General features: G+C 68.6%; 103 protein-coding genes and 1 tRNA gene (2 of these 104 cut by a window edge). 58 read left to right on the top strand and 46 right to left on the bottom strand.

Annotation, left to right across the window (positions count from 1 at the left end):
• The 23 genes from VG566_RS06780 to VG566_RS06670 form a co-directional block, all read left to right on the top strand.
• Positions 1-539: the 3' portion of a cytochrome ubiquinol oxidase subunit I gene (locus VG566_RS06780; RefSeq protein ID WP_049404030.1), read on the top strand. Its footprint begins 859 nt before the window's first position; the window shows 539 of its 1398 coding nt (coding positions 860-1398); its start codon lies beyond the left edge, outside the window; the stop codon is at positions 537-539.
• A gap of 1 nt (position 540) precedes the next feature.
• Positions 541-1554 (top strand): cytochrome d ubiquinol oxidase subunit II, encoded by a 1014-nt coding sequence (gene cydB, locus VG566_RS06775; RefSeq protein ID WP_032960627.1) that lies wholly within the window; start codon positions 541-543, stop codon positions 1552-1554.
• Positions 1555-1771: 217 nt separating this feature from the next.
• Entirely contained in the window at positions 1772-2515 is a 744-nt protein-coding gene (locus VG566_RS06770; RefSeq protein WP_164167070.1) for a beta-ketoacyl synthase chain length factor, read from the top strand.
• Positions 2508-3305: a lysophospholipid acyltransferase family protein gene (locus VG566_RS06765; RefSeq protein ID WP_014038937.1), complete on the top strand. Its 798-nt coding sequence runs from the start codon at positions 2508-2510 to the stop codon at positions 3303-3305. The genes VG566_RS06770 and VG566_RS06765 overlap by 8 nt, the downstream gene beginning before the upstream one ends.
• The gene (locus tag VG566_RS06760) at positions 3292-3549 is read left to right on the top strand and encodes a phosphopantetheine-binding protein (protein WP_005411610.1); all 258 of its coding nucleotides are present in this window, start codon (positions 3292-3294) and stop codon (positions 3547-3549) included. The genes VG566_RS06765 and VG566_RS06760 overlap by 14 nt, the downstream gene beginning before the upstream one ends.
• Before the next feature lie 17 nt (positions 3550-3566).
• Positions 3567-3824: an acyl carrier protein gene (locus VG566_RS06755; RefSeq protein WP_005411609.1), complete on the top strand. Its 258-nt coding sequence runs from the start codon at positions 3567-3569 to the stop codon at positions 3822-3824.
• 22 nt (positions 3825-3846) lie between these two features.
• Positions 3847-4398 carry a membrane protein gene (locus tag VG566_RS06750; protein ID WP_046433259.1) on the top strand — a complete coding sequence of 184 codons (552 nt, stop codon included), beginning with the start codon at positions 3847-3849 and terminating at the stop codon, positions 4396-4398.
• On the top strand, positions 4391-6076 hold the full coding sequence (locus VG566_RS06745; protein WP_241884662.1) for an AMP-binding protein: 1686 nt from the start codon (positions 4391-4393) through the stop codon (positions 6074-6076). The genes VG566_RS06750 and VG566_RS06745 overlap by 8 nt, the downstream gene beginning before the upstream one ends.
• Positions 6066-6836, top strand: coding sequence for a glycosyltransferase family 2 protein (locus VG566_RS06740; protein ID WP_014648846.1), 771 nt, complete (start codon positions 6066-6068; stop codon positions 6834-6836). The genes VG566_RS06745 and VG566_RS06740 overlap by 11 nt, the downstream gene beginning before the upstream one ends.
• Position 6837: 1 nt before the next feature.
• Entirely contained in the window at positions 6838-7779 is a 942-nt protein-coding gene (locus VG566_RS06735) for an acyltransferase (RefSeq protein WP_014648845.1), read from the top strand.
• Positions 7769-9319, top strand: a complete 1551-nt coding sequence (locus VG566_RS06730) for an HAL/PAL/TAL family ammonia-lyase (RefSeq protein WP_032960620.1) — start codon at positions 7769-7771, stop codon at positions 9317-9319. The genes VG566_RS06735 and VG566_RS06730 overlap by 11 nt, the downstream gene beginning before the upstream one ends.
• Positions 9306-9737: an acyl-CoA thioesterase gene (locus tag VG566_RS06725; protein WP_032960618.1), complete on the top strand. Its 432-nt coding sequence runs from the start codon at positions 9306-9308 to the stop codon at positions 9735-9737. Before VG566_RS06730 ends, VG566_RS06725 begins: the two co-directional genes overlap by 14 nt.
• Positions 9734-10363 carry a LolA family protein gene (locus tag VG566_RS06720; RefSeq protein ID WP_032960616.1) on the top strand — a complete coding sequence of 210 codons (630 nt, stop codon included), beginning with the start codon at positions 9734-9736 and terminating at the stop codon, positions 10361-10363. The genes VG566_RS06725 and VG566_RS06720 overlap by 4 nt, the downstream gene beginning before the upstream one ends.
• Entirely contained in the window at positions 10356-12710 is a 2355-nt protein-coding gene (locus VG566_RS06715; RefSeq protein ID WP_032960614.1) for an MMPL family transporter, read from the top strand. The genes VG566_RS06720 and VG566_RS06715 overlap by 8 nt, the downstream gene beginning before the upstream one ends.
• A gap of 52 nt (positions 12711-12762) precedes the next feature.
• Positions 12763-14013, top strand: a complete 1251-nt coding sequence (locus tag VG566_RS06710) for an NAD(P)/FAD-dependent oxidoreductase (RefSeq protein WP_014648840.1) — start codon at positions 12763-12765, stop codon at positions 14011-14013.
• Positions 14001-14558 carry a DUF3261 domain-containing protein gene (locus VG566_RS06705; RefSeq protein ID WP_014648839.1) on the top strand — a complete coding sequence of 186 codons (558 nt, stop codon included), beginning with the start codon at positions 14001-14003 and terminating at the stop codon, positions 14556-14558. Before VG566_RS06710 ends, VG566_RS06705 begins: the two co-directional genes overlap by 13 nt.
• Complete coding sequence (locus tag VG566_RS06700; protein WP_241884660.1) at positions 14555-15739, top strand: beta-ketoacyl-[acyl-carrier-protein] synthase family protein; 1185 nt, start codon at positions 14555-14557, stop codon at positions 15737-15739. Before VG566_RS06705 ends, VG566_RS06700 begins: the two co-directional genes overlap by 4 nt.
• The gene (locus tag VG566_RS06695; RefSeq protein ID WP_069117654.1) at positions 15736-16191 is read left to right on the top strand and encodes a hypothetical protein; all 456 of its coding nucleotides are present in this window, start codon (positions 15736-15738) and stop codon (positions 16189-16191) included. Before VG566_RS06700 ends, VG566_RS06695 begins: the two co-directional genes overlap by 4 nt.
• Positions 16188-16919 carry a 3-ketoacyl-ACP reductase FabG2 gene (locus tag VG566_RS06690; protein ID WP_032960607.1) on the top strand — a complete coding sequence of 244 codons (732 nt, stop codon included), beginning with the start codon at positions 16188-16190 and terminating at the stop codon, positions 16917-16919. Before VG566_RS06695 ends, VG566_RS06690 begins: the two co-directional genes overlap by 4 nt.
• Positions 16919-18157: a beta-ketoacyl-ACP synthase gene (locus VG566_RS06685; protein WP_014648835.1), complete on the top strand. Its 1239-nt coding sequence runs from the start codon at positions 16919-16921 to the stop codon at positions 18155-18157. The genes VG566_RS06690 and VG566_RS06685 overlap by 1 nt, the downstream gene beginning before the upstream one ends.
• A 61-nt stretch (positions 18158-18218) precedes the next feature.
• Positions 18219-18659 (top strand): hypothetical protein, encoded by a 441-nt coding sequence (locus tag VG566_RS06680; protein ID WP_032960605.1) that lies wholly within the window; start codon positions 18219-18221, stop codon positions 18657-18659.
• Between the two features lie 160 nt (positions 18660-18819).
• Positions 18820-19080: a YcgL domain-containing protein gene (locus tag VG566_RS06675; protein WP_032960603.1), complete on the top strand. Its 261-nt coding sequence runs from the start codon at positions 18820-18822 to the stop codon at positions 19078-19080.
• The gene (locus tag VG566_RS06670) at positions 19073-22411 is read left to right on the top strand and encodes an ankyrin repeat domain-containing protein (protein WP_241884659.1); all 3339 of its coding nucleotides are present in this window, start codon (positions 19073-19075) and stop codon (positions 22409-22411) included. The genes VG566_RS06675 and VG566_RS06670 overlap by 8 nt, the downstream gene beginning before the upstream one ends.
• 129 nt (positions 22412-22540) lie before the next feature.
• Here the strand turns inward: VG566_RS06670 and VG566_RS06665 are convergent, their stop codons facing one another.
• Positions 22541-24328, bottom strand: coding sequence for a monovalent cation:proton antiporter-2 (CPA2) family protein (locus tag VG566_RS06665; RefSeq protein WP_241884778.1), 1788 nt, complete (start codon positions 24326-24328; stop codon positions 22541-22543).
• A 346-nt stretch (positions 24329-24674) separates the two neighbouring features.
• Between VG566_RS06665 and mgtE the strand changes: the two genes are divergently transcribed.
• Together mgtE and VG566_RS06655 are read left to right on the top strand one after the other, a co-directional pair.
• Positions 24675-26045 carry a magnesium transporter gene (gene mgtE / locus VG566_RS06660; RefSeq protein ID WP_014648829.1) on the top strand — a complete coding sequence of 457 codons (1371 nt, stop codon included), beginning with the start codon at positions 24675-24677 and terminating at the stop codon, positions 26043-26045.
• A gap of 149 nt (positions 26046-26194) precedes the next feature.
• A complete protein-coding gene (locus tag VG566_RS06655; RefSeq protein WP_049442060.1) occupies positions 26195-28915 on the top strand; it encodes a bifunctional acetate--CoA ligase family protein/GNAT family N-acetyltransferase in 2721 nt (906 codons plus the stop codon).
• A gap of 73 nt (positions 28916-28988) precedes the next feature.
• Here VG566_RS06655 and VG566_RS06650 read toward each other — a convergent pair whose 3' ends face one another.
• A complete protein-coding gene (locus VG566_RS06650; protein WP_014648827.1) occupies positions 28989-29369 on the bottom strand; it encodes a YbjQ family protein in 381 nt (126 codons plus the stop codon).
• A 139-nt stretch (positions 29370-29508) separates the two neighbouring features.
• On the opposite strand from VG566_RS06650, the gene VG566_RS06645 reads away from it, so the two are divergent.
• Positions 29509-30216 carry an alpha/beta fold hydrolase gene (locus VG566_RS06645; protein WP_046433177.1) on the top strand — a complete coding sequence of 236 codons (708 nt, stop codon included), beginning with the start codon at positions 29509-29511 and terminating at the stop codon, positions 30214-30216.
• On the opposite strand, the gene VG566_RS06640 is transcribed toward VG566_RS06645, so the two are convergent.
• Positions 30173-30952: a YdcF family protein gene (locus VG566_RS06640; protein ID WP_241884777.1), complete on the bottom strand. Its 780-nt coding sequence runs from the start codon at positions 30950-30952 to the stop codon at positions 30173-30175. The two genes, VG566_RS06645 and VG566_RS06640, sit on opposite strands and share 44 nt — an antisense overlap.
• Before the next feature lie 310 nt (positions 30953-31262).
• Between VG566_RS06640 and VG566_RS06635 the strand changes: the two genes are divergently transcribed.
• Entirely contained in the window at positions 31263-31667 is a 405-nt protein-coding gene (locus tag VG566_RS06635) for a hypothetical protein (protein ID WP_241884776.1), read from the top strand.
• A gap of 1 nt (position 31668) precedes the next feature.
• Positions 31669-33402, top strand: coding sequence for an ATP-binding protein (locus VG566_RS06630; protein ID WP_241884774.1), 1734 nt, complete (start codon positions 31669-31671; stop codon positions 33400-33402).
• A 109-nt stretch (positions 33403-33511) separates the two neighbouring features.
• On the opposite strand, the gene dkgB is transcribed toward VG566_RS06630, so the two are convergent.
• Both dkgB and VG566_RS06620 read right to left on the bottom strand, forming a co-directional pair.
• Positions 33512-34321 (bottom strand): 2,5-didehydrogluconate reductase DkgB, encoded by an 810-nt coding sequence (gene dkgB, locus VG566_RS06625; RefSeq protein WP_241884772.1) that lies wholly within the window; start codon positions 34319-34321, stop codon positions 33512-33514.
• 245 nt (positions 34322-34566) lie between these two features.
• Positions 34567-36687, bottom strand: coding sequence for a methyl-accepting chemotaxis protein (locus tag VG566_RS06620; protein ID WP_241884770.1), 2121 nt, complete (start codon positions 36685-36687; stop codon positions 34567-34569).
• Between the two features lie 183 nt (positions 36688-36870).
• Here VG566_RS06620 and VG566_RS06615 point away from each other — a divergent pair, with 183 nt between their 5' ends.
• Positions 36871-37326, top strand: coding sequence for an Rrf2 family transcriptional regulator (locus VG566_RS06615; protein WP_241884768.1), 456 nt, complete (start codon positions 36871-36873; stop codon positions 37324-37326).
• Positions 37316-38221 (top strand): NAD(P)/FAD-dependent oxidoreductase, encoded by a 906-nt coding sequence (locus VG566_RS06610; RefSeq protein WP_049406697.1) that lies wholly within the window; start codon positions 37316-37318, stop codon positions 38219-38221. The genes VG566_RS06615 and VG566_RS06610 overlap by 11 nt, the downstream gene beginning before the upstream one ends.
• 95 nt (positions 38222-38316) lie before the next feature.
• Here VG566_RS06610 and VG566_RS06605 read toward each other — a convergent pair whose 3' ends face one another.
• The 4 genes from VG566_RS06605 to VG566_RS06590 all read right to left on the bottom strand — a co-directional run bounded on the left by VG566_RS06605 (position 38317) and on the right by VG566_RS06590 (position 42755).
• Complete coding sequence (locus tag VG566_RS06605) at positions 38317-39537, bottom strand: RtcB family protein (RefSeq protein ID WP_241884766.1); 1221 nt, start codon at positions 39535-39537, stop codon at positions 38317-38319.
• Positions 39538-39593: 56 nt separating this feature from the next.
• The gene (locus VG566_RS06600; protein ID WP_075075818.1) at positions 39594-40718 is read right to left on the bottom strand and encodes a slipin family protein; all 1125 of its coding nucleotides are present in this window, start codon (positions 40716-40718) and stop codon (positions 39594-39596) included.
• Between the two features lie 357 nt (positions 40719-41075).
• A tRNA-Thr gene (locus VG566_RS06595) sits at positions 41076-41149 on the bottom strand.
• Positions 41150-41798: 649 nt separating this feature from the next.
• Complete coding sequence (locus VG566_RS06590; RefSeq protein ID WP_032961500.1) at positions 41799-42755, bottom strand: aldo/keto reductase; 957 nt, start codon at positions 42753-42755, stop codon at positions 41799-41801.
• A gap of 169 nt (positions 42756-42924) precedes the next feature.
• On the opposite strand from VG566_RS06590, the gene VG566_RS06585 reads away from it, so the two are divergent.
• Both VG566_RS06585 and VG566_RS06580 read left to right on the top strand, forming a co-directional pair.
• Positions 42925-43782 (top strand): class I SAM-dependent methyltransferase, encoded by an 858-nt coding sequence (locus VG566_RS06585; RefSeq protein ID WP_164167286.1) that lies wholly within the window; start codon positions 42925-42927, stop codon positions 43780-43782.
• A 171-nt stretch (positions 43783-43953) separates the two neighbouring features.
• Positions 43954-44493 carry a pseudouridine synthase gene (locus VG566_RS06580; protein ID WP_014648817.1) on the top strand — a complete coding sequence of 180 codons (540 nt, stop codon included), beginning with the start codon at positions 43954-43956 and terminating at the stop codon, positions 44491-44493.
• A 90-nt stretch (positions 44494-44583) separates the two neighbouring features.
• On the opposite strand, the gene VG566_RS06575 is transcribed toward VG566_RS06580, so the two are convergent.
• Complete coding sequence (locus tag VG566_RS06575) at positions 44584-44958, bottom strand: hypothetical protein (RefSeq protein ID WP_005411574.1); 375 nt, start codon at positions 44956-44958, stop codon at positions 44584-44586.
• Positions 44959-45158: 200 nt separating this feature from the next.
• Positions 45159-47663, bottom strand: coding sequence for an ATP-dependent helicase HrpB (gene hrpB, locus VG566_RS06570; protein ID WP_241884764.1), 2505 nt, complete (start codon positions 47661-47663; stop codon positions 45159-45161).
• 67 nt (positions 47664-47730) lie between these two features.
• On the opposite strand from hrpB, the gene VG566_RS06565 reads away from it, so the two are divergent.
• On the top strand, positions 47731-48528 hold the full coding sequence (locus tag VG566_RS06565) for a TatD family hydrolase (RefSeq protein ID WP_041864321.1): 798 nt from the start codon (positions 47731-47733) through the stop codon (positions 48526-48528).
• A gap of 25 nt (positions 48529-48553) precedes the next feature.
• Here the strand turns inward: VG566_RS06565 and VG566_RS06560 are convergent, their stop codons facing one another.
• The 5 genes from VG566_RS06560 to VG566_RS06540 all read right to left on the bottom strand — a co-directional run bounded on the left by VG566_RS06560 (position 48554) and on the right by VG566_RS06540 (position 53434).
• The gene (locus VG566_RS06560; RefSeq protein WP_032961506.1) at positions 48554-49438 is read right to left on the bottom strand and encodes an epimerase; all 885 of its coding nucleotides are present in this window, start codon (positions 49436-49438) and stop codon (positions 48554-48556) included.
• Positions 49435-50373 carry a 2-dehydropantoate 2-reductase gene (panE, locus tag VG566_RS06555; RefSeq protein ID WP_134966458.1) on the bottom strand — a complete coding sequence of 313 codons (939 nt, stop codon included), beginning with the start codon at positions 50371-50373 and terminating at the stop codon, positions 49435-49437. Before panE ends, VG566_RS06560 begins: the two co-directional genes overlap by 4 nt.
• A gap of 187 nt (positions 50374-50560) precedes the next feature.
• Positions 50561-51328, bottom strand: coding sequence for a hypothetical protein (locus VG566_RS06550; protein WP_241884763.1), 768 nt, complete (start codon positions 51326-51328; stop codon positions 50561-50563).
• Positions 51329-51677: 349 nt separating this feature from the next.
• On the bottom strand, positions 51678-52469 hold the full coding sequence (locus VG566_RS06545) for an ABC transporter permease (protein WP_014038898.1): 792 nt from the start codon (positions 52467-52469) through the stop codon (positions 51678-51680).
• Entirely contained in the window at positions 52466-53434 is a 969-nt protein-coding gene (locus tag VG566_RS06540) for an ABC transporter ATP-binding protein (protein ID WP_005411567.1), read from the bottom strand. The genes VG566_RS06545 and VG566_RS06540 overlap by 4 nt, the downstream gene beginning before the upstream one ends.
• Before the next feature lie 84 nt (positions 53435-53518).
• Here VG566_RS06540 and VG566_RS06535 point away from each other — a divergent pair, with 84 nt between their 5' ends.
• Positions 53519-54268, top strand: coding sequence for a ferredoxin--NADP reductase (locus VG566_RS06535; protein ID WP_014648809.1), 750 nt, complete (start codon positions 53519-53521; stop codon positions 54266-54268).
• 152 nt (positions 54269-54420) lie between these two features.
• Here VG566_RS06535 and VG566_RS06530 read toward each other — a convergent pair whose 3' ends face one another.
• The 3 genes from VG566_RS06530 to VG566_RS06520 all read right to left on the bottom strand — a co-directional run bounded on the left by VG566_RS06530 (position 54421) and on the right by VG566_RS06520 (position 57660).
• Complete coding sequence (locus tag VG566_RS06530) at positions 54421-55590, bottom strand: lytic polysaccharide monooxygenase (RefSeq protein WP_241884762.1); 1170 nt, start codon at positions 55588-55590, stop codon at positions 54421-54423.
• 181 nt (positions 55591-55771) lie between these two features.
• Positions 55772-56941, bottom strand: a complete 1170-nt coding sequence (locus tag VG566_RS06525) for a lytic polysaccharide monooxygenase (protein ID WP_032959046.1) — start codon at positions 56939-56941, stop codon at positions 55772-55774.
• 191 nt (positions 56942-57132) lie between these two features.
• A complete protein-coding gene (locus VG566_RS06520; RefSeq protein WP_032959047.1) occupies positions 57133-57660 on the bottom strand; it encodes a DUF1203 domain-containing protein in 528 nt (175 codons plus the stop codon).
• Between the two features lie 296 nt (positions 57661-57956).
• On the opposite strand from VG566_RS06520, the gene VG566_RS06515 reads away from it, so the two are divergent.
• The 3 genes from VG566_RS06515 to VG566_RS06505 are packed head-to-tail and all read left to right on the top strand — an operon-like array spanning position 57957 to position 61407.
• Positions 57957-59483, top strand: coding sequence for an alpha/beta hydrolase (locus VG566_RS06515; protein ID WP_041863953.1), 1527 nt, complete (start codon positions 57957-57959; stop codon positions 59481-59483).
• The gene (locus VG566_RS06510) at positions 59480-60226 is read left to right on the top strand and encodes an ATP-binding cassette domain-containing protein (RefSeq protein WP_046433110.1); all 747 of its coding nucleotides are present in this window, start codon (positions 59480-59482) and stop codon (positions 60224-60226) included. The genes VG566_RS06515 and VG566_RS06510 overlap by 4 nt, the downstream gene beginning before the upstream one ends.
• Positions 60223-61407 (top strand): ABC transporter permease, encoded by a 1185-nt coding sequence (locus VG566_RS06505; protein ID WP_049404907.1) that lies wholly within the window; start codon positions 60223-60225, stop codon positions 61405-61407. The genes VG566_RS06510 and VG566_RS06505 overlap by 4 nt, the downstream gene beginning before the upstream one ends.
• 23 nt (positions 61408-61430) lie before the next feature.
• Here the strand turns inward: VG566_RS06505 and VG566_RS06500 are convergent, their stop codons facing one another.
• Entirely contained in the window at positions 61431-62141 is a 711-nt protein-coding gene (locus tag VG566_RS06500; RefSeq protein ID WP_032959053.1) for a transposase, read from the bottom strand.
• A 99-nt stretch (positions 62142-62240) separates the two neighbouring features.
• The gene (locus VG566_RS06495; protein ID WP_032959054.1) at positions 62241-63038 is read right to left on the bottom strand and encodes an AraC family transcriptional regulator; all 798 of its coding nucleotides are present in this window, start codon (positions 63036-63038) and stop codon (positions 62241-62243) included.
• A 77-nt stretch (positions 63039-63115) separates the two neighbouring features.
• Here VG566_RS06495 and VG566_RS06490 point away from each other — a divergent pair, with 77 nt between their 5' ends.
• On the top strand, positions 63116-63370 hold the full coding sequence (locus VG566_RS06490; RefSeq protein WP_032959056.1) for a hypothetical protein: 255 nt from the start codon (positions 63116-63118) through the stop codon (positions 63368-63370).
• Between the two features lie 83 nt (positions 63371-63453).
• Here VG566_RS06490 and VG566_RS06485 read toward each other — a convergent pair whose 3' ends face one another.
• Both VG566_RS06485 and VG566_RS06480 read right to left on the bottom strand, forming a co-directional pair.
• A complete protein-coding gene (locus tag VG566_RS06485; RefSeq protein WP_014648799.1) occupies positions 63454-64467 on the bottom strand; it encodes an energy transducer TonB in 1014 nt (337 codons plus the stop codon).
• A 201-nt stretch (positions 64468-64668) separates the two neighbouring features.
• Positions 64669-65289, bottom strand: a complete 621-nt coding sequence (locus VG566_RS06480) for a TIGR00645 family protein (protein WP_241884761.1) — start codon at positions 65287-65289, stop codon at positions 64669-64671.
• 110 nt (positions 65290-65399) lie between these two features.
• Between VG566_RS06480 and VG566_RS06475 the strand changes: the two genes are divergently transcribed.
• The 4 genes from VG566_RS06475 (at position 65400) to VG566_RS06460 (ending at position 70886) form a co-directional block, all read left to right on the top strand.
• Entirely contained in the window at positions 65400-66089 is a 690-nt protein-coding gene (locus tag VG566_RS06475; RefSeq protein ID WP_014648797.1) for a glutathione binding-like protein, read from the top strand.
• Positions 66090-66252: 163 nt separating this feature from the next.
• Positions 66253-68478, top strand: coding sequence for a S9 family peptidase (locus tag VG566_RS06470; RefSeq protein ID WP_423172600.1), 2226 nt, complete (start codon positions 66253-66255; stop codon positions 68476-68478).
• A gap of 25 nt (positions 68479-68503) precedes the next feature.
• Complete coding sequence (locus VG566_RS06465) at positions 68504-69019, top strand: cytochrome c oxidase assembly factor Coa1 family protein (RefSeq protein ID WP_014648795.1); 516 nt, start codon at positions 68504-68506, stop codon at positions 69017-69019.
• A gap of 67 nt (positions 69020-69086) precedes the next feature.
• On the top strand, positions 69087-70886 hold the full coding sequence (locus VG566_RS06460; RefSeq protein ID WP_053495951.1) for a DUF885 domain-containing protein: 1800 nt from the start codon (positions 69087-69089) through the stop codon (positions 70884-70886).
• 104 nt (positions 70887-70990) lie between these two features.
• Here VG566_RS06460 and VG566_RS06455 read toward each other — a convergent pair whose 3' ends face one another.
• Entirely contained in the window at positions 70991-71449 is a 459-nt protein-coding gene (locus VG566_RS06455) for a hypothetical protein (RefSeq protein WP_005420187.1), read from the bottom strand.
• A 186-nt stretch (positions 71450-71635) separates the two neighbouring features.
• Between VG566_RS06455 and VG566_RS06450 the strand changes: the two genes are divergently transcribed.
• From VG566_RS06450 to VG566_RS06435, 4 genes are all read left to right on the top strand, one after another.
• Entirely contained in the window at positions 71636-71884 is a 249-nt protein-coding gene (locus VG566_RS06450; protein WP_005420185.1) for a hypothetical protein, read from the top strand.
• Positions 71885-72007: 123 nt separating this feature from the next.
• Positions 72008-72925, top strand: coding sequence for a bestrophin family protein (locus VG566_RS06445; RefSeq protein WP_014038878.1), 918 nt, complete (start codon positions 72008-72010; stop codon positions 72923-72925).
• Between the two features lie 19 nt (positions 72926-72944).
• The gene (gene hemB, locus VG566_RS06440) at positions 72945-73934 is read left to right on the top strand and encodes a porphobilinogen synthase (RefSeq protein ID WP_164077007.1); all 990 of its coding nucleotides are present in this window, start codon (positions 72945-72947) and stop codon (positions 73932-73934) included.
• 32 nt (positions 73935-73966) lie between these two features.
• Positions 73967-74236: a hypothetical protein gene (locus VG566_RS06435; RefSeq protein ID WP_032959066.1), complete on the top strand. Its 270-nt coding sequence runs from the start codon at positions 73967-73969 to the stop codon at positions 74234-74236.
• Positions 74237-74356: 120 nt separating this feature from the next.
• Here the strand turns inward: VG566_RS06435 and VG566_RS06430 are convergent, their stop codons facing one another.
• On the bottom strand, positions 74357-75220 hold the full coding sequence (locus VG566_RS06430; RefSeq protein WP_126411491.1) for a TolB family protein: 864 nt from the start codon (positions 75218-75220) through the stop codon (positions 74357-74359).
• A gap of 48 nt (positions 75221-75268) precedes the next feature.
• On the opposite strand from VG566_RS06430, the gene aroE reads away from it, so the two are divergent.
• The 3 genes from aroE to dinG all read left to right on the top strand — a co-directional run bounded on the left by aroE (position 75269) and on the right by dinG (position 78741).
• Complete coding sequence (aroE, locus tag VG566_RS06425; RefSeq protein ID WP_032959067.1) at positions 75269-76114, top strand: shikimate dehydrogenase; 846 nt, start codon at positions 75269-75271, stop codon at positions 76112-76114.
• A 3-nt stretch (positions 76115-76117) separates the two neighbouring features.
• The gene (locus tag VG566_RS06420) at positions 76118-76471 is read left to right on the top strand and encodes a hypothetical protein (RefSeq protein ID WP_014648789.1); all 354 of its coding nucleotides are present in this window, start codon (positions 76118-76120) and stop codon (positions 76469-76471) included.
• 167 nt (positions 76472-76638) lie between these two features.
• Positions 76639-78741: an ATP-dependent DNA helicase DinG gene (gene dinG, locus VG566_RS06415; RefSeq protein ID WP_014648788.1), complete on the top strand. Its 2103-nt coding sequence runs from the start codon at positions 76639-76641 to the stop codon at positions 78739-78741.
• 105 nt (positions 78742-78846) lie between these two features.
• Here dinG and ilvD read toward each other — a convergent pair whose 3' ends face one another.
• Complete coding sequence (ilvD, locus tag VG566_RS06410) at positions 78847-80685, bottom strand: dihydroxy-acid dehydratase (protein WP_032959069.1); 1839 nt, start codon at positions 80683-80685, stop codon at positions 78847-78849.
• 409 nt (positions 80686-81094) lie between these two features.
• On the opposite strand from ilvD, the gene VG566_RS06405 reads away from it, so the two are divergent.
• Genes VG566_RS06405 through VG566_RS06395 form a run of 3 tightly spaced genes read left to right on the top strand, consistent with a single transcriptional unit; the run spans position 81095 to position 83512 of the window.
• Complete coding sequence (locus VG566_RS06405; RefSeq protein WP_005420172.1) at positions 81095-81667, top strand: DUF1190 domain-containing protein; 573 nt, start codon at positions 81095-81097, stop codon at positions 81665-81667.
• A gap of 7 nt (positions 81668-81674) precedes the next feature.
• Positions 81675-82853, top strand: a complete 1179-nt coding sequence (locus VG566_RS06400; RefSeq protein ID WP_032957032.1) for a glutathionylspermidine synthase family protein — start codon at positions 81675-81677, stop codon at positions 82851-82853.
• Complete coding sequence (locus VG566_RS06395) at positions 82853-83512, top strand: hypothetical protein (RefSeq protein ID WP_032957033.1); 660 nt, start codon at positions 82853-82855, stop codon at positions 83510-83512. The genes VG566_RS06400 and VG566_RS06395 overlap by 1 nt, the downstream gene beginning before the upstream one ends.
• A gap of 1047 nt (positions 83513-84559) precedes the next feature.
• Here VG566_RS06395 and VG566_RS06390 read toward each other — a convergent pair.
• The 9 genes from VG566_RS06390 to baeS all read right to left on the bottom strand — a co-directional run bounded on the left by VG566_RS06390 (position 84560) and on the right by baeS (position 94161).
• Positions 84560-85858 carry a DUF58 domain-containing protein gene (locus VG566_RS06390; protein ID WP_014648783.1) on the bottom strand — a complete coding sequence of 433 codons (1299 nt, stop codon included), beginning with the start codon at positions 85856-85858 and terminating at the stop codon, positions 84560-84562.
• Positions 85855-86841, bottom strand: a complete 987-nt coding sequence (locus tag VG566_RS06385) for an AAA family ATPase (protein WP_099475633.1) — start codon at positions 86839-86841, stop codon at positions 85855-85857. The genes VG566_RS06390 and VG566_RS06385 overlap by 4 nt, the downstream gene beginning before the upstream one ends.
• On the bottom strand, positions 86838-88022 hold the full coding sequence (locus tag VG566_RS06380; protein WP_032957038.1) for a DUF4350 domain-containing protein: 1185 nt from the start codon (positions 88020-88022) through the stop codon (positions 86838-86840). Before VG566_RS06380 ends, VG566_RS06385 begins: the two co-directional genes overlap by 4 nt.
• Positions 88019-89635 carry a DUF4129 domain-containing protein gene (locus tag VG566_RS06375; protein ID WP_049404932.1) on the bottom strand — a complete coding sequence of 539 codons (1617 nt, stop codon included), beginning with the start codon at positions 89633-89635 and terminating at the stop codon, positions 88019-88021. The genes VG566_RS06380 and VG566_RS06375 overlap by 4 nt, the downstream gene beginning before the upstream one ends.
• Positions 89625-90617 carry a stage II sporulation protein M gene (locus VG566_RS06370; RefSeq protein WP_014648779.1) on the bottom strand — a complete coding sequence of 331 codons (993 nt, stop codon included), beginning with the start codon at positions 90615-90617 and terminating at the stop codon, positions 89625-89627. Before VG566_RS06370 ends, VG566_RS06375 begins: the two co-directional genes overlap by 11 nt.
• Complete coding sequence (locus VG566_RS06365) at positions 90614-91303, bottom strand: RDD family protein (protein WP_049404933.1); 690 nt, start codon at positions 91301-91303, stop codon at positions 90614-90616. The genes VG566_RS06370 and VG566_RS06365 overlap by 4 nt, the downstream gene beginning before the upstream one ends.
• A 123-nt stretch (positions 91304-91426) precedes the next feature.
• A complete protein-coding gene (locus VG566_RS06360; RefSeq protein WP_014038860.1) occupies positions 91427-91957 on the bottom strand; it encodes a gamma carbonic anhydrase family protein in 531 nt (176 codons plus the stop codon).
• Positions 91958-92083: 126 nt separating this feature from the next.
• On the bottom strand, positions 92084-92773 hold the full coding sequence (locus VG566_RS06355) for a response regulator (RefSeq protein WP_014648775.1): 690 nt from the start codon (positions 92771-92773) through the stop codon (positions 92084-92086).
• Positions 92770-94161, bottom strand: coding sequence for a sensor histidine kinase efflux regulator BaeS (gene baeS / locus VG566_RS06350; protein ID WP_241884928.1), 1392 nt, complete (start codon positions 94159-94161; stop codon positions 92770-92772). The genes VG566_RS06355 and baeS overlap by 4 nt, the downstream gene beginning before the upstream one ends.
• Positions 94162-94289: 128 nt before the next feature.
• On the opposite strand from baeS, the gene smeA reads away from it, so the two are divergent.
• The 3 genes from smeA to smeC are packed head-to-tail and all read left to right on the top strand — an operon-like array spanning position 94290 to position 100060.
• Entirely contained in the window at positions 94290-95486 is a 1197-nt protein-coding gene (smeA, locus tag VG566_RS06345; protein ID WP_049403957.1) for a multidrug efflux RND transporter periplasmic adaptor subunit SmeA, read from the top strand.
• A gap of 12 nt (positions 95487-95498) precedes the next feature.
• Positions 95499-98648 carry a multidrug efflux RND transporter permease subunit SmeB gene (smeB, locus tag VG566_RS06340; RefSeq protein WP_100450759.1) on the top strand — a complete coding sequence of 1050 codons (3150 nt, stop codon included), beginning with the start codon at positions 95499-95501 and terminating at the stop codon, positions 98646-98648.
• Positions 98645-100060: a multidrug efflux transporter outer membrane subunit SmeC gene (gene smeC, locus VG566_RS06335; RefSeq protein WP_049403953.1), complete on the top strand. Its 1416-nt coding sequence runs from the start codon at positions 98645-98647 to the stop codon at positions 100058-100060. Before smeB ends, smeC begins: the two co-directional genes overlap by 4 nt.
• A gap of 226 nt (positions 100061-100286) precedes the next feature.
• On the opposite strand, the gene mnmG is transcribed toward smeC, so the two are convergent.
• Positions 100287-102176 carry a tRNA uridine-5-carboxymethylaminomethyl(34) synthesis enzyme MnmG gene (gene mnmG / locus VG566_RS06330; RefSeq protein ID WP_100450757.1) on the bottom strand — a complete coding sequence of 630 codons (1890 nt, stop codon included), beginning with the start codon at positions 102174-102176 and terminating at the stop codon, positions 100287-100289.
• 547 nt (positions 102177-102723) lie between these two features.
• The gene (locus VG566_RS06325) at positions 102724-103215 is read right to left on the bottom strand and encodes a hypothetical protein (protein ID WP_241884929.1); all 492 of its coding nucleotides are present in this window, start codon (positions 103213-103215) and stop codon (positions 102724-102726) included.
• Between the two features lie 160 nt (positions 103216-103375).
• Here VG566_RS06325 and VG566_RS06320 point away from each other — a divergent pair, with 160 nt between their 5' ends.
• Together VG566_RS06320 and VG566_RS06315 are read left to right on the top strand one after the other, a co-directional pair.
• Positions 103376-104338, top strand: a complete 963-nt coding sequence (locus tag VG566_RS06320; RefSeq protein ID WP_014648768.1) for a pyridoxal-phosphate dependent enzyme — start codon at positions 103376-103378, stop codon at positions 104336-104338.
• A complete protein-coding gene (locus tag VG566_RS06315) occupies positions 104323-104967 on the top strand; it encodes a YdcF family protein (protein WP_069117674.1) in 645 nt (214 codons plus the stop codon). Before VG566_RS06320 ends, VG566_RS06315 begins: the two co-directional genes overlap by 16 nt.
• An 80-nt stretch (positions 104968-105047) precedes the next feature.
• Here VG566_RS06315 and VG566_RS06310 read toward each other — a convergent pair whose 3' ends face one another.
• From VG566_RS06310 to ccmA, 9 genes are read right to left on the bottom strand one after another with little or no spacing between them, the layout of a single operon-like run.
• Positions 105048-106037 (bottom strand): c-type cytochrome biogenesis protein CcmI/CycH, encoded by a 990-nt coding sequence (locus VG566_RS06310; protein WP_241884726.1) that lies wholly within the window; start codon positions 106035-106037, stop codon positions 105048-105050.
• Positions 106031-106480: a cytochrome c-type biogenesis protein gene (locus VG566_RS06305; RefSeq protein ID WP_241884727.1), complete on the bottom strand. Its 450-nt coding sequence runs from the start codon at positions 106478-106480 to the stop codon at positions 106031-106033. Before VG566_RS06305 ends, VG566_RS06310 begins: the two co-directional genes overlap by 7 nt.
• Positions 106481-106484: 4 nt before the next feature.
• Positions 106485-107102: a DsbE family thiol:disulfide interchange protein gene (locus VG566_RS06300; protein ID WP_005417655.1), complete on the bottom strand. Its 618-nt coding sequence runs from the start codon at positions 107100-107102 to the stop codon at positions 106485-106487.
• A gap of 8 nt (positions 107103-107110) precedes the next feature.
• On the bottom strand, positions 107111-109030 hold the full coding sequence (locus tag VG566_RS06295; protein ID WP_241884728.1) for a heme lyase CcmF/NrfE family subunit: 1920 nt from the start codon (positions 109028-109030) through the stop codon (positions 107111-107113).
• The gene (gene ccmE / locus VG566_RS06290) at positions 109031-109492 is read right to left on the bottom strand and encodes a cytochrome c maturation protein CcmE (protein ID WP_075076334.1); all 462 of its coding nucleotides are present in this window, start codon (positions 109490-109492) and stop codon (positions 109031-109033) included.
• Positions 109489-109677, bottom strand: a complete 189-nt coding sequence (gene ccmD / locus VG566_RS06285; protein WP_005410342.1) for a heme exporter protein CcmD — start codon at positions 109675-109677, stop codon at positions 109489-109491. Before ccmD ends, ccmE begins: the two co-directional genes overlap by 4 nt.
• Entirely contained in the window at positions 109674-110444 is a 771-nt protein-coding gene (gene ccmC / locus VG566_RS06280; protein ID WP_164165740.1) for a heme ABC transporter permease CcmC, read from the bottom strand. Before ccmC ends, ccmD begins: the two co-directional genes overlap by 4 nt.
• Positions 110445-110487: 43 nt before the next feature.
• A complete protein-coding gene (gene ccmB, locus VG566_RS06275; RefSeq protein WP_006456616.1) occupies positions 110488-111183 on the bottom strand; it encodes a heme exporter protein CcmB in 696 nt (231 codons plus the stop codon).
• The gene (ccmA, locus tag VG566_RS06270; RefSeq protein ID WP_241884729.1) at positions 111180-111809 is read right to left on the bottom strand and encodes a heme ABC exporter ATP-binding protein CcmA; all 630 of its coding nucleotides are present in this window, start codon (positions 111807-111809) and stop codon (positions 111180-111182) included. The genes ccmB and ccmA overlap by 4 nt, the downstream gene beginning before the upstream one ends.
• Positions 111810-111995: 186 nt before the next feature.
• Here ccmA and VG566_RS06265 point away from each other — a divergent pair, with 186 nt between their 5' ends.
• Positions 111996-112109, top strand: partial view of a pyridoxal phosphate-dependent aminotransferase gene (locus VG566_RS06265; protein WP_049406006.1) — the 5' portion only. 1035 nt of this gene lie beyond the right edge of the window; only the first 114 of its 1149 coding nucleotides appear in the window; the start codon lies at positions 111996-111998; the stop codon falls past the right edge of the window.

Genomic DNA, 112109 nt, shown 5'->3' with positions numbered 1-112109 from the left:
TCCCGAAGCTGGGCAGCGTGATCCTCACCCACAGCCTGGACGGCACCTTCGACCCGCTGACCTCGGTACCGGCCAGCGAGCGGCCGCCGGTGACGCCGGTGTTCTTCGCCTTCCGCATCATGGTCGGGCTGGGCACGCTGATGCTGCTGTTGGCCTGGGTGTCAGCGTTCCAGCTGTGGCGCAGGAAGCTGCTGGATTCACCGTGGCTGCTGCGCGGATGGAACTGGATGCTGCCGAGTGGCTTCATCGCGCTGCTGTCCGGTTGGTTCGTCACCGAGATGGGGCGCCAGCCGTGGGTGGTGTACGGCGTGCTGCGCACCGCTGATGCGGTTGGCCCGCAGAGCGCGTGGATGACGGCGTTGTCGCTGGGCGTGTACGTGGTTGGCTACGCCTTCGTGTTCGGCTGGGGCATCTGGTACCTGGTGAAGATCCTGCGCCACGGACCGCGTCCGCACGATGATGGGCCGTCGCTGGACCACGGCAGCCACACCCCGGCACGCCCGCTGTCGGCGGCCGACGAACCGCTGGAGGAGCGCTGACATGGACCTGATGACCTGGCTGCCGGTGGCGTGGTTCGCGGTGATCGGCTTCGGCGTGCTGATGTACGTGGTGCTGGACGGCTTCGTGCTCGGTATCGGCATCCTGGCCCCGTTCGCCGAGGACGAGGAGCAGCTGGACCTGATGATGAACACCGCCGCGCCGATCTGGGACGGCAACGAGACCTGGCTGGTACTGGGCGGCGCCGGGCTGCTGGCGGCGTTCCCGAAAGCCTATGCGGTGCTGTTGTCGGCGCTGTACCTGCCGGTGCTGCTGCTGGTGGTGGCGCTGGTGTTCCGCGGCGTGGCGTTCGAGTTCCGCTTCAAGGCACATCGTTCGCGCCGCCTGTGGAGCGTGGGGTTCGGCCTGGGTTCGCTGCTGGCCACCTTCGCCCAGGGCGTGATCCTGGGCACGCTGGTGCAGGGCATCCCGCTGGTGGACGGTGCCTACCAGGGCGGCGCGTTCGCCTGGTTCAGCCCGTTCGCGATGCTGACCGGTGCCGCGCTGGTGGCCGGCTATGCGCTGCTGGGCAGCACCTGGCTGATCCTGAAGACGGAAGGACGCGTGCAGGCGCTGGCGCGGCAGATGACCCGCCCGCTGGTGGTGGCGGTGATCGCGGCGATGGGCCTGGTGAGCAGCTGGCTGCCGTTCCTCGATTCGCGGTTGATGGACCGCTGGTTCAGCGACGGCAACTTCTGGTGGCTGTCGCCGGTCCCGCTGCTGACCCTGGCGGTGGCGGCCGCGCTGTGGCGCAGCGCGACCCATCCGCGCCGCGACCTGCCGCCGTTCCTGCTCAGCCTGGCCCTGTTCGTGCTCGGCTTCCTTGGCCTGGTGCTGGGCATGTGGCCCTACCTGCTGCCGCCGTCGATGACCCTGTGGCAGGCCGCCGCGCCGGCCTCCTCGCTGGGCTTCACCCTGGTCGGGCTGGTCATTCTGCTGCCGGTCATCCTCGGCTACACGGCGTGGTCATACCGGGTGTTCCGCGGCAAGGTGCACGCCGACACCGGTTACCACTGATCGTTTGAATGCGGGGCCGGCCGGTGCCGGCCCCCGCGTTCGGGAATGTGAAACCTGCACACCCCGCGCAGGACGTGCTAGCGTGCGCTCCTTTCCGGCGGCCAGGGGGGCAGCCGGCGACGTCCTGGACGGACGCACGGCTGCAGGAATGGGGGGCCGCCGCGCGTCGCCGTAATGGCTCGTGCCTATCGTTCTCCCGTTGAAGCACCATCGCTAAATGATCGAATTCTCCATCGTCGACTGGGCCGCCTGGGCGCCCGGCCTGAGCGAGCGTAGCCAGTGGCTGGGCTGGGCCGATGCGCCGTATCCGCCGCAGGGCGAAGACACGCCGGCGTTGGCCGAGATCCCGGCGATGCAGCGCCGCCGCATCGAGCGGCTGGGCCGGATGGCGATCCAGGCTGCCTGCTGGTGCGAGGACGGGCAGGGCGCTGACAGCCGGGTGCCGCTGGTGTTCGCCAGCCGCCACGGCGACGTGGCCCGTTCGATGGACCTGCTGGGGGCGCTGGCCAGCGATCAGCCCCTGTCCCCCACCGGGTTCGGCCTGTCGGTGCACAACGCGATCGCGGCACTGTACTCGATCGCCCGCGGCCACCGCGGCAACTACCTGGCGCTGGCCGCCGGCCAGGCCACGGTCGAGACCGCCTGCCTGGAGGCCGCCGGGCTGCTGGCCGATGGTGCCCGCGAAGTGCGGGTGGTGGTCTATGAGTCGCCGCTTCCTGAAATTTACGCGACGTTTGCCGACGAACCCGACCCGTTCTTTGCCTGGTGCTGGCGTTTGACCGCGCCGACAGCGGGCCAGCCGACGCTCTCGCTGCAATGGGAGGCGGCGCCGGAGGCCACCGCCACCGCCCCGGGCACGCTGCCGCACGCGCTGGACCTGCACCGCTTCCTGCTGTCTGGCGCGCCGGCGCTGGAGCATGTGGCCCACGGCCAGCGCTGGCGCTGGGGACGCCGTGGCTGAGGCGCTGCGCCGCCTCGATCATGCCTGGCGGGTGTTCGGCACCGGCCTGAGCTTCGCCGCATTTGGCGTGGGCGGCCTGCTGCTGGGCGTGCTGGTGATGCCGGTGCTGCTGCTGATGCGCGACCCGGTGGTCCGCCGCCGCCGGGCCCGCCGCGTGGTCCAGGTCGCCTTTGCCAGCCACCTGCGCCTGATGCGTGCGCTGGGGGTGATGACCTACCAGATCGAGGGCGGGGAACGCCTGCAGCGCGACGGTTTGCTGGTTCTGGCCAATCACCCGACCCTGATCGACGTGGTCTGCCTGATTTCGCTGCTGCCCAACGCCGATTGCGTGGTGAAGCGGGCCGTGGCCTGCAACCCGTTCATGCGCGGCCCGGTGCGGGCGGCCGGCTACATCGCCAACGATGACGGGGCCGGCCTGGTCGACGACTGCGTAGCGGCGGTGCATGCCGGCGGTACCCTGGTGATCTTCCCGGAGGGCACCCGCAGCGTGCCGGGCCAACCGCCGCGGCTGCAGCGCGGGGCCGCCAACATCGCCGTCCGCGGCCGGCTGGACATCACCCCGGTACGGATCACCTGCACCCCGCCCACGTTGACCAAGGGACAGAAGTGGTATCGTGTCCCCTCACGTCGCTTTCACGTTCGGCTGCAGATCGGCGAAGATATCCCGATCGCGCCCTTCCTGGCCGATGACGACTCGCCAAGGGGGGATGCCTTGGCAGCACGCCGCGTCACCGAGCACCTTTCTCGTTATTTCGACCTGTCTGGAGATCCGCCCCGTGCAAGCACTTGAGCACGAGATCAAGGAATTGATCATTTCCTCCCTTTCGCTGGAGGACATCACGCCGGAGGACATCGATCCGACCGCGCCGCTGTTCGTCGAGGGCCTCGGCCTGGATTCGATCGACGCGCTGGAACTGGGCTTGGCGCTGCAGAAGAAGTACGGTGTCAGCCTCTCGGCCGATTCAGAAGAAACCCGTCGCCATTTCTCCAGCGTGCGCGCGCTCGGCGAGTTCGTCGCCGCCCGCCAGTCGTAACGGCGCCAGGAATTGCCATGACCAAGAATGAACTGTTCGAACGCATCGTCAGCATCCTGACCGACAGCTTCGAGATCGAAACCGCCCGGATCACCCCCGAGGCCCGCCTGTACGACGACCTGGACATCGACAGCATCGATGCGGTCGACCTGATCGTGCAGCTCAAGCCGCTGCTCGGCCGCAATCTGCAGCCGGAAGCGTTCAAGGCCGTGCGCACCGTGCAGGACATCGTCGATGTCGTGCATGGACTGCTGCCGGACCAGGCAGCCGCCTGACCGCAGCGCCGGCGGCTTCGCCATGGCTCGCGCACGTACCGTCGTGGTGGCAGCGATTTCGCTTGCCTACCCGCTGCTGGTGTACCTGGCGATGGGCCGTTTCGAGCCGCGCTGGCTGTCGCTGCTGCTGTTCACCCTGGCCCTGCTGCGTGCACTGAGCACGCGACAGCCGCTGTGGTGGGCCGCCGCCGCTGGCACCGGCCTGCTGGCGGTGCTGGCCACCGTGCTCAACCAGGCCCTGCCGCTGAAGCTGTACCCGGCGCTGGTCAACGTGGTGATGCTGGCGGTGTTCGGCACCAGCCTGCGCTTCGGGCCGCCGCTGGTGGAGCGCCTGGCGCGGCTGCAGGAGCCGGACCTGCCGCCGTTCGCGGTGGCCTATACCCGCCGCGTCACCCAGGTGTGGTGTGGCTTCTTCGTTCTCAACGGCAGCCTGGCCCTGCTGACCGCGCTGTACGCGTCGGACCGGGTCTGGATGCTCTACAACGGATTGTTGGCGTACGTGATGATGGGCGTGTTGTTCGCAGGGGAGTGGCTGGTGCGGCGGCAGGTGAAGGCGGCGCACGCGCATGGCTGAGTGGATTGCCCTGGACCAGCTGCTGCTGGAGGCACGGCCGCAGCGCAGCGTCGGCCTGTGCGACGGCGAGGTGATCGACCATGCCGGCTTCCGCCAGCGCGTACTGGCCTGGCGCGCCGCCTTTGCGGCCGCCGAAGGCCGCGACTGGGCCCTGTACTTCGATGATGCCGTGGCCTTTGCCGCCGCGCTGTTCGGTGCCTGGCATGCCGGCAAGCGGGTGTTCCTGGCCGCCGACAACCTGCCAGCCACGCTGCAGGCGCTGCAGCCGCAGGTGAGCGGCTTCGCAGGCGACGTGTCCGCCGACTACCGCCCGCTGGTGGCGCTGGACGCCGCGCTGGACGATGAGCTGCAGGCGCTGGACGAGCGCGCCTGCGAGCTGTGCGTGTTCACCTCCGGCAGCACCGGCCAGCCCAGTGCGATCGGCAAGCGCCTGGACCAGCTGGCGCGCGAGGTGGAGGCGCTGCAGGCCGCGTTCGGTGCGCAGATGGAGGGTGTGCAGGTCCATGGCACGGTGTCCCACCAGCACATCTACGGGCTGCTGTTCCGCGTGCTGTGGCCGCTGGCCGCCGGCCGCCTGATTCATCCGCGCCGGTTCTTCCACGAAGACCTGGTGGGTGCGCTGGCCGGTACCGATACGGTGCTGGTGGCGACGCCGGCCCACCTCAAGCGCCTGCCCGGGCAGCTCGACTGGGCCAGCCTGCATGGCCGCCTGCGCGCGGTGTTCTCCTCCGGTGGTCCGCTGCCGGAAGACGCAGCGCGGCAGGTGCGGCAGTGGCTGGGCGTGGCCCCGACCGAGGTCTATGGCAGCAGCGAGACCGGCGGCATCGCCTGGCGCCGCTGGGACATCGACCTGCCGCCGTGGCAGCCGCTGCCGGGCGTGCAGTGGCGCATCGACGATGGCTGCCTGGCGGTGGCCTCGGCGCACCTGGACACCCCCGGTTGGTGGCGCACCCAGGACCGTGTCGAAGCCCTGGCCGACGGCCGCTTCCGCCTGCTGGGCCGGGCCGACCGCATCGTCAAGATCGAGGAACGACGGGTGTCGCTGGATGCGCTGGAACGCGCGCTGCGCGAAGACGCCGAGGTGGATGACGCGCGCGTGCTGGTGCTGCCCGGGCAGCGCGAGCAGCTGGCCGCCGTGGTGGTGCCGGCCGATCCGGCGCTGCTGGAGGGCGGCGACGCCGCGCGCCGTGCGCTGGGCCAGCGCCTTGGCGCCCGCCTGGCGCATGCGCATGACGCAGTGACCCGGCCGCGTCGCTGGCGCCTGGTGCAGGCGCTGCCGATCAATGCGCAGGGCAAGGTGACCCAGGCCGCGCTGGCGGCGCTGTTCCAGCCGTTGATGCCGGTGCCGGCGTGGGATCACCGCGATGCCGCCAGCGCCACCCTGCGCATGACCCTGGACCCGGCGCTGCGGCCGTTCCAGGGCCACTTCCCGCAGGCGGCAATCCTGCCCGGCGTGGCGCAGCTGGACTGGGCGGTGCGCTTCGCCCGCCAGGCGTTTGTGATGCGGGGCGCGTTCGTGCGCATGGATGCGGTGAAATTCCAGCACGTGGCCCGCCCCGGTGACGAGTTGACCCTGCAGCTGGACTGGGATGCCGCACGCAACGTGCTGGCCTTCCGCTACACCTCCAGCCACGGTGTGCATGCCAGCGGCAGGGTGGTTTTCGCTGATGCGGACTGATCCGGCCGTTGCCGGTGCCGCATTCGCGCCACTGGTGGTGATCCCTGTCTACGACCACGAGCACGCCATCGCGGCGGTGGTCGATGGCGTGCAGGCTGCGGGACTGCCCTGCCTGCTGGTCGACGATGGTTCGCACGATGGGTGCGCGGCGGTGCTGCGCGCGCTGGCACAGCGCCAGGGCGTCGACCTGCTGCGCCTGGACGTCAACCAGGGCAAGGGCGGGGCGATGCTGGCCGGCTTTGCCGAGGCCGGCGCGCGTGGCTACAGCCACGTGCTGCAGATCGATGCCGACGGCCAGCACGATACCACTGACCTGCCACGCTTCATCGAAGCCGCGCGCGCCCATCCCGAGGCGGTGATCTGCGGCATTCCGGCTTACGACGCCAGTGTTCCCAAGGCGCGCCTGTATGGCCGCTACGCCACCCACATCTGGGTCTGGATCAACACGCTGTCGCTGCACCTGCGCGACACCATGTGTGGCTTCCGCGTGTATCCGCTGCCGCCGGTACTGCGCCTGATCGGTGAAGAGACCATCGGCCGGCGCATGGATTTCGATACCGAAGTGATGGTGCGGCTGTACTGGCGGCAATTGCCGGTCGAGCACCTGGCCACGCGCGTGACCTATCCGTCCGATGGCGTGTCGCACTTCGATGTGTGGCGCGACAACGTGCGCATCAGCCGCATGCATACCCGCCTGTTCTTCGGCATGCTCTGGCGTGCGCCGCGGCTGCTGTGGCGCCGCCTGCGGGGGCAGCGCTGAGATGGCGGCCGCGCAGGGTGCCCCGCACTGGGCCGACATCGGCGAATCGACGTCGGTGGCCGGCGTGCTGTTCCTGTGCTGGGTGCACCGCTGGTTCGGGCGCTGGCCGTTCCGCCTGTGCGTGTGGCCGGTGGTGGCCTGCCATTGGCTGGGCAACCGTATAGGGCGCCAGGCTTCGATGCAGTACCTGCAGCGGCTGCAGGCGCACAGCGGCGTGCTCGGCCGCGCGCCGACACGGCGTGACAGCCTGCGCCACTTCTTCGCCTTCGCCGATACGATGCTGGACAAGATCCTCGGCCTGGGCGGGCGCTACCCGGCCGAACGCATCCACCTGCATCGTGACCTGGTACTGCAGAAGATCGCGCGCCGCGAGGGCGGGCTGATCCTCACCGCGCACATCGGCTGCCTGGAGCTGTGCCAGGTGCTGGCCGAACAGGTGCCGGGGTTCCGCATCACCGTGCTGGTGCACACCGCGCATGCGCAGCGCTTCAACCGCCTGCTGCAGCGGCTGGACCCGCTGGCGGCGGTGGAACTGGTGCAGGTGACCGAAATGGGGCCGGCCACCGCGGTGATGCTGGCCGAGCGCGTGGCGGCGGGGGGCTTCGTTGCCATCGTCGGCGACCGCACGCCGGTACAGGGTGGCCGCAGCGTCACTGCCGATTTCCTGGGCCACCGCGCGCCGTTCCCGATCGGCGCCTATGTGCTCGCCGCGGCGCTGGGCTGCCCGGTCTACACCATGGCCTGCCTGCACGAGGGCGACGGCTATCGGGTGGCATTCGAACAGTTCGCCGAACGCATCGTGCTGCCGCGTGGCTCGCGCGACGCCGCGCTGGCCGAACAGGCACAGCGCTTCGCGCGCTGGCTGGAACTCCAGGTCATCCAGTCCCCGTTGGACTGGTTCAATTTCTTCCCCTTCTGGGATCAGGCTCCGCATGACGACTGACGCCGTACCCGTGTGCCGCTTTGGCGACGCACCGTTGACCATCGAAGACGTGGTTGCCCTGGCCCAGCGCCAGTGCGAGGCCGCACTGAGCGACGCGCCGGCGTTCCGCGCGCACATCCAGCGCGGTGCCGACTTCCTCGACCGCCTGCTGCGCGAGGACGGCGTGATCTACGGCGTGACCACCGGCTACGGCGACTCGTGCACGGTGAACATCCCGCCGGCGCTGGTGGCGGAACTGCCGCACCACCTGTACACCTACCACGGCTGCGGCCTGGGCCGTTACCTGGACCCGGTCGAGACCCGCGCGGTGCTGGCCGCGCGCCTGGCGTCGCTGGTGCGCGGCATGTCCGGCGTCAGCGTGCCGCTGCTGGAAGGCCTGGCCACGCTGCTGCAGCACGACGTGCTGCCGATGATCCCGGCCGAAGGCTCGGTCGGTGCCAGCGGCGACCTGACCCCGCTGTCGTACGTGGCGGCGGTGCTGTGCGGCGAGCGCGAGGTGCTGCATGACGGCCGCGTGCAGCCGGCGGCCGAAGTGCTGGCGAAGATCGGCATGACCCCGCTGAAGCTGCGGCCGAAGGAAGGCCTGGCGATCATGAACGGCACCGCGGTGATGACCGGCCTGGCCTGCCTGGCCTGGCAGCGCGCCGATTACCTGGCGCGCATGGCCACGCGCCTGACCGCGTTCAACGTGCTGGCCAGCGACGGCAACGCGCACCACTTCGACGAAACCCTGTTCGCCGCCAAGCCGCACCCGGGCCAGGGCCGCATCGCTGCGCGCCTGCGCAGCGACCTGCACAGCGAACGCCCGCCGCGCAACGAACAGCGCCTGCAGGACCGCTATTCGCTGCGCTGCGCGCCGCACGTCATCGGCGTGCTGGAAGACAGCCTGCCGTTCCTGCGCCAGCTGATCGAAACCGAACTGAACAGTGCCAACGACAACCCGCTGATCGACGCCGACGGCGAGCGCATCCTGCATGGCGGCCACTTCTACGGCGGCCACATCGCACTGGCGATGGACACCCTGAAAAACACCGTGGCCAACGTTGCCGACCTGCTCGACCGGCAGCTGGCGCTGGTGGTGGATGCCCGCTACAACCATGGCCTGCCGGCCAACCTGTCGGCGGCCACCGGCCCGCGCGCGGCCATCAACCATGGCCTGAAGGCGCTGCAGATCAGCGTGTCGGCCTGGACTGCCGAAGCGCTGAAGCAGACCATGCCGGCCAGCGTGTTCTCGCGTTCCACCGAGTGCCACAACCAGGACAAGGTCAGCATGGGCACCATCGCCGCGCGCGACTGCCTGCGCGTGATCGAGCTGACTGAACAGGTGGTGGCCGCGATGCTGATCGCCGCCCGCCAGGGCCTGGCGCTGCGCGAACGGGTTGGCCTGAACGCGCAGCTGCATGGCAGTCTGGCCGACATGTACGCCGACCTGGGGCAGCGCATCGCCCTGGTTGAAGAAGACCGCGCGCTGGATCGCGAACTGCGGGAACTGCTGGTGGAGATCCGCGCGCAACGTTGGGAGCTGTATGCCGGTGAATGAGGCCATCGAACGGGTTGGCGAAATTGCGTTGACCCCTGCCTTCCATGACTGCGATCCGATGAACGTGGTCTGGCATGGCAACTATTTCAAGTACTTCGAGATCGCGCGCTGCGCGCTGCTCGGGCGCTACGACTACGACTACCCGCAGATGCTCGAATCGGGCTACCTGTGGCCGGTGGTCGATGCGCGGGTGAAGTACGTGCGCCCGCTGCTGTTCAACCAGGCGCTGCGCGTGGTCGCGCGCATCGTGGAATGGGAGAACCGGCTGAAGATCGAGTATGAAATCCTCGATGCGCAGAGCGGCCAGGTGCTGACCCGCGCGATGACCATCCAGGTCGCGGTGGACGCGGCCAGCAAGGAAATGCTGTACCAGTGCCCGCCGGTACTGTGGGAGCGCCTGGGAGTGCCTGCGCCGTGAACCCCCTTGTCCGTCTTTCGAGCGTGCTGCTGTGCGCGCTGATCTTCGTTGCCGCACCGCAGGTGCAGGCGGCCGACCCCGCCATCGATGCGATCACCCAGGCGGTGGCGCGGCCGGACGTGCTGCGTGGCCAGTTCAGCCAGGAAAAGCAGGTCAGCGGCTTCAGGAACCCGCTGCGCTCGCAGGGCCAGTTCGTGGTCGCGCGCCAGCACGGCGTGATCTGGACCACGCTCAAGCCGTTCCCTTCCGAAGTGGTGGTCACCGCCGACCGCATCCTGAGCCGCCAGCGCGATGGCAGCACCCGTGTCGAGCTCGATGCACGGCAGCAGCCGGCGATGCGTTCGGTGAACGCGATCATGTTCGCGCTGATGAGTGGCGACGTGCAGGCGCTGTCCAGCCAGTTCAACGTGGCGGCCAGCCGTGAAGGGCAGGGCTGGCGGCTGCGGCTGACGCCGAAGTCGGCGATGCTGGCCAAGGCGTTCCAGTCGCTGACCCTGCAGGGTGACCGCTACGTGCGCCAGGTCGAGATCGTCGAGGCCAACAAGGACCGCACGCAGATCCAGTTCAGTGCATTGAGCGAGGCGCCGGCCACCCTCACCGCCGACGAGGCACGCCGCTTTGAGTGAGGCCGTCGCATCGAACGCACCGGAGCGGCTGCGGCGCTGGTGGCACTGGCTGGGCATCGCCTGGCTGTTGCTGCTGCTGGTACTGGGCGCGCAGCAGTGGCACCTGTGGAGCCAGCAATCGCGGATCGACACCGACATCCTCGCGCTGCTGCCGCAGGATGCGCATGACCGCCTGTTGAGCGACGTCACCCGGCGCATCGCCGACGGCAGCTCGCGGCAGGTGGTGGTGCTGCTGGGCAGCAGGGACGGCGCTGCCGCCAAGCGTGCGCAGGCGGCCTTTGCCGCGGCCATGGCCAAGGACACTGACCGAGCCCTGCTGGTGCCCAGTGGTTCGATCGAAGGCTGGTTCGATGAGGCGCGCGCGTTCTACGCGCCGTACCGCGACCGCCTGCTGACGCCGGCCCAGCGCGAGCAGCTGCAGGGCAGCGAACCGGGCGCGTTGGCCGAGCAGGCGTTGGCCGCGCTGTACGGCCCGATGGGCGCTCCGCGCCTGACCGACTGGCGGCAAGACCCGTTGTCGTTGTGGCCGCAATGGTGGCAGCAGCAGGCGCAGGGTTCGGGGTTGCGGCTGGGCGATGACGGCCTGCTCGAAGCCGAGGGCAGGCACTGGGCCGTGCTGCAGTTCGATACACCGGGTTCGGCGTTCCAGCTCGACGGTGAGCGTCATCTCGACGGCCTGCTGGAACGTGCCGGGCGGGCTGCCAGGGCGGCAGCGCCGGAGCTGGAAATCCTGCATGCCGGCGTGCCGCTGCACGCCGAGGCGGCCGCGGTGCAGGCCAACCAGGAGATCAACACGATCGGCTGGGGCTCGCTGGCCGCGGTGCTGCTGCTGGTGTGGCTGGCGTTCCGTTCGCTGCGGCCGATCCTGCTGGTCGCCGCGTCGTTGCTGATCGGTTGTGGCGTGGCGCTGGCGGTGACCGTGCTGGTGTTCGGCAAGGTGCACGTGCTCACCCTGGTGTTCGGTGCGTCGCTGGTGGGCGTGGCCGAGGATTACGGCATCCACTGGTTTGCCTCGCGCCAGGCCGAGCCGGCCGATCGCCGCTGGAAGCTGCTGCGGCACCTGTTGCCGGGCCTGTGGCTGGCCTTGCTGACCAGCGCGCTGGCCTACCTGGCTCTGGGCCTGGCCCCTTTCCCGGGCCTGCGCCAGATGGCGCTGTTCTCGGTGGTCGGTCTGGCCGCCGCCTTCCTCACGGTGATCTTCTGGTTCCCGTGGCTGGATGGCGGCGAGATCCGCCAGACCCGTTTCTCGCAGTGGCTGGGCAACACGCTGGAGCGCTTCCCGCGGTTGCATGGCCGCCGGCCGGTGACGGTGTTCGTGGTGATCACGCTGGCGCTGTCTGCCATCGGCATCGCCCGCCTGCACAGCAATGACGACCTGCGCAGCCTGCAGTCCTCACCGCCGGCACTGATGGCCCAGCAGATCCGCCTGAGCCAGCTGCTGGGCATGCCCAGCCCGGCGCAGTTCTATCTGGTGCAGGGCAGTGACGCTGCACAGCTGCTGCAGCGCGAAGAAGCACTGACCGAACGCCTGCGTGTACTGGCCAACGACAAGCGCATCGGCGGTTACCGCGCGATCAGTGACTGGCTGCCGTCGCCGGCACGCCAGCAGGCCGATGCGGCGCTGACCGCCAAGGTGGAACCGGGCGTGCTGCAGGCCGTGTCCGATGCGGTCGGAGAACCCTTGCCGCGCCCCGACTTCGCCACCACGCCGCTGACCGCGGAGGCGTTCCTGGCCTCGCCGGCGTCGCAGCCGTTCCGCCACCTGTGGGTGGGTGAGGTCGGTGGGCAGATGATCAGCGTGGTGATGGTCGATGACCTGTCGCGCGCCGATGCGCTGGCGACCCTGCGCGGGGCGGCCGAAGGCCTGCCCGGCGTGCGCTGGGTGGACCGCACCGCCGACTTCTCGCAGCTGCTGGGCCACTACCGCAAACTGATGGGGGGGCTGCTGCTGGTCGGCATCGTGCTGGTGTTCGGCGCGCTGTGGCTGCGCTACCGCCGCCAGGCCTGGCGCGTGTTCGCGCCGACCCTGATTGCCGGTGCGTTGACCCTGGGCCTGCTGGGCCTGTTCGGCCAGCCACTGCAGCTGTTCAACGTGCTGGCACTGATGCTGCTGCTGGGCATGGGCATCGACTACGGCATCTTCCTGATCGAGCACCGCGGCGATGCCAGTGCCTGGCTGGCGGTGTGCGTGGGCGCGGCCAGCACCTGGCTGTCGTTCGGCCTGCTGGGACTGTCGCAGACCCCGGCGCTGCGCGCGTTCGGCCTGACCCTGCTGTTCGGCATCGGCCTGGTCTGGCTGATCTCGCCGCTGTTCCGGCCGCCGCCGCATGATCTGCCGCGGGCCTGAGCCTGCTTCCGACTTCCTTCTTTCCACTTGATCGAGCAACAAGGACGCACCGATGAATACTGCTGTGGATGCTGTCGAACGTACTGAAATCCTGATCATCGGTGCCGGCCCGGCCGGCTCCGTGGCTGCGGCGATGCTGCGCCAGCAGGGCCGCCAGGTGCTGATGCTGGAGCGCCAGCAGTTCCCGCGCTTCTCCATCGGCGAAAGCCTGCTGCCGCAGAGCATGGAGTACATCGAGGCCGCCGGCCTGCTGCAGGACGTGGTCGAAGCCGGCTTCCAGCACAAGAACGGCGCGGCCTTCGTGCACGGCGAAGCGCGTACCGCATTCGACTTCAGGAAGAAGTTCTCGCCGGGCTGGGGCACCACCTACCAGGTGCAGCGCGCCGACTTCGACAACGTGCTGGCGCGCGGTGCCGAGCGCATGGGGGCCACGCTGCGTTTCGGTGATGAAGTGCTGTCGGTCGAAGCCGGCGAGCAGCCGGCGGTGACGGTGCGCCGCCCGGACGGCAGCGAGTACCGCATCGAGGCCGATTTCATCCTCGACGCCTCGGGCTTCGCACGCCTGCTGCCGCGCCTGCTGCAGCTGGAATCGCCGTCCAACTTCCCGGTGCGCGGGGCGATCTTCTGCCACGTGCGCGACAACATTCCGGCCGAAGCGGACTTCGACCGCAACAAGATCCTGATCACCACCCATCCCGAGCACGTCGACGTCTGGTACTGGACAATCCCGTTCTCCAACGGCTGCTGCTCGCTGGGCGTGGTCGCCGAACCGTCGTTCTTCGAGCGCTACGAGGGCGACGACCTGCAGAAACTGCAGGCCATCGTCGGCGAGGACCCGAACCTGACCCGGCTGCTGGCCAATGCCGAATGGGCGGTGCTGCCGGTGCGCCGCATCACCGGCTACTCGGCCAATGTCAGTTCGTTGTGGGGGCCGGGCTATGCCCTGCTGGGCAATGCCGGCGAGTTCCTCGACCCGGTGTTCTCGTCCGGCGTGACCATCGCCTTCAAGTCCGCGCAGCTGGCCAGTGCATGCCTGGCGCGCCGCTATGCCGGCGAAGCCGTGGACTGGGAAGCGGAGTTCTCGGTCCCGCTGCGGGCGGGCGTGAAGACCTTCCGCCGCTTTGTCGAAAGCTGGTACGAAGGCGGTTTCCAGAAGATCATCTACCACCCGCAGCAGCAGCCCGAAGTGCGCGACATGATCAGCTCCATCCTGGCCGGTTACGCCTGGGACACCAACAACCCGTACGTGGCCGATGACAGTGGCCGCCGCATGCGCGTGCTGGAGCAGCTGTGCGGCGCCTGATCGCCCCTGCGACAGCACTGCTGCTGAGCCTGCTGCTGGTGGCCTGCGCCGGCCGCATGCCGAAGCCGTTGGTGGAACTGCCGCCGCTGCGCCTGTCGCCGGCCAGCCTGCCGGCGCCGCTGGCGTTGCAGCAGCAGTTGCATTTCCGGTTCGGCACGCATGAGCGCGACCTGGATGCACTGCTGGAAGCCGATGCGCAGCAGGTGCAGCTGGCGGTGCAGGCGATGGGCCAGACCGGCGTGCGCCTGCAGTGGGACGGCCGGCAGCTGACCCAGCAGCGCGCGCCGTGGCTGCCGCCGCAGGTGCGCGCCGAGCGCGTGCTGGATGACCTGCAGTTCGCGCTGTGGCCGACCGCAGCCATCGCGGCCGCGCTGCCAGCCGGCTGGCAGGTCCGTGACGATGGCCATCAGCGCAGCCTGTCGCGCGACGGCACGGTGTGGCTGCAGCTGCAGCGCCTGGACGATGGCAGCGTGCAGCTGGACAACCGGGCCGAAGGCTATGCGCTGCGCATCGAATCGATCGACATGGCCGGGCCGGATCGATGAGTGCACCGATCTACCTGAACGATCTGGGCGTGGTCTGCGCGCTCGGCGATGGCCGCGACGCGGTGGCTTCGGCGATGTTCGCCGGCGTGCCGGGCGGGCTCAGCGACAACGATACCCTGCTGCCGGGGCAAACCCTGGCGCTGGGGCAGGTGCGTACACCGCTGCCGACGCTGGAAGAACTGCCGGCCGCCCTGCGCGGGCGCAACAACGCCCTGCTGGACGTGGCACTGGCGCAGATCGCACCGGCGGTGGCCGCCGCGATCGCCCGCCACGGCGCCGAACGCGTGGCGGTCGTGCTGGGCACCAGTACCTCGGGCATCGGTGAATCCGAGCAGGCCCTGCGCACCCATGCCGACCAGGGCCAATGGCCGCCCGGGTTCGATTACGCCCAGCAGGAAATGGGTACTGCCGCGCAGTTCGTGCGCCAGCGCAGCGGCGCTCAGGGGCCGGCGTGGACCCTGTCCACCGCCTGCTCGTCCAGTGCCAAGGCACTGATGTCGGCTGCACGCATGCTGCGGGCCGGTATCGTCGACGCCGTGATCGCAGGTGGCGCGGACTCGCTGTGCCGCTTCACCGTGGCCGGCTTCAGCGCGCTGGAATCGGTGTCGGCCCTGCGCTGCAATCCATTCTCGCAGCACCGTGCCGGCATCAACATCGGCGAGGGTGCCGCGCTGTTCCTGCTCACCCGCGAACCCGGCCCGGTATGCCTGGCCGGCTGGGGCGAATCGGCCGACGCGCACCATATGTCCGCCCCCGATCCGCAGGGCCTGGGTGCCATCGATGCCCTGCAGCAGGCGCTGCAGCGCGCCGGCTGGGCGGCCGATGAAGTGGACTACGTGAACCTGCATGGCACCGCCACCGGCCACAACGATGCGATGGAAAGCCTGGCGGTGTCGCAGGTGCTGGGCAACCAGGTGCCGGCCAGTTCGACCAAGCCGCTGACCGGCCATACGCTGGGTGCTTCAGGCGCGATCGAAGCTGCACTGTGCTGGATCGTGCTGGCCGGGAACCCGCAGCAGCAGCTGCCACCGCACTGGTGGGACGGCGTGGCAGACCCCGCGCTGCCGGCACTGCCGCTGGTCGCACCGGCCACCCGCCTGGCACAGGCACCGCGGCGTGTGCTGAGCAATTCGTTCGCCTTCGGCGGCAGCAATGCCGTGCTGGCGCTGGAGCGTCGATGAACACGCTGTACGCGATCGAAGAGGTGGTGCCGCACCGCCAGGACATGTGCCTGCTGGAGCGCATCACGCACTGGGACCAGGACACCATCGAGGCCGAACTGGTGGTGCCCGACGCGGGCCTGTTCGTCGAGGAGGGCCAGGTGCCGGCGTGGGTCGGCATCGAATACATGGCGCAGGCCATCGCGGCCTGGGCCGGTTGCCGTGCGCGTGCGACGGGCAAGCCGCCGCAGTTGGGCTTCCTGCTTGGCAGCCGCCGCTACAGCAGCCCGCGCAGCAGCTTTCCCAGCGGATCGCGGCTGCGCGTACAGGCGCGCTGCGAGCTGTTGGGTGACAATGGATTGGGGATGTTCGCCTGCCGCATCCTGGCAGGCGAGGACGAATGGGCGACAGCCAACGTGTCGGTGTTCGAACCGGCCGATGCGATGGCCTATCTGGAGAGTGGACAGGCATGACAGGGAATCGAAGCGTGCTGGTGACCGGCGCCAGCCGGGGCATCGGCCGGGCCATCGCGCTGCGCATCGCGCGTGACGGCTTCGACGTGGTGGTGCATTGCCGCAGCCGCCTGGATGAGGCACAGGCCGTGATGGCCGAGATCCACGCGTTGGGCCAGCAGGCCCGCGTACTGATGTTCGACGTGGCTGATCGCGAGGCCGCACGCGCTGTGCTGGAGGCCGATGTCGAAGCGCACGGCGCGTACTACGGCGTGGTCTGCAACGCCGGCATCGCCCGTGACGGTGCCTTCCCGGCACTGTCAGCGGAGGATTGGGACCAGGTCATCCACACCAACCTGGACGGTTTCTACAACGTACTGCATCCGCTGATCATGCCGATGGTGCGCCGGCGCAAGCCTGGCCGCATCATCACCCTGTCGTCGGTGTCCGGACTGGCCGGCAACCGCGGGCAGGTCAATTACAGCGCCGCCAAGGCCGGCATCATCGGTGCCACCAAGGCCCTGGCGCTGGAACTGGCCAGCCGCCAGATCACCGTCAACTGCGTGGCCCCGGGCCTGATCGAGACCGAAATGCTCAACGATGAAGTGGTTGAACACGCGCTCAAGCTGATTCCCGCCGGCCGCGTCGGTCGTCCCGACGAAGTGGCGGCCACGGTGGCGTTCCTGCTGTCCGAGCCGGCCGGCTACATCACCCGCCAGGTGATCTCGGTGAACGGAGGCATGATCTGATGGCCGCCGATCGTCGCGTGGTGGTCACCGGTGCCGCCGCCATCAGTCCGCTCGGCCACGACTGGCCGACCATCGAGGCACACCTGCGCAGCTGCCGCAATGCGGTGCGTGCGATGCCCGAGTGGGATGTCTATGCCGGGCTGAACACCAAGCTGGCCGCGCCGGCGCAGGATTTCGAGCTGCCGCCGAACTACAACCGCAAGACCACCCGCTCGATGGGCAAGGTCGCGATCATGTCGGTGCGCGCCACTGAGGTGGCACTGCGTGAAGCCGGCCTGCACGAGCATCCGGTGCTGCGCAGCGGCCGTACCGGCGTGGCCTACGGCTCGTCCTCGGGCAGCCACGAGGCCACCGGTGAATTCGGGCGCATGCTCAACGAGTTCACCACCGATGGCATCAGTGCCACCACCTACCTGAAGATGATGAGCCACACCGCGCCGGTCAACATCGGCGTGTTCTTCGGCCTGTCCGGGCGCGTGTACACCACCTCCAGTGCCTGCACCTCCGGCAGCCAGGGCGTGGGTGCGGCCTATGAAGCGATCCGCAGTGGCAAGCAGACGGTGATGGTGGCCGGCGGTGCCGAGCAGCTCGATGCCACCGCAGCGGCGGTGTTCGACACCCTGTTCGCCACCAGCGTTCGCAACGATGCGCCGCAGACCACCCCGCGCCCGTTCGATGCCGGCCGTGATGGCCTGGTGCTGGGCGAGGGCGCCTGCACGCTGATCCTGGAAGACCTGGAGCACGCGCAGGCGCGCGGCGCCACCATCCTTGCCGAGGTGGTCGGCTACGGCACCAACAGCGATGGCCAGCACGTCACCCAGCCCAGCGCCGACACCATGGCCCAGGCCATGCGCCTGGCGCTGGAGGATGCCGGCCTGGACGCGGCGCAGATCGACTACGTCAACGCCCACGGCACCGCCACCGACCACGGTGACATCGCCGAAACCCAGGCGACCGCGCAGGTGTTCGGCAACCGCGTGCCGATCAGCTCGCTGAAGAGCTATGTCGGCCACATGCTGGGTGCCTGTGGCGCGTTCGAGGCCTGGCTGAGCATCCAGATGATGCGCGCCGGCTGGTTCGCGCCGACCCTGAACCTGGCCGAGGTCGACCCGCGCTGTGGCCAGCTCGACTTCATCACCGGGCAGGGCCGCGAACTGCAGGCCGAGTACGTGATGAGCAACAACTTCGCCTTCGGCGGCATCAACACCTCACTGGTGTTCCGCCGCTGGAGCGAGTGATCCACCGCCCCACCGCACTGTTTCCGCCATCCACCCGCACCCCTGACAAGGAGAAGTTTCGATGCGCCGCACTCTCATGATCGCCACTGCCACCGCGCTGCTGGCCCTGACCTCCACCGCCTCTGCCCGCGATACCCGCGTCGAGCAGTCCCTGCAGGAGCTGGTCAGCTCGCAGGCTGCCAAGGACGCCGGCATCGACGGCAGCGTGCGCTTCTACCTGGCCGGCCAGCCGGTCAGCGTGCAGCAGCGCCTGGGTGAAGACGTGACCAACAAGAAGACCAACGCCGCCAACAAGAGCGATGCCGAGGCCTGCCGCTGGGTCGCGCTGTCGGCGCTGCGCGCGCTGCAGGACGGCGCCAGGTCGCGCGGCGCCAACGCCGTGGTCGACATCGTCAGCTACTACAAGAAGAACGAGTTCAAGAGCAGCACCAATTACGAGTGCTACGCCGGCACCATCCTCGCCGGTGTCGCGCTGAAGGGTACCTACGCCAAGGTCAAGTAAGCGCCCGCGTGGCGGCGGCGTTGGCTGAACGTCGCCGCCACATTGCTGAACCTCGCAGGGGAAACGCCGCCGATCGCGCCGCCATCGTCGGCTGACGGCTTTCCCCGGTGTCGGCTTTCCGACACAATCATGGCTCTTCCCGGGTTATCGTCCCGCGGACATGCACGCCTACGTCTATAAAAGCCAACTCAAGCCGGACACCTACGTCTACGTTCCCCGACGCGATGATTTCAGCGCGCTGCCCGCGCCGCTGCTCACCTCGCTGGGGACGCTCGCCTTCGTCCTGGAGGTGGCCCTGGATGTCCAGCGCCGCCTGGCCCAGGCCGATCCTGAAAAGGTCCGCAGCGAAATGAGCGAACGCGGGTTCTACCTGCAGGTACCGCCGTCGGTGGCCAGCCTGATGCCGCGACACTATGACTGACACCTCCCGTCCGCGTGCCCTGTCGATCGCCTTCGCCGTGGGTGCCATGCTGGCGTTGGGCGCCGCGGTGGGCGGTGTGCCGGGTGCCATCCTTGCCGCACTGGCGCAGCCGGCGTTCGCGCTGGGCGTGTCGTGGTGGCGTCGCAGCCGTGCGCTGCTGCCGCTGAAGGTGGTCGCACGCCAGGACCTGCCCGCACTGCTGGCGCTGTGGGCTGCCGCGCCATTGCTGCTGGCGCTGCTGCTGGCCTGGCCGCTGGCGGCCCTGCGTGACAGCGGCAGCCTGGCGGCGGTGCTGGGCCTGAGCGTGCTGGTCAGTGCCGGCCTGCTGGCGGCCTGGCGCACCTGGCCGCTATGGAACGATGTCGAACGCCTGGATGGCAGCCTGGCCCAGCACTGGCAGGCGCTGGCCGGCCGCGACCTGACCGCCTGGCGTGGTCTTGGCGTGGCCGCGCTGGTGATCGCCTTGGCCGCACTGGTGGTGCTGCCGGCCTGGCCGGGCCTGTTGCCGGACGGCGCACGCTGGCCCGCCGCACTGGCGGTCGTGCTGCTGTCGCCGGCGCTGCACCTGCTGCTGCAGCGGGTCGCGCCCGCGCCGCTGGTGTCGCTGCGCCCCAGCCCGTTCGCCGCTGCCAGCAGCGAACAGGAACCGATGTTCCCTGCTGCGGCCGAAACCGCGCCGCTGGAGGCGATGGCGCCGCAGGAACTGACACCGGCCCTGTATGAGGCCGCGCGCCAGGGCCGCGTCGACCGCGGCCTGCAGCTGCTGCAGGCCGGTGCTGATCCGTATGCGCTGCCGGACCCGAACTGGCGTGACCAGCGCAGCCTGGCGGTGCTGGCGGCGGTGCTGCCGGACCTGCGCCTGCTGCGCGAGCTGATTGCCCGCGGCGTAGATGTGAACGCGCCGCACCGGGGCATGACCCCGCTGCTGGCCGCCACCCGTGACAGCTGGCATGGCCGCCCCGAAGCGGTGATGACCCTGCTCGCCAACGGTGCCGATTCGCGTGCCACCGACAGCGATGGCAACACCCCGCTGCACCATGCCGCACGCAGTTCCGACCCGGGCGTGGCCGCGCTGCTGCGCGATGCCGCCGCCGAAGTCGATGCGCTGAACCGTGAGGGCTGGTCGCCGCTGGCGGTGGCCTGCCAGGTCGGCAACTGGCGCCTGGCCCGCTTCCTGCTCGAGCGCGGTGCACGCAGCGAACCGGCCGATGGCACCCCGGTGCTGCTGGCCGCCGCCGCCACCGAGGACGACGATCCGGCCGGCGTGCAGCTGCTGCTCAAGCACAAGGCACGCGCCGACGCGCGTGATCGCCAGCGCCGCAGCGCGCTGCACGAGGCAGCGCTGGCCGGCCACGTGGAGATCATCGGCGTGCTGCTGGGCGCCGGCGCCAACCTGGAAGCGCGCGATGCACTGGGCCGCACGCCGTGGCTGGAAGCCGCCCGTGCCGGCCGTGCCGCCGTGGTCGAGCACCTGCTGCCGCACAAGCCGGACCTGGTCGCGGTGGACGGCGAAGGCCGCAATGCGGTGCAGCTGGCAGTGATGGCCGAGGATGTCTCGCCGCTGCTGATCAAGCGCCTGGTGGAACTGGGCATCGCCGCCGACGCCACCGACCCGGTTGGCCGCCGCGCGGTGGACTATGCGGCCGAAGCGGGCCGCTGGGCGATCGTGGCCCTGCTGGACCCGTCCTATCCGCTGCCGGCAGCCGTCAGTGATGGCCTGGCCGAGCGCGGTGAAGCGGCCAGCGCCAGCGGCCTGTTGCCGGACCGTCCGCCGCTGACCCTGCTGCGCGAAGCGCTGGGCTTCGGCAACACCGATGGCATGGCCGCGCTGGCCAGGCTGTGCCAGCCGGAAGAACTGGGCGGCCTGCTGCTCGATCCGGAGCTGGCCCTGGAGCCGCGCGCGGTCGATTGGCTGCTGGCCCACGGTGCCGATCCCTATGTGCGCGACGCCTGCGCCGATACGCCGATGTTCGCGCTGCTGTCGCGCGGCATCGACGCGGTGCCGGCGCTGCAGGTCATGCTGCAGCGCGGCCTGTCGCCGGCCGGGCGCGGTGGGCTGGCACGCTTCCTGGCCGCCTGCGCACAGCACGACCAGGCCGCCCGCGGCCTGGAACAACTAGCTCTGGAACTGCTGGAGCGTGGCGCCGATCCGTTCGCCGCTTCGCCGGCCGGTGACCCACCGCTGTCGCTGGCGGTACGCCTGGGCTGGCTGCGCCTGCAGCAGGCCCTGCTCAAGGCCGGTGTCGATCGCGAAGCGCGCGACAGCCATGGCATGACCGCACTGCATCTGGCCACCGCCCTGGCCCGCGAAGGCGCGCTGAAGCTGCTGGTGCAGCACGGTGCCTCGCCGGAAGCACGTGCCGCCGACGGTCAGACGCCACTGGGCGTGGCGCTGTCGATCGGTCGCCGTGACCTGGCCGATTGGCTGGACTGGCGGGTGTGGCCGCTGCCGCGCCGTACCCTGCGCGAGGCCGATCTGCCGGCCGCTGCGATGGACGGTGATGTGGACGCCGTGCGCCGCCTGATCGATCTGGGATTTGCCGTCGACGCGGTCGACGCACAGGGCTGCACCGCGCTGCTGCGTGCGGCCGGTGGTGGCCACCTGGCCGTGACCGACCTGCTGCTGGCGCGCGGTGCCGATCCGCAGCACGCCGCTGCAAGCGGTGCGACGCCGCTGTCGGCGGCGGTCAGCATGCGCCAGGTCGACATCGTTTCGGCCCTGCTCGATGCCGGCGCCAAGCTGGAACACCGCCTGCCGGGCGGGGTGACCGTGCTGATGCTGGCCTCGGCGCTGGGCCTGCCGGACATCGTCGCGCGCCTGCTCACTGCCGGTGCCGACGTGCATGCCGGTGACGCGCAGCAGCTGGGCCCGCTGCACTGTGCCGCGCTGTACGGTTTCAGTGCCCGCGACCGCTCGCGCCTGCTGGCCCTGCTCGACACCCTGCTGTTGGCGGGCGCCGAGCCGGACCAGGCCGCCGCCGGTTCGGTCACGCCGCTGCTGCTGCTGCTGGGCGCACGCGCCGAGCCGGGTACCGCCTGCGACGAGCAGGTGGTGATGGCGGCGGTAGAGCGCCTGCTGGACGAGGACGTCAGCCTGGACGTGCGCGATCCGCGCGGCTTCGGCCCGCTGCATCTGGCCGCCCTGCATGGACTGCCGCTGCTGGTGCAGCGCCTGTTGCGCGCCGGTGCCGATCCGGAAGTGCGCGACAGCCTCAACCGCAGCCCGCGCGAGATCGCGGTGATGCGCGGCTTCATCGACGTCGCTGGAGAGTTCGAACCGCGCGTGCCGGGCGTTTCGTCGATGGCGCGGTTCCTGCGCGACAACGGTTGAGCACCGGGATCGGAATCCGCAGTGGGTAGTGCCGGCCGCTGGCCGGCAACCTGCTGAGACCTCCGGGATACCGAGGCTGCCGGCCAGCGGCCGGCACTACCGGGTCCACCATCGATCGGGTGGGCGCCGTCAGCGCTCCTTGTCGCCGTCGCTTTCCGCGTCGGCCTCGAACAGATGCATCAGGTCGTTGCGTGCGTCGCGCGAGGTCTGGATCACCGCTGCCTCGTCGTCGTACACCAGATACTGGTCGCGCAGCAGCTGCTCATCGTGCTCGCGGAAGCGCTGCACATGGCGTTCGGCCACGTCCGGTGCCACGCCCAGCGCGGTCAGCACGCGCCCGCTCATCTCAAGGCTGGTGCCGAACACTTCGCGGAACGGCTCGGCCGACATGTCCATCAGGCGCCACGCATGCTGGCGGTTGCGCGCACGCGCCAGCACCGTCGCGTCCGGGTACAGCCGGCGCACCATGCGTACCGCGCGCAGGTTGGTCTCCGGGTCATCCACGGTGATCACGAACACATCGATGTGCTCGCCCCCCGCCGCACGCAGCATCTCCGGCCGGGTCGGATCGCCGTAGTACAGCTGGTTGCCGAAGCGGCGCAGGTCGGCAACGGTGTCCGGGTTCGCCTCCAGCGCCACGAACGGCACCTTCTGCGCGGTCAGCAGGCGTGCGATCACCTGGCCGAAGCGTCCCATGCCGGCGATCAGCACCTTGGGCCGGTTGTCCGGCGCCACCTTGTCGGCCTCGGCCGCCACGCGTGGTGCGGCTTTTTCCTGGCCGAGCAGCTTGAGCAGCGCGATCATCAGCAGCGGCGTGATCGCCATCGACAGGCCGACGATCGCCACCAGCCGGTCGTGGTTGGCGTTGCCCAGCAGGTGCGCGCGCTGTGCCTCGTTGAATACCACGAAGGCAAACTCGCCGCCCAGCCACAGCACGCTGCCCAGCAGCAGCGATTGCCGCGAGCTGAGCCGGGCGACACGTCCAACCGCGTAGAGCAGGCTGAACTTGACCACCAGCAGGATGCCGACACCCGCGGCGATCAGCCACGGCTCGGCGGCGATGCGGTCCAGGTCGATGCCCATGCCCACTGCGATGAAAAACAGGCCCAGCAGCAGCCCCTTGAATGGTTCGATCTGCGCTTCCAGCTCATGCCGGAACTCCGAATCGGACAGCAGCACGCCGGCCAGGAACGCGCCGAGGCTGGGGCTGAGGCCGGCTTCCTGCATGAACCAGGCGGTGCCCAGCACCACCAGCAGGGCGGTGGCAGTGAATACTTCCGGGCTGCGGGTGCGCGCAATGATGCTGAACACCTTGCGCAGCACTGGTCGTCCGCACAGGATCACCACCGCCAGCGCACCCAGCGCCACGGCCGCATCTTCCCAGCGCAGGGTCTCGTTCTTCACTCCGCCCAGCAGCGGGATGGCCGCCAGCAGCGGGATCGCGATCAGGTCCTGGAACAGCAGGATCGCGAACCCGAGCCGGCCATGGTCGCTGTTGATCGCCTTGTGCTCGGACAGCAGCTGCAGGCCGACCGCGGTGGATGACAGCGCCAGCGCCACGCCGACCACCAGCGCGCTCTTCCACTGGAAGTGATCGAGCAGCAGCAGGCCGCCCAGCACCAGCCCGGACAACGCCACCTGCGCCGCGCCGGCGCCGAACACCGAGCGCCGCATCACCTTCAGGCGTGCCGGTGACAGCTCCAGGCCGATCACGAACAGCAGCATCACCACACCGATCTCGGCGGCACCGAGGATGCGGTCGGCGTCCTGCACGAAGCCCAGCCCGTCCGGGCCCAGCACCACACCGGCCGCCAGGTAGCCCAGTACCGCGCCGAAGCCGAACTTCTTGAACACCGGCACGGCGATGACCGCCGCCAGCAGCAGCACCAGGGCCAGTTCCAGACCACCGCTATGCATGGGAATACCTGGTCATCGGGGGAGCCCGCTGTGCGTCCGTTCGGATGGGGGAGGGCGTGGCGAGCGCCACCACGACATTATGCGCGCCGGCCTGTGTATGCACGAGAACAACCGACCGGATGGGCGCCCAGCGCGGGGCGGCCAGGTTGACCTGCATGGCGCACGGGTCCAGACTGCCCGCCGCTGGCGGCGCGTCCGTTGGCATACGCATCCCGGAGTCCCCAACCCATGTCCAGCGACAGTAGAAGTCGACCTCGTTCGACGCCAGCGATGGCCACCGCCTGACACCGGGACGGTTTGCCTGCGTTGGCGTTGCGCGAGGTCGCATCCCCACAAGGCAAAACCGATGAACCAGAAGCAATTGCTGCGCCCGGTGGCCGATGCCGCCGCACTGGCCGCACCGCTGGCGAACTACAACACCGCCGACGCGGTGGAATTCCTCAACACGCTGGACCTGACCCGCGCCGCGGAAACGCTGGCTGCGCTGCCGTTGCCGCGTGCAGTGAAGATGCTCGAAGCGCCGGAGCTGCACCGCAGCGGTGAGCTGGTGGCCGCACTGCCACCCGCGCGGGCTGCGGCGCTGCTGGGCCTGATGGCCGACGACCGCGCCACCGACATCGTCCACGAGCTGGATGAGGAAGAGCGCGCGCGGTTGATCCCGCTGCTGGGCACCGACGCCCGCCAGGTCATCCAGAAGCTGCTCAGCTACCCGCCGAACACCGCCGGCGCGCTGATGACCACCGAGTACGTGGCGGTACCCGCCAGCTGGACCGTGGCGCAGACCCTGCAGCACATCCGCCAGGTCGAGCGCACCCGTGAAACGGTGTACGCGATCTACGTGCTGGAGCCGGCCAGCCAGCAGCTGCAGCAGGTGGTGACCATGCGCCGGCTGATCACCGGCCTGCCGGAGGAGTCGATCCTGGACGTGGCCCAGGTCAATCCACCGGTGACGGTGGACGCACTGATGGACCAGGAAGAAGTGGCACGGCTGATCCGTCGCCACGACCTGCTGGCGATCCCGGTGGTCGATGCGCAGCAGCAGATGCTCGGCATCGTCACCGTGGACGACGTGCTCGATGCGCTGATCGAGGAATCCACCGAGGACGCGCACAAGTTCGGCGGCATGGAAGCGCTGGACAAGCCGTACATGCAGATCGGCTTCTTCGAGATGCTGCGCAAGCGCGCCGGCTGGCTGAGCGTGCTGTTCCTGGGCGAGATGCTGACGGCCAGCGCGATGCAGCACTACGAGGACGAACTGGCGCGCGCGGTGGTGCTGACCCTGTTCATCCCATTGATCATGAGTTCGGGTGGCAATTCCGGCTCGCAGGCCACCTCGCTGCTGATCCGCAGCCTGGCACTGCGCGAACTGCGCCTGCGCGACTGGTGGAAGGTGGCCCTGCGCGAAGTGCCGACCGGCATGGTGCTGGGCGCCATCCTCGGCTGCCTGGCCATCGTGCGCATCGTGATCTGGCAGCTGGGCGGCCTGCACGACTACGGCGAGCACTGGATCCTGCTGGCGATCACCATCGGCGCCGCGCTGGTGGGCATCGTCACCTTCGGTTCGCTGTCCGGCTCGATGCTGCCCTTCATCCTGAAGCGGCTCGGCTTCGACCCGGCCAGCGCCTCGGCCCCGTTCGTGGCCACCCTGGTGGATGTGACCGGCCTGGTGATCTACTTCAGCATCGCCGCGATGATCCTGCACGGCACGCTGCTGTAACAAAACGTGCACGCCGGGGTCGGGTCCCTTCGCGCAGCGAAGGGCTCTGACCCCGGATATCCGCAGCAGGGGTCGGAGCCCTTTCCTGCGAAAAGGGATCCGACCCCGCCTGCGACCCCATCGCCACGGAATTTGGGTACCGTAGGCGCATGAGTACCTACCACCTGCAGTCCGTGTTCCGTCCGCAGTCGGTCGCGGTGATTGGCGGCAGCCCGCGCGAGCGTTCGGCCGGGCGCGCGGTGATGCGCAACCTGCGTGGCACCGGCTTCCCCGGCAAGGTGGCGTGGATCAATCCGCGGCATGCCGAGATCGATGGCATCCGCACGGTCAAGCGGCTGAAGGACCTGGACTGGGTGCCCGACCTGGTGGTGATCACCGCACCAGCGGCAATCGTGCCGCAGGTGGTGCGCACTGCCGCCGAACGTGGCGTGCAGGCGGCGATCATCCTCACCGCGCACCTGGGCGAAGGCCCCGGTTCGTTGTCTGCACAGGTGGAGGCGGTGGCGCGCAAGCATGGCCTGCGCATCCTCGGGCCGCATTGCCTGGGCGTGATCGCGCCGCACGCGCGGCTCAATGCCAGCATCGCCGCACATTTTCCGCAGGCCGGCGACCTCGCGCTGATCTCCGAATCCTCGGCCATTGCCGCCGCGCTGGTGGAATGGGGCGTGGCGCGCTCGGTCGGGTTCTCCGCCGTGGTCTCGCTGGGCGATACGATGGACGTCGACTTCGGCGACCTGCTCGACTACTTCGCCACCGACTACCGTACCCGCGCCATCCTGCTCTACGTCGAGCAGATCAAGGACGCGCGCAAGTTCATGTCGGCCGCGCGCGCCGCCGCCCGCGCCAAGCCGGTGGTGGTGGTGAAGTCCGGCCGCGCCGAGCGCGTGCAGCCGGGCAGCCGCGATACCCATGTGCAGGCCCTGGCCCGCGCCGATGATGTGTACGGTGCGGCCTTCAACCGCGCCGGGCTGCTGCGCGTCGGTGCGCTGGACGAGCTGTTCACCGCCGCCGAATCACTGGGGCGGCTGGGCACCTTCCCTGGCCGCCGCCTGGCCATTCTCAGCAACGGTGGCGGCGTCGGCCGCCTTGCCGTGGACCAGCTGATCGCGCTGCGTGGCACGCTGGCCACCCTGTCCGACAGCACGGTGCAGAAGCTCGATGCGGTATTGCCACAGGGCTGGTCGCGCAGCAATCCGGTCGACATCGTGGTCGACGCCGATGGTGACCGCTATGCCGCGGCCATCGAAGCGCTGCTGGCCGACAACGAGAATGACGCGGTGATGGTGGTCAACGTGCCGACCGCGTTCACCTCATCGGCGGACGCCGCGCAGGCACTCACCCGCACGCTCGGCCTGCGCCCGCGCCACCACCGCGACAAGCCGGTGTTCGCGGTGTGGCTGGGCAACGACGACCAGGCCACCGCCACGCTCAACGCGGCGCGGGTGCCTACCTATCCGACCGAGGCCGAAGCCGTACGTGGCTTCCAGCATCTGGTGCGCTACCGCGAAGCGCAGAACGCGTTGATGGAAACGCCGCCCAGCCTGCCGCAGGACTTCAGCGTCGACACGGCCGCCGCGCGCGCACTGGTCGATGCCGCGCTGGCCAACGGCCAGCAGTGGCTGGACCCGCTGGCTACGCATGAACTGCTCAAGGCCTACGGCATTCCCTCCGCGCCGGTGATGCATGCGCGTGATGCGCACGAGGCGATGGACCTGGCGCAGCCGCTGCTGGAACGCGGTGCCACGGTCGCGCTGAAGATTCTCTCGCCGGATATTCCGCACAAGTCGGAAGTGGATGGTGTGCGCCTGAACCTGTCCACGCTGCCGGCGGTGCAGAGCGCGGCCAACGCGATCCTGTCGCGCGCACGCCAGCTGCGGCCGGATGCGCGTGTCGATGGCCTGCTGGTGCAGCCGACCATCGTGCGTCCGAAGGCGCGCGAGTTGATTGTCGGCATCGCCGATGACGCGACGTTCGGCCCGGTGATCGTGGTCGGTCGCGGCGGCACTGCCGTCGAAGTGATCAACGACAAGGCACTGGCGCTGCCGCCGCTGGACCTGCGCCTGGCCCACGAGCTGATTGGCCAGACCCGCGCCTCGCGCATCCTCAAGGCCTACGGTGACGTGCCGGCGGCTGACGAGCGCGCACTGGCGCTGGCGCTGGTGAAGCTTGCACAACTGGCCGCCGACATTCCCGAAGTGCGTACGCTGGACATCAACCCGTTGCTGGTCGACGGCAAGGGCATCCTCGCCCTCGACGCCCGCGTGGCAGTGGCGCCGTCGCGCATCCTGCACAAGGGCCGCGGCCATCCACGTTTCTCGGTGTTCCCGTACCCGAAGGAGTGGGAGCGCACCATCGAACTGTCCGATGGCGGCCGCGCCTTCGTGCGCCCGGTGCGGCCGGAGGACGACGCGCTGTTCCGTGCGTTCTTCGCCCGCGTCAGCGACGAGGACCTGCGCCTGCGCTTCTTCCAGTCGGTGAAGCACTTCAGCCACGAGTTCATCGCGCGCCTGACCCAGCTCGACTACGCGCGCTCGATTGCGCTGGTGGCGATCGAACCGCGCAGCGGCGAGATGCTGGGCGCGGTGCGCCTGCATGCCGATGCGGATTACCACCGTGGCGAGTACGGCATCCTGATCCGCTCGGACCTGAAGGGCCACGGCATCGGCTGGCGGCTGATGGCGATCATGATCGAGTACGCCAAGTGGCTGGGCCTGGACGTGGTCGAAGGCCAGGTGCTGCGCGAGAACAGCACCATGCTGGCGATGTGCCAGAGCCTGGGCTTCAAGACGAAGCTGGACCCGGACGACCCGACGGTGATGATGGTGACCCTGCCGGTGCAGCAGGTCGAGGTGCCCGACGTGCCATTGTAGAGCCGAGCCCACGCTCGGCTGCCTTGCATCACACGGGCACGCCTGAGCCGGGCATGGGCTCGGCTCTACAGCTTCAACGCATCGGCTCCACCACCACCGCCGTGCCATAGCACAGCACTTCGGTCAGCCCGGTCATCACATCGGTGGCGTCGTAGCGCATGCCGATGATCGCGTTGGCACCCAGCTGCCGCGCATGCTTGACCATGTCGCGGTAGGTTTCCTCGCGGGCCTGTTCGCACAGTTCGGTATAGATGGTGATGTTGCCACCGAAGAGCGTCTGGATACCGCCGAGGAAGTTGCCGACGATCGAGCGCGAGCGCACGGTGATGCCGCGCACCACACCGAGGTTGCGCACGACGCGGTGCCCAGGCAGCTCGAAGGCGGTGGTGACCAGCGCATCATCGAAGCGGAGCGCGGGTGGGGTGGGGGTGCCGCTGTTGTAGGGGTCTGCCATGGTCGCGTCCGTATCGCCGCCTTCTGTAGAGTCGAGCCATGCTCGACGGGCTGTGCAGTAGTCGAGCATGGCGCGACTCTACAACGCAACCGCCTGTTGCGGCATGGTTCCGTCACCGTGCTGGCGCGACAATACCCCCATGACCGACCGTATTCCCCTGCTGCTGCTGCCCGGCCTGCTCAACGATGCCGAGCTGTGGCGCGCGCAGCTGGCCGACCTGGCCGACATCGCCGACTGCACAGTAGGCGACCAGACCCGTGGCGAGACCCTGCAGGCGGTGGCCGAGGACGTGCTCGCACAGGCACCGGAGCGCTTTGCGCTGGCCGGTTTCTCATTGGGCGGCTTCGTCGCCCAGCAGATCCTGCGCATTGCGCCGGAGCGCGTGCTGCAGCTGGCGCTGATCGATACCTCGATCCACGCCGATTCACCGGAACGTGCCGAGCAGCGCCGCAGCCAACGCGCCAGCGTGCGCCTGCCGGGGAAGTTCCACGGCTTCGGCGATGTGCTGATGCGCAGCTACATCGATGCGTCGCGGCTGGATGACTACGTGCTGGTGCAGCGCGTGCGCGACATGACCGCCCGCCTGGGCGCGGACGTGTTCCTGCGCCAGAGCGCGCTGGAACGCCGCGACGGCCATGATGTGCTGGCCGGTTACCGCGATCCGCTGCTGATCGTGTGCGGCGCGAACGATCGCATCACGCCGCTGGCGGTGAGCGAGGAAATGCACGCGATGGTGCCGCACTCGCAGCTGGTGGTGGTGCCTGACTGCGGGCACCTGGCACCGATGGAGAAACCGGACGAGGTCAGTGCGGCGATGCGTGGGTGGTTGCTGCAGGCGCGACACTGACCGGCTCGATGGGGGCGTCGTTCCAGCCCATCCGGTTGTAGAGGTGGTAGCGCAGAATGCCGATACGCTCATGCAAACTCACTTCGACCAGCAATAGATTGAATGTGGAGGGCAGCCACCCCGGGGTGGCACGGAGGAGGTCGCTGGGCAGGCCCTCGGCCACGACGCCGAAGTGTCGGAAGTAGATCAGGCTCCGCGTGAGATGCAGGCCCGAGGTCACCAGCACCACCCGCGGGCTGTTGCGCCCGATGATCGCACTGCTGTTTCGGGCGTTCTGCCAGGTGTTCCTGCTGGCACGCTCGCGGACAATCCTCTCGGTGGGCACGCCCAGCGCAATCAGTTCGCGTGCGTAGACATCGGCCTCAGCGACATCGCCCTTGGCAGTGACGCCTCCGCTGGCAAGCACCGTACAGACCTCCCGCGTGCGATCGCAGTCGTGGTAACGCTGTGCTGCCCTCATCAGGCGGCTGTAACCGGCCAGCCCGGGCCTGGAGCCCCGGGCATCGTGGTCGATGCCGGCACCCAGTACCACGATCACAGTGCGCAGATGAAGTGCACCGTGATCAGTGACAGAAGGGGTGCCCTGCGCGCGATCCAGCAACCATTGCGTGACCGGGGCGCTGGCACTGGCTGCCATGGCCAGCGGAAGCGTCGCCAGAAACGCAGCACTGCGCAGACGGCGTTTCCAGACCAGCACGCTGCATGAAAGCAGCAGGAGAAGTGTCAGTGTCAGCATGGTGGTCCATGAGGAAAGTTTGAAAGAATTCCGATGGCGTAGCGCATTCGTTGCCTACATGCTGGATGCCATGGATCTGAAGCGACTGTCACACCCGGCCCGATGTGCTGCCATCGTAGGCGGAATCATGCTCGCGGTGGCTGCAGGGCATCTGCTGGGTGGCTGCTTTCCGCAGTTCTTCGTACAGATCCATCAGCGGATGCAATAGCTCGCGGGTCCTGCATGCTGACGCCTGAGGTCTCCAGTCAGGCGTAACAGGACGCTGGAATACATCCGTTCAGGTGTTGAATGCGACAGATGGAGGAAGGCGATGCAAAGCTTGAAGTCCCGGTTTGGGCTGAACGCAGGTCCACACGCCATGGACCGGCCTGAGCTTGGGGAACGCTCGATGCTAGGTCTCATTGCGGCAACGTCGCCCCACCAGCTGCCTTCATTCACCGCAGCATTGGACGCGGCGATATCGCAGTGGATGAGCAAGGCGAAGGACGAATCCTTCGATGCCTTGGAGCAGGAGCTGGCGCGTCTGCATGCCTTGAAGAGCGCGACCTCGGCGTTGGGCAGCGCCGAGGTAACGCTGGCCTGCGACGCATTGAGTGACTGTCTCCGCTCGGGTACAGAAGCGTACGCTGTGCGGCGGCGGGCATGCGCGTTGGCACTGTCCGCGCAGCGTCTTCTGCATCGTGCGACGACGCATTTCCGGATGGAAGGAGGCTGACGTGCACCAGCCCTGTGTGTGCTCGCAGGCTTCCGCACCGGCAGCATTGCTGCAGGCAGCCCGTGCGCTGGAGATGCACCGCCTGGCCTGGCTTCTGTCGTGCCTTCAGGAGCCACGCGCCAGCGGGTTCCGGGTCCTGCTGCAGGTACTGGTGGTGCTGTGGTGCTGGCAGTGGGTGAATGGCCCGCAGCCGGTTCTGGCCAATGAGGCGGCCCGCGTGCTGCCGGTGGCCGTTGCCCTGCTCGCGGTATCCGGGACATGGGCACTTGTTGCAAGGCTCTGCATGGAGCGCTGCCACCGCTGGTGCGATGGGGTAGGCCTTCTGCTCAGCCTGGCAATGGTTGCGATCCAGGTGGACGCGGCGTTCATCCTGCTGATGACGCTCAATGCAGCCCTGCCTTTCCTCGTGATCTCCGCGACCGCGGTGTATGGCCGCAGGGCAATTGCTCCCGCGATTGCATCGACTGCGCTGGCATTGCTGTGGGCCGCGCCTGAAGGCTACTGGGTCTCTCGGCCCGCCTACCTCGCCTACGCGCTGGCATTGACGATCCTGTTGCCGCTGGTAGCGGCGTTGCTGGTAGCCGCGATGCGTGACATAGCGCTGCGTGCCATTGCTTCGCGTGAGGCGCAGGGCCGATTCGTCAGTACGATGAGCCACGAGCTGCGGACGCCGCTGAACGCCATCATCAGTGGGATCCAGCTGCTGGAAGTGGGGACGGCAAGTACGGCCCAACGGCATGCACTGGCGACGGTCGCAACGCAGGCGCAGGCGCTCAGGCACCGCATCGATGATGTACTGGACGCAGCCAGCATCGATGGTGGCCGGCTGCAGTTGCGGCTTCATCCTTGTTCGCTGCGGTCGATCATTGAAAGCGTGCAGGCGACCTGCATGCCGGCTGCCGCCGACAAGGGCGTACTTCTGCAGCTGGATGGGAGTGAGCCCGATGTCTGGATGCTGGCAGACGGCGGACGTATCGAACAGGTGGTGACCAATCTTGTCTGCAATGCCATCAAGTTCACCCCGATGGCGGGCGAGGTGTCGGTATCCATCGTTGCGGTCCGATCGGGTGACGACTGGCAGGTTCAGATCGAGGTCTGCGATTCCGGCACGGGGATCGAAGCCGCGGACCTGGAGATGATCTTCTCGCCGTTCGTACAGCTCAGCCAAGGTGAGGCACGCTGCGAGCAGGGTGTCGGGCTGGGGCTGTACATCGTGCGGCTGATTTCCGATGCCATGGGTGGGACGATCAGCGTGAGCCGCAATGAAGCAGGCGGTGCCTCATTCGCGTGGCGCTTCACGGTGGCCTCAACCACGGAGGTGGACCCTCTTCCTTCCCTTGAAGAACTTCTTCAGTCACACGCAGCGTCGGTGCGACCGCTGCACTGCCTGCTGTTCGAGGACGTGGAAACCAACCGTGACGTGGTAGAGCGCCTGCTGCAGAGCGCCGGTCATCGCCTCAGCTCCCGCCACGATGGTCACGACGCGCGCGCAGTAATCGCGGCAGTCGAGCCTGATGTGGTGCTGCTGGATCTGCACATGACCGGCTGCAGCGGATGGGAGGTGCTGGAGTCGCTAGCCAGGGACCCCGGCGCGCCACCGGTTCTTGTAATGAGCGCGGATACGCGGGTACAGGTGATTGAAAGAGCCCGCGCGCTGGGGGCTGCCGGTTTTCTATGCAAGCCACTGGACATCCACGACGTGCTGGATATGTTGCGCGGTGTTGCCGAGCGCTGACCGTCCGGCAGGTGCCGACCTTGGTCGGCACGGTGTTTCATCGATCGATCAGACGTCTGCGCCGACCAAGGTCGGCGTCTACCAGAGCAGTCGCGCGCCGTCGTTGGAATCAATCCCAGGCCGGGGCGATGCCTTCCGGGTTGGCCAGGCGATGGCCGCGGTCGAGCTTGGCGATCTGTGCCATGTCTTCGTCGGTCAGGCGGATCGCTGCTGCTTCCAGGTTGCTCGCCAGGTTCTCGCGCTTGGTCGAGGACGGAATGACCGAGAAACCCTGCTGCAGCGCCCAGGCCAGCGCGACCTGCGCCGGCGTGGCCTGGTGGCGTCCGGCAATGGCCTGGATCACCGGGTCCTTGATCACCTCGCCGTAGGCCAGGCTCATGTAGGCGGTGATGTGGATGCCGTTGTCCTGCAGGAACTTCACCAGCAGGCGATTCTGCAGGTAGGGGTGGATTTCGATCTGGTTGGTGGCAATGGCACCGGCGCCGAGGATGCCGATCGCCTTGCGGGTCTGCGCGATGGTGAAGTTGGAGATGCCGATCTCGCGGGTCAGGCCCTGCGCCTTGGCTTCAGCCAGTGCGGCCAGGTACTCCTCCATCGGCACGTCGACCTTGTCGTTCGGCGATGGCCAGTGGATCAGCGCCAGGTCGACGTACTCGGTTCGCAGCTTTTCCAGGCTGGTGCGCAGGCTGGCCAGCAGCGCATCGCGCTTGAACGCGGTGATCCAGACCTTGGTGGTCAGGTAGATGTCGTCGCGCGGCGCGCCGGAATCGGCGATGGCCTGGCCGACCTCGGCTTCGTTGCCGTAGATCTGCGCGGTATCGATGGCGCGGTAGCCGACCGCCAGCGCGTTGCGCACGGAGTCGATCACGGTCTGGTCTTTCAGGCGGAAGGTACCGAGACCGAAGGCGGGGACAGTCATGGGGGCTCCAGCAGAGGGGGAGGGAGGCGGGAATATCCACGAAAGGGTAGGCCAGCGGCCGTGTGCATGCCGGCAACGGTGCATTGCATCGACGTGTACGACGGCAGGTGGTGGTGGGTGCGGACCGTTGGTCCGCACTGTTCATGCCGCCACCCATGCAGCGTTGGACGCTGCCGGCCAGCGGCCGGCACTCCCCCTGTCTGCGCTCGACGGTAGTGCCGGCCGCTGGCCGGCAACCGGATCAATCAAGCCGCGCGTGCCAGCCCGCCCTTCGCCGCCGCCGTGGTCGACAGGTCGAACACATCCACCGCATCGATCAGGCGGTTGGCCTGCTGCTCCAGGCTGCGCGCGGCGGCGCTGGCTTCTTCCACCAGCGCGGCGTTCTGCTGGGTCGTGCCGTCCATCTGGATCACGGTCTGGCTGACCTGTTCGATGCCCGCGCTCTGCTCCTGCGAGGCCGCGGAGATCTCGGCCATGATGTCGGTCACGCGCTGCACCGATGCAACGATCTCGGCCATGGTGTCGCCTGCCTCGCGCACGCGCTGTGCGCCATGGCCAACCTGTTCCACCGAGGCTTCGATCAGTGACTTGATCTCCTTCGCGGCTGCCGCCGAGCGCTGCGCCAGCGTACGCACTTCGCTGGCGACCACCGCGAAGCCGCGGCCCTGTTCGCCGGCGCGTGCCGCTTCCACCGCAGCATTCAGCGCCAGGATGTTGGTCTGGAACGCGATGCCATCGATGACGCTGATGATCTCGGCGATCTGCCGCGACGAGGTCTCGATCGCGCCCATCGTCGCCACCACCTGGCCGACCACGCTGCCACCGTGCGAGGCGACCGTATGGGCGCCGATCGCCAGCTGGTTGGCCTGGCGCGCATGTTCGGCGTTCTGGCGCACGGTGGAGGTCAGCTCCTCCATCGATGCCGCGGTCTCCTCCAGGTTGGCCGCCTGCTGCTCGGTGCGGCGCGACAGGTCATTGTTGCCGGCGGCGATCTCCGCGGCGGCGGTGTGGATGTTGCCGGAGGCGTGCTTGATGTCGGTGACGATGGTGGTCAGCTGCGTGGCGGTGGTATTGGCATCGCCGGCGATACGGGCGAACACCCCCTGGAAATCACCGTGCATGCGCGCGCCGAGACGGCCATCGGCAATCGCGCGCAGCATCGTCGAGACTTCGCCGAGGTTCAGTTCGGTAGTCTGCATCAGGCGGTTCAGGCCTTCGACCATTGCACGGAAATCATGCTCGAAGCGGGCACTGTCGCCGCGCTGGCTGAAGTCACCGGCGGCCGCCGCCTCGGCCAAGCGGCGGATCTCGCCATTGATCAGGCCGAGGTTGTGCTTGGCCATGTCCAGCGCTTCGGTGATCACGGCCTTCTCGCCGGGCAGGCGTTCCATGTCCTGGCTGAGGTCGCCGACCGCGTAGCGGCCCATGATCGAGATCGCGCGCATCTTCACCCGGATATGCGCATCGACCAGTGCGTTGCAGTCGGCCACCATGGTGCCGAACGCGCCGGGGAAGGCAGCGGCGTCCATGCGATGGCTGATGGTGCCGGCTTCGTGCGCCTGCGCCATCGCGGCCTGTGCATCCAGCACGCTGCGCAGCGTGGATTGCACCGCCTGCATGGCCTGCGCGAGGCGACCGATCTCGTCGCGGCTGCGCACCTGTACGGCGTGCTGCAGGTCACCGGCGGCCACCGCGCGCGCCGCTGCTTCCACTGCCAGCACCGGCTGCACCACCGCACGCCGCAGCCACCAGGCTAGACCGATCAGCAGCAGCACGGCGGCCAGCACGGTCAGCGCCGCGCACAGCAGCAGGGTCTGCCGCGCCTGCTGCGAACGGGACGCCACCGCCACTTCAGCCACCTGCGTGGCGTGCGTGCTCAGCGCATCCAGTGCCATCGCCACCGGGCGATCCTTGCCGCGCACCAGGTTGTCGCCGGCCGCGGGATCGTAGCCGGCCGCGGCAAATGCCTGCAGCGCCGCGTGATAGTCCTGCTGCAGCTGCGCGTGCAGGCCAACGAACGCCTGCGCCAGCTCACGCGTGCGCGGGTCCGGGCTGGTGGCCAGACCCTTGGCCAGCTGCCCGACCAGGCGGCCTTCGCTGTCGAAGCCATCCAGGTGGCGTTGGCGCAGCGCATCGTCGTGCCCGCGCAGCAGCACGTTCTTCCATTCCTGCACCTGGCCACGGAACTCACGCTGCAGGCGTTCGGCATCGCGGCTGTGCGCGACTTCGGGCGGGACCTCGGTGGACAACTTCAACCAGGCGGAGGCCAGGCCTGCCAGCGCGCACAGCAGGACCACGGCCAAGCCAACAGAAACCGCGCCGAGCAGCTTGGACTGCAGGCGCGGAGCACGGACAGACGCATTCATCGGGAAGCACTCTCGGGAAGGGGCAATGCGGTATCGACCCGCTACGCTTCCGCTGAAGTGCGACGAACATCACATTAGCGTTTCGTTTAGTGATGTGAAGGGAGTGTTTCATAGGACAAATGTGTCCATATGGAACAAATACGGACCCTGGACAGGGGATATAAATGTAACTACTGTGGTTACATGAAATCCGCGAACCCGCTCTCTGACGCCCTGCACGTGATGGCGCATCTGGTCGGCCAGGATGGCCCGCGCACCTCCGGGCAGCTGGCGTCCTGCCTGCCGACCCATCCGGTGGTGATCCGCCGTCTGCTGGCGCAACTGCACAAGGCCGGCCTGGTGCGCAGCACCCGCGGTCATGGCGGCGGCAGCCAGCTGGCCCGCGACGCTGCAACGATCACCCTGCATGACATCTATCTGGCCGTGGGCGCACCACCGCTGGTGCAGGTCGGCGCCCGCGACGCCGGCGGCGGCTGCCCGATCCAGCAGCTGGTCAACAGCGCGCTGCTGGAGGGGGCACGCGAGGCACAGCGGTTGCTGGAGGCGCGCCTGCAGGCGACCACGCTGGACCAGCTCGGCGCCGACTTCGCCCGCCATCTCGCCCATCACCGTTCCCTGGAAGGTCCTCATGAATCCTGATGTGCTCATCGTCGGCGGCAGCTACGCCGGCATTGCCGCCGGCCTGATCCTGGCCCGCGCCCGGCGGCCGGTCACCGTCATCGACGCCGGCTCGCCGCGCAACCGCTTCGCCAGCCATTCGCACGGGGTGCCAGGGCTGGATGGCATCAGCGGCGCCGAGCTGCTGAAGACCGCGCGCCAGCAGCTGCTGGACTACCCCACGGTGCGCTGGGTGCATGCCGAGGCCGTGCAGGCCAACACCAGCGCAGAGGGCGTGGAAGTACGTACCGCCGATGGCCAGGTGCTGGCCGCGCGCAAGCTGCTGCTGGCCAGCGGTATCGCCGACCAGCTGCCGGAACTGCCCGGGCTGGCCGAGCGCTGGGGCAGCACCGTGCTGCACTGCCCCTACTGCCATGGTTACGAAGTGGGTGGCGGCGCCATCGGCCTGCTTGGCGGCCATCCGATGTCCGCCGGCAAGGCGCCGCTGTTTGCCGACTGGGGCAATGTCACCTTCTTCAGCATGGGACGGGACATCACTGATGAGGAACGCGCTGCCATGCAGCAGCGCGGCGTGCAGATCGAGACCTCGCCGGTGCTGGGCGTGCAGGGCGACCAGCCGACCTGGCTGGAGGTGGAGCTGGCCGACGGCCGCCGCATCGCCCAGCGTGCGCTGTTCGTACCGGCCACCCAGGCGATGGCCACGCCATTGGTGCAGCAGCTTGGCTGCGCCTTGGTCGAGAGCCCGCTGGGGGTGCTGATCGAGGTCGACATGATGAAGCAGACCTCGGTGCCCAACGTGTACGCCGCAGGCGATGCGACGACGGTCGGCAACATCACCCTGGCCATGGCCGAAGGCGTGCGCGCGGGCATCGGCGTGCATCATGCGCTGGTGGCCGAAGACAGCGTGCCGCGCTGAATGTGCCGGGGTCAGATCCCTTTCGCAGAAAGCGATCTGACCCCCGACGCGACGTGCTGCTCTGGTAGAGGCCGGCCTTGGCCGGCACCGCTCCGTTACCCCTTCACGCACAGCACCTGGCGCAGGGTGTGCACCACCTCGACCAGGTCCAGCTGCGCTGCCATCACATCGTCGATCGACTTGTACGCGGCCGGTGACTCGTCCAGCACGCCGCTGTCCTTGCGGCATTCCACGTGCGCGGTGGCCTCGCGGTGCTGGGCCAGCGTGATCTGCTGGCGCGCCGTGCCACGGCTCATCACCCGGCCGGCACCGTGGCTGCAGCTGTGGAAGCTGTCGGCGTTGCCCTTGCCGCGCACGATGTAGCTGCGCGTGCCCATGCTGCCGGGAATGATGCCCAGCTCGCCTTCGCGCGCACTCACCGCCCCCTTCCGGGTCACCAGCAGTTCCTGGCCGTGGTGCGTCTCCTTCTGCACGTAGTTGTGGTGGCAGTTCACCGCCATCGCTGCCAGCTGGAACTTCGGCAAGCGGTGGCGCATCTCGGCCAGCACGCGCGACATCATCGCCTCGCGGTTCTGCCGGGCGTAGTCCTGCGCCCACGACACGGCTTCGACGTAGTCATCGAACAGCGGCTCGCCATCCATGAAGAACGCCAGGTCCTTGTCCGGCAGGTGGAAGCCGAGCACGCGCCGGGCCAGTTCCTCGCGCGCCTTCTCGATGAAGTAGGTGCCGATCAGGTTGCCGGTGCCGCGCGATCCGCTGTGCAGCATCACCCACACCGTGTCCGTCTCGTCCAGGCACAGTTCGATGAAGTGGTTGCCACCACCCAGCGTACCCAGCTGGCGGTCGAGCTTGTCGGTGCGGATTCTGCGGTGCTTGTCCTTGATCTTCTCCAGGCCGGCGGCCAGCCCGGACTGCACCAGCCGGGTGTGGATGCTGTCGGGCATGCGGTGATGCTCGCCGCCGCGTCCGTTGCCGACCGGAATGCTGCGCTCGATGCTGTTGCGCAGCTGCCGCAGGTCGTCGGGCAGGTCGTTGGCGCGCAGCGTGGTGCGTACCGCCGCCATGCCGCAGCCGATGTCGACGCCGACCGCGGCCGGGATGATCGCACCGCGGGTCGGGATCACCGAGCCGACGGTCGCGCCCTTGCCCAGGTGCACGTCCGGCATCACGGCCACCCACGGCCCGACGAACGGGATCGCGGCGATGTTGCGCAGCTGCTCATGCGCCTGCGCTTCCAGCGGCACACCGTTGACCCAGCCCTTGATCGGCGTGGTGCCCTCGGCGTGCAGCCATTGATAGTTGTGTTGAGTGTCCATGTCTTCGTGTATGTCCTTGATGGGCCGGCGGCGCGTCCCTGCGCCGCCGCTACCCCCTACCTGATCGTCACCAGCTGCTTCAGCACGCCATCCAGGCCGCCGAACACGGTGAGCGTGTCGATCTTCTCGGTGACCTTCTCCAGTGCCTCCAGCTCCTTCAAGCGCATCAGCACCGGGTTGTCCTCGATCAGCTTTGCGGTGTTGAGCTGCGAACGCGTGGCGTTGGCCTCCTCGCGGCGACGGATCACGCTGGCCTGTGCCTGCTTCTCGGCCAGCACCACGCCGTTGAGGATCTCCTTCATCTCGCCCGGCAGGATCACGTCCTTGATGCCCACGCCGAGCAGCCGCACGCCGTGGCCCTCGATCGCGGCCTGCACATGGGCGGCGATCTCGCCGTCCAGCGCCGCCTTGTCGCCCAGCAGCTCGTCCAGGCTGCGCGCGGCAATCGCCTGGCGCAGGCCGAACTGCAGCTGCCGGTAGACGAACTCATCGGCATTGCTGAGCGTGCGGTGTGCACGCACCGGGTCGATCACCTGCACGGTCGCGGCCAGGTTCACCCGCAGGGTCACCTTGTCGCGGCTGAGCAGCTCCTGGCCGGACACGTCCAGCGAACGTGCACGCAGTTCCACGCGCTCCACCGACACGTTGCCGTTGAAGTTCCAGAACGCGTGCAGGCCGGCGTCCAGCGTCTGCCGCAGCGTGCCATCGATGAACAGCAGGCCGACCGACTCGCTTGGCACCGTGCTGATCACCGCCACACGCGGCAGCACGCCCAATTGACCCAGCCGCTGCTGCACGTCGGCCGGAATGCGCGGCTCGTCACCCAACGCCATTACCTGCACCTGGGTATCGACCGAACCGCGCCAGTACAGACGGCGGCTGCCCGGCGGCAGCACTTCATCGATGCGGCCGTTGCGCAGCAACAGGCCGACCTCGCTGGCGCCGACGTTGGCCAGCACGAAGTGCGTGTCCAGCTGTGCGCCCAGCGCTTCGATCAGGCTGTCCTGGTCGCTGCCGGTGTAGGCCGCGCCCTTCGATGCAGTGTGGATGTCCACGTGCGGCCGGCCGCCGAACGGCGACAGGCGGTGCACGCCCGGCAGCAGGATCTGCTGGAAACGACGGTTGCGATACACCAGGCCGCGCTCGCCGTCGCCGATCACGACCTTGATGGTCCAGAACATGGGAGTCTCTCCTTGTATGGCTCTGGTGGTTCGACCCGTTGCGGATGAATCGCCATGACCCGGGTCGATCCGGTCGTGGCGAGGCTGCCTGCACATCACGTGCAGGCAGCGGAAGAGGGCGGCCATCGGCGGACGGTCCGCGCGCGGAGCCTTCGATGCGCCGGCAGTGCTGCCATCGTCGTTCCCGGCAGGCAGCACCGGTGCGGAACGTGGCTGGCAGTGGCGGCGGGCCGGGGCCCGGCGTGAGGTCCGTTGCCTTCCACGTTCCTGCCCGAAGGCGATGTCGGTGGACGGCGACGATGGCCGCTGGGGCTTGCGCCCCGGGTGTTGCTTCAAGTCATGACGTGACAGGTCATGTGGTTTGGAGTGGGAATCGAACCCACGACAGACGGATTACGGATCCGTTGCTCTAACCAAGCTGAGCTATCCAGTTGGGGACCGCGCGGAATTGAACCGCGTACCGGCGAACCGGCGCCTGCCTCCAGCAGGCGATCCAGGCGATGGCATGTCCGCGACCTCCGGCATACGCCACGGCAACGCCGCGCGCACCAGCCCGTGGTTGAAACGGGACCGTTGGAGAATCGAGGGTGCAGGCCACCGACATTATCGGCGAGCGATAATGTTCTGATGCGATGCAGATAATGTCCAGGCGCTGCCAGTCGCGCGAAGTAAATCCTTCGGCGGGGCGGGAAAAGCCTGGGTCAGTGAGCGGCGGGTCGCCGCGCGGGGTGCAGTTCTGGCATCGCGGGTCCTTGTGTCGACGCAAACGAAAACGCCCCCGGGACTGGCGTTCCGAGGGCGTCGTCAGGCCTCGGAGATCGGGGTGGCCGATCTCCGCAGGGCGGGTATCAGGCCGTTGTCAGCTGGTCTTCCTTGCCGAACGCGCGCGCCGGCCCGTCCATGCGCAGGCATGGCAGCAGTTTGGCGATGGCGACGGAATGCGCGTTCAAGGGAAGTTTCCAGTGGTTGTTGAAACGAGGTGCGCACGATAAACCACGATTTAGTCGTGCGCAACCATTTTGTTCAATTATTTTCTGCGGTATGTGTGCAATGCCGGCCAGCGGCCGGCACTACCGGCCCTCACGCTTCCGCGCTGGCGGCATCCAGCTGCGCGACATCGTGCACGCTCAGCGACACGTTGGCCGCCGCCAGCAGATCGTGCAGCTGTTCGACGCTGGTGGCGCTGACGATCGGCGCGGTGATCGACGGCCGCGCGATCTGCCATGCCAGTGCGATCTGTGCGGCGCTGGCGTTGTGCTTGCTGGCCACGTCATCCAGCGCCTGCAGGATGCGCAGGCCGCGCGGGTTCAGATAGCGCTTCACCACCGTTTCGCCACGTGCCGGGCTCTTGGCCGCATCGGCCGGTGTGCGGTACTTGCCGCTGAGGAAGCCACTGGCCAGGGCGTAGTAGCCGATCACGCCGATCTGTTCGCGCTGCACCAGCGGTTCCAGCTCCTTCTCGTAGCCGGCACGGTCGTACAGGTTGTACTCCGGCTGCAGGGTTTCGTAACGCGGCAGCTTGTAGTCGGTGGACACCTTCAGCGCATCGGCCAGGCGCGTGGCGCTGTAGTTGGAGGCACCGATGGCGCGCACCTTGCCGGCTTCGATCAGGCGGCCGAACGCGGCCAGGGTCGCTTCCAGTGGCGTCGACTCATCATCCTCGTGGGCCTGGTACAGATCGATCACGTCGGTCTGCAGGCGGCGCAGCGAATCCTCGACCGCCGCATTGATGTTGTCCGGGGTCAGGCCGGGGCGTTCGGCCCATTTGGCCACCTTGGTCGCCAGCACCACCTTGTCGCGCTTTCCGCTGCGCGCGAACCATTTGCCGATCAGCGTTTCCGATTCGCCGCCGGTGTTGCCCGGCACCCAGGCCGAATACACATCGGCGGTGTCGACCAGGTTGAAGCCGGCGTCGACGAAGGCATCGAGCAGGGCGAAGCTGGCCTTCTCATCGGCGCTCCAGCCGAACACGTTGCCACCGAAGGCGAGCGGACGTACATGCAGGCCGGAACGGCCCAGTTCGCGGGTTGCCGTCATGGGCACGGACTCCTTGGGGGAAGTGCTCCAGAATAAAACGCGTAGTGTGACCGTGCTGCGGCGGCGACCACAAAACAGTGTTCCGCGATACGCACGCGGCTAACGTTTTGTGAACACCTGGGGCGCCGCGGCTGCTAGTCTCGCCGCATCTTCCGCTGGAGTCGCTCCGATGATGCCTGCTTCGTCCCTGCGTGGTTGCCGCCTGCTGCTTGCTTCGGCCCTGCTTGCCGCTGTTCCCGCGTTTGCCGCACCGGCCACGGTCGCGCCGGCGAAGATCCAGGTGTCGCCGGCCATCGACGCGGCGGTGAAGGCGCCCACCCGCGATGCCAACAACGTCAAGCGCGACGGTTTCCGCCACCCGGCGCAGACGCTGTCGTTCTTCAAGGTGACGCCGGAAAAGACCGTCATCGAGATCACCCCCGGCAACGGCTGGTACTCGGAGATCCTGGCGCCGCTGCTGCACGACAAGGGCCACTACGTTGCTGCGGTGGTCGATCCGATGGCGGTGCCCGAAGGCCGCGGCCGTGACTACCAGCAGCGCAGCCGCGACAGCCTGGAAAAGAAGTACGCCGCTGCACCGGCACAGTTCGGCAAGACTGCCGTGGTCGCCTACGATCCGGCCAAGCCGGTGTTCGGCCCGGCCGGTTCAGCCGATGTGGTGCTGACCTTCCGCAACGTGCACAACTGGCGCAAGGCCGGCCAGGCGCAGGGTATGTTTCAGGGCTTCTTCAACGTGCTCAAGCCGGGCGGCGTGCTGGGCGTGGTCGAGCACCGCGCCAAGGCCGACGTGGCCGACGACGATGACACCGGCTATGTCGGCCAGCAGCAGGTGATCGCGATGGCCGAGGCCGCCGGCTTCAGGTTGGACGCGCGCAGCGAGGTCAACGCCAACCCGCGCGACACCAAGGACCACCCTAACGGCGTGTGGACGCTGCCGCCGACCAACCAGCACGACAAGGCCGATGATGCGAAGTACCAGGCGATCGGCGAAAGCGACCGCATGACCCTGCGCTTCATCAAGCCGTAAGAGGGGTGCCGGGCTGGCGCATGCTGACTCTGTAGAGCCGAGCCCATGCTCGGCTGCTGTTGCGTTCCGCCGTGCTGTGCGCGATGAGCCGAGCATGGGCTCGGCTCTACAGCCGAGTGGCGCGTGGCGCGGCATGGGACAATGCGCCACCCGCCGACTGCCGTGCCCGCAATGCTGATCGCCTTCAACAAGCCCTTCAACGTGCTCTGCCAGTTCACCGACCGCAGCGTACCGCCGCGACCGACGCTGGCCGGGTTCGGCCTGCCGCCGCGCGTGTATGCCGCCGGTCGCCTGGACCATGACAGCGAAGGCCTGCTGCTGCTGACGGATAACGGCACGCTGGCGCACACGTTGACCGACCCGAAGCACAAGGCCGACAAGACCTACTGGGTGCAGGTGGAAGGCACGCCCAGCGATGAGCAGCTGCAACGGTTGCGCGATGGGGTGGAGCTGAATGACGGGCCGACCTTGCCGGCGAAGATCGAGCGCCTCGATCCGGCGCCGTCGCTGTGGACACGCGATCCGCCGGTGCGCTTCCGCAAGACCGTGCCCGATGCCTGGCTGGCGATCACGATCCGCGAGGGCCGCAACCGCCAGGTGCGGCGGATGACCGCGGCAGTGAACCTGCCAACGCTGCGGCTGGTGCGGGTGGCGATGGGGCCCTACCGGCTGGACGACCTGCAGCCGGGGCAGTGGCGGCAGATCGGTTGAAACAGAAAGGGCCGGATACCTCGCGGCATCCGGCCCTGGCTCGGGGTCAGATCCCTTCCGCAGGAAGGGCTCTGACCCGGTCGGTCACACTCACGCGTCGCTGCCGATATCGCTGTGCTCGTCCACCACGGTGTCGTTGCGGCGGTCGCGTGCGTTGATGCGCTGCGCCTGCCCATTCACCACGTGGCCATTGGCAGCCTTCTTCTTCTGCTGCTTGCGGTACAGCGCATAGCCCAGCAGGCCGACGCCGACGGCAGCCGCGGCAATGGTCACGGCCGGGTTGCGGCGGGCGAACTTGGTGGCGACCTTGCCGCCGGTCTTCACTGCGCCGAGGGCGGCGCCGGTCTTGATCCAGTCCGCGTTGCGCAGGCTGCCACCGGCGCTCTTCAGGCCATCGCCGGCGGTGTGGGCCAGCTCCAGGGCGCGCTCCAGAGCGCGGTCGGTGATTACGGTCAGCTTGCTCATGCGGGGGTCCTTTGCCTCGGGTCGAAGTCCAGTGTCGCGTGTTGCCCGTAAACGGTATGTCAGTCGGGGACGCACGTGGTGTGACTTTACCGCAGCCATTCAGGATCAGGCAGGCTCCGCACCCGGTAGTGCCGGCCGCTGGCCGGCAATGCTCTCCGCCTGGTGCCAGGGGGCTGTCGGCCAGCGGCCGGCACTACCAATCAGGTTCCGCGCGGCTTGGCCCGGTGCGTGGCCGTCGCCGTCCACGGATCATCCGGCCATGGGTGGCGCGGGTAACGGCCCTTCATCTCCTTTTTCACTTCGGCGTAGGTGCTTTCCCAGAAGTTGCGCAGATCCTGGGTGACCTGCAGCGGGCGGCCGCCGGGGGAAAGCAGGTGCAGGGTCAGCGGCACGCGGCCATCGGCGATGCGCGGCGTGTCGGCCAGGCCGAACAGTTCCTGCAGCTTCACCGCCAGCACCGGCGGCAGCGGATCGCCGCTCTCGCTGTCCAGCGCATAGGTGATCGGCCGCTCCAGTCCGGACGGCACGGTGATGCGGGTCGGCGCATGACGCTCGACCAACTGCCGTTGTGACCACTCCAGTGGCGATTTCAGCGCCTCGCCGAAGCTGGATTCATCCAGCGCATCCAGTCGCGTCCTGCCGGCGAACGCGGGCTGCAGCCATTGTGCGCGCGTGGCCAGCAGGGCATCGTCGCTGCAGTCGGGCAGGCCGAGCTCGGGCATCCAGCGCCGCAGCGATTCCACCCGTGCCTGCCACTGGCGCAGGCCCTCGGTCCACGGCAGCGCCTGCAGGCCGAGCTCGGCCACCGCATCGGTCAGCGCCTGCGCGGCGTGCTGCGGATCGACCCGGCCGGCCGAGCGGCTGTCCAGCACGATCCGGTCGAAACGGGTCTCGCGCAGCGCCACCAGGGCGCGTCGCTCGCTGTCCCAGCGCACCACGTCTTCGGTGACGAAGCGCTCCGGCCATGCCTTGCGCAGCTGGCCTTCATCCACCGGTGCGGCACGCAGCAGCAGCGCATCGCGCGCCTCGAAGCGCAGTTCGCTGGCCACCAGCCATGGCTCACCGCGCAGGTCACTCAGTTCGTGCAGGCGCGCGCTGCGGCCATTGGCCAGCAGGTAGCGCAGCGGATCGCCGGGATGCTGGAAACCGATCCGGTCGGGAAAGGCGTGTGCAAGCAGATCGCCCAGTTCGTGCGCCTCGATGCTGGCCGGCGGCGCAGCCTCGCAGCGCAGGCGGCGACGCCACTGCTTGGCGGCGGCATCAATGGCGGCCAGCCCGCTGCGGTTGGCAACGCCCGGCGCGCGGCCAGTGCGGAACGCGGCCAGTGCGCGCCAGCGGGCCGCCAGCGCGTCACCGCCCTGGCGCAGCGGGTCGCGCGCTTCCAGCAGGGCGGCCAGATCGGCGGCCAGCGCCTGCGCGCGGGCATCGGGCGCTGCCAGCAGCATCGCCGCCATCCGCGGGTGCGTACCCAGCGCCAGTACACGGCGCCCGAGTGCGGTGATCGCGCCCGAGTCCGACAGTGCACCCAGGCGTTGCAGCAGTTCGCGCGCCGCACCCATCGGGCCGGCCGGTGGCGGGTCGAGGAAGCGCAGGTCGCTGCTGCCCCACGCGGCCAGTTCCAGCGCCAGTCCGGCCAGTTCTACCTGGTCGATCTCCGCGCGGCGCTGCGGCTCCAGCCGCTGCGACTGCGGCCACAGCCGCCAGGCCACGCCCTCGGCCACGCGACCGGCACGGCCCGCGCGCTGGTCGGCCGACGCCTGCGCGATGGCCACCACGTCCAGCCGGGTGAAGCCGCTGTTGGGGTCGTAGCGCGGCTCGCGCGCCTGGCCGCTGTCGATCACCACGCGCACGCCGGGCAGGGTCACCGACGACTCGGCCACGTTGGTCGCCAGCACCACGCGACGGCGGCCATCGCTGGCGGCCTGCAACACGCGCGCCTGTTGTTCGACCGGCAGCTCGCCATGCAGCGCCAGCACCTCGACGTTGCCATCGAGTGACTCCTGCAGGCCGGCCTGGACGCGCGCGATCTCGCGCTGGCCGGGCAGGAACACCAGCAGGTCACCGGGGTGCTCGGCCAGTGCCTGCTGCACCGCGCGGCGCACCTGCAGTTCCAGGGCTTCATCGCGGCGCGCCGGGAAGTGGCTGATCGCCACCGGATAACTGCGGCCCTCGCTGCTCAGCCGCGGCGCATCGAGGAAGCGTGCCAGCCGCTCGCCGTCCAGCGTGGCCGACATCACCACCAGGCGCAGGTCGTCGCGCAGCTGCGCCTGCACGTCCAGCGCCAGCGCCAGGCCCAGATCCCCACTGAGATGGCGCTCGTGGAATTCATCGAACAGGATCGCGCCGACGGTTTCCAGCATCGGGTCGTCCTGCAGCATCCGGGTCAGGATGCCCTCGGTGACCACCTCGATGCGGGTGCGCGCGGAGACCTTGTTCTCGAAGCGGATGCGGTAGCCGACCGTGCCGCCGACCTCCTCACCCAGCTGCCGTGCCATGAACAGCGCCGCGCTGCGCGCGGCGACCCGGCGTGGTTCCAGCAGGATGATCCTGCGGCCCTGCAGCCACGGCGCGTCGAGCAGCGCCAGCGGCACCTGGGTGGTCTTGCCGGCACCGGGCGGGGCCTCCAGCACCAGCCGTGGTTGCACGGCCAGCTGCTGCTGGATCTGCGGCAGCAGCGGGGAAATCGGGAAGAGCGGGGCGTTCATATGCAAAGGATAAGGGGCCACGGCAGGCGCAGGTACAATGCGCGGGCACTTTTCCCCCGCGATGACCATGCACCTGATCGATATCGGCGCCAACCTGACCCACGACTCCTTCGACCGCGACCGCGATGCCGTGCTGGACCGCGCGCGCCAGGCCGGCGTGGTGCAGATGGTCATCACCGGTGCCAGCCGCGAGCACTCGCCACTGGCCCTGCAGTTGGCCCAGCAGCACCCCGGCTTCCTGTACGCCACCGCCGGCGTGCACCCGCACCACGCGGTGGAATACACCGAGGAATGCGATGCCGAAATGCGCGCGCTGCATGCCCACCCGGAAGTAGTGGCGGTGGGGGAGTGCGGGCTGGACTACTTCCGCGATTTCTCGCCGCGCCCGGCCCAGCACCGCGCGTTCGAGCGCCAGCTGCAGCTGGCCGCGGACAATGGCAAGCCCCTGTTCCTGCACCAGCGCGATGCGCATGCCGATTTCATGGCACAGATGAAGAACGTCGAAGGCCGCATCGGCCCGGCGGTGGTGCATTGCTTCACCGGTGAGCGTGACGAGCTGTTCGACTACCTGGACCAGGACTGGTACATCGGCATCACCGGCTGGCTGTGCGACGAGCGCCGTGGCGCGCACCTGCGCGAACTGGTGAAGAACATCCCGGCCAACCGCCTGATGATCGAGACCGACGCACCGTACCTGCTGCCGCGCACGCTGAAGCCGATGCCGAAGGACCGCCGCAACGAACCGATGTTTCTCTCGCACATCGTGGAAGAACTGGCGCGTGACCGTGGCGAGGACGTGGCAGTGACCGCCGCGAACGCAACGGCCGCGACGCGTACGTTCTTCCGCCTGCCCGGCGCAGGTTGATGGTAGTGCCGGCCCGCGGCCGGCACTACCGGAGCAGGTCGCGCAGGCCCTCACGGTAGCTGGGGAACCGCGGCGCCCACGCCAGTGCTTCACGCGTGCCACGGCTGTCGATGCGCTTGTTGCTCTGGTAGAAGCGTCGCAGGGTCGGGCTGAGTGCAGGGTCGTCCCATGCCACGGCAGGTGGCATCGCAAACCCGCCCAGCTGCGCGGCGAAGGCCAGTACCTCCTGCGGCGGTGCCGGCTCGTCATCGGCCGGCAGATACAGGCCATCCACGCACGGCCGCTGCATCGACGCGATAACGACCGTCACCAGGTCATCCACGTGCAGCCGGTTGAATAGCAGCCCGGGACGCACTACGTGGCGGGCACGTCCCTGCGCCAGCTGCAGCAGCGCATTGCGCCCCGGCCCGTACAGGCCGGGCAGGCGGAACACTGCCGATGCAATGCCGCGTTCTCCTGCAAGCGCTCGCCATTGCGCTTCGGCCCGCAGGCGCTGCACGCCGGCTGCTTCAGTGGCATCGGCTGCGCTGCGCTCGTCGACCCAGCCGCCGGCGCGGTCGGCATACACCGAGGTGGACGACAGATAGCCCACCCAGCGCAATGCCGGGCTGGCCCGCAGCGCGGGCAACAGCAGGCGCAGTGCAGGATCGCCATCGGCGTCGGGTGGCACGCTGCACAGTACGGCCTCGGCCTGCGCGATCTCATCGAGCAGGGCGGGCGATGGCGTGGCATCGGCACCCAGCGGATGGCGACGCAGACCATCGCGTGGTGCCGATGCGGGATCGCGTACCGTGCCGGCGACGTGTGCGCCCAATGCCTGCAGATGTCGGGCCAGCGCACAGCCACTCCAGCCCAGCCCGAGGATCAGCACCCGCGAGGGCGATGCACTGGCGGCGGAGATGATGCTCACGCGCCGCGCAGTGCCTGGTAGGCCTGCAGGCTGCTGTAGGCGACCTGCAGCAGCAGGGCTTCCTGGTCGGCCTTGCGCGCGCGGGCCAGCATGTCGCCGACGATCTGTTCGGCCTCCACCTGTTGGCCGGCTTCCAGGTCACGCAGCATCGATGCCTTCAGTGCCGAGCCGGCCTGGGTCAGGGTGCCGCGCGCGGTGTCCTGCGCGGCCTCGGGAACCGGTTCACCGGCGGCTTCGGCCACGGCCAGGCATTCGTCGTACAGGCCGCGCACGATCGCCTCGCCATCATCGGTGGCAACGATGGTGCCGATGTCGGCGCGCAGCAGGCAGGTCGCCGCCGCCAGCGCGGTAAGGAAGGTGTACTTGATCCATTGTTCCTGGCCGATGTGTTCGCTGGCCAGGTGATCAAGATGGGCCTGCGTGCAGACCGCAGCGAAGGCGCGCACGCGCGTCGAAGCCAGGCCGCCGTCGCGCTCGCCGAAGGTGAGCTTGGCCGGTTTGCCCAGGTGCAGCACCGCACCGTCGGGGGCCTTGGTGGCGCTGATGAAGCACAGGCCGCCAAGCACGGCGTCGCGGCCGAAGCGCGCGTCCAGTGCGTTGTAGTGATGCAGGCCGTTGAGGATCGGCAGCACGGTGGTGCCTGCGCCCACGGCCGGGGCAATGGCGTCGATCGAGCTGTCCAGGTCGTAGGCCTTGCAGCTGAGGATGACCAGGTCGAACGGCTTCTGCGCGGCCAATGCGGGCAGTGCATCAGCGGTGACATGCTGCACGGGGAAGCTGGCATCGCCGAGCGGGCTGCGGATGACCAGGCCGTCGCGATCCAGCTGGGCGGCGCGCGCGGGGCGCACGAGGAAGGTCACGTCCACACCGGCCTGGGCCAGGCGACCACCGAAGTAACCGCCGGTACCGCCGGCGCCGAGGATCAGGATGCGCATTGCACGTTCACCGTGTTCTGGGGAATCAGGATTTCGATTGTGCCGGAGATCGCGGCCAACGGCGGTGCCCCTCGCGGTGGTTCGCGAAAAGCACGGTTCAGCGGGGGTGGCCGGGTGCGGCCACCACGGAAAACAGATCAGGAGCGGAAGCGGGTCGCTCGCTGCGCGAGCGCGTGTAGAACCGCGCTCAGGGCAGCTGTTCGCTGAAGCCTTCGGTGTATCCCAATAGAAGCGTGGTGCGGGAGGACAGCGTTGCAGCCAGTTGTGACCAGGTGTCGTGCGTTCCGGCAGCGTAGACGCGCTGCAGGTCCGCGACCAGAGCGTCCGCTTCCGCAGGCGACGGCGCGCTGTCACGCTGGAAGCCCAGCCACGATGCGCCAAGCCCGAACAGGCGGTAGTCGTAATGCTCTTGCAGGTGCCGGATCAGGGCGTGGTTCTGGAAGATGTTCCAGTCCGCGCTGAAGTAGCCGTTGGGCAGGGCGGCGATCAGCAGGTCGTCACGATCCACGGGCACCTGTTGCACGCAGACCACCTCGTCGACGATGGGGTCCGGTGCGGCATTGGCCGCGACCAATGCCTCGATGTCTGCGTCATTGCACATCAGCGTGCCCGCCAGCGCGCTCCATTCCAGCCGATGCGTCGAATGCTCAAGCTGCGCGACCACATGCGCCAGCAACCGCCCGCGTGCCGCCAACGCATCGTCGGGGGTTGCCGGGTCTTCGCCCTCGTAGAGCGCGATGCGCGCGTCGTCTGACGCGTGCATGCTGGTGTAGCGGCACTGGCCGGCATCATCGAGCGTGCACAGGTAGCGATACCGGGGATCAGCCGCGTGCCGCGAGGCCAGGTATTCCAGCACCTCATCCAGCGTGGGTGAATCGCCCAGCAACGCATGGCTGAAGGCATCGATGGGGCCGTCCGACACGGCTTTGTCCAGCGCAATGGAAGTGATCTTCATCGCCACAGCCTAGCTGCAATCCCGAACGAGAAAAGCGGAACATCGGCTTTGCCGTGAAAGCTCCATCCACGCATGGCGTCGATCCATCGTGTCGACCAAGATCGACACCTACCAGCAGCAGCGGAGAACGACATCCCGGCAGATCGCCGGAATTTGTCGAAGGCGGGGTGGGTCCGATTGCGGGGGTGTCCGCGGCATGGATGCCGCGGCCAAGCCCCCAGGGATGGGTTTACGGCGTCCCCCGCAATCGGACCCACCCCGCCATCCCCCGGATAGTCAGCTTTTGCCGTTGTCGTTGAAGTTGACGTTGATTCGGCGGGTGCAGGGCCGCAGGCCCTGCAGGCCACCCTTAGCTGCGCATGCCCACGCCACGGCGCAGCAGCCACAGCGCCAGCGCCGTCAGCGCCACCACGAAGCCGATCATCAACCCATAGGCCACCGGCAGCGGCACATCGCTGCTGCCCAGCAGGCCATAGCGGAACGCATTGACCATGTAGAAGATCGGGTTCGCGTGCGTGGCCGCTTCGGCCCAGCCCGGCAGCAGCTTCACCGAATAGAACACGCCACCCAGGTAGGTCAGCGGGGTCAGGATGAAGGTCGGCACGATCGCCACGTCGTCGAACTTCTTCGCATACACCGCATTGATGAAACCGGCCAGCGAGAAGATCGTCGCGCCCAGGATCACCGTGGTCAGCATCACCAGCGGGTGCGGAATGCGCACCGGGGTGAAGAACATCGCGATGATCAGCACGATCACGCCCACCATCAGGCCGCGCAGCACGGCGCCGGCCACGTAGCCCCACAGGATCACCCAGTTCGGCATCGGGCTGACCAGCAGCTCTTCCACGTGGCGGCCGAACTTGGCACCGAAGAACGAGGAACTGATGTTGCCGTAGCTGTTCTGGATCACGCTCATCATCACCAGGCCCGGCACGATGAACTGCATGTAGGTGTAGCCGCCCATGTCACCCACGCGCGATCCGATCAGGTTGCCGAAGATCAGGAAGTACAGGGTCATGGTGATCGCCGGCGGCACCAGGGTCTGGCCCCAGATGCGCATGATGCGGGCGACTTCGCGGCGCACGATGGTCATCAGTGCGATGCGGTTGCGCTGGCCGTCGGTCAGCTCGGTGGTGCTCATGCAGGCTTCTCCAGGTTGCCGGTGAGGCGCACGAACAGCTCCTCCAGGCGGTTGCTCTTGGTACGCATCGAACGCACGCGGATACCGGCCTCGTTGAGCGTGGCGAACACGCGGTTGAGGTCCATTGCGCGCGGCATGTCGATGTCCAGCGTGTGCGGGTCCGGCGCGGTCAGGGTCGCGCCCTCGATCACCGGCAGCTGCGCCGGTAGGTCACCGTCGATGTCCAGCAGGAAGCCCTCCACGTCCAGCTTGGCCAGCAGGGTGCGCATCGGCCCCTGCTCGACGATCTGGCCATGGTTGATGATCGCCAGGTGGCGGCACAGGTACTCGGCTTCTTCCAGATAGTGCGTGGTGAGGATGATCGTGGTGCCGGCAGCGTTGATCTCCTTCAGCACGCGCCACATGTCGCGGCGGATCTCGATGTCCACGCCGGCGGTCGGCTCATCCAGGATCAGCAGGCGTGGGCGGGTCATCATTGCGCGGGCGATCATCAGCCGGCGCTTCATGCCGCCGGACAGCGTGCGGCTCATCACCTGCGCCTTTTCCCACAGGTGGGCCCGCTTCAGTTCCTCTTCGGCGCGCTGCTCCGCTTCCTCGCGCGGCACGCCGTAGAAGCCGGCGTAGTTCACCAGGATGTCGAAGGGCTTTTCGAACAGGTTGAAGTTGATTTCCTGCGGCACCAGCCCGATCAGGCGCATGGTGGCGCTGCGGTTGCGCACCAGGTCGCTGCCGAACACCTCCACCTGGCCCTCGCTGAGGTTGACCAGGGAGCTGATGATGCCGATCAGGGTCGACTTGCCGGCACCGTTGGGGCCCAGCAGGGCGAAGAAGTCGCCCGGGGCCACTTCCAGGGAAACCCCCTTCAGGGCCTGGGTGCCGTTGTCGTAGGTCTTGCGCAGGTCGCGCACGCGCAGGGCGGGCGCCGTATCGTTCTGGGATGCCAAGCTCGAAGCCTTCGCGCCCATGGGCTGGCGCTGGAGAGGGGCGGGGAGGGGCTATTATAGAAGACCCCGAGGGCTTGCCCCGGCTACACACTGTCCCGAAAAGTCGTGCCTGTTCAATTCCCCCTCAAGCTGGTCGGCCGCCGCATGCTGGCCCCGACCGTCGGCCACTACCAGTTCGTGCGTGACGATGGGCAGCCGCTGGATTTCCAGCCCGGCCAGTTCATCCAGGTCCATTTCAGCTACGCCGATGGCACCGAAACCAAGCGCAGCTACTCGCTGGCGACCATTCACGACCACGCACTGGGCCCGGGCGAGGCGGTGGATATCGCGGTCAGCTTCGTGCCCGGTGGCGCCGCCACCGCGCTGTTCGAGGCGCTGGAGCACGGCGGCCAGATCAGTGCGTCCGGCCCCTACGGCCGCTTCTGCCTGAATCCCGGTGACCACAATGCCCGCTACCTGCTGATCGCCACCGGTACCGGCGTTACCCCGTACCGCTCGATGCTGCCGCTGCTGGAAAAGGCCATGGCCGAACGTGGTGCGCAGATCGTGCTGCTGCAGGGCGCGCGCAGCCCGGGCGAGCTGCTGTACAGCGAGGACTTCTACAGCTTCGCCGAAAAACACCCGAACTTCCGCTATGTTCCGTGCCTGTCGCGCGAACTGCCCGCCGATCCGCATCCGGACGTGCAGCACGGTTACGTGCAGCAGGCGCTGGCCGGTTTCACGCCGGACCCGGCCACGGACATCGCCTACCTGTGCGGCAACCCGGACATGGTCGATGCCTGCGCCGAGCTGCTGAAGGCCGCCGGCCTGGGCAACCCGCAGATCCGCCGCGAGAAGTACGTCAGCAGCAAATAGGTCCGGCTGGTGCCGGCCGCTGGCCGGCAACCCCACGAACCCCGGTAGTACCGGCCGCTGGCCGGCAACCGCACGAACCCCGGTAGTGCCGGCCGCTGGCCGGCAACCCTGGAAACCGGAGGCGACCCCACGCCGCCCCCGGTGCCCTGCCTTCAGTACTCGATCCAGGCATCACGCCAGGCAGAGCCGGTACCCGGGCGGTAGGCCTCTGCATTGATGTTGCACCAGGCGCCTTCCGGGAACGGGCGGCAGGCATACAGCTTGCCGTCGGTGCCCTTCACCACGGTCTGGCCCGGCGTGTAGCTGCCGATACCCGCGGGGTATACGAAGTCGTAGTCGTCAGCCGGCGGCGGATCGATCGGATCGACCGGATCCGGCACGCGGGTATCGAGCTGGAACAGGTGGCCTGGCTTCAGATAGACGCGGTTCCCGGTAGCCGAGGCGACGGGCGTGATCACGCCGTTCTTCATCACCCCCACGCGCGCCTGCTGCGCAGTGCCATTGACCTTGTGGGCCAGTGCCAGCGGCCACTGGTTCGCAGCGGTCTGGCCGGCGGCAAGGGTGATCTGCGGGCTTTCCAGATCGTTGCCCTGGGCGTTGAAGACCCGCAGGGTCAGGATGGTGCCCACGTCCAGCGCACCACGGGCAGTGACCGGACCCGCGTCCTGCCACTGCGGCGGCGGGGTCACACCACCGCCCCCCTCGAAGCGCACGTCTGCGCAGGTATAGAACGCCTCGCCCGAATCCGAGCGCTGCCAGGTGTTGTAGATGATGTGCTGGCCGCTGCGCTTGGGTAGCGGGCAGTCCAGCTTGTAGACGTCACCGGAGACCGGCACGTTGCCCAGCGTGCAGAATTCCTGCAGGTCGGCCCAGCGCAGCGGGCTGCCTGGTTGCCAGCCATCGCGGGTGACATAGAACTTCCACTCGCGGGTGGCATGCGGGGCCGGCGCCTTGAACTCGAACGTGTAGCGGCCACGGGCGTCGGCTCGGATCGGCGAGGTCTGCCAGTCACTGCGGTTCAGATCCAGGCCGCGGTACTTGCTGTTGCCGCCGCTGCACAACTGGCCATCGGGCACGACGGCCTGGTGGTTGCCATGGGCCTCGGCCTGGTTGATCCCGGCCCAGTCATAGAACGGTTGCGCACCACCGATGGCCTTGGCGGCAGCGCAGGCGGGGTTGGTCGGATTTTCGGGATTGCCCTGGTAACAGGCATAGACACGGCTGGCGGGTTTGGACAGGGTGCCGTGGGCGAACGCGCTGCCAGAGGTGGCAATGCCTGCGATCACAGACAGCGCGATGACGGTCCGGTGTGACAGATGCATGGAGATCTCCTGTGGGTGGTGAAACCCCGCGAAGTCTCGACATCCCGCCCGCCCGCATCCATCGGATTACGTTGAAAAAAGCATCGCGTGGTTGCATATGGGAACGGCTTCCCACTCACGCGCTGGCGCGTCTCACGCTATGCAGGGAACGGCGCTCTGCCACCATTCCCTGTACCCGGTCTCAGTATGCAATCCACGCATCGCGCCAGGCCGCACCCACACCCGGCCGGTACGCCTCGGCGTTGACGTTGCACCATGCACCTTCCGGGAACGGGCGGCAGGCGTACAGCTTGCCGTCGCTGCCCTTCACCACGGTCTGGCCCGGCACATAGCTGCCGATGCCCGCCGGGTACACGTGGTCGAAATCACCGCCCGGTGACGGTGTACCCGGGTCGGGAACCTGGGTATCGAGCTGGAAGCGGTTGCCGTCCTTCAGGTACACGCGGTTGTCGGTGGCTGAGGCGGTCGGCGTGATCACGCCATTGGCAAGCACGCCCACGCGCGCGTGCTGGGCACTGGCATTGACCTTGCGGGCGAGCACCAACGGCCACTGCGCGGGTGCGGTCTGGCCGCTGGCCAGGGTGGCCTCCACACGTTCGACGTCATTGCCGTTGGCGTTGAACACGCGCAGCGCCAGCGTCGTGCCAACCGGCAGCTCACTGCGTGCGGTGACCGGGCCGGCGTCCTGCCATTGCGGTGCCGGTGCGGTCCCTCCGCCGCCCTGGAAGCGCACGTCCATGCAGGTATAGAACGCCTCGGTCGAATCCGAGCGCTGCCAGGTGTTGTAGATCACATGCTGGCCGGTGCGCTGCGGCAACGTGCACTGAAGCTTGTAGGTGCCGTCGGCCGACAGCGGCGTATTGCCCAGCGTGCAGAACTCCTGCAGGTCGGCCCAGCGCAGCGGGCTTCCCGGCTGCCAGCCTTCGCGGGTGACGAAGAAGCGCCAGTCGCGCGTGGCGTGTGGTGCGGTCGCCTTGAACACGAAAGTGAACTTGCCATTGGCATCGGCCTGGATCGGCGTGGTCTGCCAGTCACTGCGGTTCACGTCCAGGCCGCGGAAGGTCGGGTTGTTGCCGCTGCACAGCTTCCCGTCGGGCACCACGGCCTGATGGTTGCCGTTGGCGTTGGCCTGGTTGATGCCGTTCCAGTCGTAGAACGCCTGTGAACCGCCAATCGCTTTTGCAGCGGCACAGGCCGGGTTGGTCGGGTTCTCGGGATTGCCCTGGAAGCAGGCATAGACGCGGCTGACCGGCGTGGTCATCGTGCCGTGGGCGAACGCGTTGCCGGCCAGGCACAGGCCCGCAGCGGCGAACGAGGTGGCGAGCAACAGCGGCGTGGATCGGAATGACATGGCGCATCCTTGTGGTCGTCGAAAGGGAACGGTGACCGCAGGAGCTGCGCTGCGCGGCGGACTTTCGGCGGCACCACGGCGAGTATCGAGTCGCACTGCAGGCGACGGAACCATCGCAGTGCCGATCCGTGACTGCGCATGTGAAGCCCTTCCCGCAGGCTTCACGCAGGGCTGAACGGATGCGCTGGACGTCACGTGACCGGCGTGGCATCGATCACGTCATGGAGATCACGCGACGCAGTCCCGGTAGCCACGCGATCTGCCTGGCACGAGAAACAGCCATGCGCCGCGTTGTGCAGCTGCACGAACGCCACCGACGGGTCGGCAAACAGTGCATCCAGGTGGTCGGCCACCTCGGTGCCCGCGCAGACCTGGGCACCGCACATCAGCGCGGCGTGGTCATAGGCACGCATCGAGATCATCCGGCGCTGCACATACGGGGGCACCTCGCCCGGCGGCAGGACGCAACGGGTCACGCCGCGCTGCACGAAGATCGGGCCGGCGGCGCGGTACGGCGAATGCAGCGGCAGGTGGACGTGGGACAGCAGGAGCAGCTCGCTGCCAGGCGCGGGGTCGCTCAGGCTGATCCGGCAGGGATGTCCGCCGTTGGCGCCGGCCCAGCGACGCTGGATGCCGAGCGTGGCGAGCGCGCTGTCGCTCATCTCGAACAGGTGCAGGAACGGGCGGTGGTCGATGCCGCCGAGGTACCACGCGTGCATGGGCGTCTCCTTGGGTTTTCCGCGGATTGTGCGCATGCGCCGGTCGCCGTGCTCGCCGTTTTCAGACCCCGCATCGCCGTCGGGCCGGAACACTGGCCCTTGGGGTGCTGCTGGCCGCCGCCGATGCCGCCCTGCACGGGCCAAGGCCGAGCGCGGGACTGCCAGGTCTGCGCGCCGTCGGCGGCGGATTCGTCATTGCCCATCGCCGTCGGCGCGCTGCCCGTGTAAGTTGGGTCACATCTTCCGCGGCAGCCCGTCGTGGTCGACAGGAACGTCCTCCAGGGGAAACGAGCACGATGCAAAGACACCACCTCGCGCTGGCCGGGATGCTGGCCAGCCTGATGCTTGCCGGGTGCAGCCAGCCGCCGCCGGCCGCCGCCGGAAGCGCCAGCGATGCACCCAGCCGCCGCTTCGGCACGATCGACTTCCAGCCCTGCACGTTGTCCACCGAAGGCGCCAGCGCCAACGTGGAGGCGCAGTGCGCCACCCTGCAGGTGCCGGAGAACCGGGCCCAGCCCGATGGCCGCCGGATCGGCCTGCGCATCGCCTGGCTGGAATCGGGCAGCAGCGGCGCCAGCCAGCCCGACCCGGTGTTCTTCCTGGCCGGCGGCCCCGGCCAGGCGGCCAGCGAGGTGGCGGTCATCGTCGATACCGCACTGCGCCAGGTGCGCAAGCAGCGCGACGTGTTCCTGATCGACCAGCGCGGCACCGGCGGCTCCAACCCGCTCAGCTGTCTGGGCGCAGATGGCAAGCCGCTGCAGATGGACGAGGATGCCGCGCCTTCCGAGGCATCGCTGCGCGACTACGCCCAGCGCTGCGCCGCATCGCTGCAGGGGCGTGCCGATGCGCGCTTCTACACCACCACTGAGGCGATCGCCGATCTGGATGCGGTGCGTGCGGCGCTCGGTGTGGACCAGCTGAACCTGGTTGGCGGCTCCTACGGTACCCGCGTGGCCCAGCGCTATGCCGGGGCCTATCCGCAGCACACCCGCAGCATCGTCATCGATGGCGTGGTACCGAACGAGCTGGTGGTCGGTGGCGACTTCGCGACCACCTTCGAGGATGCGATCGCCCTGCAGTCGGCGCAGTGCCGCAAGGATGCCGCGTGCAGCAAGCGTTTCCCGACCGACACCCGCGCGCAGCTGCGCAGCGTGGTCGACACCCTGCGCCGTGCACCGGTCTCGGTCGAGTATCGCGACCCGGGTACCAACGCACCGCGGCAGGATGTCCTGACGCCGGACAGCGTGGTCGGCCTGGCCTTCGCCTTCTCCTACGTGCCGCAGTATTCCTCGCTGCTGCCACTGGTGCTGGATGAAGCCGCGCACGGTCGTTATGCCCCGTTGGCATCGCTGGCGCGCGGCGCGAACCGCAGCATGGATTTCCAGATCAACCGCGGCATGCAGTGGTCGGTGATCTGCAGCGAGGATGCGCCGCGCTACCACGCGCCGGCCGAGGACCCCGAGCGGCTGTTCGGCAACGAAGTGGCCAGCGCCTTCTTCGCCGCCTGCCCGGTGTGGCCGCACCGTCCGGCGCCGGCAACCGATGCCGTGCCGCTGCGCAGCGACGTGCCGGCACTGCTGCTGTCCGGTGAGCTGGACCCGGTGACCCCCCCGCGCTACGCCGCACAGGTGCTCAAGGGCCTGCCCAATGGCCGTGCGCTGGTCGCCCGTGGCCAGGGCCATGGCACGTTGACCGCCGGCTGCATGCCGCGGCTGCTCGGCCAGTTCATCGACAAGACCGATGCCAAGGCGCTGGATGCCGGCTGCCTGGACACGCTGAGCTACGTGCCGGCGTTCACCTCGTTCAACGGATGGGAACCATGATCGTCGCCGACAACCTGCACAAGGCCTTCGATACCCGCACGGGCCGCATCCAGGCGGTCGCCAACGTCGGCTTCCGCGCCGGCGATGGGCAGATCACCGGCCTGCTCGGCCCCAACGGTGCCGGCAAGACCACCACCATGCGCATGCTCTACACGCTGATGACCCCTGACCAGGGCAGCATCAGCGTCGATGGCATCGATGCCGCCGGCAATCCGGTGGAGGTACGTCGCCACCTGGGCGTACTGCCCGATGCGCGCGGCGTCTACAAGCGCCTGACCGCGCGCGAGAACATCGCCTACTTCGGCGAGCTGCATGGCCTGTCGGCCGAGCGCATCCGCGAACGCATCGAGGTGCTGTCGCACGCGCTGGACATGGGCGACATCCTCGACCGCCAGACCGATGGCTTCTCGCAGGGCCAGCGCACCAAGACCGCGATTGCCCGCGCGCTGGTGCACGACCCGCGCAACGTCATCCTCGACGAACCGACCAACGGCCTGGACGTGATGACCACGCGCGCGCTGCGCCGCTTCCTGCTGGGCCTGCGCGAAGAGGGTCGCTGCGTGATCCTGTCCAGCCACATCATGCAGGAGGTGGGCGCGTTGTGTGACCACATCGTGATCATCGCCAAGGGCACGGTGATGGCCGCGGGCAGCGCCGATGATCTGCGTGCGCAGGCCGGTGAAGCCAATCTTGAGGACGCGTTCGTGAAACTGATCGGCAGCGAAGAGGGCCTGCACGCATGAGCATGATGTCGACCCTGATGACGGTGATGCGCAAGGAACTGCGCGACCTGTCGCGTGACCGCCGCACGCTGCTGCTGACCCTGCTGTTCGGGCCGCTGCTGTACCCGGTGCTGCTGCTGGGCATGGGCAAGCTGGCCGAGAGCCGGGTGCGCACCCAGATCGAGGAGCCGTTGCAGATCCCGACGATCGGCGCGGAGAACGCGCCGAACCTGGTGCGCTTCCTCGCCGCACAGGGCCTCAATGCCGCACCGGCGCCGAAGGACCTGGCCGAGGCCATCCGCAGCCAGGACATCGATGTGGCGCTGCGCATCAGCGGGGACTTCGGCAAGGACTGGGCCGAGGGCAAGCCGGCGCTGGTGGAGGTGATCAAGGACAGCACGCGTCGCGCGGCCGAGGTACCCAGTGCACGCCTGGAGGCGGCGCTGGCCACCTACAACGGCCAGGTCGGTGCCTTGCGCCTGATGGCACGCGGCATCGATGCACAGGTGGCACGCCCGCTGGACGTGGCACGCCAGGACCTGGCCAGTGCCGAAGCCAAGCGCGGCATGATCCTGTCGATGCTGCTGCCGGTACTGCTAACGCTGACCTCGTTCATCGGGGGCGCCTACCTGGTGATGGACGCCACCGCCGGCGAGCGCGAGCGGCAGTCGCTGGAACCCCTGCTGGCCACGCCGGGCTCGCGCAGCGCGATCGTCAGCGGCAAGATCGCCGCCGCCTGCGTGGTCGGTTTCGTGTCGCTGCTGCTGACCCTGGTCGCGTTCAAGGTGAGCGCGCAGATCGCACCCGGCAACATCGGCCGCCAGTTCAACATGAACGTCGGCTCGATGCTGCAGATGCTGCTGGTGATGCTGCCGATGCTGCTGATCGGTACCTCGCTGCTGACTTTCCTGTCGGCCGCGGCCAAGAGCATGAAGGAAGCGCAGAGCCACATGACCTGGCTGATGCTGCTGCCGATGCTGCCTGGCTATGCACTGGTGGCCTACCCGCTGAAGAGCGAGATGTGGCAGTACGCCGTGCCGTTCCTGTCGCAGAACCAGATGCTGCTGAAGGTGATCCGCCACGAGACCATCACCCCGACGGTCTGGGCGATCTACCTCGGTGCCAGCCTCGGCCTGGCCGCCGTGCTGTGGTTCGCCGCCGTGCGCCGCTACCACAACGAGCGCCTGGCCATCTCCGGCTGACCCCAAAAAGGGGACGGAGGGGATTAAGTCGTTTCTGCCCCTCCCGTCCCCTCCTTGCGCGGGCGGCCTTGTCTTCGCATCGCCACCGGGCGCCCGAGCGTCTTCTCTACCATCCGCAGGAACGCAGCATCCCCCAACGGACGCTGTTTGGCGCTATGACTGCGGATTGCGGGCAGATCGGCGGACGCATTCACATCGCGCAGGAATCGCGCATACACCGCCGTCCTGTTGCGAGCGGTCGCGGCCAACGCTCTGAATGCGGGATGCGGGGTCAGCATGGGGTCATCGCGTCGTTGAAGGTTGCCGTGCACGCTGGACCACGGATGATCTTCAGCACTGACCGCAATGCCGGCACGAACGGGATTGCGTTCGATGTAGCGGTATACGCTGAGCAGGTAAGCGTCGCTGTCGATCATCGAGGAATGGAAGCGGCCCTGCCACAGGGGACCGGTGCGGCCGTGCCGCTGGTTGAAAGCCTGCACATAGTTGTTGCCCTGCATGCGCATTGCATCGGCCAGCCCACGCTGCGTGGATGGCGTGGCCAGCAGGTGGATGTGGTTGTCCATCAGTACGTAGGCATGCAGTGCGACGCGGTGCTTGAGGAAAGCGCTGTGCAGCAGATGCAGGAACAGTTGCCGGTCGATGTCGTCGACAAAGATCGCACCCTTGTTCACACCGCGCTGGATCACGTGATAGGCCTGGCCGGCCAGCATCAGGCGCGCTTGTCGGGGCATGGGATTCCCAGGTCGAAGGGGGCCTCAGCCTGGCATCGGCACCGTGGCGTAGGGCATCAGGTAATGCCGCGCAGGCGTATCGGAGGAGTCAGAAGCGACTTAATCCCCTCCGTCCCCTTTTGCGTACCGCGCGGGCGTTACCCCCATCTCGCGCTTGAACACGTTGATGAAGGAACTGGGCGTGTCGTAGCCCATCGACAGGGCGACGCTGATCACCGGTTCGCCTGCCAGCAGGCGTGGCAGTGACAGCAGCACGCGCAGGCGCTGCCGCCACTGGCCCAGGGTCATGCCTGTGGCGGCCTGCCAACGGCGGGCGAGGCTGCGGCTGGACAGTCCGCTGGCGGCTGCCCACGCTTCGACGCTGCGCAGGTCGTCCGGCGAACGCGCCAGCGCCGCCGCGATCCGCCGCAACCGGCGATCCCGCGGCTGTGGCAGGGCAAATGGCAAGGGAGTGCTGGCACGGATCTCATCGGCGATGACGCCGGCCAGGCGTGCCTGCGCAGCGTCCAGTGCCTGATGGGGCCAGCGCAGTGCGCGCGTCACCGCCGCCTGCAACAGCGCATCGGGTTGGAAAATACGGGGCAGCGGGGGCAGATCCAGGCCGGTATCGGCGCGGACGTACAGGCTCCAGCCATCGAATGCGTCTGCCCCTATCAGGGCGTGGGGCAGCAAGGGCGGTATCCAGGCAACATGCCCCGCCGGCAGCAGCCAGTGCAGGTCGCCGGCCTCGATCCGCAGCAGGCCGTGGTGGGCACCCAGCAACTGGCCGCGCACGTGCTGGTGGCGCGCGGTGCGGCGCCGTCCCGGCACCCGCAGCTGGGAGGCCATGACGAGAGGACCGCCTTCAGCGTTCGCCAAAGCGGGGTCAATCAGCACAGGTGATGTCTGATCTGCCATATCCAATGGCAGTTATACGGCAGAACTGCCGATGACTGGGCGTCACACTGGGCTCCCGATCCCACAGAAGCATCACCATGCAGCCGCAGGACATTCTTCCCGACCATCAGAACGAGGTGCAGGTAAACGGCCTCACCGTGCGCAAGGGCAGCGTCGGCGCCTTCCTCGCCAGCGTCCGTGACTGGCAGGACCCCGCCAGCGATGACGCCACCCGCGTCACCGCCGAAGCAGATCTGCGTGGGCTGCTGCCGGGCCTGCATGCGCTGGGCCTGTTCCAGGTGCTGGCCGCGCGCGATCCGGCACTGCAACGCCTGATCGACAGCCTCTCCTGAAATGAACACGGCCCGGACATGCCGGGCCGTGTCCTCATTGCGGGGGCGGAAACGACTTAATCCCCTCCGTCCCCTTTTTGCGGTCAGGTGCCGCCCGGGGCGAATACCAGGGTACGGCGGGTGGTGACCGGTGCGCTGACCGGCTCGAAGCGCCAGCGCTTGACCGCGTTCATGGCTTCGCGATCGAAGACGCGCGAAGGTGTTGCGCGCAGCACGCGGGCGTTGGTCACTGAGCCGTCGGTGCCGACGGTGATTTCCACCAGCACTTCGCCGGAGGTGCCTGCACGCAGTGCCTCGGACGGATAGCGCGGCGCCGGGGTGCTGACCGGGCGCAGGTTCGGCGCCGCAGCGGCCGCTGGAGCCGCGGCCTGGCGTGCGGCACTGGCCTGCTGGGCGGCGGCCTGCTGCTGCTTCAGCTCGGCTTCGCGGCGCGCGGCGGCCTGGCGCTCGGCTTCCTGGCGCTCGTTGTCGCGGCGGGCGGCATCCTGCTGCGCAGCGATCTGCTTGGCCGCGTCGGCTTCCTTGGCACGCTGCTCGGCCAGGCGCTGCTGCTCGGTCTGCTGCTTGCTGCGGTCCTCGGCGTCCTTCTTGGCCTTCTCGGCTTCGGCCTCGGTGCGCTTGGCCGCGTTCTGCACGCCCTTGGCCAGGCCGTCCTTCAGGCGCGGCAGGGCCGGCGCGGATGCATCCACCTTCTCGATCAGCGCCACCAGCCGCTGCGCTTCGGTGTAGTCCTCGCGCCCCAGGTGCTGCTCGGCGGCGATCAGGGTGTACGGCAGCAGGTCGGTCAGCGCGCTCTTCACCGAGGCGTCGTCCGGGGTCTTGTCGCGCAGGGCGAGGTAGTACTCGATGGCGTTGTCGCCGGCCGGCGCGTACATGCGGTTCTCGCGCAGGGCCTGGCTGGCCGACTCACGCAGCTGCTCGGTGCCCATCGACTGCACCTTGGCGGCGACCACCGGTGCGGCCGGTGCAGCGGCGGTGGGGGCGGCGGCCGGAGCCGGTGCTGCGGATTCTTCCTTGCCCGAGCAGGCGGCCAGCGCCAGTGCCAAGGCAACCGGCAGCCACCGGCGCGCGGCGGTGATCGTTGAGACGTGCGACATCCTGCTCCCCTTTAGAAGACGACGTGACGTAAATCATTGATATGCATGGCCGGGACCCGTGGTCCAGGCGCGGCAGGGTGGCGTTTCCCGACGCCACCGCCGGCAACGGCGAGGATGCAATCTAGCATCCCGGCCACCGCCCCGCACAAGGGGTGGTGGCCGGGTGGGGCCGCGGCGATCATGTCGTGGCCGGCGGCGACCTCAGTGGTCGTGTGCCTTGTCGTGCGACTTGCTGTGGCCGTTGGACATCAGCTTGTCGGTCCAGGCGATGCCGATCGCCGACAGGATGAACACGCAGTGGATGATGGTCTGCCACAGCACGCCTTCCTGGGTCAGCATCGAGCAGCGGGCGACACCGATGTTGGCGGCGGCCACGCTCATCTGCTCCGGCGTGCACAGCGGGATACCGCCCAGCGCACCGCTGGCGATGAAGGTCTTCAGCAGGTGGATCGAGGAGATGCCGATGATCGCCATCGCCAGCTTCACCTTCAGCACGCTGGCGTTGACGTGGCTCAGCCATTCCGGCTGGTCCGGGTGGCCTTCCAGGCGCAGGCGCGAGACGAAGGTCTCGTAGCCGCCGACGATCACCATCACCAGCAGGTTGGAGATCATCACCACGTCGATCAGGCCCAGCACGATCAGCATGATCTGCTGTTCGCCCATCGACACCGAGTGGGACAGCAGGTGCCACAGTTCCTTGCCGAACAGGAACACGTAGACGCACTGGGCAAGGATCAGGCCCAGGTACAGCGGCAGCTGCAGCCAGCGCGAGGCGAAGATCAGCGAGGACAACGGGGACAGGGGACGAGGACTGTGGCTCATGCAGGACAGTGCGTTTCGGGGGAGCCGCGAGGTTACCGGCCCGCCATGACGGTGCCAACCCAACTCACGCACTAGACTTCAGGTTCCTTTCCGCACCCCGAGCCGACGCCATGATCGACCTGTATTACTGGCCCACCCCGAACGGCCACAAAGTGACCCTGCTGTTGGAGGAAGCCGGCCTGGAGTACCGCATCCACCCGGTCAACATCGGCTCGGGTGACCAGTTCAAGCCAGAGTTCCTGGCCATCTCGCCCAACAACAAGATGCCGGCCATCGTCGACCACGCCCCGGCCGATGGCGGTGCCCCGCAGAGCGTGTTCGAGTCCGGTGCGATCCTGCTGTACCTGGCCGAGAAGACCGGCCGCTTCCTGCCCAGCGACCCGCGCGGCCGCGTGACCACCCTGGAATGGCTGTTCTGGCAGATGGCCGGCCTGGGCCCGATGAGTGGCCAGATGGGCCACTTCAACGTGTACGCACCAGAAAAGATTCCCTACGCGATCGAGCGCTACGACAACGAGGTGCGCCGCCTGCACGGGGTGATGGACAAGCGCCTGGCCCAGCACGCCTTCCTGGCCGGCGACGAGTACACCATCGCCGACATGGCCAGCTACCCGTGGATCGGCGCCTACGACAAGCTGCCGGTGGACTTCGCCGCGTTCCCGAACCTCAAGCGCTGGCACGAGGCCATCGCCGCGCGCCCGGCCACCCAGCGCGCCTATGCGCTGCGCCAGCAGGTGAACCCGAACGCCGGCAAGCCGCTCAGCGACGAAGAGCGCAAGCACCTGTTCGGCCAGCGCTGACCCGCCGCGGGGTCGGATCCCTTTGCAACGCAAAGGGCCCTGACCCCAGCACCGCAGCATGGGCAGAAGGTCATGCTGCCTTCCTGCACGGGCTTGGTTAGGATGGGGGAACGACCGCCCCGCGCCCGCCGCAGGGCGGACCTGCCGTTTGCCGGGATCCTCCATGCGCCACCTGTTCGCTTCGCTTGCCCTCATGCTCGCCACCAGTACCGCCGCCCACGCCGAGAAGCTGACCCTGGAGGCCATCACCGGCCCGCTGCCGCTGTCCGGCCCGACCCTGATGAAGCCCAAGGTGGCGCCGGACGGTTCGCAGGTCAGTTTCCTGCGCGGCAAGGACAGCGATCGCAACCAGCTGGACCTGTGGACCTACGACATCGGCAGTGGCCAGACCCGGTTGCTGGTTGATTCCAAGGTGGTGCTGCCCGGCACCGAGACCCTCAGCGATGAGGAAAAGGCGCGCCGCGAGCGCCAGCGCATCGCCGCGATGACCGGCATCGTCGATTACCAGTGGTCGCCGGACGCACAGCGCCTGCTGTTCCCGTTGGGCGGCGAGCTGTACCTGTACGACCTCAAGCAGCAGGGGGCGGCGGCCGTGCGCCAGCTGACCCACGGTGAGGGCTTCGCCACCGACGCCAAGCTGTCGCCCAAGGGCGGCTTCGTCAGCTTCATCCGCGGCCGCAACCTGTGGGTGATCGACCTGGCCAGTGGAAAGCAGCTGCAGCTGACCCGCGACGGCAGCACCACCATCGGCAACGGCGTGGCCGAGTTCGTCGCCGATGAAGAGATGGACCGCCACACCGGTTACTGGTGGGCACCGGACGATTCGGCCATCGCGTTCGCGCGCATCGACGAGGCACCGGTGCCGGTGCAGAAGCGCTACGAGGTCTACGCCGACCGCACCGATGTGATCGAACAGCGTTACCCGGCCGCCGGTGACGCCAACGTGCGCGTGCAGCTGGGCGTGATCGCACCGGCCGCCGAGGCGCAGCCGCGCTGGGTCGACCTGGGCAAGGAACAGGACATCTACCTGGCCCGCGTCGATTGGCGCGATGCGCAGCACCTGAGCTTCCAGCGCCAGTCACGCGACCAGAAGCAGCTGGACCTGGTGGAAGTGGCACTCGACTCCAACCGCCAGCGCGTACTCGCCCACGAGACCAGCCCGACCTGGGTACCGCTGCACAACAGCCTGCGCTTCCTTGAAGACGGCGGCGTGCTGTGGTCGTCCGAGCGCACCGGCTTCCAGCACCTGTACCGCATCGACAGCAACGGCAAGGCCACCGCGCTGACCCACGGCAACTGGCCGGTGGACGAGCTGCTGGCGGTGGATGAGACGGCCGGCAAGGCCTACTTCCGCGCCGGCATCGAAAGCCCGCGCGAAAGCCAGATCTACGCGGTATCGCTGCAGGGCGGCGAGCCGCAGCGCCTGTCGAAGGCGCCGGGCATGCACAGCGCCAGCTTCGCCCGCAACGCCAGCGTCTATGTGGACAGCTGGTCCAACAGCACCACGCCGCCGCAGATCGAGCTGTTCCGCGCCAACGGCGAGAAGATCGCCACACTGGTGGAAAACAACCTGGCCGATCCCAAGCACCCGTATGCGCGCTACCGCGACGCGCAGCGCCCGGTCGAGTTCGGCACGCTCACCGCCGCCGACGGCAAGACGCCACTGCACTACAGCCTGATCAAGCCGGCCGGCTTCGATCCGTCCAGGCGCTACCCGGTGGCGGTGTATGTCTATGGCGGCCCGGCCAGCCAGACCGTCACCGACAGCTGGCCCGGCCGTGGCGACCATCTGTTCAACCAGTACCTGGCCCAGCAGGGCTACGTCGTGTTCTCGCTGGACAACCGCGGCACCCCGCGCCGCGGCCGCGACTTCGGTGGTGCGCTGTACGGGAAGCAGGGCACGGTGGAAGTGACCGACCAGCTGCGCGGCGTGACCTGGCTGAAGCAGCAGCCGTGGGTGGACCCGGCGCGCATCGGCGTGCAGGGCTGGTCCAACGGCGGTTACATGACCCTGATGCTGCTGGCCAAGGCGTCGAACCAGTACGCCTGCGGCGTGGCCGGCGCCCCGGTCACCGACTGGGGCCTGTACGACAGCCATTACACCGAGCGCTACATGGACCTGCCGGCGCGCAACGACGCCGGTTACCGTGAAGCGCGCGTGCTGACCCACATCGATGGGCTGCGCTCGCCGTTGCTGCTGATCCACGGCATGGCGGACGACAACGTGCTGTTCACCAATTCGACCAGCTTGATGAGCGCGCTGCAGAAGCGCGGCCAGCCGTTCGAGCTGATGACCTACCCGGGTGCCAAGCATGGCCTGTCCGGCGCCGATGCCCTGCATCGCTATCGTGTGGCCGAAGCCTTCCTGGGGCGCTGCCTGCAGCCTTGAAACACAGACGGGAAGGAGCCCGCCGATGACACTGCCGCCGCCGATTCCCACCCACGGCCCGAAGCCCGCCGGCTGGTGGTCCCGCCACTGGCGCTGGGCGATGCCCGTGGCCGTGCTGCTGGTGCTGGCCGGGGCCGGTGGCACGGTGGCCTGGAGCGTGCTGCGCTGGAGTGAGGCGGCACGCGAGAGCCCACCGATGCGCGAGGCGATGCGTCGCGCCGGCTGCAGCATCGAACTGGTGGAAGCCTTCGGCGAGCCGCTGCGTACCGAATCGATGCCGCTGGGCAGCATGCAGACCGCGCTCAACGGCCAGCGCGATGTCGGCCTGACCGTGGCCCTGGAAGGCCCCCGCGCACACGGCCGGTTGTTCGTGAAGGGCACCCGCAGCGACGACGTGTGGGACTACCCGGTGATGTACGTGCTGGGGGAGAACAAGCAGACCTTCGACCTGACTGCGCTGGATGACGATGAGGCCGCGCAGGAATGCGAACTGCAGGCCTGCCGCGAACGCGGCGAATGCCCGCTGACCGCAGCGTTGTGACCTCCGGCCGATTGTCGCCACCGCGCTGAGCGCGTAGGGTGCGGGCAACCCTGTCCTGGAGTGCACCATGAAGCCGATCGCGTTGGCCGTTGCCCTGGCCCTGACCGCCGCCCCGCTGCTGTCCGCACCGCCGGCGCTGGCGGCACCCGCCGCCAAGGCCGCCACACCGGCCAGCCCGGCCTGGGTCGCCCGCAGCAACGCACTGGCGCAGATCCTGCTCGATGCGCAGGGCCCGTTCCAGCCGGAAGAAACCGGCTTCTTCGGCGTGCCCGGCTACGACGACAAGGTGGCCGACCTCGGCGCGGACAACGGCAAGCGCTACCGCGCCGCGATGGCCAAGGCCCGCGACGAACTGAAGGCGAAGCTGGCCACCGAGCAGGATCCCAACGTCCGCCAGGACCTGGAGATCATGATCCACGCCGCCAACCAGAACATCGAAGGCAGTGAGCTCAACGAGAAGTACCTGCTGCCGTGGAGTGACGCGCCGCAGACGGTGTTCAGCGGCCTCAACCTGCTGCTGTCCGACCAGGTGCCGGCCGAGCGCCGGGCCAAGGCGATCGACCGCCTCAAGGCTTACGCCGGCCTGCAGCCGGGCGGCACCGCGTTCACCACGCTGGCCCGCCAGCGCTACGAAGAGCGCTTGAAGGACAGCAGCCTGCTGCAGCCGACGAAGATCGAAGTGCAGCAGTCGCTGGACAACGTCGAGACCTACATCAGCGGCATCGAGTCGCTGCTGAAGAAGTACCAGATCGCCGGCGCCGATGAAGCGATGAAGGCCCTGGCCGGGCAGATGAAGGACTACGCCAGCTGGACGCGCTCGACCGTGCTGCCGAAGGCGCGCACCGACGCACGGCTGCCGGCGCCGCTGTACGCCTACCAGCTCAAGCAGGTCGGCATCGACATCGACCCGAAGCTGCTGATGCAGCGCGCGCAGCTGGAGTTCATGGAAACCCGCTCGGCGATGCAGCAGCTGGCGCCGCTGGTGGTGAAGGACAAGGGCCTGAAGGTGGCCGACCCGAGCGACCCGGTGGCGGTGATCCGCGCGCTGAAGGCCGACAAGATCGCCGACGACCATCTGGAAGGCCACTACCGCAAGGTGATCGATGCGATCGATCCGCTGATCCGCGAGCATGCCATCGTCGACGTGCCCAAGCGCGCCATGCAGATGCGCCTGGGTTCGGCCGCCGAGAGCGCGGCCAGCCCGGCCCCGCATTTCCTGCCGGCGCCGCTGGTCAACAACACCGGGCAGCAGGGCACCTTCGTGCTGCCGCTGGGCAACCCGGCCGCGGGCCCGGGCGCACAGTACGACGACTTCAACTTCGGTGCGGCGGCGTGGACGCTGAGTGCGCATGAAGGCCGCCCCGGCCACGAGCTGCAGTTCACCGCGATGGTCGAGCGCGGCGTGTCGCTGGCACGCACCATGTTCGCGTTCAATTCGGTGAACGTGGAAGGCTGGGCGCTGTATGCCGAGGCCGAGATGGTGCCGTACGAGCCACTGGACGGGCAGATGATCGCCCTGCAGTTCCGCCTGCTGCGCGCCGCACGCGCGATGCTCGACCCGATGCTCAACCTCGGCCTGACCGACCGCGCCAACGGCGAGCGCGTGCTGATGGAGCAGGTCGGCCTGTCCAAGGCGATGGCCACCCAGGAACTGGACCGCTACATGGTGCGCATGCCGGGCCAGGCCGGCAGCTACTTCTACGGCTACACCCGTATCCTGGAACTGCGCATGCAGACTGAGCTGGCACTGGGTGCGAAGTTCGACCGCCTGGCGTTCAACAACTTCCTGCTCGACCAGGGCCTGCTGCCGCCGGACCAGCTGGCCGACGCGGTGAACAAGGTGTTCGTGCCGAAGTACAAGCGCTGAACACCCCCGGTAGTGCCGGCCGCTGGCCGGCATTCCCCTGGCGTCGAGAGGATTCCTGAGGTTGCCGGCCAGCGGCCGGCACTACCTGCGGTGACGCTGCCGCGTCACCGCTGCGGGGTGATCACCTGCGTCGGCAGTCGTGCCGGCGGTTCCGGGTTCGGCACCCAGATCGCCACGCCGGCGGCGCGCTTCTGCGTGGTCGGAATACCGATGCCGACGCCACCGCCGACATGCGAGCCGAACGTGCCGGCACCCACCGACATGCCCACCGGTGAGCCGCTGCTGCCCACGCCCATCAGCACCACGCCATTGGCGCCCAGCGCTGCGGCCTCGCGCTTCAGGCGCGCCACCGCTGCATCGGTCTGGCCCTGCGTGCCGAAGCCCACGGCAGACGCCGATTCCAGCTGGGCGATTTCCTGGGAGCCGGCCGGCGGCGTCGAATAGATCTGCACCAGTGCCGGATCGATCGGCGCGCGGGCGCGCCCCAGCATGACCTTGGAGGTGCTGGCACAGCCGGCGGCGACCAGCAGGATGGCCGCCAACGCGGCCCAACGGATGTTCATGGCACGACCCCTGTAGGACTGGTTGCGATCATCGGCGGGCCACTCTGAATCGGCGCCAACACCCGGCCCAGAGCAGGCACGGCGGCACGCTAGCACGGTGCCGGTGACAGCCCCGCCAACGGCAGTAGGCGGCGACGGCGGGAACGACTATGGTGCACAGACAGGAACCAACTGCGGGAGAGTGGAATGGGCGTGATCAGTCTGTTGTGGGGCGTACTGGCGCTGTTGTGGATGATCCTGGCGCTGATTCCGCTGCTGGGCTGGGGCAACTGGTTCCTGATCCCGTTCGCCGCCGTGGGCGCGGTGATCGCCGCGCTGGGCATCCTGTTCACCCACCCGACCAAGCGCGGCCGGGCCTGGGCCGGGCTGGTGCTGAACGGCATCGTGGTGGTGGTCGGCATCCTGCGCCTGGGCCTGGGTGGCGGCGTGATCTGAGCCGCATCGCCGGGTGCGACAGGGCGTCGCAGGTACACGGCCGAGGGCCGGGCAGCGGCGTACAATGAACGGCTGCGCGAGCCCCCCGCGTGCCTGTGAATCCGCGCCCGGCGCGGCTGCCCCATGATCATCCGACCCCGTCCCCACGGCTGGCAACTGCTGTACATCCTGCGCGGCTCGATCGTAAAAGCGATCGCGCCGAAGGTGCTGGCCATCCTGATCCTGTCCATCGCGGTGGCCGCGGTGGTGGAACTGGCGCCGCCGACCGGCATCGAGCGCGTTTCCGTCACGCCGTTCACCCTGCTCGGCCTGGTCCTGTCGATCTTCCTCAGTTTCCGCAACAGCGCCTGCTACGACCGCTGGTGGGAAGGCCGCAAGCTGTGGGGGCAGCTGGTCTACGAATCGCGTTCGCTGGCCCGCCAGGTGAACCTGCTGCTGGCCGATGACGCCGGTCGCCGCCGCCGCATCGCCTACCTCACTACGGCTTTTGCCCATGCGCTGGCCGCGCGCCTGCGCGGGCGCATCGTGGCCCTGGCGGCGTTGCCGTGGCTGGACAAGCCGCAGCGCGAGCAGCTGGGCCAGCGCGAGAACGTGCCCGACGCATTGCTGTCGATGATCGCTGCCGAGCTGGCCCAGGCCCTGCGCGCCGGCGAACTCGACCCGATCCTCTACACCCAGCTGGAAGAGCGCCTGCACGCGATGTCGTCGATCCAGGCCGGCTGCGAGCGCATCCTCACCACGCCGCTGCCGTTCGCCTACACCCTGCTGCTGCATCGCTGCGCATGGATGTTCTGCGTGCTGCTGCCGTTCGGCCTGGCCAGCTCGCTGGGCTGGGGCACGCCGGTACTGTCGGCGGTGCTGGCCTACGCCTTCTTCGGCCTGGACCAGCTGGGCGAAGAAATGGAAGACCCGTTCGGCCTGGAGCCGAACGACCTGCCGCTGGACGCGCTGGTGCGCACGATCGAGATCGACCAGCTCGACGCGCTCGGCGAACGCCCGTTGCCCGAACCCCTGCTGCCGCAGGGCTACCTGTTGCAATAGCCACTCCTCGGAGCCTGCCATGTCCCACCCGCTTTACCGCCCGCGCCGCATGCGCCACGACGAGTTCTCGCGCCGCCTGATGCGCGAGAACACGCTGACCACCGACGACCTGATCTACCCGGTGTTCGTGCACGAACGGGCGGGCCGCACCGCAGTGCCGTCGATGCCGGGCGTGGAGCGGCTGTCGATCGAAGAGCTGCTGAAGGTGGCCGAAGAAGCGCTGGAACTGGGCATTCCAGTGATCGACCTGTTCCCGGTGATCGACCCGTCGCTGAAGTCGCTGGACGCGTCGGCGGCGTGGGCCGAGGACGGCCTGGCGCAGCGTGCGATCCGCGCGCTGAAGTCGCGCTTCCCGGAACTGGGAGTGATGACCGACGTGGCGCTGGACCCGTACACCACCCACGGCCAGGACGGCATCATCGACGACAAGGGTTACGTGCTCAACGACATCACTGTCGAAGCGCTGGTCAAGCAGTCGCTGTCGCACGCCGAGGCCGGTGTGGACATCGTCTCGCCGTCGGACATGATGGACGGCCGCATCGGCGCGATCCGCCGTGCGCTGGATGCCGACAACCACATCAACGTGCGCATCATGGCCTACTCGGCCAAGTACGCCTCGGCGTTCTACGGCCCGTTCCGTGATGCGGTGGGCAGCGCGGCCAGCCTTGGCAAGGCCGACAAGAAGACCTACCAGATGGACCCGGCCAACGGCGACGAGGCCCTGCGCGAGATCGCGCTGGACCTGGAAGAGGGCGCCGACATGGTGATGGTCAAGCCGGGCATGCCGTACCTGGACCTGGTGCGCCGGGTGAAGGAGACATTCGGTGTGCCGACCTTCGCCTATCAGGTGAGTGGCGAGTACGCGATGATGAAGGCCGCCTTCGCCAACGGCTGGCTGGAGGAACGCGCCTGCGTGCTGGAGTCGCTGCTGGGTTTCAAGCGGGCCGGCGCCGATGGTGTGCTGACCTATTTCGCGCCGCAGGTGGCGCGATGGCTGCGCGAGCGCTGACAATAGCGCCACGATAGACGGAGGACTGCGCGATGGGACCCGAACTGGGATGGATGCAATGGCTGATCTGGGGCACCGGTACGCTGGTGTTCGGCGCCATCATCGTCGCTGTCTTCATCGCCGCCTGGCGGGCCGGCAAGCGCCCGCCGGAACAGCTCTCCGCTGCCCGCCACGTGGCCCGTGAGCAGGCGCTGCCGGAGACCGTGCAGGCCGAGCTGGCCGCGTTGAACCAGCGCAAGGACAACGGCCAGCTGAGCGAAATGGAGTACGAGCAGTTGCGCGCCAAGGTGTTGTCGCGCTGACAGGGCGTTTCATCCACGCATGGCGTGGATCTACTGGTAGTCGCCAACCTTGGTTGGCGCTTTCACGTATGCCAACCAAGGTTGGCATCTACCAAACGGCCATCCACGCATGGCGTGGATCTACCGCGCGCACCCGGCCACCGCCGCCACCTTCGGCACCGCCAACCGGTACACGTCCACGCCACCGGCACGCGGCGCCTTCGCTGCACTGCTGGCCACCATCATCTCGCCCGGCTTGGCGTTGTCGACCACCGGCGCACCGGTCCAGCCGCCGGCCTGGTTGAACGACAGCCCCAGCGGCTGCAGCGCTACACCGCTCCACGCACAGCCGCTGCTCCAGACCTGCGCGGTACTGCCATTGCCGCGGCTGAACACCACGGCGCCGTCCTGGCCCAGCCAGTCGCCGTCGGTCTCGTCGTCGGCGCTGTTCAACGCGCTCAGTGCGCTGGCCGGGCCGCGCAGGCCCTGCGCATCCAGCGTCGCCACGAACAGGTCCCAGCCGGCGCCACGGCCCTGCTGGCGGGCAAACAACAGCTGCTTGCCGTCCGCGCTCAGGGCCGGCCCGCGCTCTTCCCGGCGCCCGCCGTCACCGGCCAGCGGCTGCGCCGGGCCCAGCCGGCCGTCGGCGGCCAACGCGGCGCGGTACAGCGCCAGCGCGCCCTCGCGGCCGGCCGCGAACAGCAGCCAGCGGCCGTCACGGCTGAAGTAGGGATCGCGGGCTTCACCGGCCACGCCTACCGGCAGTACCTGTGCCTGCTGCCAGCGACCGTCCACCACGCGCGCCTGCCACAGGCCCCAGCCGGCCTCGCCGCGGCGGGCGAAGACGATGCGCTGGCCATCGGCGCTGATCGTGGCACGGCCTTCGTCGGCGCGGGTCGAGACCACGCCCATGCCTTCGATGCCGTACTCGTTCAACGCCATCGCCACGGGGGCAGAGAGTAGACTGGCGGCGAGCACCAGCAGGGGCGGGGTGATGCGCATCATCCGGTTCCGTGCACGAAAGAGCATCAGTCTAGCCAGCTTGAGGATTCCATGACCGACCGTTACGCCGTCTTCGGACACCCCGTTGCCCACTCGAAGTCGCCGCAGATCCACGCGACGTTCGGTCGCCAGGAAGGCATCGCCATCGACTACCGCGCGATCGACCTGGCCCCGGATGCGTTCCTGGCCGGACTGGAGGCCTTCGCCGCCGAGGGCGGTGTCGGCGCCAACGTCACCCTGCCGCACAAGGAAGCCGCGTTCTCGGTGTGCACCACGCTGACCGCGCGCGCGCGCCGCGCCGGCTCGGTCAACACGCTGCTGCGCAAGGGCGACCGCTGGCACGGCGACACCACCGATGGCATCGGCCTGGTGCGCGACCTGACCGACCGCCACGGCCTGGACCTGCGCGGCCGCCGCGTGCTGATGATCGGCGCCGGTGGCTCGGCGCGCAGCGTCGCCCCGGCGCTGCTCGATGCCGGCATCACCGAACTGGTGGTGGTCAACCGCACGCCGGAGCGCGCCGACGAACTGATCGACGCGATGGGCGAGCCCGGCCGTGCGATCAGCCGCTACTGGGAAGACCTGCGCGACCTCGGCGACTTCGAACTGATCGTCAATGCCACCTCGGCTGGCCGCGACCGCGACGTCGAGTTCAAGCTGCCGCTGTCGCTGGTCAATTCGATGACCACTGCCGTCGACCTGAACTACGGCGAGGCGGCCATCGCCTTCCTGGCCTGGGCCCGTGCGGCGCAGTGCCGCAATACCGTCGACGGCCTGGGCATGCTGGTCGAGCAGGCCGCCGAGAGCTTCCTGCAGTGGCACGGCGTGCGCCCGCAGACCGGCGAGGTCTACCAGTCGCTGCGCCAGGGCTCGGCCGTGCTGGCCGGCGAGGACTGACCGATGGACAGCACGACGTTGATGGTGACCGTGCTGAGCATGGTCGGCGTGCGCCTGCCGGTGCTGATCGCGCTGTGCGTCGGCCTGGTCTGGGTGGTCGGTGCGCCGCGCGATGCCACCCGCACCGGCGCGCTGGTCGGCCTGCTGCTGTTGCTGCTGTCCAGCCTGGGTGGCCTGGCGGCGGGCATGCTGCCGATGTGGCTGGTCAGCAGCGGCAACTTCAGCGCCATCTCGGGCATGAGCGCCATCTTCGGCGTGGTGCACTTCGCGCTGGCGATGGTCGAGGCCATCGGCGTGGTGCTGCTGGTGTGGGCGCTGGTGCGCCTGCTGCGTAGCCGTCCCGCCCCGGTCGCCTGAGCGCTGGCGCCGGGCCACGCCCGGCGTGTTTCGCCCCTGTGCGGCGCGGGCTTCGGACCGTGCGCGCCGGCGGGCGTCGTCGCTGGCTCGTTCAGGGTGCCAGCAACAGTGAACGCGGCCGGCCATGCGACAATGACCGGCCTGATCCAGCTACGGTAGTTCCCGGCGTGACCGAAACCGTCGCCGCTCCGCGCACGCTCGATGACACCTTGAAGGACGCGATCCGCAAGGCGTACACGACGCTGCAGGCCAATACCCCCGGCTTCTCCACCCGTCGCTCGCAGAGCCAGATGATCGGCGTGGTGTCGCGCGCGCTGTCGAAAAGCGGTGGCGTCGGCGTGGTCGAGGCGCCGACCGGCGTCGGCAAGAGCCTGGGCTACCTCACCGCAGGCGTGCCGATCGCGCTGGCCACCAAGAAGAAGCTGGTGATCAGCACCGGCACCGTGGCGCTGCAGTCGCAGCTGGTCGAGCGCGATATCCCGAATTTCCTGAAGGCCACCGGCCTGGAAGCGACCGTGGCGCTGGCCAAGGGACGCACCCGCTACCTGTGCACGCGCAATGCCGCCGAGGCGCAGGGCGAGGGCTCGCAGGGTGGCATGTTCGAGGATGACGCGCCACTGTTCGACCGGCCGCTGGCGCCGATCGAGATGGACATCGCCAAACGCCTGACCGACGCCTTCACCAGCGGCAGCTGGGATGGCGATATCGACAATGCGCCGGAGACCATCAGTCCCGGCCTGCGCAGCCGCATCACCACGCCGGCCTCGGGTTGTGCCGGGCGACGCTGCGCCTATTCGGCGCAGTGCGCGGTGCTGCGCTCGCGCAATACGGTGCGCGACGCACAGATCGTGGTCACCAACCACGCGCTGCTGCTGTCGGCGCTGTCGATCGGTGACAGCGACAACGGCCAGCCGTTGATCGCGCCACCCTCGGACATGCTGCTGGTGCTGGACGAAGGCCATCACATCGGCAACGTGGCGATCGACCAGGGTGCGGCCAGCCTCGCGCTGGACGAGATGGCCAAGCGCACCGGCCGCCTGCAGATCCTGATCGCCGGTGCGTACCGCGCGGTCGACAAGGACCGGCTGGGCAACCTGCTGCCCAACGAAGCGATCGAAGTCGCCAGCAACGTGGCCAAGCAGCTGCGCGCGTTCCGTGATCACATCGAGCGGGTGTGGATGCCGGCGCCGGCGGACGAAGAGCCGATGTGGCGCGCGGCCAATGGACGCCTGCCCGAGGCCTGGCGCGAGCCGATCGAGGCACTGGCCGACGATACCCGCAGCCTCTACAACTGGGCGCATGCGGCCACCACGCAGGTGGCCAAGGGCAAGCCGGACGATGCCGCGCGCGAGCGCCTGCAGCGCAACCTGGGCATGGCGCTGGAGATGATCGAGCAGCAGTACAACCTGTGGCAGGCGTGGCGCCGCGAAGACAAGGACGGCGCGCCGCCGATGGCGCGCTGGGTGACTGCCACCCGCGATGGCGACCTGGTGCTGCACGGTTCGCCGGTGTCGGCCGCGCACGTGCTGCGCAAGCTGCTGTGGGATGAAGTGGACTCGGTGGTGATGACCTCGGCGACGCTGACCGGCGGTGGCGACTTCCAGTCGCTGGCGATCGACAACGGCATTCCGGAAGAGGCCGAGATGGTCTCGCTGTCGTCGCCGTTCGACCTGCCCAACCAGGCCGAACTGATCGTGCCGAAGTTCCCGGTCACGCCGGACGACCGCGAAGGCCACCCGCGCGAAGTGGCGCGCTACCTGGACACCGAACTGGACTGGGCCAAGGGCTCGATGGTGCTGTTCACCTCGCGCTGGAAGATGGAGAAGGTGGCCGGGCTGATGCCGGCCGCGCGCCGCAAGCAGGTGCTGGTGCAGGGCGAGATGTCCAAGACCCGGCTGATCGAGGAACACCTGCGGCGTGTCGAGGCAGGCGAGGGCTCGGTGCTGTTCGGCCTGAACTCGTTCGGCGAGGGCCTCGACCTGCCCGGCGAGGCCTGCACCACGGTGGTGATCACCCAGGTGCCGTTCGCCGTGCCGACCGACCCGCAGACCGCCACCCTCAGCGAGTGGTTCGAGGGACGCGGGCTCAACGCGTTCAACCTGATCGCCATTCCGCATGCGCTGCGCACGCTGACCCAGTTCGCCGGCCGCCTGATCCGCACCTCCACCGACACCGGCCGCGTGGTCATTCTTGATTCGCGGCTGCTGACCCGCCGCTACGGCAAGCGCATCATCGACGCGCTGCCGCCGTTCAAGCGCGTGATCGGCTGAAAAAAGGGGACGGAGGGGATTAAGTCGTTTGAGCCTCAAACGACTTAATCCCCTCCGTCCCCTTTTCCCAGGTGCCGGCCAGCGGCCGGCACTACCGGATCGGCATCAATCGCCGAGCAGGGCGGTGTTGCGTACGGCGCCCTTGTCGGCGCTGGTGGCCAGCAGGGCGTAGGCCTTCAACGCGCTGGTGACCTTGCGCGGGCGTGGCGCGCGCGGTTTCCAGCCACGTGCATCGGCGTCGGCGCGGCGCTGGGCCAGCGTGGCCTCATCCAGCAGCAGGTCGATGCGGCGGGCCGGGATGTCGATGCGGATGCGGTCGCCGTTCTCCACCAGACCGATGACACCGCCGCTGGCGGCTTCCGGCGAGACGTGGCCGATCGACAGGCCCGAGGTGCCGCCGGAGAAGCGGCCATCGGTCAGCAGCGCGCACTGCTTGCCCAGTCCTTTCGATTTCAGGTAGCTGGTGGGGTACAGCATCTCCTGCATGCCCGGGCCGCCCTTCGGCCCTTCGTAGCGGATCACCACTACCTCACCCGGTTGCACCTCGTCGGCGAGGATGCCGGCGACGGCGGCGTCCTGGCTTTCATAGACACGCGCGGGGCCTTCGAACACGTGGATCGATTCGTCCACGCCGGCGGTTTTCACCACGCAGCCATCCACGGCCAGATTGCCACGCAGCACGGCGAGGCCGCCTTCCAGTGAGTACGCATGCTGCAGCGAGCGGATGCAGCCCTCGGCGCGGTCCATGTCCAGGGTCGGCCAGCGCGTGGCCTGGCTGAAGGCCTCCTGGGTAGGGATGCCGGCCGGGCCGGCCTTGAAGAAGGCATGCAGGGTGTCGTTGTCACTGCGCACTACGTCCCAGCGTTCCAGCGCGTCGGCCAGGCTGGCGCTGTGCACGGTCGGCACCGTGGTATCGAGCAGGCCGGCACGGTCCAGTTCACCGAGGATGCCGAACACGCCGCCGGCGCGGTGCACGTCCTCGATGTGGTACTTCGGCGTGTTCGGCGCCACCTTGCACAGCTGCGGCACGCGCCGCGACAGCGCGTCGATGTGGGTCAGGTCGAAGTCGACCTCCGCCTCCTGTGCGGCGGCCAGCAGATGCAGGATGGTATTGGTGGAGCCGCCCATGGCGATGTCCAGGGTCATCGCATTGGCGAACGCGGCCTGGGTGGCGATGCCGCGCGGCAGTGCGCTGGGGTCTTCGCCGCCGTACCAGCGATGGCAGAGTTCGACGATCAGGCGGCCGGCGCGGCGGAACAGCGCCTCACGGTCGGCGTGGGTGGCCAGCGTGGTGCCGTTGCCGGGCAGCGACAGGCCCAGCGCCTCGGTCAGGCAGTTCATCGAGTTGGCGGTGAACATGCCCGAGCAGGAACCGCAGGTGGGGCAGGCGCTGCGCTCGAACGCGGCGACTTTCTCGTCGGAGGCGCTGTCATCGGCGGCCACCACCATCGCATCGACCAGATCCAGCTTGTGCTCGGACAGCCTGGTCTTGCCCGCTTCCATCGGCCCGCCGGAGACGAACACCACCGGGATGTTCAGGCGCAGCGCGGCCATCAGCATGCCGGGGGTGATCTTGTCGCAGTTGCTGATGCACACCAGCGCGTCGGCGCAGTGCGCGTTGACCATGTACTCCACGGCGTCGGCGATGATCTCGCGGCTGGGCAGCGAATACAGCATGCCGTCGTGGCCCATCGCGATGCCGTCGTCCACGGCGATGGTGTTGAATTCCTTGGCGACGCCGCCGACCTGTTCGATCTCGCGCGCGACCAGCTGGCCGAGATCCTTCAGGTGCACGTGGCCGGGCACGAACTGGGTGAAGGAGTTGGCGATGGCGATGATCGGCTTGTGGAAGTCGCCGTCCTTCATGCCGGTGGCGCGCCACAGGGCGCGGGCGCCGGCCATGTTGCGACCGGCGGTGGAGGTGCGGGAACGGTATTCGGGCATGGCGGGCGGAACGGGCGGGCCGTACGACGTGGGGGTCAGCCGATCATGGCCAATTTTTTCGGTTGCTGCTGCAACCACCTTCACCGCTTGCAGCGGCTTGGCGGTCCGCGCATTTCCCCTTATCCCCGCGCCTTCGGCGCGCCCCCCTTGAACAACAAGGGGGCTTCTTGCCGGAGACTTGGCTGCGCGCGCCGGGCATGACCGGGCGCCGCGGGATGTGTGCCAACCAAGGTTGGCACCTACCAGAGCGGTGCGTCGCCTGGGGTCGGATCCCATCGCGGCGCGATGGGCTCTGACCCCAATGCCGACGAAAATGAAAGTCCGTTCATCTTTCGCACTTTGCCGATTCCGGTTGCTGGCCCGGATTTGGCATCATTGGGGCATTGATCCGTCGACAGGGCATGAGGCCATGAAACGTTCCCGCACCACCGCGCTGCTGCTGATGAGCGCCGCGCCGCTGCTGTTCACCGCCTGCCAGAAGGAGCCGGAGGTGAAGGTGCAGGAAGGCCTGTATACCTCGGTGGAGGCCTGCACCGAGGCCACCGGCGATCCGTCGTCGTGCCGCAATGCGTTCGCTGAAGCGCAGAAGCAGGCCGCCGATGCGGCGCCGAAGTACGCCAGCAAGGAAGCCTGCGAGAAGGACTACAAGCCGGAACAGTGCGTGCAGCAGCACACCTCGGCCGGTACCTCGTTCATCGGCCCGATGATGATGGGCTTCTTCATGTCGCAGATGCTGAGCAACCGCGGCGGCCTCGCCCCGCAGGCGCCGGCGTCGGCACCGGCCTACCAGGACAAGAATGCGGGTTGGGCGCGCCCGGCACCGGGCGGCACCGGTGGCCTGAACACCGCCAGCGGCATCGGTGCTGGCAAGGCCGGCCTGGCCCCGGTCACCAGCGAGCCGAACCGTGCGGTCACTGCCAGCCGTGGTGGCTTCGGCAACACCAGCGCACGCCGCAGCACCAGCGGCAGCTACGGCGGCTGATCGACCCATGCAGCGCATCCGGATTGCCGAGCGTGCCCAGTGGCGGGCGCGCGCGGAAGAGGCGGGTTTCCGCTTCCACACCATCGACGGCCAGCCGTACTGGGATGAACGCGCGTATTACGCCTTCACCCTGCGCCAGATCGAACAGGACATCGAAGACCCCAGCGCCGAGCTGCACCAGATGGCGCTGGATCTGGTCGGTGATGTCATCGGCAGCGAACGCTTGATGGACCAGCTGGCGATTCCGTCGCACTACCGCGACTGGATCGCCGACAGCTGGCGCCAGCGCCAGCCGCACCTCTATGGCCGCCTGGACCTGGCCTACGACGGTACCGGCCCGGCCAAGCTGTACGAATTGAACTACGACACGCCGACCTCGCTGTTCGAAGCCAGCTTCTTCCAGTGGCAGTGGCTGGAAGACCAGCGCAATGCCGGTCGCCTGCCGCAGCATGCCGACCAGTTCAACGCGATCCACGAAGCGCTGGTCGAGCGTTTCGGCGACCTCGCCACGCAGCTGCCGCCCCCGCTGTACTTCAGCGCGGTCGGCAGTTCGGAGGAAGACCGCGGCACGGTCGAGTACCTGCGCGACTGTGCGTCGCAGGCCGGCCTGCATGGCCAGGCCATCGCCATCGAGGACATCGGCCTGTCCGAGGACGGACGCTTCACCGCGCTGGACGATTCGGTGATCGGCACGCTGTTCAAGCTGTATCCGCTGGAAGACCTGATGGCCGAGGAATTCGGCCGCGCGCTGCCCGGTTCGGGCGTGCAGCTGCTGGAACCGGCCTGGAAGGCGGTGCTGAGCAACAAGGGCATCCTGCCGCTGCTGTGGCAGCGCAACGTGGGCCATCCGAACCTGCTGGAAGCGCATTTCGATGACGGCAGCACGCTGGCGTCGGGCTGGGTACGCAAACCGCTGTTCTCGCGCGAAGGCGCCAACATCGAGATGCACCTGGCCGATGGCAGCACCCAACGCAGCGACGGTCCCTACGACGGCCCGGCGATCATCCAGCGTGCGCATCCTCTCACCCGCTTCGAAGGCGGCTATCCGCTGATCGGCAGTTGGGTGATCGGTGACCATGCCTGCGGCATCGGCATCCGCGAGGATGACAGCGCGATCACCCGCGACAGTGCGCGCTTCGTGCCGCACGCGATCGTCGACGAGGCGCCGACGCGGATCTACGTCTGATGACGGTGCGGCGCAATCGCGACCTGCGGCCTGCGCCGCTGCCGGGCCGGCATCTGGATGACGGCCACGCCCTGTGGCGCTATTCGGACCGCATCGCGGTGCGCTGCCACCGCTGCGATACGCCCGGCTGGGTGGTGCGGACGCCGGAATCGCGACGTTTCCGCTGCCTGGGCTGCAGCGCAGCCCTCGACAGTGGATGCGGCTGCGGTTGCTGTGCCGCGGGCGACTGGGTCGGGCCCGTGCGCTACAGCGGCTATCGTCCCTGCGGATACTGCGGGCACAAATGGGTCCGCGCCGAGCTGCACCGTGCGCGTGCAGTGTCGCCGTTGCGGACGCTGGCGGCGGACTGCAGTCAGTGCGGACGCAGCAGCGAGGTGGAGGTCACGTTGTCGCGATGGCGTGGCAATGAGGCGATCGATCCGCATTTTGGCTTGCCGCTGCGGCTGGTCGAAAAGACCGCGGCCGGCGTGCTGTGGGCCTACAACGAAGCCCATCTGCAGGCACTGCACGACTACGCTGCCGCGCCTCTGCGCGAGCGCGCGGGCGTTACCAACGGTTCGATGTTCTCGCGCCTGCCGCAGTGGATGAAGCTGGGCCGCAACCGGGTGCTGCTGCAGCGTGCGGTGGAGCGGTTGCAACGTCGGTTGCTGCAGGGGTAGTGCCGGCCGCTGGCCGGCAACCGGTTTTGGTAGATGCCGACCCTGGTCGGCGCTGTGGATTTCGTGCCAACCAAGGTTGGCACCTACCAGGGCGATGCATCGGTTGTTGCAGGGGGTAGTGCCGGCCGCTGGCCGGTGACTGTGTTTGGTAGATGCCGACCATGGTCGGCGCTGTGGGTTCGTGTTAACCAAGGTTGGCACCTACCAGGGCGATGCATCGGTTGTTGCAGGGGGTAGTGCCGGCCGCTGGCCGGTGACTGTGTTTGGTAGATGCCGACCATGGTCGGCGCTGTGGGTTCGTGTTAACCAAGGTTGGCACCTACCAGGGCGATGCATCGGTTGCCGCAGGGGTAGTGCCGGCCGCTGGCCGGTGACCGCCGTTGGTAGATGCCGACCTTGGTCGGCGCTGTGGATTTCGTGCCAACCAAGGTTGGCACCTACCAGGGCGATGCATCGGTTGCCGCAGGGGTAGTGCCGGCCGCTGGCCGGTAACCGGTTTTGGTAGATGCCGACCTTGGTCGGCGCTGTGGATTTCGTGCCAACCAAGGTTGGCACCTACCAAGGCGATGCGGCGGTTGTTGCAGGGGGTAGCGCCGGCCGCTGGCCGGCAACCGGTTTTGGTAGATGCCGACCTCGGTCGGCGCTGTGGGTTCGTGCCAACCAAGGTTGGCACCTACCAGGGCGATGCATCGGTTGCCGCAGGGGTAGTGCCGGCCGCTGGCCGGTAACCGCCGTTGGTAGATGCCGACCTTGGTCGGCGCTGTGGGCGGGCCAACCAAGGTTGGCACCTACCAGGGCGATGCGGCGGTTGTTGCAGGGGGTAGTGCCGGCCGCTGGCCGGTAACCGGTTTTGGTAGATGCCGACCTTGGTCGGCGCTGTGGGTTTCGGGCCAACCAAGGTTGGCACCTACCAAGGCGATGCGGCGGTTGTTGCAGGGGGTAGCGCCGGCCGCTGGCCGGCAACCGGTTTTGGTAGATGCCGACCCTGGTCGGCGCTGTGGATTCCGTGCCAACCAAGGTTGGCACCTACCAGAGCGATCGCGGGTATCAGAGCAGCCCTTCGCGCTTCACCGCCAGATAGCGTTCCACCAGCGCGCCGGGCAGGGCATCGGCGGTCACGTCCAGCACCATCACCTTTTCGCTGCGCAGGGCCTCATGCGCCTTCGCGCGTTGCTGCAGGTACAGCGCGGCGGCACCGGCCTGGGTGGCGTCTTCCAGTGTCTGCACCTCGCCCTCCAGTGCGCCGTCCAGCTCGCGTTCGCGCAGGCTGGCCACGCACACCAGGTGGCGCCGCTGCAGCAGGCGCACTGCCGCCAGCAGGTCTTCGATGTCCTCATCACGCACGTTGCTGACCAGCATCACCAGCGCACGCCGGCGCTGGCGCAGCGACACCTCGGTGGCGGCGGCCAGGTAATCGGTGGCCACCGCGCGTGGCTGCAGGTCGTAGCTGGCGCGCAGCAGGTGCTCGACCGTACCCATGCCGCGCTGCGGTGCCACCCAGCGGCGTTCGCCACCGGCAGCGTACAGGCCGGCAGCGTCGCCCTGGCGCAGCGCCAGGTAAGCCACCACCAGCGAGGCGTTCAAGGCATGGTCGAAGTGCGAGAGCCCGCCTTCGCTGGCCAGCATGCGCCGGCCACTGTCCAGCATCAGCAGCAGCTGCTGGTTCTTCTCGTCCTGGTATTCGCGCGAGATCAGCTTGCGCGCACGGGCGGTGGCCTTCCAGTCGAGCTGGCGCAGGCTGTCGCCGATGCGGTACTCGCGCATCTGGTGGAAATCGGTGCCTTCGCCACGGCGGCGCTTCACGTGCGCACCGACCAGCCGCGAGGCCTGGTCGGCACTGAACAATGCGAAGCGGGTGAGCGGCACGAAGTTCGGATAGACCCGCACCTCCAGCGCCGGCGGCAGCGTGCGTTGCTGCCACCACAGGCGCCACGGCGAACGCATGCGCAGGTGCACCCCCTCGAAGCGGAAGTGCCCACGCTGCAGCGGCTGCAGGTGGTAGTGCAGGGTGGACGCCGTACCGGCCTGCAGGCGCACGCGCTGCGGCAGCGCTTCCAGCGGCCAGCCGCCGGGCACCAGGTCGAACACCTGCACCGTCATCGATTGCTCGGCCTGCAGGCGCAGCGCCGCCTCGCGGCGCACGCCCAGCGCCAGCGCTTCGGGCAGCTCGCGCTGTACCTGCGGCGACGGACGCCGCGACTGCCGCCACAGATCCCACAAGGCGGGCAGCGCGATGACGACGGCTGCCAGCGCCCAGCTCCAGCGCGGCAGCCACCCGCCCAGCACCAGGCCGCCCAGGGCAGCCCAGGCCAGCAACAGCGCCAGCAGCAGCGGGGCCGGTCTCATCGGCGCGGTGCTTCCACCTTGGCCAGCAGCGCGCCCAGCACGTCGTCGGCGTCCTGGCCTTCGATCTGCAGCTCCGGGGCCAGTGCAATGCGGTGGCGCAGCGCCGGGCGCGCAATGTCGCGCACGTCGTCCGGCGTGACGAAGTCACGGCCGGCCAGCACCGCCTGCGCGCGCGAGGCACGCACCAGCGCGATGCTGCCGCGGGGGCCAGCGCCGACCGCGATGCCCGGCCACTGCCTCGTGGCCGCCACAATCCGTACCGCGTAGTCGATCACTTCGTCATCGACGGTGATCGCCGCGGTCGCGCGCTGCAGTTCCAGCAGCTCGCCGGCCCCCAATACACGCGGCACCTGGCTCAGGTCGAAATCGCTGGCGGCACGGCCACTGGTGATCGCGGTCACCATGCGCCTCTCGTCCTCCAGCTGCGGGTAGTCGATCAGCACCTTCAGCAGGAAGCGGTCCAGCTGTGCTTCCGGCAACGGGTAGGTGCCTTCCTGTTCCAGCGGGTTCTGCGTGGCCAGCGCCATGAACGGCGGCGCCAGGGTGAAGGCCTTGCCTTCGATGGTCACCTGGCCTTCCTGCATCACTTCCAGCAGGGCCGACTGGGTCTTGGCCGGGGCACGGTTGATCTCGTCGGCCAGCAGCAGGTTGGTGAACACCGGGCCGCGACGGATCTTGAAGCTCTCGCTCTTCGGGTCGTACACCGCGTGGCCACTGACGTCGCTGGGCATCAGGTCGGGGGTGAACTGCACGCGCCCGTAGTCCAGCTCCAGGGCCTGTGCCAGTGCACGCACCAGCAGGGTCTTGCCCAGACCGGGCACGCCTTCGATCAGCACGTGGCCACCGGCCAGCAGCGCCACCAGGATCTGGTCCAGTACATCGGCCTGGCCGATGAAGGCGTGTCCAACGGCGGTGCGGATGGCATCGACGCGTTCGATCAGGCGGGCGTTGGCGGCCGCCGGCAGCTCGGGGACTTCGGTCATAGCAGGGATCTCATCTGGAGCAGCAAGCGGATGCGCTCGCGCAGGGCGGAGGAATCGTGCGGTGGCGGGGGCGTGAGCGCGCTGGCAACACGGCCTTGCGGCCATTTCAGCAGCTCGGCGATGGCCTGATCGCGCGGCGCACCGTCCAGTGCAGCGGCTACCGGTGCGCGCAGGCGCAGGCGATGCAGGAACAGGGCGAACACGGCGTCGTACAGGCGCGTGCCGTGGCCGAAGCGCAGCAGCAGCTCGCCACTGGCACGCACGTGCTCCAGCAGCGAGCGGCGTTCCAGCACCGGCGACGGCAGCAGGCTGCCGAAGCGCTGCGAGCGGGCCCACAACCAGCCCAGCAGGGCCAGCAGCAGCGGCGCCCACAGCGGCCAGCCCTGGTAGAACAGGCGCGCCCACAGTGACGGCGGGCGGCTGGCATAGACCAGCCAGAACGCTCCCTTGCCGTAATTCGGGTCGAGCAGGTAACGGGTCAGGTCGCGGTGCGAGAGATCGTGCAGGCCATCACTGGCCTTGCCTGCGGCCGACGCCAGGCGTGCCGCCGGCGAATCCACCTCGCCGCGCATGAATTCCATGTCGGCCAGCACGCTCACCTTGCCCTGGCCATGGTGCAGGCGTGCGAACACCAGGCTGTGCTCGTTGCCCCAGCGCCGTTCGGCCCGCGCATTGGCGGCAAAGCCCAGCGTGAAGCGACGGCCACCGCAGAACTCGACGTGGCTGGGATCATCGATGACGTGGAATGGCTGGCAGTCGCTCTGCTGATACAGGCTGTCCACGCCCAGCTGGTCCAGCAGGGGCCCCTGCGTGCTGCTGGCGTCGTCCTCGGCGGGCGGCGGCGTACGCACCAGCAGATGGCCACCACCATCAACCCAGGCCAGCAGGGCCCTGGCCGCCGGTGCCGGCAGTTCGCTGCTGTCCTGCAGCAGCACCACCGTATCGTGCGGGCCCAGCGCCATCTGCTGCAGGTCCAGCCGCGGCCGCGAGTGCACCTCGATGCCATCGGCACGCAGGGCCTGGCCCAGCACGTACAGCGGGTTGTAGCCAGCTTCGCCCTGCGGCGGCAGCTGCACGGTCTCGGTCACGCGTTCGTGCGTGCGCAGGTAAAGGATCGTCAGCGGCACGCCGAACAGCACCAGCGCGCCCAGCAGCAGCGACCAGAACAGGCGCGGACTCATGCCAGCCACCTGTACTGCCGGCGCAGGGTATCGGCCAATGCATCGAAATCGGCGCGGCTGGGCAGGCGGCCACCGTAGGCGGCGTACTGCCACATGCGCACGATGCGCGCGAACAGGTCACGGTCGGTGGCATCGGGCATTCGCCGCGACGCGCGCAGGCATTGCGCTTCGGTAGCACCGGGCGGAAGCGCGATGCCGCTGCGCTCGCCCACCGTGCGCACGCTGGCGCGGTACAGCAGGGCCAGCGCCTGCCGCGGCCGCCCCTGGTCCCACAGCAGGCCGGCCTGGGTGGCCACGTCCGGCGGCAGCACGACCGGCAGTTCCACCGGTTCTTCCACTACCTGCGGTGCGGCCTCGGCCTTGCGCCGGCCACTGCCGCGCAGCCACGGCAGCCACAGCCGTGCGGTCAACAGCAGCACCAGCAGCAGGACGCCCAGCAGGCCCCACAGGCCCCACTCGGCCAGGCGTGCCAGCCAGGCGATGCCGTCCTTGCGCGCTTTGCGTTCACCCTTGCTGTTGGTGTCACGCTGCAGCTGCTTGTCTTCCTTCTTTTTTTCCTCGGCCTGCTCGATCGGCTTCCAGCGCGTGACCTGGCGGGTCGGGCGCTGCAGCGGGTCCTCATAGGCGCGGTTCACCGCCTGGCGGAAGCCGGCGGTGTCCACTGGCGCTGCACCGAAGATCATGGCCGGTGCATTGGCCGGATCGTTCGCCGCAGTGGCCGGTTCCTCCGCGCTGTCCTCGTCCTCTCCGGCATCGTCCGCCTGTTCTGCGGCCGTCTGCGCGTCCTGCGCATGTACTGGCGCGGAGGCCAGCGGCAGGGCAAGGCACAGCAGCAGCGCCAGCGTCGATGCCGCCGGCAGCAGCCGCTCGCGCAGGCGGCGCAGGGCGATCTCCACGTCCCACGCTTCCATCTGCGTGCGCCGGTTCAAGTACAGGCCGAAGCCGGCGCCGACGTAGAACGGACCGATCAGCACCGAGGCCAGCCAGCACGCCAGGTTGAAGCCCGCCCGCGCCCAGGCGGGTGTGTCCTGGCCGATCATGTCCCACGCGGCACGCCATGATTCGGACATCAGCTCCAGCGGCATGAACATGAACACCGCGCCGATCGCACCGGACACCAGCACCGCTTCAAACGCCATGCAGGCCACGGTCAGCACGGCGGCGGCACCCGCCGCACCAGCGGCCACGGCACGGCGGCGTGCACCGCGCTGGGCCGGCGCATTGCCCTCCAGCAGGTTCACCGGCAGGCACAGGCTGCGCAGCACGCTGAAACGGCGCCAGCCCAGGTAGCCCCAGAAACCTGCATTGCCCCAGCTGCGTTGCGCGCGCAGGGCCGCCAGCGTACCGACCGGCTCGCCGAAGATGCCACGCGACAGCACGTACAGCGGCGCCCGTTCGAACAGCGGCTTGCACCACCACATCGCCAGCCACGCCCAGCCGAATGCATCCAGCCACCAGCCCAGCGCGTTGAAGACCACGAACAGCGGCGCACTGGCCAGCAGCCAGCTGCCCCATACCGCGCGTGCGTGGCGGCGCGACAGGGCGCTGCCCAGCTCCATTGCTTCCCAGCCGCTGCGCGCGCGCAGCACCACGTCCAGGTGATCAATGCGCATGGCCGCCTCCGCGTCCGCCGCGCCACAGCCACAGCAGCACGCCGGCCCACAGCATGCCGGCCACGCTGAACTTGCCCCACGCCGGCACGTCGGCAATCGACGACCAGAAGGCTTCGATGAACGCGGCCACCAGTAGCATGAACGCCACGCCCAGGCACAGGCGCGCACCGATGCGGCCGCCCTCGACCAGTGCATCCAGGCGGCTGCGCCGGCCGGGTGCCAGCAGTTTCATGCCCAGCTGCAGGCCGGCACCGCCGGCGATCACGATCGCGGTCAGCTCGAAGGCACCATGGCCTGCGACGAAGCGCCAGAACGGATCACCATGGCCGATGTGCTGCAGGTGGCCCGCCACCGAACCGATGATCACGCCGTTGAACAGCAGCACCAGCAGCGTGCCCAGGCCGGCCAGCAGGCCGCTGGCGAAGGTACGCAGGGCGATGCTGATGTTGTTGAGGATGTAGTGGCCGAACATCATCCAGTCGGTGCCGCTGTCGCGTCCCAGGCGCTCGGCGGCCGGATCGTACATGCGCTCCATCTCGGCGATCTGGCGGTTGTCCATCACCATGTGGATCAGGTCCGGATAGACCTGCACCAGCACGAAGCAGGCCAGCGCCGGCAGCGCGAACATCGCCAGCGCCACCCACATGCTGCGCGCCTGGCTGCGCACCAGCAACGGGAAGTCGGCCACCAGGAATTCCAGCGCACCGCGCCAGCGCGTCGGCGGCGTGCGGTACAGCACGCTGTGGCCCTGCTGCATCAACTGCTGCAGGCGCTGCACCAGCTGCGGGCTGTAGCCACGCTCGCGGGCCAGCGCCAGCTGCTGGCACAGGCGCCGGTAGCGCTGCGGGAAGGCGGTATCGTCCAGCGCGAGCGCGCTGGCCTTGCGCCGCGTGCGGCGCGAAGCACCGGCGCGCAGCAGCAGCCAGTGTTCCAGGTCCTGCCATTCCTGCTGGTAGCGGGCGACGAACTGTTCCTGCTTCATCGCCGCCCCAGCAGCCAGTTGGCCATGGCATACAGGCGCAGCACGCCGACCTGGCCGTGGGTGCCGGTCAGTGGCTCGGCAATGCCGGCCAGTTCCTGCTGGCGTGCCGCCGACAGCCGCGGCGCGCGCTCGGCGAAGGCCATCAGCGCCGCCTGTTCTTCCGGTCGCAGCGGCTGCGGCGGGGCCAGCACGCTGTCGATGGTGGGCGGAGGCGGCAGGTACAGCACCGGTGCATGCACCACCACGGTACCGGCCACCAGGTCGCCGAGGCGGCGGCCGTGGGAATCGAACAGGCTGCTGATCAGGCCCAGTGCATAGCCGAACGGCAGCATGTCCACGGTGCGCAGCAGGTTGCGGGTGATGGCGGCCATCCAGCCCACCGGCGCGCCATCGCGCGCGAGCACGCGCAGGCCCAGTGCGCGCTTGCCCAGGGTGCGGCCCCACCGCGCTTCGCAGACGATCGGGTAGGCCCAGTAGACCAGGAACATCAGCACCAGGCCGAGCCCGGAGCCGAACGAATCCAGCAGTGCCAGCGGAATCGACATCAGCACCAGCACCGCGATGCGCACACCCAGATCGATCAGCCAGGCCATCGCCCGTGGCACCGGGCCGGCCGCCGGCAACTGCAGCGGCACACCCTCCGGCGTCACCACCTCGCGGTAGGTATCGAGCATCGGTGCGGCCATCAGTGCGATGGCCTTCGTTGTGGGCGGCGGAGTCCTCTCCGGCAGGCAGCCACAGGCATGGGGGTCTCGACAGGTCCTGGTCGGGCCCAGACTTTAGCAGAGCCGCATGGCGGCGTTGGCCGATCAGCCCAGGTATTCGTCCTTCAGCCGCACGTAGTGGTCGGCCGAATAGTGCAGCGACTCGATCTCCTTGTCGCTCAGCGTGCGCGCCGGGCGGGCCGGGTTGCCCACCCAGAGTTCACCTTCACCGACCACCTTGCCCGGGCCGACCACCGCTCCGGCACCGACGAAGCCATGGCGTTCCACACGGGCGCCATCGAGGATGCAGGCGCCCATGCCGATCAGGCTGTAATCACCGATGGTGCAGGCGTGGATGATGCAGCCATGGCCGACGGTCACGCCTTCGCCGATCAGGGTCGGGTAGCCGGCCTTGTTGTACGGGCTGTGGTGGCTGACGTGGATGATGGTGCCGTCCTGCACATTGGTGCGCGCACCGATGCGGACGTAATTGACGTCGCCGCGGATGATCGTACCCGGCCACACTGATACGTCCTCGGCCAGTTCCACGTCACCGATGAGGGTGCAGGCCGGATCGATGTACACGCGCTCGCCGAGGACGGGCATCTTGTCGCGGAAGGGGCGCAGCGGGTTCATCGGTGTCTCCGGAAATCAGGGCGTTCACCGCGATGATACCTGCGTGGTAGTGCCGGCCGCTGGCCGGCAACCTCAATGGGCGCACCTGGAATTCTGCGGTTGCCGGCCAGCGGCCGGCACTACCGGCTAGGGTTCGTAGCTGTAGCCCATGCCGTACACCGAACGGATCGGTTCGCCTTCCATGCCGGCGTCGGCCAGCTTGCGGCGCAGGTTGCGCACATGGCTGTCGACGGTGCGGTCGACCACCACGCGGTGGTCCAGGTAGAGGCGGTCGAGCAGCTCATCGCGCGCCCAGATCCGGCCGGGCGTGGCCAGCAGGGTGCGCAGCAGGCGGTATTCCACCGGCGTCAGGTCCAGGCCCTTGCCGTTCCAGGTGGCGCGTGCCGCCGGTTCGTCGATATGCAGCCCGCTGTTGGCGCGTGCAGCGGGGTCCGGGCGGTAACGGCGCAGCACTGCCACCACCCGCGCCACCACCTCGCGCGGACTGAACGGCTTGCAGATGTAGTCGTCGGCACCGATGTCCAGGCCCAGCAGGCGGTCGATCTCTTCCACCCGCGCGGTGACCATGATCACCGGTACGTCGCTGCCGGCGCGCAGTTCGCGGCACAGGTCCACGCCATCGCGTTGCGGCAGCATCAGGTCCAGCAGCACCAGGTCGGGCTGGTAGCGCGCGAATGCGTCGATCACCTGGCCGCCATCGTCCACCCATTCGCTGGTCATGCCGGCGGCGGCCAGGTAGTCACGCAGCACCGAGGCCAAGCGTGGCTCATCCTCGACGATCAGGATCTTCGCGGACGCGGCGGGGGACAGGCTCATGCGGACTCCGGCAGTGTGACGACCACGCGCAGCCCGCCCAGCGGCGAGGGATCGGCGTGGATATGACCGTGGTGGGCGAGGATGATGTTGTGGCTGATGGCCAGGCCCAGCCCGCTGCCGCCGCTGGCGCGGTTGCGCGAACTCTCCACCCGGTAGAAACGCTCGAACAGCAGCGCGCACTTGTCGGCCGGTACGCCCGGCGCGGTGTCTTCCACGATCAGCTGCACGCCGGCGGGCACGCGCGCAGCCTGCACGCGCACGCGGCCGCCGCCATGGGTATAGCGCAGCGCGTTTTCCAGCAGGTTGGCCAGCACCTGCTGCAGGCGGCGCTCGTCACCGGACACCTGCAGCGGTGTGGCGGGCAGCGCTTCTTCCAGTGCCAGCCCCGCCGTGGAGAAGCGCACGCGCATGCCATTGAGCTCGCTACGCAGCAGCGCCAGCAGGTCCAGCGGGGCGAATCGGTAGGCCAGGCCGCCGGACTGGGTCATCGACAGGTCGTGCAGGTCGTCGATCAACTTGCCCAGCTGGCGGATCTCGCCCTGCAGGGCACCCAGGTTGGCGCGGTCCAGCGGGCGGATGCCGTCCTCGATCGCCTCCAGTTCGGCGCGCACCACCGCCAGCGGCGTGCGCAGTTCGTGCGAGATGTCGGCAATGAAGGCGCGGCGGTTGCGCTCGGTGTCGTCCAGCGCCTGCGCCATCCGGTTGAAGTCGTTGACCAGTGCATCCAGCTCGTCATCGCTGGTGCGCTCGATGCGGGTGGCGTAGTCGCCGGCGGCGAGCCGGTGAGTGGCGGCGGCCAGCTTGGCCAGGCGCTGGCGCAGCGCGCGCGACACCAGCCAGGCCAGCACTACGGTCACCAGCAGCAGCGAAATGCCGATCACCCACCATGCGCGCATCTGGGTGTTGTAGAAATTCAGGTCGTTGGTGGCGATGACGGTCTGGAACGGCACCATGCCCAGCCAGCCGACGGTGTGTCCGTCCACCTGCACACTGTGCGGCTCGTCGTCGCTGATCGCGTCCGGGTTGCCGGCCACGAACCGATGCTGCGCATCGAACAGGCCCAGCCGCGAGGGAACGCCGGTCTGGTCGGACAGCGGCGGCACGGGCCCCTCGTGCCCATGGCCCAGGTCCGGGCGCAGCAGCCGCGCCCAGCGGTCACTGTCACCGCGCAGATGCTCCCAGCCGCCGTGCGTGCGGTACTCGCGCTGCAGGTGTGGCATCACGCGCTGCATGCGCAGGTCGCCCTGGTCGTTGAGGTAGTCCAGGAAGCCGGTCTGGAACGCCACGCGGCTGGCAATGCCGTTCACTGCCAGCACCAGCAGGCAGGCGGTGAAGATCGCGAGGAAGGTCTTCGCGGTCAGGCCGAATTTGAATCGAATCTTCGCCATCGCCGGGCCATTAGCGGCGCATGCGGCGCCGAAAGCAAGCGCCCGCTGAGCCGGTCGCACAATCTCCATATTCTCTGCACACTTTCACGGCAGCGTGCACGGGTCAACGAAAGGCCCCCACGCCCCCCATGTCACTCCTGCGTCCGCTGTTCCGCTCCCCCCGTGCGTTGTTGTTGCCCCTGCTGCTGGCCCTGGCGGCCTGCTCGGCGGGCAGGACCGAGGCCCCGGCCACCCCCGAAGTCGGCGTCATCACCGCCCGGGCGCAACCGCTGGCACTGCAGCAGACCCTGCCCGGCCGGGCGGTGCCGTTCGAGGTGTCCGAGGTGCGGCCGCAGATCGGTGGGCTGATCCGCCAGCGGTTGTTCACCGAAGGCCAGCAGGTCAAGGCCGGGCAGCTGCTGTACCAGGTCGATCCGGCGCCGTACCAGGCCGCCTTCGATACCGCGCGTGGCCAGCTGGCGCAGGCCGAGGCCGCTGTGCTTTCGGCGCAGCCGAAGGCCGAGCGCACCCGCACGCTGCTGGGCATGGACGCGGCCAGCAAGCAGGACGCCGACGATGCCACCTCGGCACTGAAGCAGGCCCAGGCCAACGTGATTGCCGCGCGCGCGGCATTGCAGGCCGCCCGCATCAACCTGGACTACACCCGGGTGACCGCACCGATCGACGGCCGCATCGGTACCTCCAGCGTCACCGCCGGCGCGCTGGTCGCCGCCGGCCAGGACGCGGCGCTGGCGACCATTCAACGGCTGGACCCGGTCTATCTGGATGTGACCCAGTCCAGCACGCAGATGCTGGCGCTGCGCAAGCAGCTCGACGCCGGCCTGGTGAAGGCCATCGATGGCAAGGCCCAGGTGAAGGTGCTGCTGGAGGACGGCAGCACCTATGCCCATGAGGGCACGCTGGAGTTCGTCGGCAGCGCAGTCGATCCAGGCACCGGCAACGTGGTGCTGCGCGCGGTCATTCCGAACCCGGAGGGCCTGCTTCTGCCGGGCATGTACCTGAAGGCGGTGTTGCCGATGGCCACCGATGCGCGTGCCCTGCTGGTGCCGCAGAAGGCGGTGCTGCGCAATGAACGTGGCGAGCCGCTGCTGCGCCTGCTCGACGCAAAGGATCGCGTGGTCGAGCGGCGGGTCAGTACCGGCCAGGTGGTGGGCAACCAGTGGCAGATCACGCAGGGCCTGAAGGCTGGCGAGCGGGTGATCGTCAGCAACGGCAGTGCGGTAGCGCTGGGCCAGCAGGTGAAGGCGGTGGCGGCCACCACGGCGCAGCTGGCGGCGATGCCGGCGGTCGACCCGAACGGCAACACCGACGAAAAGTCGCACTGAGGCCTGCCGCGCATGGTTCGTTTCTTCATCGACCGGCCGATCTTTGCCTGGGTGATCGCCATCGCGGTCAGCCTGCTCGGCCTGCTCGCGATCCTGATCCTGCCGGTGGACCGCTACCCGCAGATTGCCCCGCCCACCATCACCATCCGCGCCACCTACACCGGCTCCTCGTCGCAGACCGTGGAAAACGCGGTCACCCAGGTCATCGAGCAGTCCCAGCAGAGCCTGGACCACCTGATGTACATGACCTCGACCAGTGCTTCCGATGGCTCGGCGCAGGTCAACCTGGTGTTCGCCACCGGCACCAACCCGGACACCGCGCAGGTGCAGGTGCAGAACCAGCTGCAGGCCGCGATGGCCACGCTGCCGCAGGCGGTGCAGCAGAACGGCCTGACCATCACCAAGTCCAGTGGTTCGATCTTCGAGGTGCTGTCGTTCACCAGCGAAGACGGCAGCATGGACAACTTCGATGTCGCCAACTTCATGGAAGCGCGCATCGACGACCAGATCAGCCGCGTCAGCGGTGTCGGCAACATCCAGCCGATCGGCCAGGAATACGCCATGCGTATCTGGCTGGACCCGGAAAAGATGCGCCAGTACGCGCTGATGCCGTCGGACATCGAAACCGCACTGCAGGCGCAGAACACCGACGTGTCGGCCGGTGAACTCGGTGGCCAGCCGGCGCTGAAGGGCCAGCAGCTGGACGCGACCGTGACCGCGCGCAGCCGCCTGCACACGCCCGAGCAGTTCGCGCAGGTGGTGCTCAAGGCCGATGCCAATGGCAGCGTGGTGCACCTGGGCGACGTGGCGACGATCGGCCTGGGCCCGGAAAGCTATGACAGCATCAGCACGTTCAACGGCAAGCCGTCGGCCTCGCTGGGCATCGAGCTCAACGCCGGTGCCAACGCCATCGCCGTCTCCAAGGCCGTCGAGGCACGGCTGCAGCAGCTGCAGAAGTACTGGCCGCATGGCTACACCTACCACGTGGCGTTCACCACCACGCCGTTCGTGACCATCTCGCTGAAGGAAGTGGTGATCACCCTGATCGAGGCGATCGCGCTGGTCGTGCTGGTGATGTACCTGTTCCTGCAGAACTGGCGGGCCACGCTGATCCCGACCATCGCGGTGCCGGTGGTGCTGCTGGGCACCTTCGGCGTGCTGGCCGCCTTCGGCTATTCGATCAATACGCTGACCATGTTCGCGCTGGTGCTGGCCATCGGCCTGCTGGTGGACGACGCCATCGTGGTGGTGGAGAACGTGGAGCGGGTGATGACCTTCGAAGGGCTGGCACCGAAGCCAGCCACGTTGAAGGCGATGGGCCAGATCACCGGCGCGCTGGTCGGCATCGTGCTGGTGCTGACCGCGGTGTTCCTGCCGATGGCGTTCTTCAGCGGTGTCACCGGCGTGATCTATCGCCAGTTCTCGGTGACGATCGCCGCTGCGATGATCCTGTCGGTGCTGGTGGCGATGACCATCACCCCGGCGCTGTGCGGCAGCATCCTGCACCAGATTCCCAAGGGCGGCCATCCGCATGGCGACCACGCTGGCGAGCCGGGCCTGCTGGGCAAGTTCTTCATCTGGTTCAACCATCGCTTCGAGCGCACCTCCAACCGACTGCGCCATCGCGTCGACCGCTTCCTCGGCCGGCGCACGCTGGGCGTACTGTTCTACCTGGTGCTGAGCGTGGCCACCGGCCTGTTGTTGTGGCACCTGCCGGGCGCGTTCCTGCCCGATGAAGACCAGGGCATGCTCAACGCGCTGGTGAAGCTGCCCGCCGGGTCCACCCTGGAGCAGACCCGTGCCGTGATGGATCGCCTGAGCGCCGCCGCGGTGAAGGACGACAGCGTACTGTCAATCCAGGCCACCGCAGGTTTCAGTGTCAGCGGCAGTGGCCAGAACGTCGGCCAGGCCTTCATCCGGCTGAAGGATTGGGACGACCGCAAGGACGATGCCGATACCATCGCCGCGCGCTTGACCGCGGCCATGGCCAGCGTGCCCGATGCGCAGGTGTTCATCACCTCGCCACCGGCCATCCTCGGCCTCGGCGATGCCGGTGGCTTCACCCTGGAACTGCAGGACGAAGGCGGTGCCGGCCATGCCGCCGCCGTGGCCGCGCGCAACACGCTGCTGAAGGAGGCTGCCAAGGATCCGAAGCTGGTCAACGTGCGCTACGCCAGCCTGGAAGACGCGCCGGTGTACGCGGTGAAGGTGGACGACGCCAAGGCGCAGGCGATGGGCGTGAATCCGCAGGACATCAATGACACCTTGAACGCCGCGCTGGGTGGCGACTTCGTCAACAACTTCATCTACAAGGGCCGCATCAAGAAGGTGTTCATCCAGGGCACGGCCGAAGCCCGCATGCAGCCGCAGGACATCGAGCGCTGGAGCGTGCGCAACCAGGCCGGGCAGATGGTACCGCTGTCGTCGCTGGTCAGCGCGCACTGGACCAGTGCGCCGGCCGCGCTGCAGCGCTACAACGGCGTCTCGGCGATGGAGATCACCGGCCAGCCGGCACCGGGCGTCAGTTCCGGCGAGGCGATGGCCGAGATCGCACGCCTGGCCGACACGCTGCCGGAAGGCTTCAGCCATGCCTGGTCGGACATGGCCTACCAGGAACAGCTGTCGGGGAACCAGGCGCCGATGCTGTATGCCATCTCGCTGCTGTTCGTGTTCCTGTGCCTGGCCGCGCTGTATGAAAGCTGGGCGGTACCGTTCGCGGTGATGCTGGCAGTGCCGGTGGGCGTGTTCGGCGCCGTGCTGATGATGAACCTGCGTGGCCTCAACAACGACGTGTACTTCCAGGTCGGCCTGCTGACCACGATTGGCCTGGCAGCGAAGAACGGCATCCTGATCGTCGAGTTCGCGCGCATCCTCGAGCAGCAGGGCAGGAGCACCCGCGACGCGATCCTGCAGGCGGTCTACCTGCGGCTGCGCCCGATCGTGATGACCTCGCTGGCATTCCTGATGGGTGTGCTGCCGCTGGTGTTCGCCACCGGCGCCGGTTCGGCCGCGCGCCGTTCGCTGGGTACCGGCGTGGCCGGCGGTACGGTCGCCTCGATGGTGCTGGGCATGTTCTTCGTGCCGTTGTTCTACCTGCTGGTGCGCCGCCTGTTCCCGGGCCGCGCGCCGGCCGACGCCACTGCCCCGGAGGCACGCCCATGAAGCCGATGCTGCTGTGCGCCCTGGCGGCCGCAACGATGACCACCGTGCTGGGCGGCTGCGTGAGCATGGCCCCGCACTACCAGCGCCCCGAGGCGCCGGTGCCGGCACAGTTCGCCAATGCCGCCACCGGCGAGACCGGGCCAGCACTGGCGATGCCGGCCTGGCGCGAGGTGTTCCTGGAGCCGCGCCTGCAGCAGGTCATCGCGCTGGCACTGCAGAACAACCGCGACCTGCGCGTGGCGGTGCTGCAGGTGGAGAAGGAACGCGCGCAGTACCGCATCCAGCGCGCGGCGCTGCTGCCGTCGGTGGATGCCAGCGGCAGCATCACCCGCTCGCGGGTGAGTGATGCCAACAGCGAGATCGGCGTCAGCCAGGTGACCGAATCCGATAACGTGCAGGTCGGCATCAGCAGCTGGGAACTGGACCTGTTCGGGCGCATCCGCAGCCTGAAGAACGAGGCGCTGCAGAACTGGCTGGCCAGTGCCGAGAACCAGCGTGCGGCGCGCACCAGCCTGGTGGCAGAAGTGGCCACGGCCTGGCTGGCGCTGGCGGCCGACGAGCAGTCGCTGGCGTTCACCCGGCAGACGCTGGACAGTCAGCAGCAGACCCTGCAGCGCACCGAGGCCCGCCATGCACAAGGCCTGGCCTCGGGCCTGGACCTGTCGCAGGTGCAGACCAGTGTGGACGCCGCGCGCGCTGCGCTGGCCAGGCTGCAGACCCAGCAGGCGCAGGATCGTGATGCGCTGCAGTTACTGGTGGGTGCTCCGCTGGACGCGGCATTGCTGCCCAGCGCGCAGGCACTGGACGGCACCGTGGCGCTGGCGCCGTTGCCTTCCAACCTGCCCTCGAGCGTGCTGCTGCAGCGTCCGGACGTGCTGTCCGCCGAACACGCGTTGCAGGCGGCCAACGCCGATATCGGCGCCGCGCGCGCCGCGTTCTTCCCGACGCTGACGCTGACTGCCAACTACGGCCACAGCTCCACCGCGTTGTCGACGCTGTTCTCGGCCGGCACCCGCGGCTGGTCGTTCGCGCCCAGCATCACGGCGCCGATCTTCCACGCCGGCGCGTTGAAGGCCTCACTGGATGCCTCGAAGATTGGCAAGGACATCGGCATCGCTCAGTACGAGAAGGCGATCCAGCAGGCCTTCAGTGAAGTGGCCGATGCCCTGGCCACGCGCGATCACCTGGGCGCGCAGATGGAGGCACAACGGGCACTGGTCGCCGCCAGCCAGCGCAGCTACACGCTGGCCGAGGCGCGCTATCGCACCGGGCTGGACGGCTATCTGCAGGCGCTGGATGCGCAGCGCAGCCTGTTTGCCGCGCAGCAGGACCTGATCGCGCTGCAGCAGCAGGAAGCGGGAAACCGGGTGACGCTGTTCAAGGTGCTGGGCGGTGGCGCAGACGCACGGTAACGCGCCCTGCTCTGGTAGGTGCCGACCTTGGTCGGCACGGAAGCATGGAGTGTCGCGATCTGATGATTCGTGCCGACCAAGGTCGGCACCCACCAAGGCAGACACATGTGCCGACCAAGGTCGGCACCCACCAAGGCAGACCCATGTGCCGACCAAGGTCGGCACCCACCAAGGCAGATTCATGTGCCGACCAAGGTCGGCACCCACCAGAAGCGGACGGTGCTGCCTACGCCACGCGGCCGCGGCGTGCACGCTCCAGGTGCACCAGCAGCAGCGAGATTGCCGCCGGGGTCATGCCCGGGATGCGCTGCGCCTGGCCGATGGTCTGCGGACGCACGCGTTCCAGCTTCTGCAGGGCTTCGGCCGACAGCCCGCGCACCGTGGCGTAGTCGAAGGCTTCAGCGATCGGCGTGGCTTCATGCCGCTGCTGGCGCTCGATCTCCTCGCGCTGGCGGTCCAGGTAGCCGGCGTACTTCACGCCGATCTCCACCTGCTCGGCCACCTTGGCGTCGGCCACGGCCGGGCCCAGCGACGGCACCTGCATCAGCTGCGCGTAATCCAGCTCGGGGCGCTTGATCAGGTCCAGCACGTTGGTTTCGCGGCTGACCGCCACGCCCAGCGTGTCCTGCACTTCGCGGCCCAGCGCATTGGCCGGGGTCGCCCACAGCGCGCCCAGGCGCGCGCGCTCGGCGGCGACGGCGGCCTGCTTGGTCTCGAACGCGCTCCAGCGCTGGTCATCCACCAGGCCCATCTCGCGGCCGGCCGGGGTCAGGCGCTGGTCGGCATTGTCCTCGCGCAGCTGCAGGCGGTACTCGGCGCGGCTGGTGAACATGCGGTACGGCTCGTTGGTACCGTGGGTGATCAGGTCATCCACCAGCACGCCCAGGTAGGCCTCGTCGCGACGCGGGCACCAGCCGTCCAGCCCACGCACCTGGCGTGCGGCGTTGAGGCCGGCCAGCAGGCCCTGCGCGGCGGCTTCTTCATAGCCGGTGGTGCCGTTGATCTGGCCGGCGAAGAACAGGCCGTTGACCAGCTTGGTTTCCAGCGAAGCCTTCAACCCGCGTGGATCGAAGAAGTCGTACTCGATCGCGTAGCCGGGGCGGGTGATGTGCGCGTTGCCGAAGCCGCGGATGCTGCGCACCATCTCCAGCTGCACGTCGAACGGCAGCGAGGTGGAGATGCCGTTGGGGTAGATCTCGACGATGCCCAGGCCTTCGGGTTCGACGAAGATCTGGTGGCTGGCCTTCTCGGCGAAGCGCACCACCTTGTCCTCGATGGACGGGCAGTAGCGCGGGCCGATGCCTTCGATCTGGCCGCTGTACAGCGGCGAGCGGTGCAGCGCGTCGCGGATGATCTGGTGGGTCTGTTCGGTGGTGTGGGTGATCCAGCAGCTGACCTGCTGCGGATGCTCGTCCACCGAACCCAGGAAGGACATCACCGGGCGCGGCGAGTCGCCGGGCTGCTCATCCATCACGCTGTAGTCCAGCGAGCGGCCGTCGATGCGCGGCGGCGTGCCGGTCTTCAGGCGGTCCACCTGGAACGGGCGCTCGCGCAGGCGCGCGGCCAGCGTGGTGGCCGGCGGGTCGCCCATGCGGCCGGCGGCGTACTGAGTCGGGCCGACATGGATCTTGCCGGCCAGGAAGGTGCCGGCGGTCAGCACCACGGCCTCGGCATCGAAGCGCAGGCCGGTCTGGGTGATGACCCCGCGCACGGCGTCGCCGTTGATGACCAGGTCATCGACGGCCGCCTGGAACACGGTCAGGTTGGCCTGGCCTTCAACGATGGCGCGGATCGCCATGCGGTACAGGTTGCGGTCGGCCTGGCAGCGGGTGGCGCGCACGGCCGGGCCCTTGGAGGCGTTGAGGGTGCGCCACTGGATGCCGGCACGGTCCGCGGCATGCGCCATCGCACCACCGAGGGCGTCGATTTCCTTGACCAGGTGGCCCTTGCCGATGCCTCCGATGGCCGGGTTGCAGCTCATCGCGCCCACCGTTTCGATGTTGTGGGTCAGCAGCAGGGTGCGCACGCCGGTACGGGCCGCGGCCAGCGCGGCTTCGGTGCCGGCGTGGCCACCGCCGATGACGATGACGTCGTAACGATGGAAGGACGGGTTCATGGGGCTGTTCAGCTGGGGGCGGGCGCGGCCGGGGCGGCGCCGGGGTGGCGATTTTAGCGCCATTCGGGGCCGCGGCGTCGGTGCCGGCCGGCCGGCGTCGAAATCAGCCCTAAAGTTGGCAGGATTTTTGCAGATAACCCAATAGCACCCACCGTGGCTGGCGCCGCAGGCGCCCGTGACCGGAATTGGAACAGGGGCCGGTACAGGCGCACGGTGGGGGAGCAGAGGGCCGGCAGTCGGGGGACTGTCCGGCCCTGTTTTTTTGGGATTGCCGGGAAAGGCCCGACCACGCATGGCGTGGATCTACCGACGCTGGGGCTCTCTCCGGTTGGCGACCCGGCAAAACAGACGGCCCCGCAGTGCGGGGCCGTCTGTCTTCAGAGGTGCCGACATCCGACAGGGCCGGAACAGGGGGGATCCAGATGTTCCTGTCGGATATCGACGTAGAGATTTTTGCGGCGGCCCGTCTCGCTTTTTGTCACTTTGTGACGCGGGCCGTCACCGGTTCCGTAGAGTGCAACCTGGACCGGGTGAAATGCAAGACGGTTCAGCGCTCAACTGTGCGCTGCGTCCCACGATCCATGTTGCGCCACGGGGAACCGTTCATCCTCGGCGCGCTCGGCGCCGGGGTCGGACGGGCCGGCGGTGGCGGCGCCGACGGCTGGATGTTCGACTGCGGCGGGCGACGCATCGAGTCCATGTTCCGCCACGGCGAACCGCCGTTGTACGACGTCCGCGGCGGCGGCGGCGGACGGTTCTCGCCACCGTTGCCGGGAGGGCGCGGTGGCGGACGGTGGTTGTGCGGCGGGCGGTAGATCGGGCGCGAGTAGTACGGATTGCCATAGCCGCCGTAGTAGCCGCCATAGCTGCCGTAGTAAGGGTAGCCGTAGTTGTAGGGATAGCCGGCCGGGTAGCGGTACTCCACCGACGGCGCACCGTGGTAGTAGCTGCCGCTGCGGCCACCGCCGACATAGTCGTAGGTGGTGCAGCCGGTCAGGGCCAGCAACAGGCCACCGGCAAGCATCAGGCGCGTTTTCATGGTGGGTCCCCCCAGAGGACGGGTTGTGCAGTCAGCTTCGTGCGCAGGCGTTGAATCGGCCCTTAACTTCACTGCCCAGGATGAATGGAGGTGAAGGCCCTCATGCTGGCATGACCTGTGCCGGGGTCGCCAGCGTGGGGCCATACGTTAATCTTGCGTCATGAGCGATTCACTGTTGCCCCGTGCCGACGATGTCCTGGCTGCCGCTGCGCGGATCGCGCCGCACGCCAGCGTGACCCCGGTGCTGCGCTCGCGCACGCTTGATGCGCTGGCCGGCGCGCAGCTGGCGTTCAAGGCCGAGCACCTGCAGCGCGGCGGCGCATTCAAGTTCCGCGGGGCCTGCAACGCGGTGTGGTCGCTGGATGCCGATCGCGCCCGTGCCGGCGTGGTCACCCATTCGTCCGGCAACCACGGCGCTGCCCTGGCCCTGGCCGCGCGCACCCGTGGCATTCCCTGCCACGTGGTGGTGCCCGAAGGTGCGGTGGCGGCCAAGCTGGCCAACATCGCCCGCCACGGTGCCACGCTCTGGCGCTGCCCGCCGACCATCGCCGACCGCGAGGCCGCCTGCGCCAAAGTACAGGCTGATACCGGCGCGACCCTGGTCCATCCCTATGCGGACCCGGCGGTGATGGCCGGGCAGGGCACCGCGGCCCTGGAGCTGCTGCACAGCGACGGTCCGTTCGACGTGCTGGTAGTCCCAGTCGGAGGGGGCGGCTTGGCCAGCGGTACCGCCCGGGCCCTGCAGTTCGCCAGTCCCCAGACCCGGCTGGTGCTGGCCGAACCGGCCGGTGCCGACGACACCGCGCGCTCGCTGGCCGCAGGCGAGCGCCAGGGCGCGTTCACCCCTGACACCATCTGCGACGGCCTGCGTACCCTGATCGGCGCCCCCAACTTCGCGCTGCTGCGCGCGGCCGGCGTCGAGGTGATCGTGGTCGACGACGCCGCCACCATGGCCGCGATGCGCCTGCTGTGGGAGGTGCTCAAGCAGGTGGTCGAGCCGTCCTCGGCCACCGTGCTGGCCGCGGTGCTGGCACAGCCGCAGCGGTTCGCCGGCCTGCGGGTGGGCCTGGTGCTGTCCGGTGGCAATGTCGACCTGCCCGCGCTGCGTTGGGGGGCGCCTTGAGCCGCGACCGGCACCGGCCCCGCACCGGCCTGCTGGGCTGGCTGTGGCGGCTGTTCGTGCTGCTGGTGGTCTGGCTGCTGGGCGTGACCGCCTGGATCGTCTGGGTGGGGGAGCGCGACCAGGCAGCCAAGGCCGACGCCATCATCGTGCTCGGTGCGGCGGCCTATGACGCCAAGCCGTCGCCGGTATTCGAAGAACGCATCCGTCATGGCCTGGATCTCTATGAAGCCCGGTACGCGCCACTGCTGATCTTCACCGGCGGCTACGGTGGCACCGGCGCGCGCTTTTCCGAATCGCAGGTGGCGCGGCGCTATGCGCTCAAGCATGGCGTCCCGGACGATGCGATCCTGATCGAGACCGCCTCGCGCAACACCGTGCAGAACCTGGTCGAGGCCAAGCGGCTGATGGACCAGCGCGACCTGCACCGGGTGATCATCGTCAGCGACCCGTTGCACATGGCGCGCGCGCTGCGCCTGAGCAAGGCGCTGGGCATCGATGCGCTGGCCTCGTCCACGCCCAGCACGCGCTTCCGCAGCTTCCACACCAGCTGGCGCTTCCTGGTGCAGGAAATCTATTTCTTCCACCGCGACCTGGTGCGGCCGCCGCTGAGTTCGCCGGCCAACACCTGAGGCGGAAACCTGATTTGGGCAGACGCCCATCGTGGAAACGTGAGGTTGCCGGCCAGCGGCCGGCACTACCGGGCGGAGCGTCAAGGGAACCGCAGTTCCACCACGCCTTCATGCGGCAGGCTTACCTTCACCGGAACGCTCTGCAGGTCGTCCTCGCTGCGGTTGGCGCTGCCGCTGCGCGAGATGCGTGCCACCACTTCCACTTCGCGATGGGCCGACAGCGGTGCGGTCGGCATCGGACTGTCACCGTCGCCCAGCCCGACCGTGTCCGGGAATCCGGCCAGGGGCAGCTTGCGCGCGGCCACCGGCATCGGTGGTCCACCCACGGCGCGGGCCAACACGAATACCTGGGTGCTGGCCGGCCACTCGGTGCCCTTCAACGCAGGCAGGTGCACACGCACCTGCAGCAGTGCCGGTGGCGACGCGGGCGCAGCATCGGGCGCCTGGCCGGCGGCCTCGCGCGCGATGGCGATCTGTGCCTGCAGCGCCTGCGCGGCACCCGGCTCCAGTCGTGGCAGCAGGCCGCTCCACACATCCGCGGCCTCGGCGTTCTTTCCGCGCTGGCGCAGGGCGATGCCCAGCAGCCAGCTGGCGCGCTCGGCATCGGGAGCCTGTGCGCGCGCCTGCTGCAACCAGGCCATTGCGGTGTCATCGAACTGCTTGCCGGCATCAGCCTGCGCGCGCGCCTGCGCGGCTTCCACCAGCACGCCCGGATCCTCCGGTGCCAATGCGGCGGCCCTCGCGAAGGCATCCGCCGCGGCTGCGGCGTTGCCCAGTTCGGCCTGCGACCGGCCCAGCAGCGCCCAGCCATCAGCCCGCTGCGGGTCTCGTTCCAGTGCGTCCTGCAGGGCCTGCACGCCATCGCGCAGGGTGGCTGCCGACGGGGGCGGTTGAATCTGTGCCGTCCTTGGGTCACCGACCAGCAGATACAGGCAGGCACCGGCCACGCCCAGTGCGAACACGCCGACCACGAAACCGCGACGGCCGTGGTGGCGCAACGGCCACAGCACCAGTGCTGCCATCAGCGCAGCAACCAGACCGGCCAGCACCGGCAGCCAATGGTTCACCATTCGTCTCCTTCATCGGCCTTGCCGGCCGGCGCCGCGCCGACGGTGCGTCCACGTCGGCGGACGATGCCCAGCACCACCAGTGCACCGGCGCCGAGCACCAGCAGGGGGCCACCCCACAGCAGCCAGGTGCCCGGCTGCAACGGTGGTTGATAGAGCACGAACTCACCGTAGCGCGCGACCAGGAACTGCTTGATCTGTGCGTCGTCGTGGCCCTGCTGCATCAGCTGCAGCACCTCGCGGCGCAGGTCCTGGGCGATCTGCGCGTTGGAATCGGCCAGCGACTGGTTCTGGCACTGCACGCAGCGCAGCTGTGCGGCCAGGTCATGGAAGCGGCGTTCCTCGGCGTCATCGCGGAACTGCAGCGGCTGCGGATCGTGCAGCGGCTGCTGGGCCAGCGCGGCCAGCGGCAGCATCAGGAGCAGCAACGCCCGCAGCCAGCGCATGGGTTCAGGGCGCCGTATGCAGGGTGTTGCCGGCACTGCCCTGGGCCTTCTCGATCTTCTGCAGCGCCGGGATCAGCTTCTCGTCGACCACGCGCTGGGTCATCGCACCGCTGTACTTCCAGCGCACGATGCCGCTGCCGTCGACCAGGAAGGTTTCCGGTGCGGCGGTCACGCCCCAGTCGATCGCGGTGCGGCCTTCCACGTCGCTGAGCACGACCATGAACGGGTTGCCCAGCTGTTCCAGCCAGTGCAACGCGTCGGTCGGGTCGTCCTTCCAGTTGTAGCCGATCACGCGCACACGCTTGCTTTCCGCGAAGCGGGTCAGCACCGGGTGTTCTTCGCGGCAGGCCGCGCACCAGCTGCCCCACACGTTCAGCAGGTAGGGCGCGCCGCGCAGGTCGTCGCTGTGCACGATCATTTCCGGGTCGTGCAGCACCGGCAGCGCGAATGCCGGCGCCGGTTTGTCGATCAGTGCCGACGGCAGTACGTCGCGCTGCGGATCGCCTGATTTCATCACCCCGTAGATCATCAGCCCGAGCAGGCCGAAGAAGAACAGCACGCCGATCACGATGGCTACCGGCGGCAGCGGGCGGGAGGGGCGCGGGGCGGGGGACTCGGACATGGAAACTCCTACGGACGACGGAAACGGCGGTCGGCGGCGGCGATGAATCCGCCCAGGGCCATCAACAGCGCGCCCAGCCAGATCCAGCGCACGTACGGCTTGATGTGCACCCGGACCGCCCATGCATTGTTGCCCAGCGGCTCGCCCAATGCCACGTAGACATCACCATTGAAGCGTGCATCGATGCCGGCCTCGGTCATCACCTGGCCCCCGCTGGCGTACTGGCGCTTCTCCGGGTGCAGCAGGGCCAGCTCGCGGCCGTTGCGGAACACGCGCAGGCGGCCGCGGTCGGCGATGAAGTTGGGGCCTTCGCGATGGTCCACGCCCTCGAAGCGCACTTCGTGGCGACCGACCACCAGCTGCTGGCCCGGTGCCAGCGCCACTTCGCGCTGCACGTTCAGCGCCTCCACCAGCAGCGCGCCGGCCAGGAACACGGCAATGCCGGCGTGGGCGACGATCATGCCGAGCATTTCGGCGGTGAAGCGGCCATTGCCGCGCAGGCGCTGCCAGACGAAGCGTGCGGTGCCGAGCGCGACCCAGGCCGCAGCGGCCACGCCGATGCCGGCCTTCCAGCCGTTCTGCGGCGCCTGCCACCAGGCCAGCGCGCCCAGCAGCAGCGCCAGGCCCAGCCACGGTGCCAGCAGCGCGAAGGCGCGCGAGGGCTGGTCACGCTGCCATTTCACCAGCGGGCCGAACGGCAGCAACAGGATCATCGGCGCCATCAGCAGCAGGAACAGGCTGCCGAAGTAGGGCGGGCCGACCGAGATCTTGCCCAGCGACAGCGCATCGGCCAGCAGCGGGTACAGCGTGCCGAGCAGTACCATCGCGCAGGCGGTGGCCAGCAGCAGGTTGTTGGCCAGCAGCAGGGTCTCGCGCGAGGTGGCGGTGAAGCCACGGCGTGGGTCCTCGGCGTCCACGCTCAGCTGGCTGGCACGCAGCGCGTACAGCAGCAGGCTGCCACCGACCAGCACCGACAGGAACACCAGGATGAACAAGCCGCGCGAGGGATCGGCGGCGAACGAATGCACGCTGGTCAGCACGCCGGAGCGCACCAGGAACGTGCCCAGCAGCGACAGCGCGAAGGCGGCGATCGCCAGCAGCAGGGTCCAGCTGCCGAAGGTGCCGCGCTTTTCAGTGACGGCCTGCGAATGGATCAATGCCGCACCGACCAGCCACGGCATGAAGCTGGCGTTCTCCACCGGGTCCCAGAACCACCAGCCGCCCCAGCCCAGCTCGTAATAGGCCCACCAGCTGCCCAGCGCGATGCCCAGGGTCAAAAAGCCCCAGGCGACGTTGGTCCATGGCCGCGTCCAGCGCAGCCAGCGTGCGTCCACGCGGCCTTCCAGCAGTGCGGCAACCGCGAAGGCGAACGGCACCGCGAAGCCGACATAGCCCAGGTACAGCATGGGCGGATGGATGATCAGCCCCGGGTCCTGCAGCAGCGGATTGAGGTCGCGGCCTTCCAGCGGTGCCGGGTTCAGGCGCAGGAACGGGTTGGAGGTGAAGATCAGGAAGGCGAGGAAGCCGACGCTGACCACGCCCATCACCGCCAGCACGCGCGCCTGCACCGGTGCCGGCAAGTGCCGCGAGAACAGCGCCACCGCGCCGGTCCACAGCGCCAGCACCAGCGCCCACATCAGCAGCGAGCCCTCGTGCGCGCCCCAGACCGCCGAGTAGCGGTAGACCATCGGCAGCAGCGTATTGGAGTTCTCGGCCACGTAGCGCACCGAGAAGTCCTGCTGCACGAACGCGGCGGTCAGTACCGCGAACGCGCCGGCGACCAGCAGCAGCTGCGCGAACGCGGCAGGTCGTGCCACCGCCATCCACGCCGTATTGTTGCGCTGCGCACCGACCAGCGGCAGGCCGGCCTGCAGCAGCGAGGCCAGCAACGCGCACAGCAGCAGGATCTGACCCAGTTCGGGCAGCACTCAGCGCACCTCGGGTGCCGTCATCGGCACGTCGTGCTTGCGATGGGCGTCGCCCATCTTGTCGGCCACTTCCTTCGGCACGTACTTCTCATCGTGCTTGGCCAGCACCTCGTCGGCGACGAAGGTGCCGTCCTGCAGGCGGCCGCTGGCGACCACCGCCGTGCCTTCGGCGAACATGTCCGGCAGGATCCGCGACGTGGTCACCGCCAGCTGCGCGTCGCCGTCGGTCACCTCGAAGCGCGCCTCCAGCGAGCCGACCGGTCGGTTGAAGGAACCTTTCACCACCATGCCACCGAGGCGGAAGCGCGACTGTGCATCGACATCGCCGCGCAGCACTTCCGACGGCGTGTACAGGTAGGCGATGTTGCGCTCCAGTGCCATCGCCACCAGTGCGGTGGCCAGGCCGGAGGCGAGCAGGGCCAGCAGCACCCACACCAGGCGGCGGCGCTGTACCGGGGTCATCGTTCCAGCTCCGTCGACAACGGCGCCGCTGCGTCCTGCCTGCCGGCGCGGGTCTGCTGGCGCTGCTGGCGGGCCAGTGCCAGCCGGCGCGCCACGCGCAGGCGCAGCCACGAACCGATGGCATCGGCGCCGAGCACCAGCACGAACACCGCGTAGGCACCGATCACATAGGGCAGGTGGGTCATGGCTGGGCCTCCCGGGCCGGGCGTCCGGCATCGACGCGGCCGCCGACCCAGGCCTTGCCGGCCTCGCGGTCGAGATTGTCGGCGCGGGCCTTGGCCAGCACCGAACCAGCGAACCAGAACTTGGTGCCGATCACCATCCACCACAGCGGCGCGATCATCGCGCTGCTGATCGCCGATTCACCGAATACGTTGATCGACTGGCGCTGGTGCAGGCCGCCCCACCAGTCCACCGAGTAGCGGATCACCGGCAGCAGGCTGACACCGACGATGGCCAGCAGGCCGGCCGCACGTGCGGCGCTGCGGCGGTCCTCGATGGCGTGGTACAGGCCGATCACGCCCAGGTACAGGAACAGCAGCACCAGCTCGCTGGTCATGCGCGGGTCCCAGTCCCACCAGGTGCCCCAGGTGCCCTTGCCCCAGATGCTGCCGGTCAACAGGGTGATCAGGGTGAAGCCGGCACCCATCGGCGCGCAGGCCATGGACAGGATCTCGCAGACCTTGATCCGCCAGATCAGTGCGATGGCCGCATACAGCGCCATCAGCGCGAAGACGAACAGGCTCATCCAGGCACTGGGCACGTGGATGTAGAGGATGCGGAAGCTGTCCAGCTGCTTGGCTTCCGGTGGCACCACCAGCAGCGCCTGCCACATGCCGACCAGCAGCACCGGCACCGCCGCGAGGTAGAACACCCGCGACCAGCGGGCAGCGAAACGGTCGAACGTGGGGGGCGAACCGAGTTGGTGGAACCAGCGGACAATCGGATTCATGCGTGGCGGCTATCCAGCAGGGGTGGATTGGCTCTCAGCTCGGTCAACTCAGAGAAATACGTATTGCAGCGGCAGTGGCCAGCGGCGCCAGCACCAGCGCGACCAGCAGGCCGGCGCCCAGCATCAGCAGCGCGCCGACTGGATCCTGTCCGCGTCCGGCTGCCGCCAGGCTGCCTGCACCGAATACCAGCACCGGCACGTACAGCGGCAACGACAGCAGCGCCACGAGAATACCAGAGCGTCGGATGCCAACGGTCAGTGCAGCGACCACGCCACCGATCAGGCTCAGCAACGGCGTGCCCAGCAGCAACGATGCCAGCAACATCGGCAGCTGGTCATGCGGCAGATGCAGCATTTCGGCCAGCAGCGGGCTGACCACGATCAGCGGCAGCGCAGTGGTGGCCCAATGCAGCAGCACGCGCACCAGCACCAGCCAGGCCAGCGGCACCGGCGCCAGCAGCCATTGTTCCAGCGAGCCATCCTCGGCGTCGGAGCGGAACAGCGAATCCAGCGACAGCTGTCCGGCCAGCAGCACGGCCAGCCACAGCACTGCACCGGCGGTGGCGGCCAACAGCTGTGGTTCGCGGCCCTGGGCCAGGGCGAACAGCACCACCACCAGCACCGCGAACAGCAGCGGTTGCAGCGCATCGCCGCGGCGGCGCCAGAGCAGGCGCAGGTCGCGCTTGAGCAGGGCGCCTGCGGTCTGCCACAGGCCCGGTTCGGTGCCCGGCGCGATCACGCGGCACCGCCGAGGTCGAGCTGGCGGGTGCGCACCGGCGGTGCGGCATAGGCACCGTGGGTGGTGACCAGCGCAGCGCCGCCGGCGCGCAGGTGCGCCGAGATCATCCGGTTGACCAGGGTGATGCCCTCCAGGTCGAGGTTGGCATAGGGTTCGTCCAGCAGCCACAACGGCGCCGGCGACAGCCAGATGCGCGCCAGTGCCAGCCGCCGCTTCTGTCCGGCCGACAGATGCCGTACCAGGGTGTCCTCACAACCGGCCAGGCCGACGATGGCCAGCGCGTTGCCGGGCATCTGCCGCGCACGCCGTCCGTGCAGGCCGCACAGGAAATGCAGGTTTTCCAGCGTGCCGAGGTCCGGTTTCAGCGCTGGCAGGTGGCTGAGGTAGGCGACATAGCGCGCGCGCTCGGCATTGCTGGCCGGCTTGCCGTCGATCCGCACCTGGCCGGCACCGGGCCGGGCCAGGCCGGCCAGCACGCGCAGCAGGGTGGTCTTGCCGGCGCCATTGCCGCCCTGCACCAGCAGGGCTTCGCCGGCGTCCACATGGAAGTCCAGCGGGCCGAACACCGGCTCGTCATTGCGGGAGAAGCTCAGGCCGCTGGCAGCCAGCAATGCAGGGGTGTTCAAGGGGCAAAGGTCTTCATGCCGGAGTGCGGCGGCAATTGTAGCGGTGAATTCACAGGGTAGTGCCGGCCGCTGGCCGGCAGATGCGGCCAAGCGTCGCAGAGTGGCCGAGGTTGCCGGCCGGCGGCCGGCACTACCGAGGCAGGGATTGCGTAAACTCAGGGGCTGTCTCCCCATATCCCCAGGCCGATGCAACCCACCACCAAGCTGCCCAAGGTCGGTACCACGATCTTCACCGTGATGTCCCAGCTCGCCGCCGAACACGGCGCGGTCAACCTGGGCCAGGGTTTCCCGGACTTTTCG

It is taken from the genome of Stenotrophomonas sp. CASM114, from assembly GCF_049384325.1.
In the GTDB taxonomy this organism is placed as follows: domain Bacteria; phylum Pseudomonadota; class Gammaproteobacteria; order Xanthomonadales; family Xanthomonadaceae; genus Stenotrophomonas; species Stenotrophomonas muris.
Note: the sequence above shows the minus strand (reverse complement) of the source record. Positions and strands in the feature narration are given on the sequence as shown.

What these genes read in the sequence shown, in the direction of transcription:
- cydB (WP_032960627.1), top strand. Translation starts at nt 541, where the DNA reads ATGGACCTGATGACCTGGCTGCCGGTGGCGTGGTTCGCGGTGATCGGC.
- VG566_RS06770 (WP_164167070.1), top strand. Translation starts at nt 1,772, where the DNA reads ATGATCGAATTCTCCATCGTCGACTGGGCCGCCTGGGCGCCCGGCCTG.
- VG566_RS06755 (WP_005411609.1), top strand. Translation starts at nt 3,567, where the DNA reads ATGACCAAGAATGAACTGTTCGAACGCATCGTCAGCATCCTGACCGAC.
- VG566_RS06750 (WP_046433259.1), top strand. Translation starts at nt 3,847, where the DNA reads ATGGCTCGCGCACGTACCGTCGTGGTGGCAGCGATTTCGCTTGCCTAC.
- VG566_RS06745 (WP_241884662.1), top strand. Translation starts at nt 4,391, where the DNA reads ATGGCTGAGTGGATTGCCCTGGACCAGCTGCTGCTGGAGGCACGGCCG.
- VG566_RS06740 (WP_014648846.1), top strand. Translation starts at nt 6,066, where the DNA reads ATGCGGACTGATCCGGCCGTTGCCGGTGCCGCATTCGCGCCACTGGTG.
- VG566_RS06735 (WP_014648845.1), top strand. Translation starts at nt 6,838, where the DNA reads ATGGCGGCCGCGCAGGGTGCCCCGCACTGGGCCGACATCGGCGAATCG.
- VG566_RS06730 (WP_032960620.1), top strand. Translation starts at nt 7,769, where the DNA reads ATGACGACTGACGCCGTACCCGTGTGCCGCTTTGGCGACGCACCGTTG.
- VG566_RS06725 (WP_032960618.1), top strand. Translation starts at nt 9,306, where the DNA reads ATGCCGGTGAATGAGGCCATCGAACGGGTTGGCGAAATTGCGTTGACC.
- VG566_RS06710 (WP_014648840.1), top strand. Translation starts at nt 12,763, where the DNA reads ATGAATACTGCTGTGGATGCTGTCGAACGTACTGAAATCCTGATCATC.
- VG566_RS06700 (WP_241884660.1), top strand. Translation starts at nt 14,555, where the DNA reads ATGAGTGCACCGATCTACCTGAACGATCTGGGCGTGGTCTGCGCGCTC.
- VG566_RS06695 (WP_069117654.1), top strand. Translation starts at nt 15,736, where the DNA reads ATGAACACGCTGTACGCGATCGAAGAGGTGGTGCCGCACCGCCAGGAC.
- VG566_RS06690 (WP_032960607.1), top strand. Translation starts at nt 16,188, where the DNA reads ATGACAGGGAATCGAAGCGTGCTGGTGACCGGCGCCAGCCGGGGCATC.
- VG566_RS06685 (WP_014648835.1), top strand. Translation starts at nt 16,919, where the DNA reads ATGGCCGCCGATCGTCGCGTGGTGGTCACCGGTGCCGCCGCCATCAGT.
- VG566_RS06680 (WP_032960605.1), top strand. Translation starts at nt 18,219, where the DNA reads ATGCGCCGCACTCTCATGATCGCCACTGCCACCGCGCTGCTGGCCCTG.
- VG566_RS06675 (WP_032960603.1), top strand. Translation starts at nt 18,820, where the DNA reads ATGCACGCCTACGTCTATAAAAGCCAACTCAAGCCGGACACCTACGTC.
- VG566_RS06670 (WP_241884659.1), top strand. Translation starts at nt 19,073, where the DNA reads ATGACTGACACCTCCCGTCCGCGTGCCCTGTCGATCGCCTTCGCCGTG.
- VG566_RS06665 (WP_241884778.1), bottom strand. Translation starts at nt 24,328, where the DNA reads ATGCATAGCGGTGGTCTGGAACTGGCCCTGGTGCTGCTGCTGGCGGCG.
- mgtE (WP_014648829.1), top strand. Translation starts at nt 24,675, where the DNA reads ATGAACCAGAAGCAATTGCTGCGCCCGGTGGCCGATGCCGCCGCACTG.
- VG566_RS06655 (WP_049442060.1), top strand. Translation starts at nt 26,195, where the DNA reads ATGAGTACCTACCACCTGCAGTCCGTGTTCCGTCCGCAGTCGGTCGCG.
- VG566_RS06650 (WP_014648827.1), bottom strand. Translation starts at nt 29,369, where the DNA reads ATGGCAGACCCCTACAACAGCGGCACCCCCACCCCACCCGCGCTCCGC.
- VG566_RS06645 (WP_046433177.1), top strand. Translation starts at nt 29,509, where the DNA reads ATGACCGACCGTATTCCCCTGCTGCTGCTGCCCGGCCTGCTCAACGAT.
- VG566_RS06640 (WP_241884777.1), bottom strand. Translation starts at nt 30,952, where the DNA reads ATGCTGACACTGACACTTCTCCTGCTGCTTTCATGCAGCGTGCTGGTC.
- VG566_RS06635 (WP_241884776.1), top strand. Translation starts at nt 31,263, where the DNA reads ATGCAAAGCTTGAAGTCCCGGTTTGGGCTGAACGCAGGTCCACACGCC.
- dkgB (WP_241884772.1), bottom strand. Translation starts at nt 34,321, where the DNA reads ATGACTGTCCCCGCCTTCGGTCTCGGTACCTTCCGCCTGAAAGACCAG.
- VG566_RS06620 (WP_241884770.1), bottom strand. Translation starts at nt 36,687, where the DNA reads ATGAATGCGTCTGTCCGTGCTCCGCGCCTGCAGTCCAAGCTGCTCGGC.
- VG566_RS06615 (WP_241884768.1), top strand. Translation starts at nt 36,871, where the DNA reads ATGAAATCCGCGAACCCGCTCTCTGACGCCCTGCACGTGATGGCGCAT.
- VG566_RS06610 (WP_049406697.1), top strand. Translation starts at nt 37,316, where the DNA reads ATGAATCCTGATGTGCTCATCGTCGGCGGCAGCTACGCCGGCATTGCC.
- VG566_RS06605 (WP_241884766.1), bottom strand. Translation starts at nt 39,537, where the DNA reads ATGGACACTCAACACAACTATCAATGGCTGCACGCCGAGGGCACCACG.
- VG566_RS06600 (WP_075075818.1), bottom strand. Translation starts at nt 40,718, where the DNA reads ATGTTCTGGACCATCAAGGTCGTGATCGGCGACGGCGAGCGCGGCCTG.
- VG566_RS06590 (WP_032961500.1), bottom strand. Translation starts at nt 42,755, where the DNA reads ATGACGGCAACCCGCGAACTGGGCCGTTCCGGCCTGCATGTACGTCCG.
- VG566_RS06585 (WP_164167286.1), top strand. Translation starts at nt 42,925, where the DNA reads ATGATGCCTGCTTCGTCCCTGCGTGGTTGCCGCCTGCTGCTTGCTTCG.
- VG566_RS06580 (WP_014648817.1), top strand. Translation starts at nt 43,954, where the DNA reads ATGCTGATCGCCTTCAACAAGCCCTTCAACGTGCTCTGCCAGTTCACC.
- VG566_RS06575 (WP_005411574.1), bottom strand. Translation starts at nt 44,958, where the DNA reads ATGAGCAAGCTGACCGTAATCACCGACCGCGCTCTGGAGCGCGCCCTG.
- hrpB (WP_241884764.1), bottom strand. Translation starts at nt 47,663, where the DNA reads ATGAACGCCCCGCTCTTCCCGATTTCCCCGCTGCTGCCGCAGATCCAG.
- VG566_RS06565 (WP_041864321.1), top strand. Translation starts at nt 47,731, where the DNA reads ATGCACCTGATCGATATCGGCGCCAACCTGACCCACGACTCCTTCGAC.
- panE (WP_134966458.1), bottom strand. Translation starts at nt 50,373, where the DNA reads ATGCGCATCCTGATCCTCGGCGCCGGCGGTACCGGCGGTTACTTCGGT.
- VG566_RS06550 (WP_241884763.1), bottom strand. Translation starts at nt 51,328, where the DNA reads ATGAAGATCACTTCCATTGCGCTGGACAAAGCCGTGTCGGACGGCCCC.
- VG566_RS06545 (WP_014038898.1), bottom strand. Translation starts at nt 52,469, where the DNA reads ATGAGCACCACCGAGCTGACCGACGGCCAGCGCAACCGCATCGCACTG.
- VG566_RS06540 (WP_005411567.1), bottom strand. Translation starts at nt 53,434, where the DNA reads ATGGGCGCGAAGGCTTCGAGCTTGGCATCCCAGAACGATACGGCGCCC.
- VG566_RS06530 (WP_241884762.1), bottom strand. Translation starts at nt 55,590, where the DNA reads ATGCATCTGTCACACCGGACCGTCATCGCGCTGTCTGTGATCGCAGGC.
- VG566_RS06525 (WP_032959046.1), bottom strand. Translation starts at nt 56,941, where the DNA reads ATGTCATTCCGATCCACGCCGCTGTTGCTCGCCACCTCGTTCGCCGCT.
- VG566_RS06520 (WP_032959047.1), bottom strand. Translation starts at nt 57,660, where the DNA reads ATGCACGCGTGGTACCTCGGCGGCATCGACCACCGCCCGTTCCTGCAC.
- VG566_RS06515 (WP_041863953.1), top strand. Translation starts at nt 57,957, where the DNA reads ATGCAAAGACACCACCTCGCGCTGGCCGGGATGCTGGCCAGCCTGATG.
- VG566_RS06510 (WP_046433110.1), top strand. Translation starts at nt 59,480, where the DNA reads ATGATCGTCGCCGACAACCTGCACAAGGCCTTCGATACCCGCACGGGC.
- VG566_RS06505 (WP_049404907.1), top strand. Translation starts at nt 60,223, where the DNA reads ATGAGCATGATGTCGACCCTGATGACGGTGATGCGCAAGGAACTGCGC.
- VG566_RS06500 (WP_032959053.1), bottom strand. Translation starts at nt 62,141, where the DNA reads ATGCCCCGACAAGCGCGCCTGATGCTGGCCGGCCAGGCCTATCACGTG.
- VG566_RS06495 (WP_032959054.1), bottom strand. Translation starts at nt 63,038, where the DNA reads ATGGCAGATCAGACATCACCTGTGCTGATTGACCCCGCTTTGGCGAAC.
- VG566_RS06490 (WP_032959056.1), top strand. Translation starts at nt 63,116, where the DNA reads ATGCAGCCGCAGGACATTCTTCCCGACCATCAGAACGAGGTGCAGGTA.
- VG566_RS06485 (WP_014648799.1), bottom strand. Translation starts at nt 64,467, where the DNA reads ATGTCGCACGTCTCAACGATCACCGCCGCGCGCCGGTGGCTGCCGGTT.
- VG566_RS06480 (WP_241884761.1), bottom strand. Translation starts at nt 65,289, where the DNA reads ATGAGCCACAGTCCTCGTCCCCTGTCCCCGTTGTCCTCGCTGATCTTC.
- VG566_RS06475 (WP_014648797.1), top strand. Translation starts at nt 65,400, where the DNA reads ATGATCGACCTGTATTACTGGCCCACCCCGAACGGCCACAAAGTGACC.
- VG566_RS06470 (WP_423172600.1), top strand. Translation starts at nt 66,253, where the DNA reads ATGCGCCACCTGTTCGCTTCGCTTGCCCTCATGCTCGCCACCAGTACC.
- VG566_RS06465 (WP_014648795.1), top strand. Translation starts at nt 68,504, where the DNA reads ATGACACTGCCGCCGCCGATTCCCACCCACGGCCCGAAGCCCGCCGGC.
- VG566_RS06460 (WP_053495951.1), top strand. Translation starts at nt 69,087, where the DNA reads ATGAAGCCGATCGCGTTGGCCGTTGCCCTGGCCCTGACCGCCGCCCCG.
- VG566_RS06455 (WP_005420187.1), bottom strand. Translation starts at nt 71,449, where the DNA reads ATGAACATCCGTTGGGCCGCGTTGGCGGCCATCCTGCTGGTCGCCGCC.
- VG566_RS06450 (WP_005420185.1), top strand. Translation starts at nt 71,636, where the DNA reads ATGGGCGTGATCAGTCTGTTGTGGGGCGTACTGGCGCTGTTGTGGATG.
- VG566_RS06445 (WP_014038878.1), top strand. Translation starts at nt 72,008, where the DNA reads ATGATCATCCGACCCCGTCCCCACGGCTGGCAACTGCTGTACATCCTG.
- hemB (WP_164077007.1), top strand. Translation starts at nt 72,945, where the DNA reads ATGTCCCACCCGCTTTACCGCCCGCGCCGCATGCGCCACGACGAGTTC.
- VG566_RS06435 (WP_032959066.1), top strand. Translation starts at nt 73,967, where the DNA reads ATGGGACCCGAACTGGGATGGATGCAATGGCTGATCTGGGGCACCGGT.
- VG566_RS06430 (WP_126411491.1), bottom strand. Translation starts at nt 75,220, where the DNA reads ATGATGCGCATCACCCCGCCCCTGCTGGTGCTCGCCGCCAGTCTACTC.
- aroE (WP_032959067.1), top strand. Translation starts at nt 75,269, where the DNA reads ATGACCGACCGTTACGCCGTCTTCGGACACCCCGTTGCCCACTCGAAG.
- VG566_RS06420 (WP_014648789.1), top strand. Translation starts at nt 76,118, where the DNA reads ATGGACAGCACGACGTTGATGGTGACCGTGCTGAGCATGGTCGGCGTG.
- ilvD (WP_032959069.1), bottom strand. Translation starts at nt 80,685, where the DNA reads ATGCCCGAATACCGTTCCCGCACCTCCACCGCCGGTCGCAACATGGCC.
- VG566_RS06405 (WP_005420172.1), top strand. Translation starts at nt 81,095, where the DNA reads ATGAAACGTTCCCGCACCACCGCGCTGCTGCTGATGAGCGCCGCGCCG.
- VG566_RS06400 (WP_032957032.1), top strand. Translation starts at nt 81,675, where the DNA reads ATGCAGCGCATCCGGATTGCCGAGCGTGCCCAGTGGCGGGCGCGCGCG.
- VG566_RS06395 (WP_032957033.1), top strand. Translation starts at nt 82,853, where the DNA reads ATGACGGTGCGGCGCAATCGCGACCTGCGGCCTGCGCCGCTGCCGGGC.
- VG566_RS06390 (WP_014648783.1), bottom strand. Translation starts at nt 85,858, where the DNA reads ATGAGACCGGCCCCGCTGCTGCTGGCGCTGTTGCTGGCCTGGGCTGCC.
- VG566_RS06385 (WP_099475633.1), bottom strand. Translation starts at nt 86,841, where the DNA reads ATGACCGAAGTCCCCGAGCTGCCGGCGGCCGCCAACGCCCGCCTGATC.
- VG566_RS06380 (WP_032957038.1), bottom strand. Translation starts at nt 88,022, where the DNA reads ATGAGTCCGCGCCTGTTCTGGTCGCTGCTGCTGGGCGCGCTGGTGCTG.
- VG566_RS06375 (WP_049404932.1), bottom strand. Translation starts at nt 89,635, where the DNA reads ATGCGCATTGATCACCTGGACGTGGTGCTGCGCGCGCGCAGCGGCTGG.
- VG566_RS06370 (WP_014648779.1), bottom strand. Translation starts at nt 90,617, where the DNA reads ATGAAGCAGGAACAGTTCGTCGCCCGCTACCAGCAGGAATGGCAGGAC.
- VG566_RS06365 (WP_049404933.1), bottom strand. Translation starts at nt 91,303, where the DNA reads ATGGCCGCACCGATGCTCGATACCTACCGCGAGGTGGTGACGCCGGAG.
- VG566_RS06360 (WP_014038860.1), bottom strand. Translation starts at nt 91,957, where the DNA reads ATGAACCCGCTGCGCCCCTTCCGCGACAAGATGCCCGTCCTCGGCGAG.
- VG566_RS06355 (WP_014648775.1), bottom strand. Translation starts at nt 92,773, where the DNA reads ATGAGCCTGTCCCCCGCCGCGTCCGCGAAGATCCTGATCGTCGAGGAT.
- baeS (WP_241884928.1), bottom strand. Translation starts at nt 94,161, where the DNA reads ATGGCGAAGATTCGATTCAAATTCGGCCTGACCGCGAAGACCTTCCTC.
- smeA (WP_049403957.1), top strand. Translation starts at nt 94,290, where the DNA reads ATGTCACTCCTGCGTCCGCTGTTCCGCTCCCCCCGTGCGTTGTTGTTG.
- smeB (WP_100450759.1), top strand. Translation starts at nt 95,499, where the DNA reads ATGGTTCGTTTCTTCATCGACCGGCCGATCTTTGCCTGGGTGATCGCC.
- smeC (WP_049403953.1), top strand. Translation starts at nt 98,645, where the DNA reads ATGAAGCCGATGCTGCTGTGCGCCCTGGCGGCCGCAACGATGACCACC.
- mnmG (WP_100450757.1), bottom strand. Translation starts at nt 102,176, where the DNA reads ATGAACCCGTCCTTCCATCGTTACGACGTCATCGTCATCGGCGGTGGC.
- VG566_RS06325 (WP_241884929.1), bottom strand. Translation starts at nt 103,215, where the DNA reads ATGAAAACGCGCCTGATGCTTGCCGGTGGCCTGTTGCTGGCCCTGACC.
- VG566_RS06320 (WP_014648768.1), top strand. Translation starts at nt 103,376, where the DNA reads ATGAGCGATTCACTGTTGCCCCGTGCCGACGATGTCCTGGCTGCCGCT.
- VG566_RS06310 (WP_241884726.1), bottom strand. Translation starts at nt 106,037, where the DNA reads ATGGTGAACCATTGGCTGCCGGTGCTGGCCGGTCTGGTTGCTGCGCTG.
- VG566_RS06305 (WP_241884727.1), bottom strand. Translation starts at nt 106,480, where the DNA reads ATGCGCTGGCTGCGGGCGTTGCTGCTCCTGATGCTGCCGCTGGCCGCG.
- VG566_RS06300 (WP_005417655.1), bottom strand. Translation starts at nt 107,102, where the DNA reads ATGTCCGAGTCCCCCGCCCCGCGCCCCTCCCGCCCGCTGCCGCCGGTA.
- ccmE (WP_075076334.1), bottom strand. Translation starts at nt 109,492, where the DNA reads ATGACCCCGGTACAGCGCCGCCGCCTGGTGTGGGTGCTGCTGGCCCTG.
- ccmD (WP_005410342.1), bottom strand. Translation starts at nt 109,677, where the DNA reads ATGACCCACCTGCCCTATGTGATCGGTGCCTACGCGGTGTTCGTGCTG.
- ccmC (WP_164165740.1), bottom strand. Translation starts at nt 110,444, where the DNA reads ATGAATCCGATTGTCCGCTGGTTCCACCAACTCGGTTCGCCCCCCACG.